The sequence below is a fragment of the Kosakonia pseudosacchari genome (genome assembly GCF_900184035.1).
GTDB classification, from domain to species: Bacteria; Pseudomonadota; Gammaproteobacteria; order Enterobacterales; family Enterobacteriaceae; genus Kosakonia; species Kosakonia pseudosacchari.
Genome location: NZ_FXWP01000025.1, coordinates 228,938 through 343,545, shown reverse-complemented (window position 1 = coordinate 343,545; position 114,608 = coordinate 228,938). Strand labels below are relative to the sequence as shown.

Annotated in this window: 104 protein-coding genes, 1 tRNA gene, 1 other RNA gene and 1 pseudogene (2 of these 107 running past the window's edge); 45 read left to right on the top strand and 62 right to left on the bottom strand. The window is 54.1% G+C overall.

Annotated features, from left to right (window positions below):
- The 5 genes from BN2591_RS20200 to rppH form a co-directional block, all read right to left on the bottom strand.
- A protein-coding gene (locus BN2591_RS20200; protein ID WP_086873600.1) for a prepilin peptidase-dependent protein crosses the window boundary here: on the bottom strand, nt 1-216 show its 5' end (the start). The gene continues 246 nt to the left of window position 1, outside the view; only the first 216 of its 462 coding nucleotides appear in the window; the start codon lies at nt 214-216; its stop codon lies off the left edge, out of view.
- A 184-nt stretch (nt 217-400) separates the two neighbouring features.
- Nucleotides 401-1,195 (bottom strand): thymidylate synthase, encoded by a 795-nt coding sequence (gene thyA / locus BN2591_RS20195; RefSeq protein WP_086873599.1) that lies wholly within the window; start codon nt 1,193-1,195, stop codon nt 401-403.
- A gap of 6 nt (nt 1,196-1,201) precedes the next feature.
- A complete protein-coding gene (gene lgt / locus BN2591_RS20190; protein ID WP_086873598.1) occupies nt 1,202-2,077 on the bottom strand; it encodes a prolipoprotein diacylglyceryl transferase in 876 nt (291 codons plus the stop codon).
- 155 nt (nt 2,078-2,232) lie between these two features.
- Nucleotides 2,233-4,479 carry a phosphoenolpyruvate--protein phosphotransferase gene (ptsP, locus tag BN2591_RS20185; RefSeq protein WP_086873597.1) on the bottom strand — a complete coding sequence of 749 codons (2,247 nt, stop codon included), beginning with the start codon at nt 4,477-4,479 and terminating at the stop codon, nt 2,233-2,235.
- Nucleotides 4,480-4,491: 12 nt separating this feature from the next.
- Entirely contained in the window at nt 4,492-5,022 is a 531-nt protein-coding gene (rppH, locus tag BN2591_RS20180; protein WP_017457684.1) for an RNA pyrophosphohydrolase, read from the bottom strand.
- 681 nt (nt 5,023-5,703) lie between these two features.
- Between rppH and mutH the strand changes: the two genes are divergently transcribed.
- The 4 genes from mutH to BN2591_RS20155 all read left to right on the top strand — a co-directional run bounded on the left by mutH (nt 5,704) and on the right by BN2591_RS20155 (nt 8,713).
- A complete protein-coding gene (gene mutH, locus BN2591_RS20170) occupies nt 5,704-6,399 on the top strand; it encodes a DNA mismatch repair endonuclease MutH (protein ID WP_086873596.1) in 696 nt (231 codons plus the stop codon).
- 65 nt (nt 6,400-6,464) lie between these two features.
- On the top strand, nt 6,465-7,178 hold the full coding sequence (locus tag BN2591_RS20165) for a TerC family protein (RefSeq protein WP_017457682.1): 714 nt from the start codon (nt 6,465-6,467) through the stop codon (nt 7,176-7,178).
- A gap of 146 nt (nt 7,179-7,324) precedes the next feature.
- Nucleotides 7,325-7,543: a lipoprotein YgdR gene (gene ygdR / locus BN2591_RS20160; RefSeq protein ID WP_007370351.1), complete on the top strand. Its 219-nt coding sequence runs from the start codon at nt 7,325-7,327 to the stop codon at nt 7,541-7,543.
- Between the two features lie 129 nt (nt 7,544-7,672).
- Nucleotides 7,673-8,713 (top strand): NADP(H)-dependent aldo-keto reductase, encoded by a 1,041-nt coding sequence (locus BN2591_RS20155; protein ID WP_086873595.1) that lies wholly within the window; start codon nt 7,673-7,675, stop codon nt 8,711-8,713.
- A gap of 3 nt (nt 8,714-8,716) precedes the next feature.
- Here BN2591_RS20155 and lplT read toward each other — a convergent pair whose 3' ends face one another.
- Nucleotides 8,717-9,910, bottom strand: coding sequence for a lysophospholipid transporter LplT (gene lplT / locus BN2591_RS20150; RefSeq protein WP_086873861.1), 1,194 nt, complete (start codon nt 9,908-9,910; stop codon nt 8,717-8,719).
- A complete protein-coding gene (aas, locus tag BN2591_RS20145) occupies nt 9,903-12,062 on the bottom strand; it encodes a bifunctional acyl-ACP--phospholipid O-acyltransferase/long-chain-fatty-acid--ACP ligase (protein WP_086873594.1) in 2,160 nt (719 codons plus the stop codon). The genes lplT and aas overlap by 8 nt, the downstream gene beginning before the upstream one ends.
- 605 nt (nt 12,063-12,667) lie before the next feature.
- On the opposite strand from aas, the gene galR reads away from it, so the two are divergent.
- Complete coding sequence (gene galR, locus BN2591_RS20135) at nt 12,668-13,672, top strand: HTH-type transcriptional regulator GalR (RefSeq protein WP_086873593.1); 1,005 nt, start codon at nt 12,668-12,670, stop codon at nt 13,670-13,672.
- Here the strand turns inward: galR and BN2591_RS20130 are convergent.
- From BN2591_RS20130 to BN2591_RS20110, 5 genes are read right to left on the bottom strand one after another with little or no spacing between them, the layout of a single operon-like run.
- A complete protein-coding gene (locus tag BN2591_RS20130) occupies nt 13,645-14,109 on the bottom strand; it encodes a GNAT family N-acetyltransferase (protein WP_086873592.1) in 465 nt (154 codons plus the stop codon). The genes galR and BN2591_RS20130 overlap by 28 nt on opposite strands.
- On the bottom strand, nt 14,106-14,879 hold the full coding sequence (locus tag BN2591_RS20125) for a GntR family transcriptional regulator (protein WP_065370137.1): 774 nt from the start codon (nt 14,877-14,879) through the stop codon (nt 14,106-14,108). Before BN2591_RS20125 ends, BN2591_RS20130 begins: the two co-directional genes overlap by 4 nt.
- A 56-nt stretch (nt 14,880-14,935) precedes the next feature.
- Nucleotides 14,936-15,253: a PTS sugar transporter subunit IIB gene (locus BN2591_RS20120; RefSeq protein WP_086873591.1), complete on the bottom strand. Its 318-nt coding sequence runs from the start codon at nt 15,251-15,253 to the stop codon at nt 14,936-14,938.
- Between the two features lie 9 nt (nt 15,254-15,262).
- Nucleotides 15,263-16,690: a glycoside hydrolase family 1 protein gene (locus BN2591_RS20115; RefSeq protein ID WP_086873590.1), complete on the bottom strand. Its 1,428-nt coding sequence runs from the start codon at nt 16,688-16,690 to the stop codon at nt 15,263-15,265.
- A gap of 7 nt (nt 16,691-16,697) precedes the next feature.
- Nucleotides 16,698-18,026 (bottom strand): PTS sugar transporter subunit IIC, encoded by a 1,329-nt coding sequence (locus BN2591_RS20110; protein WP_017457673.1) that lies wholly within the window; start codon nt 18,024-18,026, stop codon nt 16,698-16,700.
- A gap of 274 nt (nt 18,027-18,300) precedes the next feature.
- Here BN2591_RS20110 and BN2591_RS20105 point away from each other — a divergent pair, with 274 nt between their 5' ends.
- A complete protein-coding gene (locus BN2591_RS20105; RefSeq protein WP_086873589.1) occupies nt 18,301-19,314 on the top strand; it encodes a LacI family DNA-binding transcriptional regulator in 1,014 nt (337 codons plus the stop codon).
- On the opposite strand, the gene lysA is transcribed toward BN2591_RS20105, so the two are convergent.
- The gene (gene lysA, locus BN2591_RS20100; protein ID WP_086873588.1) at nt 19,311-20,573 is read right to left on the bottom strand and encodes a diaminopimelate decarboxylase; all 1,263 of its coding nucleotides are present in this window, start codon (nt 20,571-20,573) and stop codon (nt 19,311-19,313) included. The two genes, BN2591_RS20105 and lysA, sit on opposite strands and share 4 nt — an antisense overlap.
- 123 nt (nt 20,574-20,696) lie before the next feature.
- Here lysA and BN2591_RS20095 point away from each other — a divergent pair, with 123 nt between their 5' ends.
- Nucleotides 20,697-21,623, top strand: a complete 927-nt coding sequence (locus BN2591_RS20095; protein WP_086873587.1) for a LysR family transcriptional regulator — start codon at nt 20,697-20,699, stop codon at nt 21,621-21,623.
- Here the strand turns inward: BN2591_RS20095 and BN2591_RS20090 are convergent.
- A complete protein-coding gene (locus BN2591_RS20090) occupies nt 21,620-22,312 on the bottom strand; it encodes an aspartate/glutamate racemase (RefSeq protein ID WP_086873586.1) in 693 nt (230 codons plus the stop codon). The two genes, BN2591_RS20095 and BN2591_RS20090, sit on opposite strands and share 4 nt — an antisense overlap.
- Nucleotides 22,313-22,481: 169 nt before the next feature.
- On the opposite strand from BN2591_RS20090, the gene BN2591_RS20085 reads away from it, so the two are divergent.
- The 6 genes from BN2591_RS20085 to BN2591_RS20060 all read left to right on the top strand — a co-directional run bounded on the left by BN2591_RS20085 (nt 22,482) and on the right by BN2591_RS20060 (nt 28,865).
- Nucleotides 22,482-22,808, top strand: a complete 327-nt coding sequence (locus BN2591_RS20085; RefSeq protein ID WP_086873585.1) for a cupin domain-containing protein — start codon at nt 22,482-22,484, stop codon at nt 22,806-22,808.
- A 505-nt stretch (nt 22,809-23,313) separates the two neighbouring features.
- Nucleotides 23,314-24,204 carry a carbohydrate ABC transporter permease gene (locus tag BN2591_RS20080; RefSeq protein ID WP_025263850.1) on the top strand — a complete coding sequence of 297 codons (891 nt, stop codon included), beginning with the start codon at nt 23,314-23,316 and terminating at the stop codon, nt 24,202-24,204.
- Nucleotides 24,197-25,099 (top strand): carbohydrate ABC transporter permease, encoded by a 903-nt coding sequence (locus tag BN2591_RS20075; protein ID WP_086873584.1) that lies wholly within the window; start codon nt 24,197-24,199, stop codon nt 25,097-25,099. Before BN2591_RS20080 ends, BN2591_RS20075 begins: the two co-directional genes overlap by 8 nt.
- Before the next feature lie 12 nt (nt 25,100-25,111).
- Entirely contained in the window at nt 25,112-26,239 is a 1,128-nt protein-coding gene (locus BN2591_RS20070; RefSeq protein ID WP_086873583.1) for an ABC transporter ATP-binding protein, read from the top strand.
- A gap of 139 nt (nt 26,240-26,378) precedes the next feature.
- Nucleotides 26,379-27,668: an ABC transporter substrate-binding protein gene (locus tag BN2591_RS20065; RefSeq protein WP_086873582.1), complete on the top strand. Its 1,290-nt coding sequence runs from the start codon at nt 26,379-26,381 to the stop codon at nt 27,666-27,668.
- 66 nt (nt 27,669-27,734) lie between these two features.
- Complete coding sequence (locus BN2591_RS20060; protein ID WP_086873581.1) at nt 27,735-28,865, top strand: oligogalacturonate lyase family protein; 1,131 nt, start codon at nt 27,735-27,737, stop codon at nt 28,863-28,865.
- 33 nt (nt 28,866-28,898) lie between these two features.
- Here BN2591_RS20060 and araE read toward each other — a convergent pair whose 3' ends face one another.
- From araE to kduI, 3 genes are all read right to left on the bottom strand, one after another.
- Nucleotides 28,899-30,317 carry an arabinose-proton symporter AraE gene (gene araE / locus BN2591_RS20055; RefSeq protein ID WP_086873580.1) on the bottom strand — a complete coding sequence of 473 codons (1,419 nt, stop codon included), beginning with the start codon at nt 30,315-30,317 and terminating at the stop codon, nt 28,899-28,901.
- Between the two features lie 317 nt (nt 30,318-30,634).
- Nucleotides 30,635-31,396, bottom strand: a complete 762-nt coding sequence (gene kduD, locus BN2591_RS20050; protein ID WP_086873579.1) for a 2-dehydro-3-deoxy-D-gluconate 5-dehydrogenase KduD — start codon at nt 31,394-31,396, stop codon at nt 30,635-30,637.
- Between the two features lie 60 nt (nt 31,397-31,456).
- Nucleotides 31,457-32,293, bottom strand: a complete 837-nt coding sequence (gene kduI, locus BN2591_RS20045) for a 5-dehydro-4-deoxy-D-glucuronate isomerase (protein ID WP_086873860.1) — start codon at nt 32,291-32,293, stop codon at nt 31,457-31,459.
- A gap of 499 nt (nt 32,294-32,792) precedes the next feature.
- Between kduI and BN2591_RS20040 the strand changes: the two genes are divergently transcribed.
- Entirely contained in the window at nt 32,793-33,968 is a 1,176-nt protein-coding gene (locus BN2591_RS20040) for an oligogalacturonate lyase family protein (RefSeq protein WP_020455076.1), read from the top strand.
- A 320-nt stretch (nt 33,969-34,288) separates the two neighbouring features.
- Here BN2591_RS20040 and BN2591_RS20035 read toward each other — a convergent pair whose 3' ends face one another.
- From BN2591_RS20035 to BN2591_RS20015, 5 genes are all read right to left on the bottom strand, one after another.
- Complete coding sequence (locus tag BN2591_RS20035; protein ID WP_086873578.1) at nt 34,289-34,969, bottom strand: oligogalacturonate-specific porin KdgM family protein; 681 nt, start codon at nt 34,967-34,969, stop codon at nt 34,289-34,291.
- 475 nt (nt 34,970-35,444) lie between these two features.
- Nucleotides 35,445-36,626, bottom strand: a complete 1,182-nt coding sequence (locus BN2591_RS20030; RefSeq protein WP_086873577.1) for an acetyl-CoA C-acetyltransferase — start codon at nt 36,624-36,626, stop codon at nt 35,445-35,447.
- 157 nt (nt 36,627-36,783) lie between these two features.
- Entirely contained in the window at nt 36,784-37,596 is an 813-nt protein-coding gene (locus BN2591_RS20025; protein ID WP_025263848.1) for a MetQ/NlpA family ABC transporter substrate-binding protein, read from the bottom strand.
- A gap of 18 nt (nt 37,597-37,614) precedes the next feature.
- The gene (locus BN2591_RS20020; RefSeq protein ID WP_086873576.1) at nt 37,615-38,283 is read right to left on the bottom strand and encodes a methionine ABC transporter permease; all 669 of its coding nucleotides are present in this window, start codon (nt 38,281-38,283) and stop codon (nt 37,615-37,617) included.
- Nucleotides 38,276-39,298: a methionine ABC transporter ATP-binding protein gene (locus tag BN2591_RS20015; RefSeq protein ID WP_086873575.1), complete on the bottom strand. Its 1,023-nt coding sequence runs from the start codon at nt 39,296-39,298 to the stop codon at nt 38,276-38,278. The genes BN2591_RS20020 and BN2591_RS20015 overlap by 8 nt, the downstream gene beginning before the upstream one ends.
- Nucleotides 39,299-39,693: 395 nt before the next feature.
- Between BN2591_RS20015 and BN2591_RS20010 the strand changes: the two genes are divergently transcribed.
- On the top strand, nt 39,694-41,064 hold the full coding sequence (locus BN2591_RS20010) for a pyridoxal-phosphate dependent enzyme (RefSeq protein ID WP_086873574.1): 1,371 nt from the start codon (nt 39,694-39,696) through the stop codon (nt 41,062-41,064).
- A gap of 10 nt (nt 41,065-41,074) precedes the next feature.
- Nucleotides 41,075-42,217: a trans-sulfuration enzyme family protein gene (locus tag BN2591_RS20005; RefSeq protein ID WP_086873573.1), complete on the top strand. Its 1,143-nt coding sequence runs from the start codon at nt 41,075-41,077 to the stop codon at nt 42,215-42,217.
- A gap of 20 nt (nt 42,218-42,237) precedes the next feature.
- Here the strand turns inward: BN2591_RS20005 and BN2591_RS20000 are convergent, their stop codons facing one another.
- Nucleotides 42,238-43,566 (bottom strand): sensor domain-containing diguanylate cyclase, encoded by a 1,329-nt coding sequence (locus tag BN2591_RS20000; RefSeq protein ID WP_086873572.1) that lies wholly within the window; start codon nt 43,564-43,566, stop codon nt 42,238-42,240.
- 763 nt (nt 43,567-44,329) lie between these two features.
- On the opposite strand from BN2591_RS20000, the gene BN2591_RS19990 reads away from it, so the two are divergent.
- The 3 genes from BN2591_RS19990 (at nt 44,330) to BN2591_RS19980 (ending at nt 45,731) form a co-directional block, all read left to right on the top strand.
- Nucleotides 44,330-45,046, top strand: a complete 717-nt coding sequence (locus BN2591_RS19990) for a nitroreductase family protein (RefSeq protein WP_086873570.1) — start codon at nt 44,330-44,332, stop codon at nt 45,044-45,046.
- Between the two features lie 124 nt (nt 45,047-45,170).
- Entirely contained in the window at nt 45,171-45,416 is a 246-nt protein-coding gene (locus BN2591_RS19985) for a type II toxin-antitoxin system CcdA family antitoxin (protein WP_086873569.1), read from the top strand.
- A gap of 3 nt (nt 45,417-45,419) precedes the next feature.
- The gene (locus tag BN2591_RS19980; RefSeq protein WP_086873568.1) at nt 45,420-45,731 is read left to right on the top strand and encodes a CcdB family protein; all 312 of its coding nucleotides are present in this window, start codon (nt 45,420-45,422) and stop codon (nt 45,729-45,731) included.
- 56 nt (nt 45,732-45,787) lie between these two features.
- On the opposite strand, the gene BN2591_RS19975 is transcribed toward BN2591_RS19980, so the two are convergent.
- Both BN2591_RS19975 and BN2591_RS19970 read right to left on the bottom strand, forming a co-directional pair.
- Nucleotides 45,788-46,909: a ribosomal protein uL16 3-hydroxylase gene (locus tag BN2591_RS19975; RefSeq protein ID WP_086873567.1), complete on the bottom strand. Its 1,122-nt coding sequence runs from the start codon at nt 46,907-46,909 to the stop codon at nt 45,788-45,790.
- A 64-nt stretch (nt 46,910-46,973) separates the two neighbouring features.
- A complete protein-coding gene (locus tag BN2591_RS19970) occupies nt 46,974-47,906 on the bottom strand; it encodes a LysR family transcriptional regulator (protein ID WP_086873566.1) in 933 nt (310 codons plus the stop codon).
- 103 nt (nt 47,907-48,009) lie between these two features.
- On the opposite strand from BN2591_RS19970, the gene BN2591_RS19965 reads away from it, so the two are divergent.
- Nucleotides 48,010-49,077, top strand: coding sequence for an SDR family oxidoreductase (locus tag BN2591_RS19965; protein ID WP_086873565.1), 1,068 nt, complete (start codon nt 48,010-48,012; stop codon nt 49,075-49,077).
- 343 nt (nt 49,078-49,420) lie between these two features.
- Here the strand turns inward: BN2591_RS19965 and BN2591_RS19960 are convergent, their stop codons facing one another.
- Nucleotides 49,421-49,996 carry a CGNR zinc finger domain-containing protein gene (locus tag BN2591_RS19960; protein ID WP_086873564.1) on the bottom strand — a complete coding sequence of 192 codons (576 nt, stop codon included), beginning with the start codon at nt 49,994-49,996 and terminating at the stop codon, nt 49,421-49,423.
- 138 nt (nt 49,997-50,134) lie between these two features.
- Between BN2591_RS19960 and BN2591_RS19955 the strand changes: the two genes are divergently transcribed.
- Nucleotides 50,135-51,016: an alpha/beta fold hydrolase gene (locus BN2591_RS19955; protein WP_086873563.1), complete on the top strand. Its 882-nt coding sequence runs from the start codon at nt 50,135-50,137 to the stop codon at nt 51,014-51,016.
- A gap of 40 nt (nt 51,017-51,056) precedes the next feature.
- On the opposite strand, the gene BN2591_RS19950 is transcribed toward BN2591_RS19955, so the two are convergent.
- Nucleotides 51,057-51,818 (bottom strand): class I SAM-dependent methyltransferase, encoded by a 762-nt coding sequence (locus BN2591_RS19950; protein WP_086873562.1) that lies wholly within the window; start codon nt 51,816-51,818, stop codon nt 51,057-51,059.
- A 109-nt stretch (nt 51,819-51,927) separates the two neighbouring features.
- Between BN2591_RS19950 and BN2591_RS19945 the strand changes: the two genes are divergently transcribed.
- Complete coding sequence (locus BN2591_RS19945) at nt 51,928-52,707, top strand: helix-turn-helix transcriptional regulator (RefSeq protein ID WP_086873561.1); 780 nt, start codon at nt 51,928-51,930, stop codon at nt 52,705-52,707.
- A gap of 90 nt (nt 52,708-52,797) precedes the next feature.
- Here the strand turns inward: BN2591_RS19945 and ymcF are convergent, their stop codons facing one another.
- Nucleotides 52,798-52,986, bottom strand: coding sequence for a cold shock small protein YmcF (gene ymcF, locus BN2591_RS19940; RefSeq protein ID WP_086873560.1), 189 nt, complete (start codon nt 52,984-52,986; stop codon nt 52,798-52,800).
- A gap of 9 nt (nt 52,987-52,995) precedes the next feature.
- The gene (gene cspE / locus BN2591_RS19935; protein WP_086873559.1) at nt 52,996-53,208 is read right to left on the bottom strand and encodes a transcription antiterminator/RNA stability regulator CspE; all 213 of its coding nucleotides are present in this window, start codon (nt 53,206-53,208) and stop codon (nt 52,996-52,998) included.
- Nucleotides 53,209-53,591: 383 nt separating this feature from the next.
- Here cspE and uxuA point away from each other — a divergent pair, with 383 nt between their 5' ends.
- From uxuA to BN2591_RS19920, 3 genes are all read left to right on the top strand, one after another.
- Complete coding sequence (uxuA, locus tag BN2591_RS19930; protein WP_086873859.1) at nt 53,592-54,659, top strand: mannonate dehydratase; 1,068 nt, start codon at nt 53,592-53,594, stop codon at nt 54,657-54,659.
- Between the two features lie 66 nt (nt 54,660-54,725).
- Complete coding sequence (locus BN2591_RS19925; RefSeq protein ID WP_086873558.1) at nt 54,726-56,060, top strand: gluconate:H+ symporter; 1,335 nt, start codon at nt 54,726-54,728, stop codon at nt 56,058-56,060.
- A 185-nt stretch (nt 56,061-56,245) separates the two neighbouring features.
- The gene (locus tag BN2591_RS19920; protein ID WP_086873557.1) at nt 56,246-57,451 is read left to right on the top strand and encodes an MFS transporter; all 1,206 of its coding nucleotides are present in this window, start codon (nt 56,246-56,248) and stop codon (nt 57,449-57,451) included.
- A gap of 36 nt (nt 57,452-57,487) precedes the next feature.
- Here the strand turns inward: BN2591_RS19920 and BN2591_RS19915 are convergent, their stop codons facing one another.
- From BN2591_RS19915 to BN2591_RS19880, 8 genes and pseudogenes are all read right to left on the bottom strand, one after another.
- The gene (locus tag BN2591_RS19915) at nt 57,488-58,852 is read right to left on the bottom strand and encodes an HlyD family type I secretion periplasmic adaptor subunit (protein ID WP_086873556.1); all 1,365 of its coding nucleotides are present in this window, start codon (nt 58,850-58,852) and stop codon (nt 57,488-57,490) included.
- Nucleotides 58,839-61,025 carry a type I secretion system permease/ATPase gene (locus BN2591_RS19910; RefSeq protein ID WP_086873555.1) on the bottom strand — a complete coding sequence of 729 codons (2,187 nt, stop codon included), beginning with the start codon at nt 61,023-61,025 and terminating at the stop codon, nt 58,839-58,841. Before BN2591_RS19910 ends, BN2591_RS19915 begins: the two co-directional genes overlap by 14 nt.
- Before the next feature lie 100 nt (nt 61,026-61,125).
- Entirely contained in the window at nt 61,126-62,478 is a 1,353-nt protein-coding gene (locus BN2591_RS19905; RefSeq protein ID WP_086873554.1) for a TolC family outer membrane protein, read from the bottom strand.
- 56 nt (nt 62,479-62,534) lie between these two features.
- The gene (locus BN2591_RS24635; RefSeq protein WP_208616152.1) at nt 62,535-67,718 is read right to left on the bottom strand and encodes a hypothetical protein; all 5,184 of its coding nucleotides are present in this window, start codon (nt 67,716-67,718) and stop codon (nt 62,535-62,537) included.
- Between the two features lie 263 nt (nt 67,719-67,981).
- Entirely contained in the window at nt 67,982-68,323 is a 342-nt protein-coding gene (locus BN2591_RS19895; protein WP_086873553.1) for a tryptophan synthase subunit beta, read from the bottom strand.
- Nucleotides 68,324-68,361: 38 nt separating this feature from the next.
- Nucleotides 68,362-70,305, bottom strand: a complete 1,944-nt coding sequence (locus tag BN2591_RS19890) for a bifunctional diguanylate cyclase/phosphodiesterase (RefSeq protein WP_086873552.1) — start codon at nt 70,303-70,305, stop codon at nt 68,362-68,364.
- Nucleotides 70,306-70,314: 9 nt separating this feature from the next.
- On the bottom strand, nt 70,315-71,016 hold the full coding sequence (lapG, locus tag BN2591_RS19885) for a cysteine protease LapG (protein ID WP_086873551.1): 702 nt from the start codon (nt 71,014-71,016) through the stop codon (nt 70,315-70,317).
- Between the two features lie 61 nt (nt 71,017-71,077).
- Nucleotides 71,078-72,706 (bottom strand): annotated as a pseudogene (locus tag BN2591_RS19880) (Mur ligase); the annotation flags it as partial.
- Between the two features lie 112 nt (nt 72,707-72,818).
- Here BN2591_RS19880 and BN2591_RS19875 point away from each other — a divergent pair.
- Together BN2591_RS19875 and BN2591_RS19870 are read left to right on the top strand one after the other, a co-directional pair.
- Nucleotides 72,819-73,700, top strand: coding sequence for an alpha/beta hydrolase family protein (locus BN2591_RS19875; protein ID WP_244173040.1), 882 nt, complete (start codon nt 72,819-72,821; stop codon nt 73,698-73,700).
- A complete protein-coding gene (locus BN2591_RS19870; RefSeq protein WP_086873549.1) occupies nt 73,675-77,010 on the top strand; it encodes a CapA family protein in 3,336 nt (1,111 codons plus the stop codon). Before BN2591_RS19875 ends, BN2591_RS19870 begins: the two co-directional genes overlap by 26 nt.
- 277 nt (nt 77,011-77,287) lie before the next feature.
- On the opposite strand, the gene BN2591_RS19865 is transcribed toward BN2591_RS19870, so the two are convergent.
- From BN2591_RS19865 to BN2591_RS19845, 5 genes are all read right to left on the bottom strand, one after another.
- On the bottom strand, nt 77,288-77,560 hold the full coding sequence (locus tag BN2591_RS19865) for a GNAT family N-acetyltransferase (RefSeq protein ID WP_086873548.1): 273 nt from the start codon (nt 77,558-77,560) through the stop codon (nt 77,288-77,290).
- Between the two features lie 11 nt (nt 77,561-77,571).
- Nucleotides 77,572-77,802: a 4Fe-4S mono-cluster protein YjdI gene (yjdI, locus tag BN2591_RS19860; protein ID WP_017457634.1), complete on the bottom strand. Its 231-nt coding sequence runs from the start codon at nt 77,800-77,802 to the stop codon at nt 77,572-77,574.
- 76 nt (nt 77,803-77,878) lie between these two features.
- On the bottom strand, nt 77,879-78,373 hold the full coding sequence (locus BN2591_RS19855) for a P-loop nucleotide/nucleoside kinase family protein (RefSeq protein WP_086873547.1): 495 nt from the start codon (nt 78,371-78,373) through the stop codon (nt 77,879-77,881).
- A 192-nt stretch (nt 78,374-78,565) separates the two neighbouring features.
- Complete coding sequence (gene fliB / locus BN2591_RS19850) at nt 78,566-79,783, bottom strand: flagellin lysine-N-methylase (protein WP_086873546.1); 1,218 nt, start codon at nt 79,781-79,783, stop codon at nt 78,566-78,568.
- 108 nt (nt 79,784-79,891) lie between these two features.
- Nucleotides 79,892-80,689, bottom strand: coding sequence for a hypothetical protein (locus tag BN2591_RS19845; protein ID WP_086873545.1), 798 nt, complete (start codon nt 80,687-80,689; stop codon nt 79,892-79,894).
- A 411-nt stretch (nt 80,690-81,100) separates the two neighbouring features.
- On the opposite strand from BN2591_RS19845, the gene BN2591_RS19840 reads away from it, so the two are divergent.
- The 6 genes from BN2591_RS19840 to BN2591_RS19815 all read left to right on the top strand — a co-directional run bounded on the left by BN2591_RS19840 (nt 81,101) and on the right by BN2591_RS19815 (nt 83,964).
- On the top strand, nt 81,101-82,249 hold the full coding sequence (locus BN2591_RS19840) for a PAAR domain-containing protein (RefSeq protein ID WP_086873544.1): 1,149 nt from the start codon (nt 81,101-81,103) through the stop codon (nt 82,247-82,249).
- The gene (locus BN2591_RS19835; RefSeq protein ID WP_244173039.1) at nt 82,242-82,511 is read left to right on the top strand and encodes a hypothetical protein; all 270 of its coding nucleotides are present in this window, start codon (nt 82,242-82,244) and stop codon (nt 82,509-82,511) included. Before BN2591_RS19840 ends, BN2591_RS19835 begins: the two co-directional genes overlap by 8 nt.
- A 271-nt stretch (nt 82,512-82,782) precedes the next feature.
- Nucleotides 82,783-82,980, top strand: coding sequence for a hypothetical protein (locus BN2591_RS24515; RefSeq protein ID WP_159457505.1), 198 nt, complete (start codon nt 82,783-82,785; stop codon nt 82,978-82,980).
- The gene (locus tag BN2591_RS19825) at nt 82,964-83,236 is read left to right on the top strand and encodes a hypothetical protein (protein ID WP_086873541.1); all 273 of its coding nucleotides are present in this window, start codon (nt 82,964-82,966) and stop codon (nt 83,234-83,236) included. The genes BN2591_RS24515 and BN2591_RS19825 overlap by 17 nt, the downstream gene beginning before the upstream one ends.
- A gap of 271 nt (nt 83,237-83,507) precedes the next feature.
- Nucleotides 83,508-83,705 (top strand): hypothetical protein, encoded by a 198-nt coding sequence (locus BN2591_RS24510; RefSeq protein WP_159457504.1) that lies wholly within the window; start codon nt 83,508-83,510, stop codon nt 83,703-83,705.
- A complete protein-coding gene (locus tag BN2591_RS19815; protein WP_086873539.1) occupies nt 83,689-83,964 on the top strand; it encodes a hypothetical protein in 276 nt (91 codons plus the stop codon). Before BN2591_RS24510 ends, BN2591_RS19815 begins: the two co-directional genes overlap by 17 nt.
- 186 nt (nt 83,965-84,150) lie before the next feature.
- Here BN2591_RS19815 and BN2591_RS19810 read toward each other — a convergent pair.
- Nucleotides 84,151-84,224: transfer RNA gene (locus tag BN2591_RS19810), tRNA-Gly, on the bottom strand.
- A gap of 201 nt (nt 84,225-84,425) precedes the next feature.
- Here BN2591_RS19810 and BN2591_RS19805 point away from each other — a divergent pair.
- The gene (locus BN2591_RS19805; RefSeq protein WP_086873538.1) at nt 84,426-84,842 is read left to right on the top strand and encodes a hypothetical protein; all 417 of its coding nucleotides are present in this window, start codon (nt 84,426-84,428) and stop codon (nt 84,840-84,842) included.
- A 54-nt stretch (nt 84,843-84,896) separates the two neighbouring features.
- Here the strand turns inward: BN2591_RS19805 and actS are convergent, their stop codons facing one another.
- On the bottom strand, nt 84,897-85,631 hold the full coding sequence (gene actS, locus BN2591_RS19800) for an amidase activator ActS (RefSeq protein ID WP_097400864.1): 735 nt from the start codon (nt 85,629-85,631) through the stop codon (nt 84,897-84,899).
- A 65-nt stretch (nt 85,632-85,696) separates the two neighbouring features.
- A complete protein-coding gene (locus BN2591_RS19795; protein WP_086873536.1) occupies nt 85,697-86,596 on the bottom strand; it encodes a LysR family transcriptional regulator in 900 nt (299 codons plus the stop codon).
- Nucleotides 86,597-86,814: 218 nt separating this feature from the next.
- Here BN2591_RS19795 and BN2591_RS19790 point away from each other — a divergent pair, with 218 nt between their 5' ends.
- The 4 genes from BN2591_RS19790 to idi all read left to right on the top strand — a co-directional run bounded on the left by BN2591_RS19790 (nt 86,815) and on the right by idi (nt 90,306).
- A complete protein-coding gene (locus BN2591_RS19790; RefSeq protein WP_086873535.1) occupies nt 86,815-88,308 on the top strand; it encodes a UbiD family decarboxylase in 1,494 nt (497 codons plus the stop codon).
- A 10-nt stretch (nt 88,309-88,318) separates the two neighbouring features.
- The gene (locus BN2591_RS19785; protein WP_086873534.1) at nt 88,319-88,906 is read left to right on the top strand and encodes a UbiX family flavin prenyltransferase; all 588 of its coding nucleotides are present in this window, start codon (nt 88,319-88,321) and stop codon (nt 88,904-88,906) included.
- A 15-nt stretch (nt 88,907-88,921) separates the two neighbouring features.
- On the top strand, nt 88,922-89,638 hold the full coding sequence (locus BN2591_RS19780) for a DUF554 domain-containing protein (protein ID WP_020455126.1): 717 nt from the start codon (nt 88,922-88,924) through the stop codon (nt 89,636-89,638).
- Between the two features lie 116 nt (nt 89,639-89,754).
- Nucleotides 89,755-90,306 carry an isopentenyl-diphosphate Delta-isomerase gene (idi, locus tag BN2591_RS19775; RefSeq protein ID WP_086873533.1) on the top strand — a complete coding sequence of 184 codons (552 nt, stop codon included), beginning with the start codon at nt 89,755-89,757 and terminating at the stop codon, nt 90,304-90,306.
- A 48-nt stretch (nt 90,307-90,354) separates the two neighbouring features.
- Here idi and lysS read toward each other — a convergent pair whose 3' ends face one another.
- The 5 genes from lysS to xerD form a co-directional block, all read right to left on the bottom strand.
- The gene (gene lysS, locus BN2591_RS19770; RefSeq protein ID WP_086873532.1) at nt 90,355-91,872 is read right to left on the bottom strand and encodes a lysine--tRNA ligase; all 1,518 of its coding nucleotides are present in this window, start codon (nt 91,870-91,872) and stop codon (nt 90,355-90,357) included.
- Between the two features lie 9 nt (nt 91,873-91,881).
- Nucleotides 91,882-92,980 (bottom strand): peptide chain release factor 2 gene (gene prfB, locus BN2591_RS19765; RefSeq protein ID WP_096325398.1). Its coding sequence is split into 2 segments (ribosomal slippage): nt 91,882-92,904 and nt 92,906-92,980, totalling 1,098 coding nucleotides; the frame shifts between segments, so codons are not numbered across the junction.
- 91 nt (nt 92,981-93,071) lie between these two features.
- Nucleotides 93,072-94,805 (bottom strand): single-stranded-DNA-specific exonuclease RecJ, encoded by a 1,734-nt coding sequence (gene recJ, locus BN2591_RS19760; protein WP_086873531.1) that lies wholly within the window; start codon nt 94,803-94,805, stop codon nt 93,072-93,074.
- A 5-nt stretch (nt 94,806-94,810) separates the two neighbouring features.
- Nucleotides 94,811-95,524 carry a bifunctional protein-disulfide isomerase/oxidoreductase DsbC gene (dsbC, locus tag BN2591_RS19755; protein WP_086873530.1) on the bottom strand — a complete coding sequence of 238 codons (714 nt, stop codon included), beginning with the start codon at nt 95,522-95,524 and terminating at the stop codon, nt 94,811-94,813.
- Nucleotides 95,525-95,548: 24 nt separating this feature from the next.
- Nucleotides 95,549-96,445: a site-specific tyrosine recombinase XerD gene (xerD, locus tag BN2591_RS19750; protein WP_086873529.1), complete on the bottom strand. Its 897-nt coding sequence runs from the start codon at nt 96,443-96,445 to the stop codon at nt 95,549-95,551.
- A 99-nt stretch (nt 96,446-96,544) separates the two neighbouring features.
- On the opposite strand from xerD, the gene fldB reads away from it, so the two are divergent.
- The gene (fldB, locus tag BN2591_RS19745; RefSeq protein ID WP_086873528.1) at nt 96,545-97,066 is read left to right on the top strand and encodes a flavodoxin FldB; all 522 of its coding nucleotides are present in this window, start codon (nt 96,545-96,547) and stop codon (nt 97,064-97,066) included.
- Between the two features lie 12 nt (nt 97,067-97,078).
- Here fldB and BN2591_RS19740 read toward each other — a convergent pair whose 3' ends face one another.
- Entirely contained in the window at nt 97,079-97,495 is a 417-nt protein-coding gene (locus tag BN2591_RS19740) for a protein YgfX (protein WP_086873527.1), read from the bottom strand.
- Entirely contained in the window at nt 97,476-97,742 is a 267-nt protein-coding gene (sdhE, locus tag BN2591_RS19735) for an FAD assembly factor SdhE (RefSeq protein ID WP_017457616.1), read from the bottom strand. The genes BN2591_RS19740 and sdhE overlap by 20 nt, the downstream gene beginning before the upstream one ends.
- 247 nt (nt 97,743-97,989) lie before the next feature.
- Here sdhE and ygfZ point away from each other — a divergent pair, with 247 nt between their 5' ends.
- Nucleotides 97,990-98,973 carry a tRNA-modifying protein YgfZ gene (ygfZ, locus tag BN2591_RS19730; RefSeq protein ID WP_086873526.1) on the top strand — a complete coding sequence of 328 codons (984 nt, stop codon included), beginning with the start codon at nt 97,990-97,992 and terminating at the stop codon, nt 98,971-98,973.
- Nucleotides 98,974-99,034: 61 nt separating this feature from the next.
- Here ygfZ and trhA read toward each other — a convergent pair whose 3' ends face one another.
- The gene (gene trhA, locus BN2591_RS19725) at nt 99,035-99,694 is read right to left on the bottom strand and encodes a PAQR family membrane homeostasis protein TrhA (RefSeq protein WP_086873525.1); all 660 of its coding nucleotides are present in this window, start codon (nt 99,692-99,694) and stop codon (nt 99,035-99,037) included.
- Nucleotides 99,695-99,933: 239 nt separating this feature from the next.
- Here trhA and BN2591_RS19720 point away from each other — a divergent pair, with 239 nt between their 5' ends.
- The gene (locus BN2591_RS19720) at nt 99,934-100,662 is read left to right on the top strand and encodes a MurR/RpiR family transcriptional regulator (RefSeq protein ID WP_086873857.1); all 729 of its coding nucleotides are present in this window, start codon (nt 99,934-99,936) and stop codon (nt 100,660-100,662) included.
- 116 nt (nt 100,663-100,778) lie between these two features.
- Nucleotides 100,779-102,212 (top strand): 6-phospho-beta-glucosidase, encoded by a 1,434-nt coding sequence (locus BN2591_RS19715; protein WP_086873524.1) that lies wholly within the window; start codon nt 100,779-100,781, stop codon nt 102,210-102,212.
- Nucleotides 102,213-102,248: 36 nt separating this feature from the next.
- Here BN2591_RS19715 and BN2591_RS19710 read toward each other — a convergent pair whose 3' ends face one another.
- From BN2591_RS19710 to BN2591_RS19675, 8 genes are all read right to left on the bottom strand, one after another.
- Nucleotides 102,249-102,992, bottom strand: coding sequence for an SDR family oxidoreductase (locus tag BN2591_RS19710; RefSeq protein WP_086873523.1), 744 nt, complete (start codon nt 102,990-102,992; stop codon nt 102,249-102,251).
- Between the two features lie 62 nt (nt 102,993-103,054).
- Nucleotides 103,055-105,928, bottom strand: coding sequence for an aminomethyl-transferring glycine dehydrogenase (gene gcvP / locus BN2591_RS19705; protein ID WP_086873522.1), 2,874 nt, complete (start codon nt 105,926-105,928; stop codon nt 103,055-103,057).
- 173 nt (nt 105,929-106,101) lie between these two features.
- Complete coding sequence (gene gcvH / locus BN2591_RS19700) at nt 106,102-106,491, bottom strand: glycine cleavage system protein GcvH (RefSeq protein WP_086873521.1); 390 nt, start codon at nt 106,489-106,491, stop codon at nt 106,102-106,104.
- Nucleotides 106,492-106,514: 23 nt separating this feature from the next.
- Nucleotides 106,515-107,609 (bottom strand): glycine cleavage system aminomethyltransferase GcvT, encoded by a 1,095-nt coding sequence (gene gcvT, locus BN2591_RS19695; RefSeq protein WP_017457608.1) that lies wholly within the window; start codon nt 107,607-107,609, stop codon nt 106,515-106,517.
- A gap of 423 nt (nt 107,610-108,032) precedes the next feature.
- Complete coding sequence (ubiI, locus tag BN2591_RS19690; RefSeq protein ID WP_086873520.1) at nt 108,033-109,235, bottom strand: FAD-dependent 2-octaprenylphenol hydroxylase; 1,203 nt, start codon at nt 109,233-109,235, stop codon at nt 108,033-108,035.
- A gap of 18 nt (nt 109,236-109,253) precedes the next feature.
- Nucleotides 109,254-110,432, bottom strand: a complete 1,179-nt coding sequence (ubiH, locus tag BN2591_RS19685; protein WP_086873519.1) for a 2-octaprenyl-6-methoxyphenyl hydroxylase — start codon at nt 110,430-110,432, stop codon at nt 109,254-109,256.
- Nucleotides 110,429-111,742 carry a Xaa-Pro aminopeptidase gene (gene pepP, locus BN2591_RS19680; protein ID WP_086873518.1) on the bottom strand — a complete coding sequence of 438 codons (1,314 nt, stop codon included), beginning with the start codon at nt 111,740-111,742 and terminating at the stop codon, nt 110,429-110,431. Before pepP ends, ubiH begins: the two co-directional genes overlap by 4 nt.
- A gap of 24 nt (nt 111,743-111,766) precedes the next feature.
- A complete protein-coding gene (locus tag BN2591_RS19675) occupies nt 111,767-112,345 on the bottom strand; it encodes a YecA/YgfB family protein (protein ID WP_086873856.1) in 579 nt (192 codons plus the stop codon).
- Between the two features lie 227 nt (nt 112,346-112,572).
- Between BN2591_RS19675 and zapA the strand changes: the two genes are divergently transcribed.
- The 3 genes from zapA to BN2591_RS19660 all read left to right on the top strand — a co-directional run bounded on the left by zapA (nt 112,573) and on the right by BN2591_RS19660 (nt 113,744).
- Complete coding sequence (zapA, locus tag BN2591_RS19670; RefSeq protein ID WP_017457603.1) at nt 112,573-112,902, top strand: cell division protein ZapA; 330 nt, start codon at nt 112,573-112,575, stop codon at nt 112,900-112,902.
- A 43-nt stretch (nt 112,903-112,945) separates the two neighbouring features.
- Nucleotides 112,946-113,129, top strand: a non-coding RNA gene (gene ssrS, locus BN2591_RS19665) — 6S RNA.
- 18 nt (nt 113,130-113,147) lie between these two features.
- The gene (locus BN2591_RS19660; RefSeq protein ID WP_086873517.1) at nt 113,148-113,744 is read left to right on the top strand and encodes a 5-formyltetrahydrofolate cyclo-ligase; all 597 of its coding nucleotides are present in this window, start codon (nt 113,148-113,150) and stop codon (nt 113,742-113,744) included.
- A 36-nt stretch (nt 113,745-113,780) separates the two neighbouring features.
- Here the strand turns inward: BN2591_RS19660 and serA are convergent, their stop codons facing one another.
- A protein-coding gene (gene serA / locus BN2591_RS19655) for a phosphoglycerate dehydrogenase (protein WP_017457601.1) crosses the window boundary here: on the bottom strand, nt 113,781-114,608 show its 3' portion. It continues 405 nt past the right edge of the window; 828 of the gene's 1,233 nt are visible here — the last part of the coding sequence; its start codon lies beyond the right edge, outside the window; the stop codon is at nt 113,781-113,783.

Here is a 114,608-nt window from a genome sequence, read left to right as displayed (position 1 = left end):
ACCTTCACGAATGCCATACACCAGCTGAGAACGGTTGTGCCAGTTGGCATCATCGCGCAGACGTTCCAGCAAATGCCGCACCTGCAACGCGGTTTGCCACAGCCGCTGTTGTGCCTGCCAGCTCTGCCAGCCAGAAATGCCCGCTCCGCTCAGAATAACGATCAGCACCATTGCGACGAGGGTTTCAATCAGGGTGAAGCCATCTTCTTTTTTCATGGCGGCAGTGTGTCGTCACCAGACATTCTGGTCGAGAGGCAAACAGAGAGGTTACGAGGTCGTACGAAAGAAATACGTCATGTTGCAGTGAGTTGCAGGCGAGGTGGAAGGAGGGCCGAAGAAGCGATTATCAGATAAAAAAAACCGGTACGTTGCCGCACCGGTTATGACATGTTGTTAGCAATCAGATTGCGACAGGCGCTTTGATGGCCTGATGCGGATCGTAGCCTTCAATTTCGAAGTCTTCGAAACGGTAGTCAAACAACGAGTCAGGCTTACGCTTGATAACCAGTTTCGGCAGCGCACGCGGTTCACGGCTTAATTGCAGACGCGTTTGTTCCAGATGATTGCTGTAAAGGTGGGTGTCGCCACCGGTCCAGACAAAATCGCCCGGTTGCAAATCGCACTGTTGAGCCATCATATGCACCAGCAGCGCATAGCTGGCGATGTTGAACGGCAGACCAAGGAACACATCGCAGGAGCGTTGGTAGAGCTGGCAGGAGAGCTTGCCGTCCGCCACATAGAACTGGAAGAATGCGTGACAAGGGGCCAGCGCCATTTTGTCCAGCTCACCCACATTCCACGCGGAAACAATAATGCGGCGTGAATCAGGGTCGTTTTTCAGCTGATTAATAACCGTCGTGATCTGGTCGATATGGCGGCCATCAGGCGTAGGCCATGCGCGCCACTGTTTGCCGTAAACCGGGCCAAGATTGCCCTCTTCGTCGGCCCATTCGTCCCAAATGGTGACTTTGTTTTCGCGAAGATAGGCAATATTGGTGTCGCCCTGCAGGAACCACAGCAACTCATGAATAATTGAACGCAAATGGCAGCGCTTGGTGGTCACCAGCGGAAAGCCGTCCTGCAGATTAAAACGCATCTGATGGCCAAAAATAGACAGAGTGCCTGTCCCTGTGCGGTCGTTTTTCGGGGTGCCTTCATTCAGCACCTTTTGCATCAACTCTAAATACTGTTTCATGGTTCCTCAGGAAACGTGTTGCGGCGAACGATGGCGGTACGCCCAAATCATCATGATGGCGCCTGCAACGATCATCGGAATGGAGAGGATCTGCCCCATACTGATGTATTGCACCCACTCGCCGGTAAACTGGGCGTCAGGCTGACGGAAGAACTCAACGATGATACGGAACGCGCCGTAGCCAATCAGGAACAAGCCGGAGACCGCGCCCGTCGGGCGAGGTTTGCGAATAAACAAGTTAAGGATGATAAACAGCACAACGCCTTCCAGCGCCAGTTCATACAGCTGTGACATATGACGCGGCAACATGCCGTAGGTGTCAAAAATTGACTGCCATTCAGGGTGCGCGGGCAGCAGCGCCATATCTTCCGCGCGTGAGCCAGGGAACAGCATGGTATAGGGGAATGACGGATCAACGCGTCCCCACAGTTCACCGTTGATAAAGTTACCCAGCCGCCCTGCGCCAAGGCCAAACGGAATCAGCGGAGCAATAAAATCAGAAATCTGGAAGAAGCTGCGTTTGGTGCGTCTGGCGAAAATAATCATCACCACAATCACGCCGATCAAACCGCCATGGAAGGACATGCCTCCGTCCCATACGCGGAACAGATAAAGCGGGTCGTCCAGGAAAACCGGGAAGTTGTAGAACAGCACATAGCCGAGGCGGCCGCCAAGGAAAACACCGAGAAAGCCCGCGTAAAGCAGGTTTTCAACTTCGTTTTTTGTCCAGCCACTGCCCGGACGATTCGCCCGGCGCGTTGCCAGCCACATCGCAAAGACGAAGCCCACCAGGTACATTAATCCGTACCAGTGGAGAGAAACCGGTCCAATGGAAAAAATCACCGGATCAAAGTCCGGGAAATGCAGATAGCCACTGTTCATCTTTCACCACAACTTGTTGTTATTCCGCCGAAAGTGGACAGCGGTTCACCTACGCGACCGCAATTGCCGGTCGCTCCAAAGCTGCGAATCATAGCATAAGGCACCGCGAGCGGGTGGCGGCGAAGTTGTAAAAGTTATGTATATCCCTGAACCGGCTAAATTCCGCCGCGAATCAGGCCGCCCAGCCCACGTCGTTCCATAAATGCGGCAATTTGATGACGCACTTCGGTCGCCAGTTGCGCATCCAGCGTACGTCTCGCCAGCGTTTGCGCCTCTTCACAATCAATGCGACGCAGCAAATATTTAATGCGCGCTACTGAGCGTCCATTCATGGAAAGATGGCGATAACCCAGTCCAATCAGCACGGCAACACACATCGGATCACCGGCCATTTCACCGCACAAGCGGATATCAATGCCTAACCGTTCTGCTTCATCGGCAACCATCGCCAGCGCCCGCAGTACCGCCGGGTGCAAGCTGTCGTACATATTTGCCACGCGGGTATTGTTACGATCAACCGCCAGGATGTATTGCGTCAGATCGTTGGTGCCAATCGAGATAAAATCGACGCGGTTCGCCAGGTGCGACAACATAAACACCATTGACGGCACTTCCAGCATCACACCAATTCGCGGTTTAGGAATTGCGTAACCAATCATCTCTTCGACTTCGCGGCCGGCGCGCTCGATCAATCTGCGCGCTTCATCGATTTCGTCGATGCTGGTGATCATCGGCAACAGAATGCTGAGATTCCCGGTTGCCGCATTGGCGCGCAGCATGGCGCGCACCTGCACCAGAAAGATTTCCGGCTGGTCGAGCGTAATCCGAATGCCGCGCCAGCCAAGGCAAGGATTCTCTTCGCTGATGGGCATATAGGGCAATTGCTTATCTGCGCCGACATCCAGCGTACGCAGCGTCACGGGCTTGTCGTTAAACATCTGCAACATGCCCTGGTATTGCGCGACCTGCTCCTCTTCGGACGGGAAACCGCTTTGCAACATAAACGGAATTTCGGTGCGATAAAGCCCAATGCCATCGATGCGGCTGCCCAGTTTCTCTTCATGTTCCGGGCTTAAACCCGCGTTAAGCATCACCTTCACCCGCTCGCCGCTTTTAAGCTGTGCGGCCAGGTTCACATCATCTTCGGCAAGGCGGCTGAGTTCATTCTCTTCGCTGATAAGCCGCTGGTATTCCTGCAACAGCACCGGTTCAGGATCCACCAACAACTCGCCGCGATAACCGTCCACCACCAACATGCGACGTTGCAGCACGGCGGGCTGAATATCTGCCCCCATTACCGTCGGGATGCCAAGCGCACGTACCATAATTGCCGCGTGCGAGTTTGACGCGCCATCTCGCACCACCACCCCCGCCAGCCTGTCGTGCGGTAGCTCTGCAAGGGTGGTGGCGGAGAGTTCCTCGGCAACGAGGATAAAGCGCTCCGGCCAGCTGTTTGGCCCGGAAATAGAATCATCGAGGTGGAATAACAAACGCTGGCCCAGCGTGCGCAAATCACCTGAACGCTCTTTCAGGTAGCCATCGTTGAGCGCAGCAAACTGTTCGGCAAAACGTTCAATAACGGTTTTGACTGCCCATTCTGCCACCACGCCGCGGTCGACTTCTTCAAACAGATCACGGCGCAGGCGCGCATCGGAAAGCAGGTGCGAATAGAGATCGAAAATTGCCGCCGTCTCTTTTTGCGCCCCGGCGGCGAAACGTTTGCTGTAACGGCGAAATTCGTTGGCGGCTTCTTCAAGCGCCGCCGTTAGCCTTTCGCGCTCAAGCGAGGTATCAAGCGTCGAGGCCGGATAAACCTGCTCCATTAACGGCAGCGTTTCGTCGACCCATCCTTCAGCGATAGCAACCCCCGGCGCTGCCGGCAAGGCGCGAATTCGCGTCTGCCGATACTGGCCAAACAGCGCGTTTAATTGTGACTGGGAGAGAATGGCCGCCATCTGGGTGGCAAGCGTGACCAGAAAGGACTCTTCGCTTTCATCATACTGGCGTAGCTCGCGCTGTTGTACCACCAGCACGCCAAGCAATTGACGGCGCTGAATAATAGGTACGCCAAGAAAAGCGCGAAAGCGCTCTTCTTTAACAGAGGGAATGTATTTAAAACTGGGATGTTTTTGCGCATCCGCCAGGTTGATGGGTTCCGCCAGCCTGCCTACCAGTCCGACAATCCCCTGATCGAATGCGAGCGTGACGGTGCGACCGCGCGGCTTTTTTAAACCGCGCGTCGCCATCAGGTAATAACAACGCCGGTCGTGATCTGCGAGATAGACCGAGCAAACTTCGGTTTCCATCGCCAGACAAACGTCGGTAACCAATATTTCCAGCGCTTCGTTAAGGCGTGGCGCGCTGGCGACTTTCTCAACTATTTCTCGCAGTCGGGTGAGCATAATATGGGTGGCTTAACCTCGTTTACGTCGCCAGGCAGGCGCGCTTTGCGGCTTCGGAGGCGTTTCCTGAAGCGACATCACCGCGCTTGCAAACTCTTTCATCACCCGCCGGTAGACATCGCGTTTAAACGACACTACCTGGCGAACAGGATACCAGTAGCTCACCCAACGCCAGCCATCAAACTCGGGCGTACTACTGGTCTGCATGTTGATCTCACTGTCGTTGCCTATCAACTGCAAAAGAAACCATTTCTGTTTCTGGCCGATACAAACCGGCTTTGTGTCCCAACGCACCAAACGTTTCGGTAACTTGTAACGCAACCAGTTACGCGTAGAAGCAAGGATACGAACATCTTTACGACTTAAGCCCACTTCCTCGAACAGTTCCCGGTACATTGCTTGTTCCGGGGACTCGCCAGGGTTAATTCCCCCCTGGGGGAACTGCCATGAGTGCTGTCCAAAGCGCCTGGCCCACATGACCTGACCTTGTCGATTACAGATTACGATTCCCACATTTGGGCGGTAGCCATCGTCATCAATCACCGGACTACCTCAAAAAAAGTCTGAATAAAGCGATTGTTTCACACTCCCGGAAAACGGTAAACCACTCTATGACAGGGATACGAACGAATAACATTTGAATAACTCACAGTAATCATCAAAGTTATAAACAGAAAGCGAGAATGACGACGGTTTTTATTCACCTTTTCTGTGGATAGAGTTGTGAAAAAGTATGGAATTACCCCGGGAAAACCCGGAACAGTCTGAATAGCCCTGTTTGACATGAAAGAAATAACATACAGTAATTCATGAAGTTAAACAGGTTTCCAACCGTTAATAGCACCAGAATGTGACGATCATCACCTTAAGGATCCAGGCGCTGATGAAAGATCGAACAGAGCCGAATTTATCCACAGATTATGCCAATAAGTTAGGCACATTTTGTGCAGAATTTCGATTTTCATCGCACGTCAAGGCTGTAAATCGAAACAGTAGTGACACTTTTCCCCAGTTATCCCACTTTTCTGTGGATAACATGGTGTAAGATCCTGTTTATTGTCAGTGACCAGATTTGGAAAACCCGACACATAGTTGCGCAACTCATCAAAATCCTCTCAAAATTATCTTATAAATCATCAAATTGCTCATACCCCGCAGAAAAAGGTACACTGCCTGGCTACGGTGCAAAACTAGCGGTTACTTTTTAGACAAAAGGTTTTTGACATGTTCGCGTTGGCCCCTTTCACTTCACCGCCTGAATCAGAAACGCAATTGCTTGCCCAGGCGCAGCGCCTGGCGGGCTATACGCTCGGAGAACTGGCTGCGCTTGCCGGCTTGCCCGTTCCGCGTGATTTAAAGCGTGATAAAGGCTGGACAGGTGTCCTGCTGGAGCTGTGGCTCGGTGCCAGCGCAGGCAGTAAACCCGAGCAGGATTTTGCCGCGCTGGGCGTTGAGTTAAAAACCATTCCGGTGGATAACCACGGCCGCCCGCTGGAGACCACGTTTGTTTGCGTGGCTCCCCTTACCGGCAACAGTGGCGTCGTGTGGGAAACCAGCCATGTGCGGCATAAGCTCAAGCGCGTCTTATGGATTCCGATTGAGGGTTCACGCGAGATCCCGGTCGCGGATCGTCGCGTCGGATCGCCGTTGCTTTGGAGCCCAAATGCAGAAGAAGAGCAGCAATTACGGCTCGACTGGGAAGAGTTGATGGACTTGATTGTGTTAGGCCAGGTTACCCGCATTACCGCTCGCCACGGCGAAGTTCTGCAACTGCGGCCGAAGGCGGCCAACAGTAAAGCGCTGACGGAAGCTATTGGTGAACATGGCGAAACCATTCTCACCTTGCCGCGCGGCTTTTACCTGAAAAAGAACTTCACCGGTGCACTGCTGGCGCGCCACTTTTTGCTCTCACCGCATTAAATTTTTGCCTAAGCCACAGCGGTGCTTATAATTAGCGCTTCTTTTTTTGGCAGGACTTTATAGAGATGTTATTTGCATGGGTAACCGATCCCAACGCCTGGCTCGCGCTCGGTACGCTGACGCTGCTGGAGATCGTTTTAGGGATCGACAATATTATCTTCCTCTCTCTGGTGGTTGCGAAGCTGCCTACCGCGCAGCGTAATCACGCACGTCGGTTAGGTCTGGCTGCGGCGATGATCATGCGGCTCTTGCTGCTGGCATCCATTGCCTGGGTAACAAGGCTGACACACCCGCTGTTCAGCGTGTTTGATCACAGCGTTTCCGCCCGCGATTTGATCTTGTTCCTCGGCGGCCTGTTCCTTATCTGGAAAGCGAGTAAAGAGATCCACGAATCGATCGAAGGGGAAGAGGAAGGATTGAAGACCAATGTGCATTCGTTCTTTGGCGCGATTGTGCAGATTATGCTACTGGATATTATCTTCAGTCTCGACTCGGTGATCACGGCGGTGGGTCTGTCCGATCATCTGTTCATTATGATGGCGGCCGTGGTTATCGCCGTTGGCGTGATGATGTTTGCCGCGCGTCCGATTGGCGAATTTGTTGACCGCCACCCGTCGGTCAAAATGCTGGCGCTGTCGTTTTTGATCCTCGTCGGCTTTACGCTGATTCTGGAAAGCGTCTCCATCCATGTGCCGAAAGGTTACATCTACTTCGCTATGTTCTTCTCCATCGCGGTTGAAACGCTCAACCTGATGCGAAACAAGAAGAATCCGCTGTAAACAAAACGCTTCCTCAACAGGGGGAGCGTTTTTTATCTTTGATCTGCCTTTAACAACTTTTTTCAGATTATCCTGCTTTTTCGTCTCCAGACAGCACGTTATTACTAAACTTGTTGTCAGATGCATGCCACCAGAGGATCAGAACGATGAAGAAATGGGCAGTGATTATCTCCGCAGTGGGGTTGGCTTTCGCCGTTTCCGGATGCAGCAGTGATTACGTGATGGCGACAAAAGACGGCAGGATGATCCTGACGGACGGTAAACCGGAAATTGACGATGATACCGGGCTGGTCAGCTACCGCGATCAGCAGGGTAATAAAATGCAGATTAACCGCGATGACGTATCCCAGATTATTGAACGCTAAGAAATTGCTATAAAGGTCAGTCACCTGCTGGCCTTTATTTGATTTTTCTCTTTCCCTTTTTCCTCCCCTCTGCCATGTTTATATTCCTTTGTCAGCTCAACTGACGTTGTACTTTTAAGGAAGCCGGCTATGCAGTATCACCGTATCCCCCACAGTTCGCTTGAAATAAGCACCCTGGGGCTGGGCACAATGACGTTTGGTGAACAAAACAGCGAAGCCGACGCCCATGCACAGCTCGATTACGCCGTCAGCCAGGGTATCAACCTGATTGACGTTGCAGAGATGTACCCTGTTCCGCCACGTCCGGAAACGCAGGGTTTGACGGAAACCTATGTCGGCAACTGGCTGGCGAAACGCGGTAACCGTGAAAAGCTGGTTATCGCCTCTAAAGTCAGCGGCCCAAGCCGTAATAACGACAGCGGTATTCGCCCGAACCAGGCGTTGGATCGCAAAAACATCCGCGTCGCGCTCGATGACAGCTTAAAGCGCCTGCAAACCGATTACCTGGATCTTTACCAGGTACACTGGCCGCAGCGCCCAACCAACTGCTTTGGCAAATTGGGTTACAGTTGGGTTGATAGCGCGCCGGTCGTGACGCTGCTGGAAACGCTGGAGGCGCTGACCGAGTGCCAGCGCGCCGGGAAAATCCGCTATATCGGTGTCTCGAATGAGACCGCGTTTGGCGTGATGCGCTATCTGCAACTGGCGGAAAAACATGAATTGCCGCGCATTGTGACCATTCAGAACCCGTATAGCCTGTTAAACCGCAGCTTTGAAGTGGGTCTGGCGGAAGTGAGCCAGTATGAAGGTGTCGAGCTGTTGGCTTACTCCTGTCTGGCGTTCGGCACGCTGACCGGCAAATATCTCAACGGCGCGAAACCCGCTGGCGCACGCAACACATTGTTTAGCCGCTTTACGCGTTACAGCGGTGAGCAGGCGCAAAAAGCGGTCGCGGCGTATGTGGATATCGCGAAGCGCCACAATCTGGATCCGGCACAAATGGCGCTGGCTTTTGTGCGGCGTCAGCCCTTCGTCGCCAGCACCCTGCTGGGCGCGACGACGATGGAGCAACTCAAAACCAACGTGGAAAGTTTGCATCTCGATCTCAGCGCAGACGTTCTGGCTGAGATCGAAGCGGTGCATCAGGTTTACACCTACCCGGCACCGTAACGGTTAACGGCGGCGCTGCCAGATCCACAGCGCCGCAATTGCCAGCGCAAAAATTACCCCAAAGCCAACGCCAGTGCCAATCACCGGCACACCCGCTTTCACCGCCAGCGAGTACAGGCCCAGCATTAGCAGCATGGCCATGTTTTCGCCGAGGTTCTGCACCGCAATCGCATTCCCCGCGCCAACGGACTCTTTGCCAATAGCTTGCAACAGCGCATTCAACGGCACCACAAAGAAACCGCCCAACATGCCGATCAGCATCAGCACGCCGTACGCTGGCAGTAATGCGTGTTGCAATGAAAACAGCACCACCGCCACGCCAATGAGAATGCCAGCAGGCATACAACGCGCCACAGTTTCCAGCGTCACCAGCTTCGCCGCCAGCCCGGCACCGGCCACAATCCCGACGGCGACCATCGCGTTAAGATACGTTGGCGTCGCGTTATCCGTGATCCCGAGCGCCACCGGCACCCACAGCACCAGCAGAAAACGCAGCGTCACGCCCGCGCCCCAGAACAGGCTAGTGCCGACCAGCGAAAAGCGTGTTTCACCGTTGCGCCACAGGCTTTTACAGGCGCTGAAAAAGCTGGAGGTCATCGGGGTAAAGCGCCAGGATTGCCCCGGACGCGCCGCCGGCAATTTTGGGATCATCAGGTTCGCGCCCACCGCCCCCGCATACACCAGCGCACAAACGCCAAGCGCCGCCAGCACATGCCAGTCGGCCAGCACGCCGCCCGCGACAGAGCCGAGTAAAATGGCGGCGATGGTCGACGACTCCATCAAACCGTTGGCTTTCACCAGCTTATCGCCGGTGGTGATTTCACCCAGGATGCCGTACTTCGCCGGGGAATAGGCGGCCGCGCCAATGCCGACTAACAGATAACCGACAAACGGATTGATGCCGACGCAAATACTCGCCGCGCCAATCAGTTTCAGACCGTTGGCGAACATCATCACCCGGCCTTTGGCGAAGCTGTCGGCGACCTGCCCGACAAAGGGCGCGAAAAGAATGTAAGCGCCCACAAACACCATCTGCAAAATCGGCTGGCTCCAGTCGGGATAAAACTCTGCTTTCAGCAGTGCCAGCGTGGCGAACAGCAGCGCGTTGTCGCCAAACGCCGAGAGAAACTGCGCGGCAATCACCGCCATCATCCCCCGCGACCACAGCGAGGAGTTAGTGCTTACTGACTCACGCATGCGCGGGTTCATCCTCTTCAACCATGCCTTTCAGCGTCACAAAATCAGGTTTGCCGCTGCCCAGCACCGGCAGTTGTTTCAGGAAGCGAATATCGCGCGGCACGGCAAGCTCCGGCACGCCCTGCGCCCGCGCCTGCTGTTGCAGCTTATCGCGCGTCAACTCACTGTCGGTGGTGAACATCACCAGCGCTTCGCCTTTGCTGGCATCGCTCTTCACTACCGTGGCATGCAGTTTCTCCGGCGAAACCGCCAGCGCCAGTTGTTCGACAATCTCCAGCGAGATCATCTCCCCGGCGATTTTGGCAAAACGCTTCGCGCGCCCCTGAATCTGCACAAAGCCCTGTTCATCAAAACGCACGATATCGCCGGTGTCATACCAGCCCGCTTCCATGTCGCCATTGATATTTTCCGCGGCGGGTGCTTCCAGCACGCCAGGGTTTTCCACCCGCAGATAGCCGGTCATCACGTTGGGCCCTTTCAGTTGCAGGCGACCACCGTCTTCAATGCCCGGCACGGCCATTAGCCGCGCATCCATCCCCGGTAAGATCCGCCCGACGGTGTCCGGTTTCGCCGCCATCGGCACGTTGATGGATACCACTGGCGCGCACTCGGTCACGCCGTAACCTTCGAGAATGCGCAGACCAAATTTGTCCTGCCACAGCTGGCGGGTACTGTCCTGCAATTTTTCAGCACCGGCAACCACGTAACGTAAGCGGAAGAAATCATACGGGTTGGCAAAACGCGCATAATTGCCAAGGAACGTCGAGGTGCCAAACAGCACGGTGCAGTTACGGTCATACACCAGTTCAGGGACAATGCGGTAGTGCAACGGGCTCGGGTAAAGAAACACCTCCGCGCCGGTAAATAACGGCGTGAATAACCCCACCGTCAGGCCGAACGAGTGGAACAGCGGCAGCGCCGACATAAAGCGGTCGTTGGCGGTGAAATCGGCGATGGTTTTGATCTGCTCCACGTTTGCCAGCAGGCTTTTATGGCTATGTACCACGCCCTTCGGATTGCCTTCAGAACCAGAGGTAAAGAGGATCAGCGCCGGATCTTCCGGTTTTTGCGGCAACTGCGCTTTTAATGGCGTCAGTAAATGGCGGAAAATCCACAGCTTGTCTTCCCAGCTGACATCGCCTTTCAGATCTTCCAGGTAAACCCAGCGCACTTGCGTGAGCTGCTCCGGCAGATGCCACAGCTTGCCTTTATCCATAAAAGTACGGGAAGTGAAGATGGTTTTGATCTGCGCCGCCGTAATGGCGCTACTCAACCCTTTCACGCCGGCGGTGTAGTTCATCATCGCCGGGATGCGTCCACGCGCAATCGCGCCGAAAATCACCGCCGCGCTGATCCCGGCGTTTGGCAACATCAGGCCGATTTTCTCGCCCGGCGCGCTGTATTTATCCAGAATACGGGCAACAAACAGCGATTTAGTCAGCAGCTTGCGATAGCTATCCGGTGTGAAATTGATGTCTTCAACGCAGGGCTTATTCGCACCATAGCGATACTGCGCGGAAAGCAACGCTTCGAACAGCGTTTCGCGCGGACGCACGGCCATGCGCGCTTCCATCATGATTTGGTGCAGCATTTCGCCCGCCAGCTTGCGACGATCACGCGCACGCGGCGCATCCGGCATCGGCAGATGTGTAGGCGGCAGAATATGCAAGGTAATACGCGGGAACAGACGCTGTTTTACCAGCCCTTTCAGGCGGCTGAAGTAGGTTAGCTCCGCGCCGTCAATGCGCAGTGGGATCACCGTCGCGCCGGATTTTGCCGCCACGAACCCTGCACCGTCGTAAATTTTCATCAATGATCCGGAAACCGAAATGCGTCCTTCCGGGAAAATCACCACCGGACGGCCCTGTTCCACCAGTCGCACCAGATGTTTAATCGACATCGGTTTGGTCGGATCCAGCGGCACAAAATCAATAATTGAGCTTATCCAGCGCATATACCACTGGGTGCTGATGGAGGTGTAGACCGCGAAAACCGGGCGAACAGGCAGGAATAACGCCAGTAAAATGCCATCAATAAAAGAGACGTGGTTGGGGGTAATGAGCACACGTTCACCGTGCAGCGCCTGCGTGTTGCCGGTCAGTTGTACGCGAAACAACACACGGAACAGGCCGCGGAAAAAGCCCAGTAGCATTTCAACTCCTTTTGCCAGTCAATTAAGTACGTTACCAAATTGTGGCAGATTACATGAGAAGTGCGGCGGGTTAAAACGCGGGCGAAAAAAAACCTGCGCGTCCGCGCAGGTTGGTGCAAGAAATGAGTACGAAAAGCGTACCGAATAAATCACCAATCAATACCTCTGGGACTTTGATTGTCGCGTGCGCCACCGCGCCTCACCAGCGGGAAAAAGCAAGAGAGTGAGCCGAAGTGAAACGAGGTGTGTCCATTCGCGATTACTGTTACAGACTGAAGGTAAAAAAAAAACCTGCGCATCTGCGCAGGTTGGTGTAATTCGAGTGTGCAACCCTGGGGGCTACGTTCACCTATCAATACCTCTGGGAGTTCTACTCTGTCACGGGGGGATACCCGCCACCAGCAGACAATCGAAACAGCCCTTCGCAAAGTGTAACTAAAGGTTGTGCCTGAATTACTTTGCAATTTCCCGCGTGTAACGCTTTCACTGATTTCCTTCGCGTCAGCTCACGTTTGCAGATACCTGCCGGGCAGCTTCCTTGATTAGGCGTCTCTTTTCCGTAACACTATGCAGCGTGTAAACGCTTACCCAAAGGAAGGTGCGTAATGGCGACTATTAAAGATGTCGCGCGGCTGGCAGGAGTTTCGGTCGCAACGGTTTCCCGCGTGATAAACGACTCGCCAAAGGCGAGCGAATCCTCGCGCCAGGCGGTGCAAAGCGCAATGGATGCGCTCAATTACCACCCGAATGCCAATGCCCGCGCGCTGGCGCAACAGTCCACCGAAACCGTAGGTCTGGTGGTGGGCGATGTTTCCGATCCCTTTTTCGGCGCCATGGTGAAAGCCGTTGAACAAGTGGCTTCGGCCACAGGCAATTTCTTATTAATTGGTAATGGCTACCATAACGAAGATAAAGAGCGTAAAGCCATCGAGCAACTGATTCGCCACCGCTGCGCGGCGCTGGTCGTTCATGCCAAAACCCTTCCGGACGATGAACTCGCCTCGTTAATGCAGCAGATGCCGGGCATGGTGTTGATCAACCGTATTTTGCCGGGTTTTGAACAACGCTGTGTCGCGCTTGATGACCGTTACGGTGCCTGGCTGGCGACTCGCCATTTGATCCAGCAGGGCCACACGAAAATTGGCTATCTCTGTTCCAACCACGCGATTTCTGATGCAGAAGACCGACTGCAGGGCTATTACGATGCGCTGAAAGAGAATGGTTTGCCCTGCAACGACCGGTTGGTGACGTTTGCCGAGCCGGATGAAAGCGGTGGTGAACAGGCGATGACCGAGCTGCTCGGTCGTGGGCGTAACTTTACCGCCGTCGCCTGTTATAACGATTCGATGGCCGCTGGCGCGATGGGTGTGCTGAATGACAACGGCATTGAGGTGCCGCGTGAGATTTCCCTGATTGGTTTCGATGATGTGCTGGTGTCGCGCTATGTGCGCCCGCGCTTAACCACCGTGCGCTACCCGATTGTCACCATGGCAACACAGGCCGCCGAGCTGGCGCTGGCGCTGGCGGAAAACCGTCCGCTACCGGAAATCACGCACCTGTTTAATCCAACGCTGGTGCGTCGTCATTCGGTGATTGCGCCGCAAGAGTAGCGATAAAGGTGCACGGTCTTGTCAGGATAGTCGAGACCGTCGCCAATGTAGCGCCAGCCAAAACGTTCGTAAAAATCGCGACACGCCGAGTAAAGGTGCAGCTCCTGAAAACCCATCGCTTTCGCCTGCTCGATAACATGGCGCTGTAACTGCCCGGCCAGCCCCTGCCCGCGCGCGCTCTCTTTCACATACAGCGCCGCCAGCCACGGGAACAGATCCTGGCGGCTGATCAAATCGCAGCGCCACAGCCCAACAGTCCCCAGCAGTTGATCCTCATCCACCAGCACAAAAGTAAGCGGCAACTGCCCGGGCCGCTGGCTGTGGGCAATGATACTGGCGAAGAAATCACGCGGTAGCGAGTCGCCAAACTCACGCCATAACCAGTCCACCACCTGGTCTGCAAAGTGTGGCGCGTCGTACAGAGGAATAATCTTCATACGATCTTGCCCTGAAAAATCGGTACTGATTCAAACAGGTAGCCGTCAAAGTCAGGCGCATCCTCGTCGGAAAGCTCCAGCAGGCTCTTTTTGACATTTTCCAGATGCTGCCACATCGCTTGCCATGCGCCCATCACATCGCGGCGGCGCAGCGCTGCCAGCAGCGTCTGCCGGTCGCCCAGCCATTTCAGGCGATAGGGGCGGCTGGCAATATGCACGTTGAATTGTTGCCACAGCGGGCTGCTGTCCATGTGGTGCCAGATACTTTCCACCGTCGCCAGCAACATCTGGTTTTGCGAGGCGCCCGCCAGCACAAGGTGGAACATTTTGCTGTTGTCCTGCGACGTGTCGTTCATCGCGATGGCGCGCTGCTCCTGCTCAAGAATGCGACGAAGATTATCGATATCCGCGCGTGTCGCCATTTTGGCGGCAAAGGCGGCGATATTGCTCTCCAGTAATTGACGCGCCTGTAAGATCTCAAACGGGCCTACATCGCTACTTAAAAAGCGCTCCTCTTCGTTTTCATGCTCCTGCGGAATACGCATCACATAAACGCCGGAGCCCTGGCGAATATCCACCGTGCCTTGCAATTCAAGCATCAACAGCGCTTCACGCACGATGGTACGGCTAACGCCATATTTTTCGGCGATATTGCGCTCCGGCGGCAGGCGGGAGCCCACGGGGTAATGCCCCTGGATTATCTGCTCGCGTAAATCTTCGCCAATCTCCTGGTACTGTTTTTTTTCCGGCGGGACGACGGCCTTCTCCACAATATCACCTGCAAGTCTGAGTTATCGCGCAGGCCGGGCGCCCCGGCCTGTCGGCGCTATCTTACCAAAGCCAACGCCTGATCGAGAACCTTCGCGCCGTTTAAGGTGCCGTACGCCACCGAATCGATCACATCAATCGGAATGCCATATTCATCGGTTAACTTTTTATTTTCCGCCAGCTTAAAGCGCACCTGCGGCCCCAACAGCACGGCGGTGATCTCGGCGGCATAACTTTGCAGCTCATCGCGCAGGGATTGCTCAGCAATGGCATAGATCTTCAGCTCAAGGCCGCGCTCCGCCGCCGCTTTTTCCATTTTGGTCACCACCAGCGATGTGGACATCCCGGCGGAGCAGCACAACACAATACGTTTCATGGTGGCTCCTTATTTCCATTCGTCATCAATAGTCAGGGTCAGCTGGCGTTCGTCGCGCAGCTTGCGAAACCAGCCAGCAGACTTTTTCGGCCGACGGTCGCGGTTGTTTTGCAGGTCAATCTCAATCAGGCCATAGCGGTTTTTAAACGCGTTCATTGGCGAGACGTTATCGGTAAACGCCCACAACATGTAACCCTGGCAGTTCGCACCCGCTTCTCTGGCGCGTAGCGTCTGGTATAAATGCGCGGCAATAAAATCAATGCGGTAATCATCCTCAATGGTGCCCGCCGCGTTGCGAAACTGCCCTTCGTTCTCAATACCCATGCCGCTTTCAGCAACAAACCACGGAATGTTGCCGTAGTCATTTTTGAGGCGCATCGCCATGTCGTAGATGATTTCCGGCAAGATCTCCCAGCCTCGAGATTTGTTCATTTTTCTGCCCGGCAACTCAAAAGGCTCGTAGTAGTACGCCGGGTGGAAAGGCGTTTCCGGGTGCCAGGCGCGCGACGGCGCTTTTACACGGTGCGGGTAGTAAAGGTTAATGCCCAACTCATCCACCGTGTTATCGCGGATGATCGCCAGCTCTTCCTCGCTGTAATCCCACGCGACCTGGTGTTTTTCCAGCAACCGGAACAACTCCGGCGGATAGTGGCCTTTCACCATCGGATCAAGAAACACGCGGTTATAGAACAGATCGTAGCGTTCGGCGGCCAGTACATCATGCGGCGCGCGCGAACGCGGGTAGGTGACTTCCGGGTTGAGAATACAGCCCACGGTACCCTGATACCCCTTCTCGCGAAATAGCTTCACCACTTTCGCGGTGGCCAGGTTTTTGTGGTGATTCCACTGCATCCAGGTGCCGGTGTTCTGCTCATAAGGCCAGCGCAGCGCGTCAAGGTAGACGCGGGTTTGCACCACAATCGGCTCGTTGAAGGTGAACCAGCGGGTCACTTTATGGTGAAAACGCGCAAACACCTTTTCGACATACAACAGGTACAGCTCAACCACTTTTTTTGACGCCCAGCCGCCATAGGTTTCCAGCAAATAACCCGGCAGTTCGTAATGCTCCAGGCAGATCATCGGCACAATGCCGTGGCGCTGCATCTCGTCAAACAGTTCGTCGTAATACGCGGCATAGCGTTCATCGACCACGCCGTTTTCATAATCGGTGAGAAAGCGCGACCAGTTGATCGAGGTGCGATAGTGGGTCAGCCCCGCCTGTTTCATCAGTTGCACATCTTCACGAAAGCGCTGGTAGAAGTTGGTCGCCACCGCCGGGCCGTAGCCGTCGTGCCAGACATGACGATCGTTTTTGTACCAGAGATCGGGCCAGGAATCCTGGCCCTCCCGCTTATCTGTCCAGCCTTCGGTTTGCCAGGCGGAGGCCGCCGCGCCCAGGATAAACGACGGCGGTATCGCAATTGTTTTCGTGCTCATTCCATCCTCAGGCGTTGTTAGTGGCTTCGGCTTGCAATTGCGCTTGTTCGGCGCGGCGAGAAGCAATTTTCACAAACGGCAGATAGATAATGACGGAAGTGATAATGCAGATAAGCTGCGTCACTACCGCGCCCATTGAACCGGCGGTTGACAGCCAGGCGTTGATCAACGGCGGTGTCGTCCACGGCACCATCACCACTGCTTTCCCGGCAAAACCGGTCACCGTGGCGAAATAACCGATCGAGCCGGTCACCAGCGGGGTGATGATGAACGGGATCGCGAGGATCGGGTTGAGCATGATCGGCATGCCGAAAATCACCGGCTCGTTAATGTTAAATACCCCGGGCCCAATAGAGAGTTTGGCGATCTCTTTCATCTCTTTGCGCTTGGTGGCGATCATCACCGCGATCAGCAGGCCGATGGTTAAACCCGAGCCGCCGATGCTCATATAAACATCCCAGAACGGCATGGTGATGATGTTCGGCACCTCTTTGCCCTGCTCAAAGGCGCTCATATTGACGGTGATCGCCCCCAGCAGCAGCGGTTCGCGAATAGGCTTAATCATCTGGTTGCCGTGGATACCGATAACCCAGAACAATTGCGCCACAAACATCAGCAGCAAAATGCCCGGCAGGCTTTGCACCACGCGCTCCAGCGGCTGCTGTACCACCTGATAAACGGCGTCATACAGGTACATGCCGGTCACCTGGTGGAACACAAAACCGAAAGTGGCAATCACGGTGGTGGTGATGATCGCCGGGATCAGCGCGGAAAACGAAGCCGAAACGTTAGGCGGCACGGTGTCCGGCATTTTGATCTTCAGCCCGTCGCGGTTTTCCAGCCAGCAGTAAATTTCCACCGACAAAATAGCGATAAACATGCCGAGGAACAGGCTACGGGTATCGGAGAACTGGCGCAGCAGCACGTCTTTCACCACATGCATCTGTCCGTCGACCAGCATTTCCACCGTGGTTGGCGTGACGCAGATAAAACAGATTACCGCCAGCAAACCGGGAAACAGCGTCTTAATACCGTTGATACGCCCGAGTTCAATGCCGATTAAGAACACCGCACCAATGTTGAGAAAATTCAGCGTGGCGTAGTTAATCGCACTGGTGATCGGCTTTAACGCCGCGAGAAAGGAGAGCGACTGGAAGCTGGCGAGGCCGTTTTTCGGATCCAGCACCATGTTGGAGATCAGGACGGAAAATGCGCCGACGATGATCACCGGCATCAGGGTAATAAACGAGGCTTTGATCGCCATGATATAGCGATAGCTGTTGAACTTTGTCGCAAAACTACCCAGAGAATCGATGAGCTTTTCTTGTAGGGCCATGAGTTAACACCTCAGTAAGGGGCTTTTTTATCGATGCAGGGATACAGCACAGTCCCATTTGGCATACCAAAAATAGCTATGCATGGCTGAAAGTTCTGTGACGAGCCTCCCAACCCGCTTACTGGTATTCCAAAACGAGACGGATAACGACATTGGCATACCACCTTACGCTTCGCAGGGATTTCCTGCACTTAGCGCAAACCGTAACGGCTGGCCTTAACCCGTGAAGTGAGTGTGGTAAACTGCGTTTCATTACGCGAAACGAGAACTCGTCATGGTCACAATGCTGGATGTCTCACTGCGCGCGGGCGTTTCGAAAGCAACGGTTTCCCGCGTGCTGAATGGTACGGGTCAGGTAAAAGAGAGTACCCGCAATCAGGTTTTTAAGGCGATGGAGGAGCTGGACTATCGCCCCAATTTTCTTGCCCGCTCGCTGGCAAACCGCACCAGCAACAGCATTGGCCTGGTGGTCTCCAGCTTTGATGGTTTCTATTTCGGCCGCTTATTGCAGCAAGCGTCGCGCCAGGCGGAATTGCACGGCAAACAGCTGATTGTCACCGATGGTCACGATACGCCCGAGCGCGAAGAGCTGGCGGTGCAGATGCTGGCGGACAGGCGCTGCGACGCCATTATTCTTTACACCCGGTTTATGAGTGAAAAGGCGATCTTAGCGCTGATTGACGCCACGCCAATGCCGCTGATTGTCATCAACCGCGAGTTATTCCAGGCGCACGATAAATGCGTCTTCTTCGAGCAGCAGGACGCGGCGTTCCAGGCGGTGGATTACCTGATTACACAACATCACCGGGATATCGCCTGTATTACCGCGCCAATCCACACGCCAACCGGTAAGGCGCGGCTGATGGGCTATCGCAAGGCGCTGGAAAAGCACGGCATTCGCTGGGATCCCGACAAAGTAAAATACGGTGACTCGACGATGACGCGCGGCTATGAGCTGTGCCAGCAGATGTTGCAGGAAGGGGTAAAATTCAGCGCGCTGTTCGCCTGTAACGACGATATGGCGCTGGGTGCTTCAAAGGCCATCTGGCAGGCGGGTTTGCGTATTCCGCAGGATATTTCGCTGTTCGGCTTTGATGACGCGCCGAGCGCACGCTGGCTGGAGCCGGGCCTGTCGACGGTCTATTTGCCCATCGACAACATGATCACCACCGCGATTGATCAGGCGATCAAGCTGGTGAACAACGAACAGATCGCCGCGATCCCACCGTTTACCGGCACGCTGGTGTTGCGTGAATCGGTAGCGGCGGGACCGGGCAGCAAGGCTTAGAGCCGCTCAAGACCGATCAGTTCTTCGATGGTCTGGCGACGGCGGATCAAACGCGCGACGCCGTTATCGAATAACACTTCCGGCAGCAGCGGGCGGCTGTTGTAGTTCGATGACATTGACGCGCCATACGCTCCCGTATCATGCAGCACCAGATAATCCCCGGCTTTCACTTCCGGCAACGCGCGGGTTTCCACCTTTCCGCCCTCTTGCTGGGTAAAGACATCCCCGGATTCACACAGCGGCCCGGCAACCACAGTATCAATCAGTGGCGCATGACGAAGATCGCGGCCATCGGCGGCCAGCGCCGTAATGTGGTGGTAGCTGCCGTACATCGCCGGGCGCATCAGATCGTTAAAACCAGCGTCGATCAGCACAAAGTGACGGCTGCCCATGTTTTTCACGCTGCGTACTTGTGAAACCAGTACGCCAGATTCCGCCACCAGAAAGCGACCCGGTTCGATCTCCAGTTTCACCGCGTGCCCGAGATGTTTAGCGATTTGCTCGCGCGCAGCGTTCCACAGCCCGTAATAATGTGCGGTATCCACCGGCTCTTCCCCTTCGTGATAGGGAATCGACAAACCACCGCCTGCGGAAATCGCCTGCAGATCCTGGCCGAAATCGACCACCTGGCGCACCATCGCGCCGCACACCTGCTCCAGATGGCCATAATCCACGCCGGAACCGATGTGCATATGAATGCCCGCCAGTTTCAACTGGTAGCGCTGCATTACCGCCAGCGCATCCGCCATGTCGCTGTACCAGATACCGTGCTTACTGTTTTCGCCGCCGGTGTTGGTTTTCTGGCTGTGGCCGTGACCAAAACCAGGGTTAACGCGTAACCAGACGCGATGGCCCGGCGAAACCGCGCCAAGCTGTTCCAGCATATCCACCGAACCGGCGTTCACTGCGATACCCAGTTCGCTCACCCGCGCGATAGTCGCCTCGTCCAGCACATCGGCGGTGAAGACGATATCGTCCGGGTGCGTGTGCGGATCGTAACCCGCCGCCAGCGCACGTTCGATCTCACCGAGCGAAACGGAATCGACCTTCACGCCCTGCTCACGCATCAGACGCAGAATATGAATATTCGAGCAGGCTTTTTGCGCAAAGCGCACCACGTCGAAGGCGCGAAGTTTAGCGATTTGCGCGCGAATGATTTGCGCGTCATAAACCCATACCGGGCAGCCAAATTCAGCAGGTAAACGCAGCAGATTAGCGGCGTTAAGATCGGTTTCAGTCTGGTGTAATGAGCGTGGCATGGTGACTCCGGGCAACAAAATTTTTAGTGATTACGCCACAGCGGGAAGAGAATAAAAAATATCGTTTTATCTGGACTCTATGCAAAAATGATATGGATAACGTGACTAAACCGGATCTCACCCATGCCCGCTGCCAATCTGCGCCATATCGAAATCTTTCACGCCGTGATGACCACCGGCAATCTGACCGAGGCCGCCGCACTGCTGCATACCTCGCAACCAACGGTGAGCCGTGAGCTGGCGCGCTTTGAAAAAGTGCTGGGGCTGAAACTGTTCGAGCGCACGCGCGGGCGTTTACAGCCCACGGTGCAAGGCTTGCGATTATTCGAAGAGGTGCAGCGTTCCTGGTACGGGCTGGACCGGATTGTCAGCACCGCCGAAAGCCTGCGTGAATTCCGCCAGGGCGAACTGTCCATCGCCTGTCTGCCGGTGTTCTCTCAGTCTTTTCTACCATTGCTGCTGCAACCATTTCTGGCGCGCTACCCGGATGTCAGCCTGAATATCGTGCCGCAGGAGTCGCCATTGCTGGAGGAGTGGCTGTCGGCGCAGCGCCACGATCTGGGCTTAACCGAAACGCTCAGCACCCCGGCAGGCACCGAGCGCACGCCGCTGCTCACCTGTAATGAAGTCTGTGTCATGCCGCAGGATCACCCGCTGGCGCGCAAAGCGGTGTTAACGCCAGCAGATTTTCAGGGTGAGAATTACATCAGTTTGTCGCGCTCCGACAGTTACCGGCAGTTGCTGGATGCGCTGTTTAATGAACATCATGTGAAGCGGCGCATGGTGCTGGAAACGCACAGCGCCGCCTCGGTGTGCGCGATGGTCCGCGCCGGCGTGGGTATTTCGGTGGTTAACCCGCTCACCGCGCTGGATTACGCGGCCAGCGGCGTCGCAGTGCGTCGCTTCAGTATTGATGTGCCGTTTACGGTGAGCCTGATCCGTCCCCTGCATCGCCCTGCTTCCGCGCTGGTCGAGGCTTTTACCGCCCATTTACAGGCAGCCATACCGCTGGTTAGCGGGCCGCTGGCTGCCATGCTGGGCGAACACTAAGAGAGCATAAAATCCACCGCATCGGCGGCATGCAGCGCCGCCGTATCAAACACCTTAATCGGGCAATGGGTTTCTGGCAGCAGCAGGCCGATCTCGGTACAACCGAAAATCACCCCTTCCGCGCCTTCACCTGCCAGTTTTTTGATTAAATTGACAAAATAGTAGCGTGACTCATCGGTAAACGTCCCCAGACAGAGCTCACTAAAGATGATGTCGTTAATGCGTTCGCGATCTTCCGGGCCCGGTACAGAAGTTTCGATGCCAAACTGTTTTTCCAGGCGGCCACGGTAAAAATCCTGCTCCATGGTGTAGCGCGTACCCAGCAGCGCGACATTACGCATGCCCGCGTTTTCAATCGCCCGCCCGGTGGCGTCGGCAATATGCAGGAACGGAATATGGCAGCGCTCTTCTATTTGCCCGGCGACTTTGTGCATGGTGTTGGTACACAGCACAATCGCCTGCGCGCCCGCCTGTTCCAGCCCGGCGGCAGCCTGGGCTAAGATCTCACCGGCTTTGTGCCATTGCGCGGTGGCCTGGCAGGTCTCAATTTCATGGAAATCCAGGCTGTGCAGAAGCAAGCTGGCGGAGTGCAAGCCGCCGAGACGAGCTTTCACGCCCTCATTAATCAGGCGGTAATAAGGAACGGTTGATTCCCAGCTCATACCGCCCAGCAGTCCTATCGTTTTCATCGCTTGTCTCCGTCTGGTTTAGCGCTCAGTCAATCAAAGTTGTGATCGACTTTCAACTTCTCTGGCCTCGCGTTTATTTTTATAGAACGCTGAGATAAGTTATTTTAAAACAACGTTTCATCATTTACTCTATCGTAATCACTAACGATACCTACTACAGGACACTCCGATGTTTATCTTCCATAAAGACACTCAGCTTGAAGACCTGGGCAACGGCGTTAGCCGCCGTATTCTTGCCCATGACGGCAAAATGATGGCGGTCGAAGTTATGTTCGAACAAGGCGCCATCGGCCCAATGCACAACCATCCTCATGAACAACTTACGTACGTTTTATCCGGCGAGTTCGAATTTACCATTGGTGATGAGAAACATATCGTCACCGCAGGCGATACACTTTATAAGGAACCGCACATTATGCACGGATGTGTGTGTTTAAAGGCCGGAACGCTGCTCGACACCTTTACGCCAGTACGTGAAGATTTTTTAAAACGTTGATCGCGCCCTAAATTATTTAACGCCTCCCATAATTAGGGGGGCGTTTTATTTATAGCCCACTAAAAATAGTTCGCCGGATAATCGTTTAAATTCTCAATAATTTCATTTCACCCTATTTAACGCCTTAGGCTTTTACCTAAATCGTTGCGCTTATTAGCGATAAACCCGCTGTTTTTCGGCAAAAATGACACCCACCTCACTTTATTGAAACATCGTTTCGACTTCGATCACATTTCACGAATTAATCGAATGACGCCAATTCAAAACACAATAAAATATTTTAAAACGACGTTTCACAAACCGAGAACGCAAGTTCGCAGGATTTTAAAACCCGGAATATTGTGAGTAATTTCCGCTGGTTAAAGTTTCAAAACGCATTGATTCTATTGATTATTGTGATCAAGTGCACGCACAGAACCTGTTTTAACCCTCTGACGCCCATGCGGCGGGGGAAAAAAGTTACTCTCCGAATCCGTATTACACATTGTTCGCCAGGTAGGTATGTATGAATGAAAACAGACTACTGGGATTGGCCTGGATATCGCCCTACGTTATTGGGTTGATAGTCTTTACGGCTTTCCCATTCATCTCATCGTTCTTTCTCAGTTTTACTGAGTATGACCTGATGAGCCCGCCGGTATTTAATGGCATTGAGAATTATCGCTACATGTTTACCGAAGACACGCTCTTCTGGAAATCAATGGGCGTAACGTTCGCGTATGTATTTTTGACAATCCCGCTGAAGCTCGCTTTCGCGCTGGGGATTGCCTTTGTGCTCAACTTTAAACTTCGGGGCATCGGTTTTTTCCGTACGGCTTACTACATTCCATCCATCCTTGGTAGCTCCGTGGCGATCGCCGTACTGTGGCGCGCACTGTTCGCTATCGATGGCCTGCTGAACAGCTTTATCGGCGTGTTTGGTCTGGATCCAATTAACTGGCTCGGCGAACCGTCGCTGGCGCTGATGTCCGTCACCTTGCTGCGCGTCTGGCAGTTCGGCTCCGCGATGGTCATCTTCCTTGCCGCGCTGCAAAACGTACCGCAATCCCAGTACGAAGCAGCGATGATCGATGGTGCCAGCAAATGGCAGATGTTTATGAAAGTCACCGTGCCGCTGATTACGCCGGTTATTTTCTTCAACTTCATCATGCAGACCACCCAGGCGTTCCAGGAATTTACCGGCCCGTATGTCATTACCGGCGGCGGCCCGACCTACTACACCTATCTGTTCTCGCTCTACATCTACGACACCGCTTTCAAGTATTTCGACATGGGCTACGGTGCGGCGCTGGCCTGGGTTCTGTTCCTGGTCGTGGCGGTCTTTGCCTCCATCGCCTTTAAGTCTTCGAAATACTGGGTGTTCTACTCTGCCGATAAGGGAGGCAAAAATGGCTGATATCCAACATCTCACGCCGGGCATGAAAGAAGCCGAACGTGAAGTGGCGCGCACGCTGCGCCGCGAGAAAATCAGCGCATGGATCCGCTATACGATCCTGCTCTTTGTCGGCCTGTTAATGCTCTACCCGCTGGCGTGGATGTTCTCGGCGTCGTTCAAACCGAATCACGAGATCTTTACCACGCTGGGGCTGTGGCCAAACCACGCCACCTGGGACGGCTTTATCAACGGCTGGAAAACCGGCACGGAATACACCTTCGGTCACTACATGCTGAACACGTTTAAGTATGTGATCCCGAAAGTGATCCTGACCATTATCTCTTCAACGATTGTGGCTTACGGCTTTGCCCGCTTTGAGATCCCGTGGAAGAACTTCTGGTTCGGTACGCTTATCGCCACCATGCTGCTGCCAAGCACCGTGCTGCTGATCCCGCAATACCTGATGTTCCGTGAAATGGGCATGCTCAACAGCTATATGCCGCTGTATCTGCCAACGGCGTTCGCTACCCACGGTTTCTTCGTCTTTATGCTGATTCAGTTCTTACGCGGCGTGCCGCGCGACATGGAAGAAGCGGCGCAAATCGATGGCTGTAACTCCTGGCAGGTGCTGTGGTACGTGGTGGTGCCAATCCTGAAACCGGCGATTATCTCCGTGGCGCTGTTCCAGTTCATGTGGTCAATGAACGACTTTATCGGGCCGCTGATTTATGTCTACAGCGTGGATAAATACCCGATCGCACTGGCGCTGAAAATGTCCATCGACGTCACCGAAGGTGCGCCGTGGAACGAAATTCTGGCAATGGCGAGTATCTCCATTCTGCCGTCCATCATTGTCTTCTTCCTGGCACAGCGCTACTTCGTACAGGGCGTGACCAGCAGCGGAATTAAAGGTTAAGAGGGAAGTATCATGGCTGAAGTGATTTTCAACAAACTGGAAAAGGTTTACTCCAACGGCTTCAAAGCGGTACATGGTATCGACCTGAAAATTGCCGATGGCGAATTTATGGTGATTGTCGGCCCAAGTGGCTGCGCGAAATCCACCACCCTGCGCATGCTGGCAGGCCTTGAAACCATCAGCGGCGGCGAAGTGCGCATCGGCGAGAAGATCGTCAACAATCTTGCGCCAAAATCACGCGGTATTGCGATGGTGTTCCAGAACTACGCGCTCTACCCGCACATGACGGTGCGGGAAAACCTCGCGTTCGGCCTGAAGCTCAGCAAAATGCCGAAAGAAGAGATCAACAAACAGGTCGATGAAGCGGCGAAGATCCTTGAGCTCGAAGAGCTGATGGATCGCCTGCCGCGCCAGCTTTCCGGTGGTCAGGCCCAGCGTGTGGCGGTTGGCCGCGCAATTGTGAAAAAGCCGGATGTGTTCCTGTTTGACGAACCGCTGTCGAACCTGGACGCCAAACTGCGCGCCTCAATGCGTATCCGTATTTCCGACCTGCACAAGCAGTTGAAGAAATCCGGGAAACCGGCGACCACCGTCTACGTCACGCACGATCAGACCGAAGCAATGACCATGGGCGACCGCATCTGCGTGATGAAACTCGGCCATATCATGCAGGTTGATACCCCGGATAACCTCTACCACTTCCCGAAAAATATGTTCGTGGCGGGCTTTATCGGTGCGCCGGAGATGAACATCAAACCGGCGAAGATTGTGAAAAAAGCCGACCAGCTGCACATCACCGTCGGTCATGAAACGCTGGCGCTGAACGCTCGCCAGCAGGAGAAAGTCGCCGATTACGCCGATAAAGAGGTGTTCTTTGGCGTGCGTCCGGAGTTTGTCTCCGTTTCAGATGAGCCTTTTAGCGACGACTGCGGCGCCGGTGACCTGGTGCGCGTCGAGAACATGGGTCACGAGTTCTTTGTTTACCTGAAAGTTGGCGACTACGAACTGACCGCCCGAATTCCTTCTGATGAAGCTAAGCCAATGATTGCAAAGGGGCTTCACCGGAAGGTGTACTTTAAGTTTGATATGAATAAGTGTCATATTTTTGACGCGAAAACAGAACAGAACATTTCCTTATAACGACGAAATCATTCGCGATGCCCCGAGGTGGCAAGTCGGTGTATCCCGGCGCTTACAAAGCAAGTAGCCGGGAGACATCAACGCCACCACCGAAGGGGCACCTGAAGAGTGAAATTTAAACAAACGTTGGAGTATAAAAATGAAAAAAGTGCTTACCGGCGCCATCATCTCCGCAACTCTGGGCATGTGCGCTGTACCCGCAACCGCCGCTGATAATGTTGATCTGCGTATGTCCTGGTGGGGGGGCAACGGTCGTCATCAGGTCACCTTAAAAGCGCTGGAAGAGTTTCACAAACAGCATCCTGACATTACCGTTAAATCTGAATACACCGGTTGGGACGGTCACCTCTCCCGTCTGACCACGCAAATCGCAGGCGGCACCGAGCCGGACGTGATGCAGACTAACTGGAACTGGCTGCCGATTTTCTCCAAAAACGGCGAGGGTTTTTATGACCTCAACCAGGTCAAAGACATTATTGATTTAAGCCAGTTCGATGCCAAAGAGCTGCAATCCACCACCGTTGACGGCAAGCTGAACGGCATTCCGATCTCCGTCACCGCGCGCGTATTCTACTTCAACGACGAGCAGTGGAAAAAAGCGGGCGTCGCCTTCCCGAAAACCTGGGATGAGCTGTTAGCCGCGGGCAAAACCTTTGAAAGCAAGCTCGGCAAACAGTACTACCCGGTGGTGCTGGAGCACCAGGATACGCTGGCGCTGCTGAACTCCTACATGGTGCAGAAATACAACATTCCTGCCGTGGATGAGAAAGCGAAGAAATTCAGCTACACCAACGAGCAGTGGGTGGAATTCTTCCAGATGTATAAAAAACTGGTCGATAGCCACGTGATGCCGGACGCCAAATATTACGCGTCGTTCGGTAAGAGCAACATGTATGAAATGAAGCCGTGGATCGAAGGTGAATGGGCGGGTACTTACATGTGGAACTCCACCATCACCAAATACTCCGACAACCTGAAGCCGCCAGCTAAACTGGTGCTGGGTGACTACCCGATGCTGCCGGGCGCGAAAGACGCGGGTCTGTTCTTCAAACCGGCGCAGATGCTGTCGATTGGTAAATCCACCAAGCATCCGAAAGAGGCGGCCCAGGTGATCAACTTCCTGCTGAACAGCAAAGAGGGTGCAGAAACGCTGGGCCTGGAGCGCGGTGTGCCGCTGAGCAAAGCCGCGGTGCAAACACTGACCGCCAATGGTGCTATCAAAGAGGCCGATCCGGCGGTTGCGGGTCTGCGTCTGGCGCAGTCTCTGCCGACCAAACTTTCGGTATCGCCTTACTTTGACGATCCGCAGATTGTTGCCCAGTTCGGTACCGCAATTCAGTACATCGACTATGGCCAGAAATCCGTTGAAGAAACCGCAGCCGACTTCCAGCGTCAGGCTGAGCGTATTCTGAAACGCGCCATGCGCTAAGGTTTTACCGCAATGACATACCCTGCCCGTTTGCGGCAGGGTATTTTTTTATCTAAGGAGCAGGTAATGGCAAAGGGGAAAAACCTCTCTCTCACCTTCCGCAGCCAGAAAGACGACAAAACCGGGCATGAGGTTATCCGGCTGACGCCGCCGCATATTATTTGTCACCGTAACTACTTCTATCAGAAATGCTTTACCCGGGACGGCGGGAAACTGATTTTCGGCGGCGCGTTTGAAGGCCACTGGAATTACTACTTACTGGATCTCGCGAACCGCGAAGCGACACAGCTCACCGAAGGCGCGGGAGACAACACGTTTGGCGGTTTTTTGTCCGCCGATGACAGCGCGCTGTGGTATGTGAAAAACACCCGCGAACTGCGTCGCGTGGATTTGCATACGCTCGAAGAGCATATCGTCTACGAGGTTGACGATGAGTGGATGGCGTATGGCACCTGGGTCGCGAACTCCAGCTGTACCAAACTGGTCGGCATTGAAATTAAAAAAAGCGACTGGCGACCACTTACCGACTGGCAAAAATTCCGCGATTTCTACTTCACCAACCCCGAATGCCGCTTGATCCGCATTGATCTGCAAAGCGGTAAACGCGACACCCTGTTGCAGGAAAAACGCTGGCTGGGCCACCCGATCTATCGCCCCTTCGACGATCAGACCGTGGCGTTTTGCCACGAAGGCCCGCGCGATGTCATTGATGCACGCATGTGGCTGATTAATGAAGATGGTGGCAACCTGCGCAAAGTGCGCCAGCACAAGCCGGGAGAAAGTTTTACCCATGAATTTTGGGTGCCGGACGGATCCGCGCTCTATTACGTGGCGCACCAGGAAAACGATCCGCGCCGTTATCTCTACAGTGCGGATCCGAACACGCTGGAAAACCAGCAGTTGATGGCGATCCCGCCCTGCTCGCATCTGATGAGTAATCAAGACGGCAGCCTGGTGGTCGGCGACGGCGCGCCGCATCACACCGGCGACATCCACCTTAACGATCCGTTTATCTGGGTATTTGATATTCACAGCGGCGAACAGAAAGCGATTTGCCAGCATAACAGTAGCTGGAAAGTGCTGGATGGCGACCGCCAGGTCACGCACCCGCACCCCTCTTTCTCGCCAGATAACCAGTGGGTACTCTACACTTCCGATGCCGAAGGCATGCCCGCGCTCTACCTGGCGCGGGTGTAATTCTGCCCTCTCCCGCCGGGGAGAGGGCTATTGTTACACGCCGATATTACGCAGTTTTTCACCCGCCATCAGACGACGTTCAATATGTTCCAGCGTGACGTTTTTGGTTTCCGGGATCAGCCAGAAAGTGACACCGACAAACGCCAGATTAAGCGCAGTGTAGAGCCAGAACGTGCCTGCCGCGCCAATCGCGTCCAGCAACGTCAGGAAAGTCGCGCCAATAATCATGTTTGACACCCAGTTAGTGGTGGTGGAACAGGTGATGCCGAAATCGCGGCATTTCAGCGGCTGGATCTCGGAACACAAGATCCACACCACCGGCGCGGCGCTCATCGCATACCCGGCGATACAGATCATCGTCATGCCCACCGAAAGCCAGGATAACCCGCTCGACGCGGTGCCGTTATCAAACTGCATCAGGCAGTAACCAAGGATCAACGTGCCAATTGCCATCACGCTGAAACCAATTTTCAGCGCCGGTTTGCGCCCCGCTTTATCCACGGTAAACACCGCAATAAAGGTGGCAAACATAAAGGTCAGCCCCACCACCAGCGTGGCGATCATCTGCTGTTCCGTGGTGGTAAACCCGGCCATTTTAAAAATGCGTGGCGCGTAATACATGATGATATTCATGCCGGTGAACTGCTGCATCGCCTGCAATAACATGCCGAGGAAAACGGCGCGGCGCACATTGCGGTTAGCTTTAAACAGCTGGAAACCACCCTGTTTCAGTTTCAGGCTTTCGCGGATCTCATTCAGCTCTTCGCGCGCCTTTTCCGAGGTATCACGCAGCATACGCAGCACCTCTTCCGCTTCAATATGCCGCCCTTTTTGCGCCAGCCAGCGTGGGCTGTTGGGCAGGAACACCACCAGAACAATCAGTAATACCGCCGGCAGCGCCAGTACACCGAGCATTGCCCGCCAGTTGCCGCTGTAGCTAAACGCCGTGTCCGACAGGAACGCCAGCACAATGCCCAGCGTGACCATCAACTGGTACATGCTGATCATCTTACCGCGCACATTTTCGCTGGCCATTTCAGAGAGATACAGCGGCGCGGTATACGACGCAATGCCGACCGCAACCCCCAGCAGCACGCGGGAAAGCAGCAGCACTTCCACACTGGCGGCAAACGCGGAACCGAGCGAACCGGCGACAAATAACGCCGCGCCCGCCATTAAGCTGTATTTGCGCCCAAGGCGAAAAGAGAGCCAGCCGTTAAACAGCGCCCCCAGCGCCGCGCCCAGCATCATGCTGCTCACCACCCACTCCTGCAAACGGCTGGATAAGGTGAAATGGTCGGTGATAAACGGCAGCGCACCGGAAATCACCCCAATATCGAGACCAAACAACAGCCCGGCGACCGCGGCCGACACCGAGACAAACAGATTCATACGCCGGGTATCACGCAGCGCGCGTGGTAAAGCTACGGAATCATTACTGATAGAAGTCATTTTTTCCTGCCTACACAGAATAAGACGTCCTATGAAAGTAAGTCAGCGACGGGGCAAAGCGTCAGTGCTGAAAACGCGAAGATATGGATAAATGCGCTATGGCATGGTGTTTTGTGATGGAGTTTACAATTTTGAAAATATAGTTTAAGCACTAAACTAATTTTAACTTATTTATTTTTAAAGATTTTTAATCAATAGCCTGCGAATTAAGATAAAAGGATATGGATTTTTCTATTCACAAGATATGGACAATTAATACGCAGCGATAAAAAAACCTGCCCGCAGGCAGGTTTTTTATGCAGGCAATGCGAGGCGAATTAACGCGCCAGCCAGCCGCCGTCAACAGCAATGGTGTAGCCGTTGATGTAATCGGAGGCTTTCGAAGACAGGAACACCACCGGCCCCATCAGATCGCTCGGCAGCCCCCAGCGGCCTGCCGGGATGCGGTCGAGGATCTCGGCGCTACGCTGCTCGTCGGCACGCAACTGCTGGGTGTTGTTGGTCGCCATATAACCCGGCGCGATAGCGTTAACGTTGATGTTGTGTTTCGCCCATTCGTTCGCCAGCAGACGCGTGACGCCCATGACGCCGCTTTTGGACGCGGTGTAAGACGGTACGCGGATGCCGCCCTGGAAAGAGAGCATCGACGCGATGTTGATGATCTTGCCGCCATTACCCTGCGCGATGAAGTGTTTTGCCGCCGCCTGGGACATAAAGAACACGCTCTTGATGTTCAGGTTCATTACGTCGTCCCAGTCTTTCTCGCTGAAATTGATCGCGTCTTCGCGGCGGATCAAACCGGCGTTGTTCACCAGAATGTCGATTTTGCCAAACTCGGCGACCGCGCGCTCCAGCAGCGCCGGAATGCCGTCGATCTGACGCAGATCGGCCGTCAGGCTGAGAAAACGACGGCCCAGCGCGGTCACGCGCTCAATGGTTTCTGTTGGTTCAACAATGTTGATACCGACAATATCGCAGCCCGCTTCCGCCAGACCCAGCGCCATACCCTGGCCCAGACCGGTGTCACAACCGCTGACTACCGCAACCTTACCTTGAAGAGAAAATGCATCCAGAATCATGTTTATTCCTTAATCTATTAGCGCCTGTACCGGACAGGCATGGTTTTATGCTGCCCGCTATTAGCGCAGATCTTTTACAGCGACGTGATCCATGTCATCAAAGACCTGGTTCTCACCCACCATCCCCCAGATGAAGGTATACGCACGCGTACCCACGCCTGAATGGATTGACCAGCTGGGAGAAATGACCGCCTGCTCGTTATGCATCACAATGTGACGCGTCTCCTGCGGCTGCCCCATCATATGGAATACGCAGGCGTCTTCTTCCATATTGAAATAGAAGTACACTTCCATGCGGCGCTCATGGGTATGGCACGGCATCGTGTTCCACAGGTTGCCCGGCGCAAGCTCGGTCAGCCCCATGCTTAACTGGCAGGTTTCCAGCACGTCCGGTACGAAATATTTGTTGATGGTGCGACGGTTGCTGGTCAGCGGATCGCCAAGCGTCACTGGCGCCACATCGGCTGGCGTCACTTTTTTCGTTGGGAAGGAGGTGTGTGCGGGTGCGCAGTTGTAGTAAAACTTGGCTGGTTTCGCGCTATCGATGCTGGCAAAAACCACCTCTTTGGCGCCTTTTCCGACATATAACGCATCACGATGACCAATTTCATAACATTGACCGTCAACGGTAATGGTGCCCGGGCCGCCGATATTAATCACGCCCAGTTCGCGACGCTCAAGAAAATAGGTCACGCCCAGCTGTTTACCCACTTCGCCGCCAACAGAAACGGTTTTGTTTACCGGTTTAATACCGCCGACGATAATGCGATCGATATGGCTGTACACCATGGTGTATTCGTCATCAGCGAATACTTTTTCGACTAAAAACTCATTGCGCAGGCCCTGGGTATCCAGCGTTTTCGCATGCGCACTGTGGATGCTTTGTCTGACTTCCACAATAACCTCCGAAGTAAATTTTGACCGAAACGTCACTCAGTGGAACGCAGAAACAGTGTTCCGTTTCTTCATTACGCGCATCTTATCCCGGCTAAAACATGTTTTCAATCTTGAATAAAACAACGTTTCAATTTTTCTGCCATATATTATTAAATCTGTAAGTGTGATCACGATTGTTTGGCGTTGACAGCGCATCATCACCGGTTAGCCCTGGAGAATAATTTTAAATAAATCATATCAAACAATAAGTTAAGTCCGTCTTTGAGTTTTGACCGCCAATCGGCAGTTTTTGTGTTTAAAATCAAAGCCCCCAGCGCAAACGCTTTTTCACCTCGCGTTAATCCTGCTAGCAGCCGTTGTTTTCTTATAAAGTGCGTCAGCAATCACACATATTGAAACGTTGTTTTGATAAATTAACACTCTATTTTTAAACTTGTAATCATCTGTGGTCATCATTGGGGGCGCAACTTTCCCACCGGACCATCTAAAGGAGTGAAATATGGCGAAAGGCATGCGGGTAAAACTCAATTACGCAATCAGCCGCGATCCGGATACCGGCGCGGAAGTCACCCGCTTAACACCACCGGAAGTGACCTGCCACCGGAACTACTTCTATCAGAAGTGTTTTTTCAATGATGGCAGCCACCTGTTGTTTGCCGGTGAATTTGATGGCCACTGGAATTATTACCTGCTGGATATCGCGAAAGCCGAAGCCGTGCAGTTAACGGAAGGCGCGGGCGATAACACCTTTGGTGGTTTCCTCTCGCCGGATGACAGCGCTTTATATTATGTGAAGAACGATCGCACGCTGCGCGAAGTGAATTTGCAAACGCTCGCCGAGCGCGAAATTTATCGCGTACCGGACGAGTGGGTCGGCTACGGCACCTGGGTGGCGAACAGTGATTGCAGCAAACTGGTTGGGATTGAGATCGCCGCCAGCGACTGGACGCCGCTCAATGACTGGAAACTGTTCCACGATTTCTTCCATAAAGGCCCGCACTGCCGTCTTTTGCGCGTAGATCTGCAAAGTGGCGAGAGCAGCGTGATCCATGAAGAGAAGAACTGGCTGGGGCACCCGATCTATCGCCCGTTCGACGACAACACGGTGGCGTTTTGCCACGAAGGCCCACACGATCTGGTGGATGCGCGGATGTGGCTGGTCAATGAAGACGGCAGCCATGTACGCAAAGTAAAAGATCACGCCGAAGGCGAAAGCTGTACCCACGAATTCTGGGTGCCGAACGGCTCCGCGCTGGTGTACGTCTCTTACCTGAAAGGTAAACAGGGGCGCATGATTTACAGCTTCAACCCGGATACCGGCGTGAACGACGCGGTCATGCCGATGCCGGCGTGCTCTCACCTGATGAGCAACTTTGACGGCACATTGCTGGTTGGCGATGGTTCCGGCACGCCAGTAGATGTGAAAGATACCAGCGGTTACACCATTGATAACGATCCCTATTTGTATGTTTTCGATGTGGCGAAAAAAGCCTACTTCCGCGTGGCGCGCCACGATACTTCCTGGGCAACGGTTGCCAACAGCCGCCAGGTCACGCATCCGCATCCCTCGTTCACACCGGACGACAGTGCGATTCTGTTTAGTTCCGATAAAGACGGTAAGCCGGCGCTTTATATCGCGAAACTTCCTGAGCAACGCGTCATGTTGCAAGCGTAAACATTGAGTTAGTGTTTCTGTAACTGGCCTTGCCCTCCTCCTGGGGGGCTTTTTTTTGTGCCGTTCTTGCCCGTCATACTTTCAGCCACTGGTGTGTTAGCGGCCATACTCGCCCCAGTCACTTACTTCACGGAACTCGCTGCGTTGCCGCCTTCCTGTCACTCACATTATTCAGGGCGGACCTGAGCAAATGCAAAAGCACTGTCCAAAAGTCCAAAGAAGGTAAGCAACGAACCTGTAGCTAAAAGTCTGACGGGAAGAAATAAAAAAATCCCCGGGCAACGGCTCCGGGGATTTTGACTTGAGGGTAATGCAGACAATCAGAAAGAGTAAGCCACACCGAGGCGGAAACGGGTCTGGCGTTCGTCGGTATTTTTCACACCCACGTTGCCCACTTCCACATACGGGGACCAGTTTTTATCCAGTTTGTACGCAACTTTGGCGTTATATTCGTTGGAATAAGTTTTGTTGTTTTCACGAATAACATCTTCGGTGCTCTTCGCGTAAACATAGTTCAGCTCAATGCGGTAGTCGCCCATCGCCCAGCCTACCCAGGTATCAAATTTGTTGACCTTGTTATCAACGGTGCTTGAATCCGGGTTACGTGTGTATTCATAACGGTAACGGCCTGCAATATAAACGCCGTTATCAAAGCTGTATTGCGCGTGAAGATAGGGTTTATAGATGGAGTTGGTATCTTTACTTTCGATATTAAAGCCTGGTGTTAACGCAAAATTCTTGGTCGCAGCCCAGCGCCAGTTAATGGACTCTTCGTGGCCGTTACCCACGATTTCCGTTAACGGTTTGTCGGCCTCATCGCCGCCAGATTTCCATTTCGCTTCAACACCGAAACCTACGCCATTCTCAAAGCGGTGAGAAACCGCTACGCGATCGGCGTTGGAACCGCTGTCGATGTATTCGTGACGTAAATCCACGGTGACGGCTTGTGAAGCAAAGGAAGCGCCAAGGAGTGAAGCAAGAGCCAGAGTTTTCTTAAACATGAGATTACCTCAATAATTAAAATTATGTTCCATTTTTATGGAATTCTATTTTATTTTTTTGACAACTTTATTTTAGTGATCGTGATCGTAAATATTTGTATGGAGCGAAACTATGTATAACGGCGTGATGAATATCAATATATTTTCCCTTTACCGCCAGATTAATATGATAAAGATCACACCAATTTTCTATTAACGGTTAACTTACAAAGTTAAATACAAATAAAAAACACAAAGTAAAACAGAGATCTACAAAATAGATCAGCAAATAATAAGCAGGCTTATCGCTTACATTTCAAATTGTAACGGAGGGAATAATCGTAAATTTGACTTTTGCAGAAGTGTTTTTTAATTGCGTGGGATAATTATTAGTGCGAGGCATCGAAGTTTTAATTTAATTGAAACGACGGCTGAGGCGTTAGTCACAAACAATAAAGCCTTCCGGGTGGAAGGCTTTATTTAACTTAAAGTAAGATTAATCGCGTTCGATTGCCAGCGCCACGCCCTGGCCGCCGCCGATACATAACGTTGCCAGCCCTTTACGTGCATGACGTTTTTGCATTTCATGCACCAGCGAAACCAGAATACGGCAGCCGGACGCGCCAATCGGGTGGCCCAGCGCTATCGCCCCGCCGTTAACATTCACTCGCTTCTCATCCCATTCAAGAATTTTACCGACCGACAACGCCTGCGCGGCATAGGCTTCGTTCGCTTCAATCAGATCGACATCATCAAGCTGCCAGCCCGCGCGCTCAAGGCAACGGCGCATGGCATAAACCGGCGCAATGCCCATTAACGCCGGATCGACGCCAACACTGGCAAAGGCGCGGATACGCGCCAGCACCGGTAAATTCAGTTCCTGCGCTTTTGCTTCGCTCATTACCATCACCGCCGCTGCGCCGTCATTAATAGGTGAGGCGTTACCGGCAGTGACTGAGCCGCTTTGTTCAAACGCGGGCGCGAGCTTTGCCAGCGCTTCCGCGCTGGGGTCGGTGCGCGGTTGTTCATCTGTATCAATAACCTGCGTCTGACCTGCCGCATCCACCGCGCTTACCGGCACAATTTCATCACGAAAACGCCCGGAATCGATAGCGACACGCGCTTTATGCTGCGAGCTTAACGCCCATTCATCCTGACGCTCGCGGCTGATGCCATATTCACGCGCCAGATTTTCCGCCGTTACGCCCATATGATAATCGTTGAAGGCATCCCACAAACCGTCATGCACCAGGCTATCGATAAGCTGGCTGTTGCCGAGCTGCGCGCCGGTGCGGCTGTCGGTCAGCACATGCGGCGCACGGCTCATGTTCTCCTGCCCACCGGCGATCACCACATCGGCTTCGCCGCACTGGATCGCCTGCGAAGCCAGGTGCAAGGCTTTCAGCCCGGAGCCGCAGACATCATTAATAGTGATCGCTGAAACCGTATTCGGCAGGCCGCCTTTGATCGCCGACTGCCGCGCAGGATTTTGCCCGGCGCCCGCTGTCAGCACCTGGCCTAAAATCACCTCGTCGATATCTTGTGGCTGCACGCCGCTACGCTCAATCAACGCACGCACCACCTGGCTGCCCAACTCAACGGCAGAGAGGCGTGACAACGCGCCCTGAAAACAGCCGATAGGCGTGCGAACCGCGCCGACTATCACGACATCTTTCATCTCTACCCCCGCAGTTGGTCAACCCGGCAATAGTAGTGCATTGTTAATGAGTATTAACGCGATTGTTTAAAATTGGTGAGATTAGTCACAGCGAAAATCTAAGGCGGGAAATCAACAGCGAGCTGCGCGGCCAGCAAGACCGCGCAGAAGGGGAGAATCAGTTGTTAACCGGGATCACCGCGCCTTTATATTTGGTGCGGATCCAGTCCTGAATCTCTTTGGAGTGCAGCACGTTCACCAGCGCCACAATATCTTTTTTCTTCTCGTCACCACGATGAACGGTAATGATGTTGGCATACGGGTTGTTTTCACCGCTTTCCACCGCAATCGGATCGTGAACCGGATCCAGACCAGCATCAATCGCGTAGTTGGCGTTGATCACCACCGCATCGCCTTCATCGTTGTTATACATCTGCGGCAGCAGCGCTGCTTCGACGTTCGGCAGGAACTGCAGTTTTTTCGGGTTATCGACGATGTCATCGATACGCGCCGTCACTTTGTCGATGCCTGGTTTCAGCTTGATCACGCCCTCTTTTTCGAAGATAGAGAGAATGCGCCCCTCTTCAGATACCGCGTCACGCATGATGATTTTGCCGCCCTGCGGCAGATCTTTCAGCGATTTGTATTTTTTGGAGTAAATACCAATCGGCTCAATATGGATCGCGCCTGCGCTGACGAAATCATAGGTTTTATCGCCCGCGTGATCTTTGATAACGCTGTTCAGGTACGGAATGTGCTGGAAGTAGTTGGCATCCAGTTCACGGCTGGCCAGCGCCGTGTTCGGCAGGATGTAGTCCTGGAACGGTTTGATTTCCAGATCAATACCCTGTTTCGCCAGAATCGGTTTCGCCTGCTCAAGGATTTCGGCGTGTGGCACGTTAGACGCGCCCACGGTCAGCGTATCCGCCCAGGAGGAGAAGCTCAGCACGCTGAGGGTGGCTGCGGCAATCAGTGTCAGTGTTTTTTTCATGATGTTGGTTTCCAATAATTATCGTTTATCTAACAGAGAAGTAATCACGTCGCCGCAGAACTGGATGATGAAGACGATGATAAGAATGGTCACCGTCGCCATCAGCGTGACGTCGTTATGGTTCCGCTGGAATCCTTCCAGATAAGCAAGATTGCCCAACCCGCCAGCGCCGATAACCCCGGCCATGGCGCTGTAGCTCACCAGCGCAATCAGCGTCACGGTAATACCGGACACCAGCGCGGGTGATGATTCGGGCAGTAACACCCGAAATACCAGTGTGCTCAACCGCGCGCCCATCGAACGCGTCGCCTCAATCACCCCTTTATCCACTTCGCGCAGCGCAATCTCGACCAGACGCGCATAAAACGGCGCAGCACCGACGATAAGCGCGGGCAGCGCGGCGTTCGCGCCAAGAATGGTGCCAACGAGGGTTTTGGTAAACGGGATCAGCAGCACAATCAAAATGATGAACGGAATAGAACGGAAGACATTCACCACAATCGAAATCACGCTATACAGCGTACGGTTCTGGAACAGGCCGCCGCGAGCAGTCAAAAATAGCGCCAGACCGAGCACAATCCCCAGTACAAAAGTCGCCGCGCCCGACAGCGCTGTCATATACAGTGTCTCTTGCGTCGCCGCCCAGAGTTGCGCCCATTTCAGGTGCGGAAAGAGAGATTCAGCCATGTGTCACGACCTCGCTTTCAATATCCGTTTTGCTCAGATCAGCCAGGATATTGTTCAGTTGTTCCGGGGTCGCCTTCACGTTCACCCATAATTGTCCAAAGACGCCGTGCGCGGTTTGCGACATCTTGCCGTGCAAAATGTTAAACGGCAGACCATAGCGCAGCGTCAGCTCACCGACGATCGGCTGGTGCGTGCTGTGTCCGGTAAACGTCAGCTTGATCACCGTACCGTCCAGATCGCTGTTCAGCTCCGGGTTGAACGCCTCTTCTTCTTTATACTGACTCACCTGGCGCACAAACTGTTTGGTGATCGGCTGCTGCGGATGGGTAAAGACGCTCAGCACATCGCCCTCCTCCACCACTTTGCCGTTCTCCATCACCGCCACGCGATCGCAAATCTTGCGTACCACATGCATTTCATGGGTGATGAGCACAATGGTCAGTTTGAAACGGCGATTAATATCGAGCAGCAGATCGAGGATCTGATCGGTAGTCTGCGGATCCAGCGCCGAGGTCGCTTCATCGCACAGCAGCACATCCGGGTTATTCGCCAGCGCGCGGGCAATGCCCACACGCTGCTTCTGCCCGCCGCTCAGTTGCGACGGGTAAGCCTTTTCGCGCCCTTTCAGCCCCACCAGCTCAATCAGTTCCGCCACGCGGGCGTTAATCTGCGCTTTTGGCGCACCGGCAATTTGCATCGAAAACGCGATGTTCTCGCTCACCGTACGCGACCACAATAAATTGAAGTGCTGAAAGACCATGCTGATCTTCAGCCGCGCCTGGCGCAGCGCTTCTCCGCGCGCGGCGGCGATGTCCTGGCCATTAATCACCACGCTGCCGGAAGTGGGTTTTTCCAGTCCGTTCAGCAAGCGAATCAGCGTACTTTTCCCGGCGCCGCTGTAGCCAATAATGCCGTAAATCTGCCCCTGCTCAACCGTCAGATTGACGCTGTCGACGGCGGTAATCGATGCCTTTCCCTGGTCGAAAATCTTGGAGATATTCCTGAGGACGATCATTCGTTGCTGTTTCCGTTTGGCAGTTTAGCGGTATGGATGTCCAGACGATAATAATCAGCCGCAGTGATAATTCAAATAACCAAATGGACATTACTTATAACTAAAAACGCTAACGGAGGTGGAACAGGGGTTTTGACGATAAGACTTTATTTCGCAATGCATTGCCGAAAATTGCATAACTGCGGCGAACGTAAGGGGAAAAGTGCATGAAATCAGCGCAAAAACCCGCTTTTCTGGCAATCAATCCATCCGGACGACTGCATGTCTTGCCATCCTGACGGCTAAACAGCGTTTTATATTTCTATTCGTTCTAAACGCCGAATAAAGGTTCTTTAAACAGGCAAAATGACAGACCTATCATCCGCTCATTACGAATCTTTACGGGTGAATCCACAATGTCAGTCTTCCATTCAGTAACCGAATTGATCGGTCAAACACCGCTGTTGCAGTTGCATAAACTGGCGAGCGGGCCGTGCGAATTATTTCTCAAACTGGAAAACCAGAACCCTGGCGGCTCGATAAAAGACCGGGTGGCGCTGTCGATGATTAACGAAGCCGAACGCCGTGGTTTGCTCGCCCCTGGCGGGACAATTATTGAAGCCACTGCCGGTAATACCGGTCTGGGATTAGCGCTGATCGCTGCGCAAAAGGGCTATTCGCTGGTGCTGGTGGTGCCGGACAAAATGAGCCGCGAGAAGATTTTCCACCTGCGTGCGCTGGGCGCAAAAGTGGTGCTCACCCGCTCAGACGTTAACAAAGGCCACCCGGCTTACTATCAGGATTACGCACGCCGCCTGGCGCAAGAGACACCGGGCGCGTTTTACATCGACCAGTTCAATAACGAGGCCAACCCGCTGGCGCACGCCTCGACGACCGCGCCCGAACTGTTTCAACAACTGGACGGCAACATCGACGCCATCGTTGTTGGCGTGGGTTCCGGCGGCACACTTGGCGGGCTGCAAGCCTGGTTTGCTAAGCACTCGCCGCACACCGAGTTTGTTCTTGCCGATCCCGCCGGTTCGATCCTCGCCGATCAGGTTGAGCATGGCCGCTACAGCACGCCAGGTTCCTGGCTGGTTGAAGGCATTGGTGAAGATTTCATTCCACCGCTGGCGCACATCGACGGCGTGCGCAAAGCCTTTCGCGTGACCGATCGCGAAGCCTTCGCCACCGCCAGAGAACTGCTGCAACAGGAAGGAATTCTGGCGGGATCGTCCACCGGAACGCTGCTCAGCGCTGCCCTGCGTTACTGCCAGGCGCAAACCACGCCGAAACGGGTGGTGACGTTCGCCTGCGATAGCGGCAACAAATACCTGTCGAAAATGTTCAACGATGACTGGATGCGCCAGCAAGGTTTGCTCACGCGCCCTTCCAGCGGCGATCTCACCGATTTTATCGCCCTGCGCCACGACGAAGGGGCAACCGTCACCGCCGCGCCAGAGGATAGCCTCGCCGCCGTGCTGGCGCGCATGCGTCTGTACGATATTTCGCAACTGCCGGTGCTCGAAAACGGCCAGGTGGTGGGGATTGTCGACGAGTGGGATCTGATAAGCCACGTGCGCGGCGACAGTGCGCGGTTCGCGTTGCCGGTGAAAGCGGCAATGACCCGCAACGTGGAAATCCTCGATAAACACGCGCCGGAAAGTGCGCTGTACGCCATTTTCGATCGCGGCCTGGTCGCGGTGATCGCCGACAACGGCCGCTTTATCGGCCTGATAACCCGTAGCGATGTGCTAACCACCTGGCGCAACCGTCTTGAACAATAAGGGAAATAAAATGAAAACACTGGCAACGCAGAGCGTCCACAGCGGCGCATTCAACGACCAACACGGCGCGGTGATGCCGCCGATTTACGCCACCTCCACCTTCGCGCAGCCTGCGCCGGGGCAACACACCGGCTACGAATATTCGCGCAGCGGCAACCCGACACGCCACGCGCTGGAAACGGCGATTGCCGAGCTGGAAGGCGGCACGCGCGGGTACGCGTTTGCTTCCGGCCTCGCCAGTATCTCCACGGTGCTGGAACTGCTGGATAAAGACAGCCATCTGGTGGCGATTGATGATGTTTACGGCGGCACTTACCGCCTGATTGAAAATGTGCGCCGCCGCAGCGCCGGGTTACAGGTGAGCTGGGTAAAACCGGACGATCTCGCTGGCCTCGACGCCGCGATTCGCCCCGATACACGAATGATCTGGGTGGAAACGCCCACCAACCCGTTGCTGAAACTGGCAGATCTGGCGGCGATTGCCGCTATCGCCAAACGTCACAATATTCTCAGCGTGGCGGATAACACCTTCGCATCGCCGGTTATCCACCGCCCGCTGGAGTTAGGGTTTGATATCGTGGTGCATTCGGCCACGAAATACCTGAACGGGCACTCGGATGTGGTTGCCGGCTTGGCCGTGGTCGGTGATAACCCGGCGCTGGCCGAAAAACTCGGTTATCTGCAAAACGCCGTCGGCGGCGTGCTCGATCCGTTCAGCAGTTTCCTCACGTTGCGCGGCATTCGCACGCTTTCCCTGCGCGTGGAACGCCACAGCAGCAACGCGCTGGCGCTTGCCCGCTGGCTGGAACAGCAACCGCAGGTGGAGAAAGTGTGGTTTCCGTGGCTGGAATCGCACCCGCAATATCAGCTGGCGCGCAAACAGATGGCGCTGCCGGGCGGCATGATTTCGGTGGTCATCAAAGGCGATGACGCGCGGGCAACAGAGATTATCAATAAGCTGAAACTGTTCACGCTGGCGGAAAGCCTCGGCGGTGTGGAGAGCCTGGTCAGCCAGCCGTTTAGCATGACTCATGCGTCAATTCCGCTTGAACAGCGGCTGGCAAACGGCATCACACCGCAGTTGATCCGCCTGTCGGTGGGCATTGAAGATGAACACGATCTGATTGCCGACTGGAAAAACGCGCTGGCGTAATCACATCAATCGGGGAGCCATCAGGCTCCCTGCGACGTGAACGGGCTGTCCCACGCGGATACCACCTGGTTGCGGCCCTGTTTTTTCGCGGCATACAGCGCCGTATCGGCCCGGTGAATAAGACCGCTGGCAATCATATGCAGCGGTTTATCTTCAAAGGGCACTTGCCCGCCTTGCAATGTCGCCACGCCGATACTGATGGTCAAAAAACCGGTCGGGCTGGCCGCGTGTGGCACGCTAAGCGCGTTGATATTGCCACGCACATCTTCGGCGACATTCATCGCCTGCATCAGGTTCGTTCCCGGCAGGATAATCAGAAACTCTTCGCCACCGTAACGGCTGACATTATCGCCGCTGCGCAAGGGTGACGAGGTGAGCGTGCGGGCGACCAGGCGCAGACAATCGTCCCCGGCCTGATGCCCCTGGGTATCGTTGTAGTTTTTGAAATAGTCGATATCCGCCAGACACACCGACAGCGGGAAATCATCCTGCAAGGCGCGGGAAATCTCGCTCAGCAGACACTCATCCATATAGCGCCGGTTAAACAACCCGGTCAGATGATCGTGTTGCGCGTACTGTTGTAACACTTTGTTCGCGCTGGCGAGCTTGTGCTCCGCCTGGCGACGTTCGGTGATATCGACCCACGTCACCGACAACCCCACCACCATATCCATGGCGTCATGTACCGGTACGGCCTGAATATCGTAACAGCGATCGCGCCAGCCCAACTCGCGTGACGGCAGCGCCTCGCCTTTATCCGCCAGTCCGAAATCCGCCAGGAAAAAGGGCCAGTAATCGGGCATTAAACGCTGAAAGTGATCCTCTGTTTCCAGCGCCTCACCCAGCAATTTCGCCATCGCCTTGTTGGACATCACCAGACGCCCGTGGCGATCAATCATGCACAGCGCCACCGGCGTGGTTTCGTAAATGGTCTCCAGTTGCAGCACCCGCTCGCCCAGGTTGGAGATATTGCGATCAATGCCGCGATAACCGCGCAGCTCGCCCTGCTCATCAAACAGCGGGATACCGCTGGTTTCCAGCACCACAATGCTGCCATCGGCACGCTGATTGCGGTTGACCAGGCCAGAAAACGCACGCTTCTCCGCTACAATGGCACCAAACGCGCCCGCCACGCGTTCCGCTTCGCCCGGCGGCATAAAATCAAAAGGGGTTTTGCCAATCACCTCGCTGGGCGGTACGCCGAGCAATTCCGTGACGACATCGGAAGACCACGTATAGCGTCCCTGCGCGTCGACTTCCCACACCCAGTCAGAATTGTTGTGCAGCAATTCGAAGAGATGTTTCGCATCTTCTTCCCGGTGATCCAGCCGTTTTTTTTCATTATTCATGGTTTCTGTTCCGCATGGCCCGCTACGCGCGCAACAACTTGCCTGGTCAGCGTGGTGAAGGCAAGAAATATTCACCACAAAAATACATCTATCTAATTCGCTAAGGTGCGCGCTAACCCGATGAAAGTGAATAAGATTAACGCGCATTTTGGGGCGGTTTTTTACCCACCCTCTTATCTCAGAGAGCCGGTTTTACGCCTGCTTATCAAGGTCTTTTATCACCAGAAGTAATAATAACCACACTGTACACGATTTCATCAGGCTTTTTCATGCGGCGTATTATTTATCTCGCGGCAACGTGGCCAGAACGCGCGATTGATTTATGGGATACTTTATTCCATTAAAAATCATAGAGAAGGCCTGTCCAAATAAGTCAATTTACCTTAAGTGAAATTAATCCTCTTTTTGAATTTCCCGGTTAATATATTTTTACTTCGCCGATTTTCGTCATTGATATTTTTATTCGAAACAATGACTGCATATAAAGATGAATTAACGCATTCCGATTATTGTTGAATATTATTGAGCTTATTTCACCTGTAAGTTGAAAATCTATCACATAAGAGATGAATGGGACCTTCAGGATTATCTCAACAGCCTCGTCCTTTTCCATATCATCACGAGAGTGGTGCCGTGACACCTCTTTTTTATGCGCCAAATACCACGCTTTCCTTCATCTATTTGAAGGATGGAAATGCTCTGGCTTATGCTCTGATAATGACACTTTTACCCCCACTGACGCGCATGACAGGAGCCGCACCTGATGGATCCGTTTCAGCAAATATTGAAATCGACACTCGCCCGCACCGATGACGCTCCGCCGGCCATCAAGCCCCAGGCATTGCTGGAAGCGGAGTTAAAACCGAGGATTGCCCACGTTGCCGTGGACGACTTCCTCTCGCTCGCCAAAGCGCGCAGAACTATTTATACCCTCGGCAAAGATTTACCCATCGCCGAAGATGAGGTGGTTGACATCATTAAAGAGGCCATCCGCCAGGCGCCGTCGGCGTTTAACTCGCAAAGTTCGCGGGCGCTGATCCTGCTCGGTAAAGAGCACGATCGCTTCTGGGAGATGGTGCGCGACCAGTTGCGTAAAGTGATCCCGGCGGAGAGCTTTCACGCCACCTCCGATAAACTCGACGGTTTTGCCGCTGCTGCCGGTTCTGTGCTGTTTTTTGAAGATCAGGAAGTGGTCACTCACTTACAACGTCAGTACATCGCTTATGCCGATAATTTCCCCGTCTGGTCAGAACAGAGCAGCGGTATCGCCCAGTACGCGGTGTGGCTGGCGCTGGCGGAAAAGAGCATTGGCGCGAATCTGCAACACTACAACCCGTTAATTGATCTTGATGTTCGCGCCGCGTGGCAGATCCCGGAAAGCTGGAAGCTGCGCGCAGAGATGAATTTTGGTTCGATTGTCGCGGCCGCCGATGAAAAGAGCTATATCGACGACGATAAGCGCTTTATCGTCGCGAGATAAAGATGTTGCCCGCTAAGCGGGCAATTCTTTCTGTCTGCCGCGTGTTGTTATTGTACAAATTCTGTCTAGATGACATGCAAACACCTGCGTATACTACACACATTCATACACAGGAGGGGACATCATGCCTGCTACTGCAGCTAAACAGAGAAACAAGCAAAATGTCAGCGTGACCGTCGAGCGCGACCTACTGGAACAAGCGCGCAAAGAAGGCATTAACCTTTCGCAAACGCTGACGAACGCTCTGCAAGGCGAACTGCGTAATCTGGAAGCTGAGCGCTGGAAGCGCGAAAATGCTGCCGCCATTGCCGATTTAAATGAATTTATTGCCGAACGCGGCCACTTCTCGGATGAACACAGGAAGTTTTAATCCATGCAATATTCGGTTTATCGGAACAAAAGTAACAGCCGGGACTTCCCGTTTCTGCTGGATGTACAGAGCGATATTATCGGTAGCATGAACTCACGGGTGGTGATCCCGCTCTGCCCTCTGGCGGATTACAAAGATCGCCGCCGGGTTGAGCGGTTAAACCCGGTGCTGGAGATCGAAGGGAAACCGTATTTGTTACTGACCCACGATCTTGCAGGCGTCAGCCTGGCGATTTTGGGTGAAGAAGTGTGCAGTATGAATGCCCAGCGCGACGTGATCCGCAATGCGATGGATTTTATTTTTGACGGGATTTGAAGTGACTGAACACTTTACATGCTCAGTCACTTTCTTGCTGAAAGCACGAGTAACGTTTACTCGTCGAAGTACCAGTAACCCTGATTCACCAGATCGGTCAGCTCCTGGGCGAAAGCCGGGTTATCCAGCGCGTTGCCCAGCTCTTTCAGGCCGATAATGGTGTAGCGGCACAGCGCATCGGCGGCTTGCGCATCTGCGGTGTCCAGATATTCACTGTTGATAAAGACGCTGCCGTCAACGTTCAGCACGCGTAAACCGCTGAGACGCGTCAGCACCTGCCCCTCTTTTAACGCATCGACAATTTCCTCAACGCGATAATCGTCTGGCTCCGGTGCGACATCCAGTTCGTGGCGCGGCGTGGAGATAAAGCTACCAAACCACTGTTTGAAATGTTCCGGCTGGCTAACCAACTCAATCATCATATTGCGCACGCGCTCCAGCTCGTACGCGTCTACCCGGCCGGGATGTTCGCGGCAGGTTAAATCCGGGTCACTGTAATGCTCGTTTCCGAGGTCGTTTTCCAGTGCGTAGTCAGCAAAACTGCTGATCAGATCGCGGCCGTTCGGCCCACGAAAACCAATTGAGTAGTTGAACGCTTCCTGGTGAGTAAAACCGTCATGCGGGAATCCTGGCGGGATATAGAGAATGTCGCCCGGCTCCAGATCTTCATCAATGATCGGCGGGAACGGATCAACATGCAGCAACGCCGGGTGCGGACAGAACTGGCGCATCGGCAGTTTATCGCCCACACGCCAGCGGCGGCTGCCCATCCCCTGAATAATAAACACATCATACTGGTCAATATGCGGGCCAACGCCGCCGCCCGGCACGGAGTAGGAGATCATCAGATCGTCAAAACGCCACTCCGGCAGCACGCGAAACGGCTTCACCAGCTCGGCAGACGGCATATGCCAGTGGTTGACCGCCTGCGCCAGCAGCGACCAGTCTTTTTCGCCTAAATGATCAAACGATTCAAACGGGCCATTCCACGCCTGCCACTGACCATTCACATGGCTGACAATGCGGCTGTCGACTTCCGGCTCCATCGCCAGCCCTGCCAGTTCGTCTGGCGTAATCGGGTCGACAAAATCCAGGAACGCGCGTTTCAGGACAACGGGTTTCTTTTGCCAGTATTTTTCAAGAAATTCCGGCCAGTTGAGGTTGAGTTGGTAAGCCATAAATCACACCAGTGAGAAGGGAAACGGGGCTGATTATAAAGAGAGTCGGCTCCCTGGCGCCTTGTCATTGGTCAAGTGCGGGTGCGGCAAGCGGCGGAGATATCTCCAGCGCGCTGAGCGCTATCAGTAACGCGTCCACCTTTGGCAACAGCTGTTTGCGGCGCGGCCACACCAGCGTGAGCGCCAGCCCGTGCGGCTGGCATTGCGGCATAATCACCTGCAACTCGCCACGCTGCACGTGCGCATGCACCAGCCAGGTCGGCATCTGTCCGACGCCTAACCCGGCGCAAAGCGCCTGTACCTGCGCATCAACATCGCCGAGTGCCATGCGATATGGCACGCTGCGCCACTCCGGGTGCCCGTCGGCGGTGGTAAATAGCCACGGTTTAGTACTGCCATCCACCCGCTCATAAAGAATGGCCCTGTGCTGCATCAGCTCCGCCTCGCTTTGTGGTATTCCGGTGCGTTGCAGGTAATCGGGCGCGGCGCAAAACACCATCCTTTCACGACCAATTTGTCTGCACCCCAGCGATGCGGGCAGATCGACGGTTTGCCCGATGCGTACAGCAACGTCGATCCCCTCATCGAACAGATCGACAAAACGATCGGAGAAAGTCAGGCTAAGATCAATTTCCGGGTGCTGCTGACAAAACGGGATCAGCAGCGGCATCACGCCCAGCCGCCCGTAGGTATTCGGCACAGCGAGGCGCAACCGCCCGGAGGGAATGGTGCGATGTGCCGCCAGCACGGATTCGGCTTCCGCCAGCTCCTCCAGGATACGAATGCAGGTCTGGTAATACGCGTTCCCGGCATCGGTGACTTCAAGGCGGCGCGTGGTGCGCTCCAGCAAACGCGAACCCAGCCGCGCTTCGAGGCGGGCGACACTTTTACTCACCGCCGAGCCGGTCAGATGCAGACGCGCCGCCGCAGCGGTAAAACTCCCCTCTTCGACGCAGGCAACAAAGGGGACGATATCTTTCAGACGTTGATCGCTCATGGCATTAGTGAATTTACGTTACGAATGGTGTGAATTAATACCAGAGATAAGAAATTAATTCTCTATTAGCCTGTGAGGTAGACGAAACGTAGAGGAACATCTCATGCAGAAAAAAGCATTAATTGTCGGCATCAGCGGCGTGATTGGGCGAGCGCTGGCAGAAAAACTGCTGGCAGAAGGCTGGCAGGTTGCAGGTTTATCACGCGGACGCGGCGCGGTTCCGACGGGCTGTACCAGCCTGACGGCGGATTTAACCGACGCGGCGGCGGTCAACGAGGCGCTGAAAAATGGGAAACCCGATGCGCTGTTCTTTAGCGTCTGGGCGCGCCAGGAGAATGAAAAAGCCAATATTCGCGTCAATGGCGCGATGGTGAAAAATGTCATTGAGGCGCTGGGCGAGCGCCTGGCCGGGGCGCATGTCGCGCTGGTCACCGGTATGAAACACTATCTTGGCCCGTTCGAAGCCTACGGCAAAGGCAATGTGCCGGTAACGCCTTTTCGCGAAGAGCAGGGCCGCCAGGACGTGGATAATTTCTACTATGCCCAGGAAGATGAAGTGTTCGCCGGGGCGAAAAAATACGGTTATCGCTGGAGCGTACATCGCCCGCACAGCATCATCGGGTATGCGCTCGGCAATGCAATGAACATGGGCCTGACGCTGGCGGTTTATGCCACGTTGTGCCGCGAAAAAGGCTGGCCGTTTATCTTCCCCGGCTCACCGGAGCAGTGGAACGGTGTTTCCGATGTGACCGACGCCGGTTTACTGGCAGAACAACTGATCTGGGCGGCGGTGAGCGACGGCGGCGCGAACGAAGATTTTAACGCGGTAAATGGCGATGTGTTTCGCTGGAACTGGCTATGGCCACGGCTGGCGGCCTATTTCGGCATTGAAGCGGCCGCCTTCCCGGCGAGCATGATGCCGCTGGAAGGGCGCATGCAAGAGGCGCAAGCCGCGTGGACAGAGATCGCGGACAAGTATCAACTGGCAGAAGCGGACATCGGTAAGCTGGCCTCCTGGTGGCACACTGATGCCGATCTCGGTCGCCCGATGGAAGCCTTTGCCGACATGAGCAAGAGCCGCAAAGCCGGGTTTACCGGTTATCGCAGCACTCTGGACTCCTTCACCGCGCTGTTTGACCGCCTGAAAGCGGAGAATATTATCCCGCGCTAAGCCATCATTTTGCCCGGCAGTTAGCTATGCCGGGTACTCCCTCAGTTCATTTTCAACGCCGACTGCGGGCATAGTTCCGGGATTGCCCCTTGCTGCGCCTCAATATGCACCGTTTTCCCCTGCCCATTCACATACCGTATTTGGCGGCGATATTACTGTGCCGCAAAGTGACATTTTGCGCGGTCAATTCCGGCAAACCGCTGACGATCACCGCGTGGCTGGCATTGGTCGCGGTGAGATATGAAATATCGACGCCGTTGATTTTCGGTGTTAAGGCAGACGTTGCGCGAGGACTACGTGCAAAGCGCTTATTTCAGCGCGAGTGATGCATGCTGCCCACGTATTAATTGTTTTTGGCCCGAAACCGGGCAACTTTCGCCCGGTTGCCGCACAGCGCCATGCTGCACCAGCGGCGGCGATGCGCTTTGGTTTTATCGTAAAACCACAGGGTGCAATCCGGGTGCTCGCACTGGCGGACATAGTCAAACTGCCCGTTTGCCAGTAACGCCGCCGCCTGCTCGGCGACCGGTGCCAGCGCTTGCTGCGGTGTATCAAGGCGATAAACGCGCTGCGTTTGCGGTGCGCCTTGCTCATCAACGTCGAGGCGTAAGTGGCTTTGCGCCTGCGCCAGCCAGCCATTCAGCGCATCCAGCGACAGTTCGCGCCCGTGCTTTTTCTCTTCGACAAGCTGGCGGATCACTGCGCGCAACTTACGCGCTTCAGTCAACAACTCTCCGGACTTTGCCATCGCGTTAACCTGCAAACCGATGTGCCGTAACCACTGGCGCACATCGTCATCGGATTGCCAAAAGTCATGCGGCGATTTTTCCGCCATCGCCAGCGTGTTAATGAAATCCAGCGCGTGATCTTCGGCAATAAACCACGGGCCTTCCGCGCCGGGTAATGTGGCTGCTGTCATGGTTTTTCTCTCCCCTGGTTTTTAATGCGAACATTGTAACCGATAAAATAGATTTTACACAGTTACATTCTTTCGCCATACTCAGCGTCGAAGTAACCCTATAAATTAACTTTTAATGGTTTCAAAAGAGGTGACGATATGGCTGCCAACACGCATTTCCCGGTTCGCTATCAGTATGCAAACGCCGATGGCGTCAATGTGTTTTATCGTGAAGCCGGTAACCCCGAAAACCCGGTATTACTGCTGCTGCACGGTTTTCCCAGCTCTTCGCATCAGTTTCGCGAACTGATTCCCCTGCTGGCAGATAAGTTTCACCTTATCGCCCCGGATCTGCCCGGCTTCGGCTTTACTGAAGTCCCCGCTGAACGCCATTACACCTATAGCTTTGATGGGCTGGCAAACACGTTGATTGCCTTTGTCGATGCGCTGAATTTGCAACATTTCGCGATGTATGTTTTCGATTACGGCGCACCGACCGGATTGCGGCTGGCGCTGCATTATCCGCAGCGGGTGAGCGGGTTTATTTCGCAAAATGGCAATGCCTATCTGGAGGGTTTAGGCGACGCATGGGCGCCAGTTCAGGCTTACTGGCACGCGCCGACAGCGGAAAACCGCCAGGTCGTTCACGACGCGATCCTCAATCTGGAAGGGACAAAATGGCAGTATCTGCACGGCGTGCGCGACCCGGAAACTGTCGCACCGGAAGGTTATCAACTGGATACATTATTGATGGAGCGCCCCGGGAATAAAGCGATCCAGCTGGATCTGTTTCTCGATTACGCCAACAATCTGAAGCGCTACCCGGAGTTTCAGGCCTTTTTCCGCACTCATCAGCCACCCGCCCTGATAATCTGGGGCGAGCACGATCCGTTTTTTATCCCGCCAGGCGCGCACGCTTATAAACGCGATAACCCAAATGCGGTGGTCGAGTTGCTTGATACCGGCCATTTCGCACTGGAAACCCATGTCGGCTACATTGCCCAGCGCATTCGTGATGTGATCGGTAACGCGATTGGCTAAGAAACCGGTGCGCCCCGCGTGGTGGGCGCACCAGCTTTGCTTACGCGCGCGTCTGAAACATCAGCGTGTCGGACGTAAATGAGCCATCGTCGCCAATGAGAAAGTGCGCTTTCACCTCATCCGAGCTTTGATTTTGCAGATAGCGGATCGCCGCGCGTAATACTTCCGGCGTGTTCATGCGTTCCACCCAGGCGTGATATTCCAGCGCCAGCCGATCAGAAACCATCTTCTCAACCAGCATGCCGCTTTGCTGGGTCATTTGCAGCCACTCGGCCGGGGAGTAGTTGCGTACATGGGACGGATCGCGCAGCACTTCAATGGTTTGCAGCCAGATATCCAGCACCGGGCGGCCGGGCGAGGCGATATCCATCAGGATAAATTTCCCGCCGGGTTTCAGCACACGTTTTACTTCGCGCAGCGCGAGTGCGACATCATGCCAGTGATGTGCCGAGTAGCGGCTGATCACCACGTCAAAAGTATTGTCGGCGAAGGGCAGCTTTTCCGCCGCGCCGTGTGCAGTGGTGATGTTGTTTAACTGACGATCGCTCGCCGCCTGGCGCACGACCGCCAGCATTTTTTCAGACAAATCATACGCTGTCACTTCGCGCACCACGCCTGCGGCGGCAAAACTGGCGTGCCCGGCACCACAGCCTAAATCCAGCAGCGAGGCATCCGCATCAGTATGCAGCCACTCGACCAGACGCACTAAATCTGCGCCTTGCGCATGCACCTGGCTGGTCAGGTACGCCTGGGCCTGATCGCCAAACTGCTTTTTTGTTAACTCATGATGATTAATCGCCATTCTCTTCTTCCTTTTTTAGCACGACAAAAAGTTGCTCTTTGGCGACTATACGACCGCCTTTATAGGGGTACAATATGTGTACTTATACTGGTATTAGTGAGTACCACCCATGGAAAGTACTTTATTTGCCGGGCCGAAAACCCTTGGCGCTTTTTTGCGATCGCAGCGGGAAAACACCGCGCCTGCGGATATTGGCTTGCCGGCGCAAGGGCGGCGGCGCACGCGCGGATTGCGGCGGGAAGAAGTGGCGCAACTTAGCGGTATCAGTACCACCTGGTATACATGGATTGAACAGGGACGGGATATTGTCGTTTCGCCGCAAACCCTGTCGAATATCGCCAGCGTGTTAAAAATGACCGCCGCAGAACGCAAGTATTTGTTTCACCTGGCATTGCAAAACGATCCGCAGGAAGAGCACGTCATCACTGTCGAATCTTCGGTGCTGGCCACGGTGAATCAGATGGCCTGCCCCTGCTATTTGTTAGATTTGACGTGGAATATGCTGGCGTGGAATAAACCCGCTGAGGCACTGTTCAGCGGCTGGCTGGATAACGACGCCCAGCCGAATATGATGAGCTTTATGTTTCGCCATCCGCTGGCGCAAACGCTGGTTGCCAACTGGGAAACACGCGCCAGCCGGATTGTCGCCGAGTTACGCGCGGACGCGATGCACTACCCGCACGACAAAGAGCTAAACCAGTTTGTGCAAAGCCTAAGCAACGATAGCGAATTATTTCGCGCGTTCTGGTCGCGCCAGCAAGTGGTAGTGCGTGAGGGGGGCGAGCGCGTTTTTCATCATCCGCAGCAAGGCGAGTTGCACTACCGGCAGATGACCTGGCAGCTAACCAGCAACCGGTCGATCAAAATGATTATGTTAATGGACGAGTAATTCGCGTGCGGGTTGGGTATATCGCAGAAACAAATGGCGTTAATTGCTCAACATAAAAAAAACAGGCCAGAAAACTGACCTGTTTTTTTATTATTTACGGAATTCCCGTGGTGCCTGGCTGGCCTGAACAAATGCGGTGATATTATCAAATGTGATCATTGCTGATTTGCAAAAAATACATTTGGCACCTGCCGGATTTTTCTCAGTCATATCGAAACAGGAAGTTCGGTATTGCGACCCGTGGCAGCACGGGCAGCGAAAATGAATATGGTTAATAATTCTAAATCCTTAGCGCGGAATCACGTTCGCCGCAGCCGGACCTTTCGGGCCGTTCTCAATAGTAAACTCAACCTCTTGATTTTCTTCAAGAGTACGGAATGCATTGCTCTGGATAGCGGAGAAATGTACGAATACATCTTTGCTGCCATCTTTCGGAGTAATGAAACCGAAACCTTTCTCAGCGTTGAACCATTTAACGATACCGTTCATTTTAGTAGACATGCTTGTTACCTTCTTTTTTTTCGCCGAATGCGGCAGTAATGGTCTGAGACATTATTTTTATCAGAGTGTAAAGCGAAGACCCAAAAAGAAGTAGCAAGGAGGTACTTAGAGATGAGAAAGACTTTAGTGAACTGCTGGAGATAATGATTTATCAAACCGACGACGCATTAACGCACGGTTGCTTTGGCAGCGCAAGCACTATTTTAAAAATATTTGTCAGTAAAACGTTATCAGCAGATTAACGCGCTGTTCTGTTTGCTTCTTAGGGATTCACCCCCGACAAAGGGGTTTGTGTGAAGTGGATCGCACAAATGCGCTTACCATCCGGCTATTATCAATACTAGTATGGTAGTTAAGCGAAACGTTTAAGGGTGGTAATGAGCATGCAAATGACAATGCGCTGGTTTGGTCCAGTTGAAGACAAAATCCCGCTGGAGCACATCCGGCAAGTTCCCGGCGTCGAAGGTGTCGTTGGTGCGCTTTATGATGTTCCGGTTGGCGATGTGTGGCCAAAAGAGAAAATCCGCGCGCTTGCCGATCAGGTACATCAGGCCGGATTAAAGATGGAAGTCATTGAAAGCGTTAATATTCATGATGATATCAAAATTGGCCTGCCCAGCCGCGAGCAGCTCATTGCCAACTACCAGCAGACCATCCGCAACCTGGCGGAAGTCGGCGTGAAGGTGATTTGCTATAACTTCATGCCGGTTTTCGACTGGATGAAAACCGACATGAACTACGTTCTGCCAGACGGTTCACTCACCATGGCATTCGAGAAAAAAGGTATCGATAAAACGCTCGATGAAGTCGTAAAAGAGGTGCTGGAGAATTCCAACGGTTTCGCCCTGCCCGGCTGGGAGCCAGAACGTCTGGCAAAAGTGCAGGAGCTGTTTGCCAAATATAAAGATGTCGACGACACGAAATTGCGCGCAAACCTGGTGTATTTTCTTGAGCGCATTATTCCGGTGTGTGAAGAAGTAGGCATAAAAATGGCCATTCATCCGGACGATCCGCCATATTCTATTTTTGGCCTGCCGCGTATTGTAAAAAACCGCGACGATCTCGACTGGATTTGTAATGCCGTGGATTCGCAAGCCAATGGCATTACTTTATGCACCGGTTCCATTGCTGAAGATCCGGATAATAATGTCTACCAAATCCTCGCAGAATTTACCCGCCGCAAACGTATTCACTTTGCTCACGTAAGAAATATTAAACTCATTAAAGATAAAGATTTTTATGAGTCGGCACATTTATCCCGCTACGGCTCGCTGGATATGTTTCAGATAATGAAATCCCTCTACGATAACGGCTTTGATGGTTATATTCGCCCCGATCACGGCCGCTTTATCTGGGGCGAAACCGGGCGTCCGGGCTACGGACTTTATGACCGCGCCCTCGGTGTCACCTACCTGCACGGCCTGTGGGAAGCGCTCGAAAAACAACATTAATTAAATGTCATTCAGGCCGGTGGCTCCACCGGCTTTTATTTCAGGCAAATCCGTAAGGTATTCTCTATGTCCCCGCTGTTAGCATTATTTTGGGTGCTGGTTGGTATTGCACTCTTAGTCGTTATGAATCTTAAATATAAATTTCATAATATTTTCGCCTTACTGATCGCAGGGATATTTGTTGCGATCATGGAAGGTATTCCGCTGGATAAAATTGTTACGGTTATTCAGGACGGTCTGGGAAGTATTCTCGGCCATCTTGCGTTGATTATTATATTTGGCGCTATCATCGGAAAGTTCATGACGGAATCCGGTGCCAGCCAGCGTATTGCAGATAGCGTCATTGAACGCTGCGGTACGCGTTTTCTTTCGGTCGGGCTGATGTTTATTGGCGTTATATTTGGCATCGCCATGTTTTATGAAGTGGCATTTCTGATTGCCATGCCGCTGGTGCTGAATATCGCTAAAAAAGCCAATATCCCGTATATGAAATTAGTGGTGCCTACCGTGGTTGGCGCAACCATGGGGCACAGCCTTTTCCCGCCGCAGCCCGGCCCGGTAGCGCTCATCAGTGCGTTCAACGCCGACATCGTGCAAGTCTATCTGTACGGCATTTTAGTCATTATCCCGGCGCTGTTTTGCGCGGGCATTCTGCTGCCAAAATACCTGCCGGGCATTAACGCCATTCCGTTGAATTCGCTGCTGAAACCGGTCGAAGAGAAAACCGCTCAGGATCTGCCCCCGTTTAGCATCAGCATTCTGATCCCGCTGATCCCGGCGGTGCTGATGATTGTCGCATCGATTATCAAAGGGTTAATGCCCGCAGGCTCGGAGCTGGTAAAAGTCTGCACCTTCTTTGGCAGCGCGGAAATCAGCATGCTGTTAGCCACGCTGGCGGCAGTCTGGTTGCTGGGCATCAGGCGTGGGATGTCGGCTGAAGGCGTCACCCACTGCGCCAGCGACGCGATTGCGAAAATCGCCAATGTGCTGTTTGTCATTAGCGCCGGCGGCATTCTGAAACAGGTGATTGTGGTTTCCGGTGTGGGGAACCATATTGTGGACATTATGAGTCACGTCCCGCTGTCGCCGTTCATCGTGGCGTGGATAATCACAGCGATAATTCGCATTCTCACCGGACAGGGCGCCGTCGCCGCTATCACTTCGGCGGGTATCGTTGCACCGATGGTCAGCGCGTTTCACCTCAACCCGGCGCTGATGTGCCTGGCCGTAGCCTGCGGCAGCAACACCATTACGCTGATGTACGACGGCGGTTTCCTGCTGTTTAAAGAGACGTTCGGCATTTCGATGAAAGACACCTTCAAAACCTGGGGGCTGCTGGAGTTAATTAACTCGGTGGTCGGCTTAGGTATGGTTCTGCTGCTCAGCCTGTTTATCGCTTAACTGATGAAAACCAACGGGAACACGGATGTCCCCGCCCCTTCTCTTTCGCGAAAAGGGATGCTACGTTTATAAATCTCTGTAATTCATCAGGCTCGCCAATGTAACGACACTCTCTCTGTGAACACACTTTTGCACCGTGCGCTGTATGCCGCACGCGGTTTTCTGTTTACTTGAGAATGTCGACAATGAACACATTATTGATGGTACTGGTGCGCGCGCTGCGCCAGCACCGCTGGCTGTGCTTGTTTGGTAGCGCCTATCTTTTTTCTTCTATCGGCAATGGGTTAACGCAAACCCTGATCCTTGGCCAATTGCTACGCTGGCATGCCTCTCCGGCAACGCTCACGCTGAGCTATATGCTGGCTACGCTGCCCGGTTTTTTTGGCAGTTTATTAGGCGAATACGGCTGTCGGCGTGTCTCGCCGCTGCGTTTACTGTTGCTGTGTGAGCTTATTGGCCTCGCCGGGCTGCTTTTCCCTCTTTACGGCTTACTGGCGCACAGCATTCCCGCGCTGCTTGCTGTGCAATCACTCGAAGCATTTGCCGCCGGGTTATCCTGGCCTGCCATGAGTCTGGTTTTTAAACGAGGTTTAAGCGCAAACGAACTGCCTGCGGCGACCAGCATGGAAACCGTGATCTTCGCCTCTCAGGTGCTGCTGGGCGCAGGTGCCGGTGTTGTTCTTTTTGACCGGGTATCGCCGGTAACGCTGCTTTCCATTGATGCCATCAGTTTCATGTTCTCTACGGTGTTGCTATGCGCCACGGCACGTTACCTTCCGCCGGTAAGCCATGAGGATCGCCCCGAAAAGAGCGTGACACTGCGCTGGCTTGATTTACCGGTCATACAAAAACGCAGCCTGCTGTTGTTACCGGCCCTTGCCGCTGTTGGCGCGCCGGCAATGGCGCTGCTCCCGGCGCTGATACAACAAATGCGGCCCGCTGAAGCCACCGACCTCGCCCTGCCACTTATCTTTGCGCGCAGCCTGGGCCAGCTTTGCGGCCCGTTGCTGCTAAACGCCGATAACCTCAAGCGCTATGCCAGCCACAACCGTTATCTCGTTGGCTGTTTACTGGCCTTTCTGGCGGCGTACTGTGTGCTGCCGGGTTTAACCTCCTATCCTGAAACCGCGCTACTGATTATCTTTGCCGCTCATCTGGCGTCAAATATGGTCTTTGCCGTCGGGACATTCGGCCTGCTGCATAATTTCCATGCCGACGCCGTTCCCGCCGCCACGGCAAAAGTGTGGCGCTGGCAATCGTGCTGCGCCGCTGTGGCGACACTGATTGCCGCCTTACTGGCGGCAGAATGGGGAGCCGCGCAGGCGTTATATATGGTTTCGTTCAGCACACTGTCGCTGGTGATGATGGTGCTTTTGCGCTATCGCCGCTAAGCGCAAAGGGAGGCAACCCATGCCTCCCTTTCGCTGTTACCGCTCCCGCAGCGCTTCCGCTTTGGCGCGCAGTATCGGTTTGAGCAGGTAGTGCAGGATGGTGCGCTGGCCGGTAATAATATCCACCGACGCCACCATGCCTGGAATGATCAATAACGGTTTATCATCCGGGCCAAGATGATTTTTATCCGTGCGCAAACGGATCACGTAAAAGCTGTTGCCATCTTTGTCGGTCACCGTATCCGGGCTGATTTGCACCAGTTCGCCCGCCAGCCCGCCATAAATGGTGTAGTCATACGCGGAAAACTTCACAATCGCCTGCTGGCCGGGGTGTAAAAAAGCAATATCCTGCGGGCGAATTTTGGCTTCCACCAGCAAGCGGTCATCCAGCGGCACAATTTCCACCATATCGCTGCCGGGTTGGATCACCCCACCAATGGTGTTCACCATCAGTTGCTGCACAATCCCTCTGACCGGCGAGGTCACCATCGTACGGTTCACCCGGTCTTCAATCGCCTTACCGGTTGCTTCCGCTTTACTCAGATCAGTCCGCGCCTGGTTGAGTTGCGTCAACGCCTCGCTGCGGTTGCCATCCAGCGTTTCGTTAATTTTATTGGTGATCTCGTTCACCGCCGCGACAGCGCCGGGAACGGCGACCGTCATTGAATCCAGTTGCCCGCGCGTTTCCACTTCGGTGCGCCGTAAACGCAGCACTTCCACCCGGGAAATCGCCCCTTTGGCGATCAGCGGCTCAGAAAGGTTAATCTCCTGCTGCAAAAGCCCAAGGCTCTGTTTGTACTGCGCCGCTTTGGTTTGCAGGTCGATAAGCTCCTGCTTTTTCTGCACCAGTTGCTCATTCAGCCCGGCAACCGTGCTTTGTAGCTTGCTGTTAATACTGAGGAACAGAGCCATTTCACCTTTGGCGATATCCGGTGCCTGCTGGATTATCTCCGGCGAGAGTGTCAGCGTCGTCGCCCCATTCACCTGCGCCGTTAAGCGCTCAATACGCGCCTGTAACGCCATACGGTCGGCCTGGGTTTCCCCGGCGTTGGAGCGAAAACGGGTATCGTCGAGCCGAATCAGCGGCGCGCCAGCATTCACCACTTCGCCCTCGTGAACATACACCTGGGCGACAATTCCCCCTTCCAGATTCTGAATTTTTTGCAGACGTGAAGAGGGGATCGCCCGGCCTTCTCCCCGCGTCACCTCATCAATGTCGGCAAACGACGCCCAGCCAATCATCAGGATAAAAAAGATAAAAATCGCCCACAGCGTAATACGGATCACACGCGGCGAGTCATCAAGTAACGCCTGATTCACTTCATTGATGGCCAAAGGCGACGTTTTTTTGTCACCGAACAGCCAGCTCATCAGGCGGCTAAGCAGATCAACGATTCGCATGGATTTGCCCCTTTTTCAGTGCGCTCATGACGCTCTCTTTCGGGCCATCGGCGATGATTTTGCCGTTATCGAGAATGATCAGACGCTCAACCAGCGAGAGTAACGAAGCGCGGTGCGTCACCAGCAGCAACGTCTTGTCGGCGACGACCGGGATCAGCGCCTTTTTGATCAGCTCCTCGCTGGTGTTATCCATTGAGCTTGTGGGTTCATCCATCAGCAAAATCGGCGGATCAAGCAGCAACGCCCGCGCGAGCGTAACCGCCTGGCGCTGACCGCCGGAGAGGTTCATCCCCCGCTCGCCAATCCGCATGTTGTAGCCCGAAGGGTGGCGGCGGGCGAAATCGTGTACACCCGTGATGATGGCCACCCGCAGCATCGCCTCTTCGCCAACGTAACTTGCGCCATACAGCAGGTTTTCCCGCAGCGTGCCGCTAAACAGATGGATATCCTGCGGGGCGTAGCCAATGTTGTGGCGCAAATCGTGAACATCAATCTGGCGGGAGTCGATATCGTCAATCAGCACACTACCGGCATCCGGTTGATAAAACCCCACCAACAGCTTCGCCAGCGAGCTTTTACCGGAACCGCTGCGGCCGATAATGCCGATTTTTTCGCCCGGCTTAACGGTCAGCGTAATGTTATTGAGCGAGGTGTACTGGTTGTTCGGATAACGAAACGTGACATCGCGAAACTCCAGCGCGCCGGAGAGTTTCTCGCGCCTGAGCGGCACATCCTCTTCATGAATTTCCTGCTCCAGATCCAGCATGCGATCGACGGTAGCTTTGGTCATTTTGGCCCGCTGATAACGGGTTATCAGGCTACAAAGTTGGCCCACCGGCATCATGGCGCGCCGGTGCAACAAATAGCAGGCCACCAGCCCGCCCATACTGAGCGAGCCACCAATAATGATGTAAACCCCGGCGACAATGATCGCCACACCGCTCGCCTGCTGGATCCACGACGTGAAGTTCACCGCCACAAAAGAGAGCGATTTAACTTTCATCTCCAGCTTGCTGAGCTGACCGATAATCTGCTCCCACTGATACTGGCGCTCGCTCTGCGCGTTGTTCACTTTAATGGCGTCCAGCCCGGTGAGCGTTTCAACCAGCATTGCCTGGCGTTCGCTGGATAAGCGGTAAGTTTTTTGCACCTGCGACATCAGCGGGCGCTGGAGCAGCCAGTTACCGATGAGCGCAATCGGGTAAGAGATAAGCGGGATAAACACCAGCGGGCCGCCGATAACGCCAATCACCAGCACGATCAGCAGCGTAAAGGGGAAATCAATCAGCCCGGTCAGCGTCAGTGACGAGAGGAAATCCCGCACCGACTGGTACTCCTGAAAGTTCTGCGAAAAACTGCCCACGCGGCTGGGGCGCAGCTTCATTTTCATCCCCAACAGGCGCTCAAACAGCGCGGCAGAGACAATCAAGTCGGTCTTTTTCCCGGCCAGATCGAGGCACATGCCGCGCAGCGTTTTCAAAATAAAATCAAACAAATAGGCAATGGTAATGCCAATCGCCAGCACCCAGAGCGTGGCCGTCGCCTGGTTGGGCACCACCCGGTCATAGACATTCATCACAAACAGCGGAGCCGCCAGCGCGATGATATTGACCAGCAGACTGGCGATAATCGCATCGGCATAGAGGAACTTCGACAGCCGCAGCGTATCCTGGAACCAGTTTCGCGTGCGCGGGATCGTAGCCGTGGGCTGGGTATCAAATTCGTGTTCCCGCTGGAGAAAAATCGCCGTGCCGCTATACCGTTCCGCCAGCGCATCGCCCGCCAGCGTGATTTCTCCGCCTTCGGTTTCACTCGGCAGTAACCGCGCCTGTTCCCCGTCCCAGCCAATCAGCACCGCGACCTGGTTATTTTCCAGCAGCACTATCGCCGGCAGCGATATTGACGAAATCGTCGCAAGCGGGCGCTGGAGCGTTCTGGCTTTCAGCCCCGCACGCTGCGCCGCACGCGGAAAAATGCTCAGCGTCAGTGAATGGTTTTTTAGCGGCAACCCGGATGTCAGCGAGTAGCGTGTGGTGGCGATATTATGCAATTTGCACACGATCATCAGACAATCCAGCAGTGGATCATCGTGCGTCTGCCGGGGATCGCTTCTGGCTACCTCTTCGTTAGAGGAAACCGGCAGCGCCTGAATGTCATCATTCGTCGACGTCATAATCTGACCTTGCAGGTTCGCGGAATTCCGCGATGGCGAAGACCCCAGAGGCGTTTTTCAGCGCAGTGGACTGAAATACCCTCTGCCCTGCCTGAACCTGTTATTTGAGCTCAGGCAATTCCACTTTCGTTGTGGGTGTGTCATCCAGCGGTTGTGCAGAAGAAGGCGGCTGGATATTAAGCGCTTTCAGCAACTCGCCGGTGCGCGCGTTAATGCGATACGTCGAAAACATCTCCGTGAACTGCATCTCCACATAGCGCTGTTGCGCGGTGAAGACTTCATTTTCACTGTCCAGCATATCCAGCAACGAGCGATCTCCGAGGCTGAACTGCTCCTGATATGCGCTGCGCACCGTCACACTGCGATCGGCATAATCTTTCGCGATCGGCACCTGTTTTTGGGCGTTTTGCAACGCGTTCCAGGCCAGCCGCAGCTCTTCGTTTAACTGGCGTAACGCGTTATTTCTGACATCCTGCGCTTCGCGCATTTTGTAGGCGAAAGAGGAGAGCGTGGCGCTGTCGCTGCCGCCGTTGTAGAGGTTGTAGCGCATGCGCAACATGGCCTGCCACTCCTGGTTGTGGCCGCGCGTACCGTCAACGTTGTTATCCATGGTGCGCCCCACTTCCACACTGACGTTGGGGTAAAACCGCGACTTCGCCGCTTCATATTGCTGGCGCGTCGCTTCAACATCGGCAGCGGCTTGTTTTAATAACGGGCTGTTTTTCAACATCGACTGACGGGCCTCTTCCAGCGAAGCGGGTACCTTAAATTTCTCCGGCAGCGTGAGATCATTAGCTTCCTTCCCGGTTATGCTCTGGTAGTTCGCCAGCGAATCCTCCAGGTTGGTTTGCTCCGTAAGCAGGTTGTTTCGCGCCTGCGCCAGGCGGGCTTCCGCCTGCTCATAATCAGCCTGGCGGCCTACGCCCTGTTCGGTGCGCAGCGTAATCTGATCGAATACCCGCTGGTGGTTTTTCAGGTTCTCTTCCGCCAGCGCAACCAGTTGCCGGCGCATCAGCACATCGAGGTAATACTGAATCGCCTGCAGCGCGGTGGTTTCGCTGGTGTCCAGCACCGTCCATGCCCGGGAGTTCACCGTCGCGGTCTGGCGGGCAACTTCGTTGCGGGTGGCATAGCCGCTAAACAGATTTTGCGTCACCGTAATGCTCGATTCGCTGCGGTGTAAATTGCGCTGATGATCCCCGGCCGCACGCGTGGTGCTGTTATCCGATTGCTCCCAGCCGGTTCCTGCCGTGACATCCAGCGACGGTAAATACCCGCCTTTCGCCGCCCGCAGATCCTCATCCGCCGAATAACGTCGGTTAATAGATGCGCTGACTTCGGGGTGCCAGAGAATCGCCTCCTTCACCGCCTGCTCAAGCGTCGTGGCGTGCGCGCCGCTGGTCAGCAGCAGCGGGAGGGAAATCCCCCATAACAGCGGCTTGCGAGATAACATGTTGGCCTCCTGCTGTAGTCTGGAACTTATATGGATGTCTAAACAAACCGGCTCGGTTAACCGCCTGAGTCGGCATCGGGTTTGGCAATTAAGTGATCCATATCGTCGTGCCCACCTTCGCCGCCGCCGTGATCGTCTCCGCCATCCGGGGGTTCCACCGGCGCAGGGTGATCGTTATCCGCGTCATGATCGGCGTGCCCGGCATCCGGTGTATGGCCTTTGATAAGGCTGCTGAGATCCTGATGCGCATCGTCATCCTGAATGATGTCGCTGAAATTGACCGGTTCGTCATGGCTCAGGCTGAGCGCGGAGGCATCGCTATCCGTATGCTCCGTGTCCTGGTGGTCTCCGTCGTGGCGATCGCTATCCTGATGCTCCCAACCATAATGATTTCCCTCATGATGCTCCCCGGCATGCGGGTCTGCGCCATGCGATGCGGAGCCGTGATGCGAAGCGTTACCGCTGTTTTCCGCCGATTCGCTGTCGTTCTCGTCACCCAACAAATTGTTCAGCGAGGCATCATTCTCAACAACCGTCTGTCCCTGCGCCTCCGCGCTGCCCGGATCGAGATTGCCGAGCTGGAGGCTGTCGTCCTCCACCAGCAACAGGGAATTGGCGCTCTCTTCGCCGGACGCATCAGAGGTGTGATCATCGGAGATATCCGCAGCGTGCTGCGTGCTGTCTGCGGTGTGATCGGCACTTTGCGTATCTGCGTGGGCGGAGTCATCCGTGGTCAGACTGGTCGCTTCGGTATGCGACGTATCGTCCGGGCTGTCGGCCGTATGCTCCCCGGCGCTGGACGTTTCCGAACCGCTCACCAACTGACCGCCCTCTTCGCCGTTCAAGGTAAAGTCCGTATCGTGGAGTTCGTCAGCGGTGGAGTTCACTTCAATAGAGACATCGCCAATTGCCGTTTGCCCCTCCGGCAACGTCACCGAAATCTGCCCGTCATAATGGGAGGTGTTGTCATCAAATGTGAGCGTGTAAGTGCCGTGTTCAGCGTCATAACTCACGCTGAGGTGGTCGCCGCTGAACTCCGCCCCTTCGGGCAGGCCGCTTAGCGTTAATGAAGTCAGATGATCGCTGCTGTCGGAGCTTTCGAGGTTAACATCCAGATTCAGCGTTACCGTTGTGGTCACATGGGTATCGCCGCCCAGCGTTGACGACGGGCCATCGCCAAAGATAACGCCCTCAATGCCGTTGGCATTCCCGAAGGGGTGCGAACCGTTTTCCGTGTTGGTGACCTGCAAATTATCGATGGAGTTATTCTGGTGGTTCGCCGGGTGATCGACGCCCGAAACGGAGTAGTTCGCGCTGTCGCCGGTGACAAAAATATAATCTTTGCCGGTCTCGCCTTCTGGCACGCCCTGATTGCCGGTGATGCCATTCACCGGTCTGAAATCATAGTGATCGTTGGACCAATCCCCTTGCTGGTAATACCCGCCGGTATGATCGCCGACCACAAAGATATCTGTGCTGCCCGCAGAACTGCCGCTGGCGTTGGCGTTGCCGTTACTGTCGTAATAGTGGATCTGATTGGGGTTACTGCATTCAGGCACATGATCGCCCTGGATCGCACCGTCCGGGCTGTCTGGCGTAAGCCAGATCTGGACGTTATCGCCAATAGCGACAATGACGCCGTTCTGGATGTCATAACCGTTAGGATCGTCGCTGCCGCCATTGATGTGAAGGATATTGTCATCCGACGTCTCCGGCGTACTGGCTCCCGGCGTTAAGGTCACCGTCAAATGCACATCAGAACTTTTACCGCTGCCGGCATCCGCATCTGAATCGGCATCGGCGTCTGATTCGTGAATATCGAGGTCCGAATCGGTGTCGGAATCTGCATCGGTGTCTGTATCCGAATCGGCATCTGCGTCTGAGTCAGCATCTGAATCCGCGTCGGCATCAGAGTCGGTATCAGAATCAGCATCGGCATCCGAATCTGCATCAGCGTCCGCATCCGCGTCAGTGTCGGAATCGGCATCTGCGTCGGCGTCTGCGTCAGAGTCTGAATCTGCATCGGCGTCTGCGTCGGTGTCCGAATCCGAATCAGCATCCGAATCGGTGTCCGAATCTGCATCTGCATCAGAATCGGTATCTGAATCAGCATCTGCATCCGCATCTGCATCCGCATCGGTATCTGCGTCTGCGTCGGTGTCCGCATCCGTATCCGCGTCAGTGTCGGAATCGGCATCTGCATCGGTATCAGCATCGGTATCTGCGTCTGCGTCGGCGTCAGTGTCTGCGTCCGAATCAGAGTCTGAATCCGCGTCGGCATCAGAGTCGGTATCAGCATCGGTATCTGCGTCTGCATCAGTGTCAGAATCGGCATCAGCGTCCGCATCCGCGTCAGTGTCGGAATCTGCGTCGGCATCGGTATCTGAATCCGCGTCGGCATCCGAATCTGCATCGGCATCAGCATCCGCGTCAGTGTCGGAATCTGCGTCAGCATCCGAATCGGTGTCCGAATCCGCATCCGAATCGGAGTCTGCGTCTGTATCAGAGTCGGTATCAGAATCAGCATCGGCGTCTGTATCTGCGTCTGCATCAGCATCCGAATCCGCGTCTGCATCAGTGTCAGAATCGGCATCAGCGTCCGCATCCGCGTCAGTGTCGGAATCTGCGTCTGTGTCCGAATCTGCGTCGGCATCGGTATCTGAATCTGCGTCGGCATCGGTATCTGAATCCGCGTCGGCATCCGAATCTGCATCAGCGTCGGCATCCGAATCCGAGTCAGTGTCGGAATCTGAATCGGCATCTGCATCAGTGTCGGAATCGGCATCCGAATCCGCGTCTGAATCAGCATCCGAATCGGTGTCCGAATCGGTGTCCGAGTCTGCATCGGCGTCGGCATCGGCATCCGCATCAGTGTCAGAATCGGCATCTGTATCCGCGTCGGCATCAGAGTCGGTATCAGAATCAGCGTCGGCATCGGCATCAGAATCCGCATCAGCGTCGGAATCGGCATCTACATCAGCGTCTGCGTCGGTGTCCGCATCCGCATCTGAGTCAGTGTCCGAATCGGTGTCCGAATCGGCATCAGCGTCCGCATCCGCGTCAGTGTCGGAATCTGCATCTGCGTCGGCGTCAGCGTCTGAATCAGCATCCGAATCGGTGTCCGAATCTGCATCGGCATCAGCATCCGAGTCAGAGTCAGAGTCTGAATCTGCATCAGCGTCCGCATCCGCGTCAGTGTCTGCGTCCGAGTCAGAGTCAGAGTCAGAGTCTGAATCCGCGTCGGCATCAGCGTCGGCATCGGCATCAGCATCAGTGTCTGAATCGGCATCTGAATCCGCATCAGCGTCTGAATCTGCATCTGCGTCAGTGTCTGCGTCGGCGTCAGTGTCTGAATCCGCGTCGGCATCAGAGTCGGTATCAGAATCAGAATCAGCATCGGCATCCGAATCTGCATCAGCGTCCGCATCCGCGTCAGTGTCGGAATCTGCGTCTGTGTCCGAATCTGCGTCAGCATCCGAATCCGCGTCAGTGTCGGAATCCGCATCTGCGTCAGCATCGGTGTCGGTGTCGGAATCTGCATCCGCGTCTGCATCAGAGTCGGTATCAGAATCAGCATCGGCGTCCGCATCCGCATCCGCGTCAGTGTCGGAATCGGCATCTGCGTCGGCGTCAGTGTCGGAATCTGCGTCAGCATCCGAATCGGTGTCCGAGTCTGCATCGGCATCAGCATCCGAGTCAGTGTCTGAATCAGCATCGGCGTCTGCATCAGCGTCCGCGTCAGTGTCGGAATCTGCGTCTGAGTCAGCGTCGGCATCGGCATCAGTGTCTGAATCGGCATCTGAATCCGCATCAGCGTCGGCGTCAGTGTCTGCGTCCGAGTCAGAGTCTGAATCCGCGTCGGCATCTGCATCTGAATCTGCGTCTGAATCTGCATCTGCGTCGGCGTCAGTGTCTGTGTCGGCGTCAGTGTCTGAATCCGCGTCGGTATCAGAGTCGGTATCAGAATCAGCATCGGCATCCGAATCCGCGTCAGTGTCGGAATCCGCATCTGCATCAGCGTCCGCATCCGCATCCGCATCCGCATCCGCATCAGTGTCGGAATCGGCATCTGTATCCGCGTCTGAATCAGCATCCGAATCTGCATCGGCGTCGGAATCGGCATCTGCGTCGGAGTCAGTGTCGGAATCTGCGTCAGCATCCGAATCGGTGTCCGAATCCGCATCCGAATCGGAGTCTGCGTCTGCGTCTGCATCAGAGTCGGTATCTGAATCGGCATCGGCATCTGCATCAGCGTCTGCATCGGCGTCGGCATCAGCATCCGAGTCAGAGTCTGAATCTGAATCTGAATCTGAATCTGAATCTGAATCTGAATCTGCATCGGTATCTGCGTCTGCGTCGGTATCCGAATCTGCATCTGCATCAGTGTCAGAATCGGCATCAGCGTCCGCATCCGCGTCAGTGTCGGAATCGGCATCTGCATCCGAATCAGTGTCGGAATCCGCATCTGCGTCTGCGTCTGCGTCGGTGTCCGAATCCGCATCTGCATCCGCATCGGTATCTGCGTCTGCGTCGGTGTCCGCATCCGCGTCAGTGTCGGAATCGGCATCTGCGTCGGTGTCCGAATCTGCATCGGCATCAGCATCCGAGTCAGAGTCAGAGTCAGAGTCTGAATCCGCGTCTGAGTCAGCATCTGAATCTGAATCTGCATCTGCATCCGAGTCAGAATCCGCATCGGCGTCGGAATCAGCATCAGCATCAGAATCCAACCCAGTCGGTGCGTTGTTTTCAGCGGGGGTCAGGAAAGAGGGCTCCTCACGTCGGTCATCGTCCAGGGGGTCAAGCCCGGTTGTGGGGTAACCCGCGGTGGGATCGAGGATCTCGGCGGTCAGATCAACGGTAACATTCGTGTGACCGCCGCCGCTGTCGGGGTCGCCGGGTTGGCCAGCTGTGGGTTGCTGGGGGCCCGCCGCCGGAGCTTCAAGGGTTTGCGTCGGGTCTTGCCCTGCGGCAATGGCCTGCTGTGCGGCTTCAACGTCGCTTTGCTGTGCTTCCGTCCCGGTAGTTAACGAGTAACCGGTGCTATCCCAGTGGCTGTCGCGGCCCAGATCGAGGGTTTGTCCATCAGGCAATAAAATAGAGATAGCGCCTGCAGCACCGGTGTCGATCTGATCGCCATCCTGGATGGTATCGCCTTCCACTAAAAGATGCCTGCTCCCGTCAGGAGAGGTTGCGAAGACTTGTCCTATTACCGCTTTAATTACCCCGGCAACGCCACTCATAATGTTTGCCTCTGAGAAATCGCCACCCACCCTGCCGACGGGAAGTGGCATAAAACAGCAAAAAAGAATATTTTCAATGCACTAGCAATAACGGATTAATTCATCACACAGTGGTTCGCAGAATTATAAGAACGCGCAGTGAGAAACTTCGAGGATTCGCTAAAATAAACAGTAATATATATACGGTGGGCAATATTAAATATCAGAACATTCACAATACTAAGGTTATATTTTTTATCACATTTAATTTTTTCCGCATAAAATTAAAAAATACCCTCATCTTCGTCATCAATTAAACGTTCCAGCCCGCTTAACGTCAAACGCGCCTGTGTGCGGTTTATCAGCTTGCTTTGCGCCGCCTGCGGCAGGTCGGTAATACTGATCACGCCTTTACTCATTAACACGTCGATGAGATCTTCCAGTACGCGCACCATCTCGAGATCGCTCTGCTGAAGCTGCCGGAGCGTGGCTTCGCGCATCGCCTGGACCCGCAACCACTCGGTGATCTCGTCGGTATCTTCCGCGTATTGCTCAACCATACCGGCAAAAGGCGTAGACTCAACCCGCGTAATTCGCCCTTCAGCGTCACGTTCAATGTAGTGCATAATTATCCCCCCTTTGCTATACAGGATCGCCTTAATTATTAATTCACTAAGGATGAAGGATCGCCAAAATAACGACCCATTGCGCCATAAATTCCTATTTTATTGAGTATTGCTAATTCTTCTGAGGTTTCCACTTGTTCTGCAATCAGTGGCAAATTAATTTGTCTGGCCGCCCAATACATTGCCTCAATAAAAAAGCGCTTATCTTCTTCTTTATCAATATGGTGAATATAGCTGCCATCTATTTTTATCCACGCCAGGCCCCACTGTGGCAAATTACCAATCAGATGAAAACGCCCGCCGAAATGTTGAATACCTAACCGACACCCTACCGCGTTAAGTTTATTGACCACGACGCTGACGCGTTCCGGATCCGGCAGTTCATTTTCATCGAGCTCCAGCGTCAATTGCTTTGCCTGCTGTGGCGCATTTTTTAAAAGCTGAAGTAAAACCGCCAGGTTCTCATCGCTGGCGATACTCTCGCCACTAATACTGAGCGCCAGCGCCAGAGGCGAAGTGCTCATAAACCGAAGCGTCTGTTTGAGCATTACCGCGTCCATACGCGCGCTTAACGAGAAACGCAGAAACCAGGGCATAAAGCGCCCGGCCGGGATCATCTCTCCCTCTTCGGTTTTGATACGCGCCAGAATTTTGTGATGCAATACCTGGCGTGTGCTGTCACAAGTCACTACCGGCTGCCCAAACAGGACAAAATTTTCCGCCTGCAGCACGTTTTCCAGCCGGGTAAGCCAACGGTGGTGATCGTCATGGCTACCCGCCGCCGGATTTACGCCGGGCTGTAGCACATAATGCGCATTCGTTTCCGCCGCCGTGAGCGCCTGATCGGCCTGCGCCATAATATTTTGCAAAGTGTCACCCGGCTGGAAAGTCAGGCTGGCAAAATAGGCCAGTGGCGACCGATCGCTCATGCCGGTTTTGTAAAGTGCACTCACACGCGCCGTTAATGCGTTCATGAACACCTGGTGTTCCTGCGGCAACATGTCCGCCGTCACGATGGCGAATTCGCCGCCACGAATACGCGCAATAAATCCATCCTGATGCAGGTAAATTTGCTTAGTTTCGCGCAAAATCGTCGCCATCTCCCGCAACAACGCATCGGTCTTTTCGCCGCCCATGCGCAGGTTAAGCCCGGCTAAATCGCGCACACGCAGCAGAATCACATAGCCGAAAGCCATCTCGTCATCGCGCAAAATAGACTGTAAATGGATATCGAACGCGCGGCGGTTGTTTAATCCTGTCAGGCTGTCGTGGTAAGCGGCTTCTCGCAGCGCATCCGTGCGCTGTGCCTGTTCGCTAAACAGCATTTGCAGTTGCGAAACCATCATATTGCTGGCTTCCACCACGCGCCTGAGCTCCGGCGTTTTTGGCACATTGGGAACGTGTCGGAACTCGCGGCGGGTGATAGACGCCGCCTGCACGGCAATATGATCTAACGGCCGAAGGCTCCGGCGCAGCAGCAGCATGGCGCAGATAAGACACAGCAAGCTACAACCGGTGAGCCACAGGAAACTGGCGATCATGCTCCGCCACAGGCGCGTCAGCGCAAACATTGGGTGGCTCACCACTTCAACGCGCGCCGCCTGGATCCAGCCGCGCATAATGATCGCTTCCCCGGTCCCGGGCTTCAGATGCACCAGGCGTTCAAACCACTGCGGAACATTGCCGCTCTGCGGGTCGCTTTGCCGTTCGATTAATGGCTTGCCGCTGTTCATATCCACGACGCGGATACTGTAGAAATATCCGCTGTCGAAAATGGCGTTCACCATCAATTCGACCATCGCCGGGTCGTCAATATTTCCGGTTAACGAAACGCCCAACGCCGTGGCGGCATCCTGCGAGTGCGCGCTCAATTGGGCGCTGTACTGTTCACGCGAACTGTCCAGCGTAATAAAAAAATTGCCGCAAAAAAGCACGAGCGTGAACAGACAGATGCCGAACAGTAACTGTTTATACAGAGACATGGCTGCGTCCTATTCGTTAATAACAAACCCTTCCGCACGCATGCGGGTGAGAAGATCCTGCCAGCGGGAAAGCCGCTTGCTGTCGCCAACACGTTTATTGCCGCCCGCCTGCGGTAGCCACAATCCTTCGCCGTTAAAGGCGTACACCGGCAGCAGATCGGCGCGCTGTGTCGCGGGTAAAATCACGTTTTTTAGATTATCGAGCACCAGCGGGATCGCTTCCGGCGTGGCATACCATGTCACGACCATATGCGCCTGATTTAACTGCAACGCTTTAACATAGGTAATGCGTAACTGGCTTGCCGGGATGCCTATTTCGCGCAGCGTGAAATATTTCGCCAGCGCGAAATCCTCACAATCGCCCGCGCCTTTGCGCAGAAACTCTATCGGCGTAGCCCAGTAATCTTTCTCTCCCCAGACCCGCGAGTCGTCGCGAAACGCCATGCGCTGATTAAAAAACTGATTCACACGCTCCAGCTTTTGCAAGGTGGTTCCCTGCGGCGGGTTATTCACTAACGCGACCCATTGATCGATTCTTTGCTGCGCAGCGGGGGTTGATGCGCCGTACAGTTGCCGGGTTCTGGAACCGATGGCGTTAAAATCCCACCCGGCGCCAGATCCGGGAACAATAACCAGCAACACCAGTAGCCAGCACGAAAACCACCGCTGTCGACAGAAGCCTGTGAGTGTTGCGCCAGAACGCCTGTTCATGTGTTACGGTTCCGGGAGTAGTGTGCTAACGAGTATAGTTCGGCCTCTGTTGCAGCCACGCTTTACGATAAGCGATATAGCCGGAAAGATAGTGTTCAACGTCATCGATCCGGACACGATAACTGTGATGGCGAATAAAAAAGCTGCCGACGATACGCGCCGGGTTTTTAAAAAACATTGCCAGTTCCGGCCAGAAAAAACCGTTGGTCAGATAACGGGCGCGGGTTTCCAGTGCCAGGTTAAACCGCGCCAGATCAAAACTGTCGAGCAAATCACGGTGTTCAGATCCGGCAAGCCTTTCGATCATTTGTGCGGCCCCCATCATCAACTCCAGCAGCGTCGGGTAGGTGGTTACCCGGTTAAGTACAAAATCAAGGTGGCCGCGCACATTGTCGAGGCCAAACTGGTAATAACGCCTGCGTGGTTGATAGCGCGTCAGCTCATTAACACAGTAACCTAACCAGTGGTCATGCGCCTGCCAGTGTTGCCGGGCGATAAAGTTCTCCAGCGCACGTTCAACACACGTAAGCCAACGCGGCTCCTGGGTGATGCTGTACAAACGCATCAACGCAAACGCCGCTTCGCCGTCATAGTAAATAATACGCTGCTCCGCTTTCACCGAGAGATCGGCGGCATGCAGGACGTGTACAAACCCGCCGCTTTGCGCGTTCTGCATCGAGGCAATGCCATTTGCCAGCCGGTTCATTTGCGCAATGTCGCGATCGCTGCCCGTCAGCTCATGGTATTTTGCCATCGCCAGGATACACACCGCGTTACCGCCGAGTTTGATTTCATCGCCGGTATCGACCAGGAAATCCGCCTCGCTGCCGTCCGGCAATGTGTAGCGGCGAATCAACTCGCTGCTAAGGTACGCCAGCGCGCGCTCAATAGCTTGCCACTGTTTTTCATTGCGCGTCACTTCCCACCCTTCCAGCAACGCATAGGTTGAACTGGCGTGGCGTAACGCGTTGTAAGTGGGAATCGGGCGGTCAAAACAGGGGAACCAGCCATACTCATACCGCCCGGAAGATGTGACCTGCCGCGCCAGGTAATCGGTCGCCGAGACGATCATCGGTTCCAGTTGATCCTGCCAGTGTGCAAGCTGGCGATAACCGGCATTGCGCCCGGCAGACTCGACAGGCCATGTCATCGTCCCGTCGCAAAACCAGGCGCGAGTCTTGAAACGCCAAATCGGCTGTTCCGCCGTTTGCGGCCACGCAATACGCGCGCCAAAACGTTGGCGGGAAAAGTGCGTCAGATTGGTCGCATTCGGCGTGGCGACGCCTTGTGTACCGTCATACAACAAGGCGTTAGCGGCAATCTCCTGCTCCAGCGCAGCGTAGTGAAACGCAGCATCAAAACTCAGCCCGTAACGGAAGTAATTGCGCTTGGTCACTTTAAGTTTTTCCATCAGTTCGCCAAAGCGTAGCGCTTCAACCCGATCGACAATATCAACCCGCAGCCAGCAAGCCTTTGCCGTATGTTTTTGCTGCCAGTGTTGCAGCGCCTGCTCCCCATGTTGCCAGGCGTCATCAAAACGGGCGCCGCGCCCCTGGCAGGTGTAAGCGCGCGTCTTACCATCACAGACGCTAAAAAAGATGATCCAGCCAGGCAGCGGCGCGGAAAGCGGACTACGATCCAACTGTTCGGCAGCGTGGCGTAGCTGCAAAAGCAGATGACTGAGTGACATGTTGGCTCCTTCAGACCAGCGACATCCCGGCAGACAGATTCTCTCATCAGAATAATCGCTGATTACAGAACCGCACATTCGGTCGATCAATCCTGTGACCGTGGAGCAGGCAATGTCGGTGATATTACGCATAGGTATACTCTTTTTTTCGCTGCTGGCGCTGTTTGCCCGCGCGGATGCGCCCCTGTTGTGGAATCAAAAAGCGGTGGCGGCAAATTGCCCATCGACGCCGGATCAGCAGTGGGTGGAGTACGCTAACGGCCAGGCATGTATGCGCTATTTTTCGGCCGGCGATCTGCAAAATGCGCCAGTCGTGGTGGTGGTTTTCAGCGGCGATCGTGAAACGTTTATCAAACGCGCGCCGCAAAACATTCCCGCGAATACCGCCACGGCACAGCGCAAACAGGCGCAAAAGCTTGCGCGAAAGACAACCCTGCCGGTGGTGATTGTCGCCCGCCCTGGCACCTACGGCTCCAGCGGTAATCACTATCGCCGACGGCAACCGGAAGAGTTCAACGCGCTGAATGCGACGCTGGATTCGCTACGCGCGCGCTACCACATGCAACAATTTATTCTGACCGGCCACAGCGGCGGCGCGACGGCAGCGTCGGCACTGCTTACGCTCGGTCGCCGCGATATTCGCTGCGCCATTCTTACGTCGGGCGCCTGGGATCTGCTTAATCGCGCCGAGGCGTTACGCCGGGTGCGCGGTGAAAAAAGCGATGCGAACAAAGATGTCACCGGGCTGGCGGCACCATACGATCCGCTGTATCACCTCGACGGCATCCCGGCAGACTCACAGCGTCTGATCGTCGTGATCGGCAATTTGCTCGATAGCAACACGCCTTTTGAACTGCAGGTGAAATTTGCGCGGGCATTACGCGAAAAAGGCCATCGCGTGATGTTGGTTGAATCCCCCGCTTATCCGCCTGAGTACCACAATCTGCAAGGCAATCCGGGGATCCGCTATGTCAACAGATGCGCAAAACAATAACAGGCGGCGGCGCGGCTGGCGCAGCGCCGAGCTGGAAGCGTTGTTGGGCGTCAAATGGCGTGTCGCTCCGCCGCCAGGCTGGCAGGCGGAGCACATCGCGCTCACGCTCCACGATAAACAAAACGATGATGCACCGTGTTTGTTTATCGCCATGGATGAAAAGACCTGGCACCAGGGTTCAGGAAACCGGGGCATTTATGCCGGGTGGCAGGATACTCATGCGGTGTTAACGAAACACTACCGCCTTTTTTGTGGCGCGATTGTTCAGCGATACCTTCCCGATCTCCCGCCCGATTTTCCGCAACTGGTGGTGGAAAACAGTTATCACGTCTTGCCGCTGCTCGCCGATGAAGCCCGCCGCCGGATGAATGGCAAAATCATCGCTATCACCGGTACGGTGGGAAAATCCTCGACTAAAGATCTGTTGCATATGCTGCTGGCCGCAGAAGGCACAACGGTTAGCACGCAGGGTAACCACAACACACGCACAGGCACGCTGGTCAGTCTTGCCCGCTGCATTACCGACCCGGATTATGTGGCGCTGGAAGTGGCGATTTCCGCACTCTGGATGCGCGCCGGCGGCGTGGGGCCACGCATCAAACCGCATATCGTGGTGATCACCGAAATCGGCATGACACAAGTTGGCGGTGACGTGAAAACGCCGCGCGATACCGCACGTTTTAAAGTTCGGCTGTGCGACGGCATCCTGCCGGGCGGCTACGCGATAATTAACCGCGATATGGATGAGTATGCGTTCGTCCATCAGGAGGCGCTGCGCTACGGTGCGAACGTGGTGAGCTATGGTTTTCACCCGCAGGCTGATGTGCGCATTGTCGAGTATCAGCCCGCACCTGACCACACCAACCTGAGCATTCTGCTGAACGGCGCGCCCCTCCATTGCCGGCTCAATACGCCGGGCAAAGGCATGGCGGGAAACGCTGTGGCGGCACTGATTGCACTTGATTTGCTCGGCTTTGATACGCACCAGGCTGCCCAACGGCTGGCGGATTTTCGCAATAAACCCGGTAAACTGCAGACGTCACAACTTCCGCTGCCAGCTGGGGGCAGCGCGACACTCATCGATGATAACTACAACGCGACACTGATTTCGATGCGCAATGCCATTGCGGTCGCAGCACTTTACCCGCTGGCCCCCGGTCAGCGCCGCATCGCTGTGCTTGGGCGGCTGGCAACCCTTGGCGAGATAGCCAAAGAGAGCCACATCGCGCTGGCAAAACCGTTGCTCGACGCGGGGTTTGATACTGTCTGGCTGCACGGGGAGGAGATGCAGTATCTCAAAGATGTGCTGCCCGCCGGGCGGGTTGGCGGCCACTTTTCGCAGATTGATGCCCTGGCGGATGCGGTTATGGCGACCCTGAAAGCAGGTGATATCGTGCTGGTGAAAGGCAGCGTCAGCGACTCCGATTTTCATCGTATTGTCGGGCTGATGAAAACCCTCGCTCAGCGCCGCGCCACAGCGTTAAAACAGGACCAAACCGCCACCCTGCTGATGAATCTCACAACCGGTGAACGCCAGGCGTTACGCCACGCTCAGGCCACGTTCGCGCCACGTAACCTCAGCCATTTATTACTGATAACGCTGCTGGCAAGCCAGTTGCAGGATAAAACCTTGCGGCTTGAAGAGATGGCAACGGTGAACGACGTTGCGAAAAACATAGTGCAAAATGGCGCGACGCTGGGGCTCAATACCGGGCAACAGGTCAGTGTGAAAACGCTGCTCCAGGGGTTGCTCATCCATAATGCCAGAGACGCCGCTGTCAACCTGGCGCACCTTCTGGGCACCGATGCGGTTCACTTAAATCACCTCGCCCGAACAATCGGCCTGACGCAGACGCAGCTCAACAATGTGTCGGGTCGTCTGCGCCACGGACAACACACCTCGCTGCACGATATCGCAACGCTGGTGGAGCACTTCTATCAGCGTTTTCCCCATTTGCTGCACTGGTTTGCCGAAAGTGAAATGGTGCTGGCAGGACACCGCTATCGTAAAGCCAGCAATATTCAGGCCGACGGACGGGCCAGCTACAGTTATAGCGCTGGCGGCGTACCATGCTGGGGGTTTGCGCTGCAACGCAGCAATAATCAACTCTGGCTGGCGTGCGCCGCAGGGGCGGCAGATGTTTTCCATCTCGATTATCTGTTGGATGGATTGCTGGCAAAAGCTGGGGGCGTGACGGCAGACTCAGCGCCTGAAATACCGCAGGTAAGCCTGGCGAAAACCCGCGCCACGGTGACTCTGCTGGGTGATACCTATTTTGGCGAGTGGTATACCAGGCGGCGGCAACGCAAAGGCGTGGATGATGCTTTGCAGCGTTATGGTTATGACCACAGTTTTCAACGTCTCACCCCATTGTTGGCGGGCAGCGATTTGACCATTGCCAATATGGAAGCGGCGCTGGCACCAGCCGCGGATATCACGCTTGGCGGCCGTAAACCGTTTTGCCTGACGGGCGATCCAGCGGCAACAACGGCCGCCCTGAAACGCCACGGCATTCATGCCATAACGCTGGCAAACAACCATGCCCTGGATGCCGGGGTAAGCGGGCTTGCGACTACGCTTGCGGCGTTTCGCCAACAGGGAATACTCACCTTCGGTGCCGGCATGAATGCGTCCCAGGCAGAAGCTCCGCTGTTACTGACGCTGGGCGGCAGGCGGTTTATGTTTTATAGCGCTTACTGGTTCCGCCGCTATATGGAGCAGGATTGCGCCTATTACTCCCTGCCGCGTCGCGCCGGGGTAGCGTGTATCAGCGGTGGGCTTATCGGCCAATTGCGCCGTGAAAAAGCGCGTGAAGATCCCGCCACACTTATCGTGCTGGCGCACTGGGGGCTGGATTATCAATGGACGGTGGCTCAACAACGCCGGTTGGCCGAACAGTTAGTCCACGCCGGTGCCGACCTGATTATCGGCGCGGGCGCGCATATGGCAGGTGATATGGAGCGCGTTGGCGAAAGCTGGGTCATTTACAGTCTGGGAAACGCGGTGTTTAACAGCAACGGCGAATACCAGGCGCGCAACGTTCCACCCTATAGCCTGGTAGCAAGCCTGCAATTAGGCGGCAAGCAGCCAACGCTGACGCTGCAACCGATATTTTCCGATAACCAGCAAACCTTCTGGCAACCCAGAGCGGTTAATGCACTTGAATTCAGCGAATTCGTGGCTTTTTTACGCGAGCAAGGCGTCGTTCTGGCAGAGCAACCATCAAAAGTGAATGCGTGGATAAAGCGCACAGACAACGCGCCGCAGGCCATTGTCGTTCCCCTGGATAAACGCTTTGGCGACACCTGAGTTTCGCGCTCTGGTTTACGCGGGTGAGTGAAAACGGGTTTGCACAAACGCCTGTACGGTCAGGAAACTGACAGCACCACCGCTGTGTAAAAGGGGCATTTTCGCTTATGCCACCAGGTGCAGGGCGCGCCCATGACTAGCATGACCGCCATCTTCAGCGTCATGATGCACATTCTCTTGATATTCTATGACGACGCTTTTTGATTGCCCTGGTAATGCGCAGGAAGTGATGGCGCAATGATGCAATTAAAAATACCGGCACTGCCGGTATTTATATTTACGCCCGGATATCGTCATATTCGCGTGTAGTGTCAAATTCGTGTTTGGCAAAGGGGCACAACGGGATGATTTTACGGTTTTCCGCACGCATCTTTTCCACCACCCGTGCGACCAGTTGCTTACCTACGCCTTGTCCTTTAAGGCTTGGGTCAACGTCCGTATGTTCAATAATGCTTAAATGCTCCCCGGTGGGAACGAAGACGATTTCGGCAACCTGCGTTCCCTGGGCGTCGTTAACATAAAACTTGTTGTGGCCTTCCAGAATTTCCATGGTTTTCTCACTCAGTTGTGGCGGTACTTCAGCGCACCGCTCGGGCAGGTATCAATGACTTTCACTACCGTTGCGACATCCACTTCGTCGGGAATGATCCACGGTTTGCGTTTCAGGTTAAAAAGCTTCGCGCTGCCGCGTACGCAGTTTCCCGCGTGCTGACAGACCGCTGTATTGAAATAAACATCAATCTTTTCACCTGTATAGACGCGGTACCCCGCGTCCAGCAGTTCTTTATCCATGACATTGCCTCTGTTCTTTTTTGTGCTGGAAAAGTAAGCATAGCCGCTCTACTTTTACGCACCCTCCGGCGTTTTATCAATAACGAACGATATGGAATCCTTCTTGTTCAGTCGGTTCGACAAAGTAACGGGTAATAAGCGCAAACTGCTCGTCGGTAGCAGCAAAATCATGATCGCCGGCGGCATTTCGCTGGCGTAAACGGGCTTTGCAAATCTCATCGCTCACCGGCAGATAGTGCAACAAATGCGGCGCGCCGGATTCGTTAACGATCGACATCATCCACTGGCGGCTGGCCAGCGTGTTGGCAGGAAAATCGAGAACTACATTGACGCCTGCACGCAGCAGCGCGATGGCGTGCGGTTTGATGGCGGCTTTTAATTTAGCCGAGTAGAAAACGTAGTCTTCAACGGTGGTCATCGCGTCCTTAAATAGCAGCGCCAGCCAGCTATCTTCGCTCAGTACCACAGTGCACGGCGTCTTTGCCAGCTCACTGGCAAGCGTCGATTTACCCGATGCGATTTTGCCGCACAGAAGATGGAGTGTTGCAGGAGAAGCGGAACCAACATTCATACAATGACCTCGCAGGTTGCTGCCAGCAAGGCCCCGCCGTGCTGGCGGGAAGAAAGGCGAACGTTATCCCACCGATCGATTGACGGTGCGAATAATGCTCGCAATAAATAAAGGGGATGAATATTTAACAGGCATGCTGGCAACGTAGCAGCAAACCTGCTCCGTTGCCAGCGGTTTTGTCTTTGCGCGTTGTTAGCCGATCAGCAGCAGACAAGAGAGATCGTCGCCGCCGTTGATCGCATCGATCGCGGTATCCATGCGTTGGTTGAGGGTGCTGTTATGCATGGTTTTTTCAGAAAAACTGGCGATCGTTTTCATCACCAGCGGCTGGTCTATCTCAACATGCAGCGACTGTACGCTGAGGAACGTTTTGAGATAAAAATAGTCCATAACAATGCGATAAAACTGGCGCAAGATGGTCGCCGTATTCGTGCCGGGAAAATCGCTCTCATAGAGCTTATACAGCAAGTAGTTTCGCAGCACATGCGGTTCACTCAGACAGGAATTCTTGCACAACTGTTCCCACTGCTGATCAAGAGCAGAAAATTTTTCACTCAGCGCAGGCGCTTTCGTCTCTGGTGTAATGGCCAGATAGTCAGCGATTTGCAGGTGCCCTTGTGAAATCAGCGGATCGCGCGAAGCATATTTCGCCACGAGTTTGCCCATCACGGTTAACGCATCGACCTTCATGCTGGCCGCACGAGCGCTATTTTGCGCACGAAGCAGCGTTCGACCATTCTGTAATTCATCGATCAGCCCTGCATAAAAGTTTTCCACTTCAGCCAGGTTATTCTGCAGATCAAAATTGAGCATTTGCAGATAGAGAATAAATTGCGCCAGCGCCATTAAATTCTCTTCAATATTGTTGCTCTGCGCCTGAACCAGATTCCACGCGAAAAGATGCACCAGATGGCTCACCTGGTCACGCGGCTTTTGCTGCTCCAGTAATTTTACTTTTGAGCGGGCAACCAGCGTGGTCTTCTCTTGCAGCAGCATGCTTTGCGGGTCGAAAAGCACCTGACGCACTACTTCCGGGCAGGAGAGCGTCATGCTGAAACGCACTTCATCGGCGTATTTGCGTGAACCACGCGGGTAGGTTGAGCAGGTACGGGATAAGGCTTTTTCACCTAAATCACGATGCACCATGCAAAGCCGGTTTTCATCAACAAACGGGCACTGCTTATCCTCATTTAATTTAATGACCGAATATTCATTTTTGCCGTTATGAACCGGGATTAAATTCTCTTTCGCAATGGCCGCAATAACAGGATTGGATGAGGACAGATAGCGTTGATGCGTTTTCTTATCAATATTTATTTTCCAGCTACGGCAGCAGGAAATTAAACAATCCGGGCCAACGCATTTGAATTTATCAAAGAAAACAGGAGTCACTGTTTTATGGTGTCGCATAATACATTCTTTATAAATGAAAAGCAGAAAGTTACACGACAAAAGTGAATATCTATAGTTGCATAAGCGCGCACTACATTCAGCATTTCACGACATGGATCCGCGCGCTTAAAATCCCGGGGTTAACTCCATCTGCGAAATCACATTTCCACTGTCGTTAAGATTCTGCTCAACAGCGGCAATATCGTTGCGCTCATTGCCAGACGCTTTCTCCTCTTCCCGCATTTTGCTTTTCAGCAGCGACAGCAGCGACTTGAGCTCCCGGAGCGCTTCTTTCAGCGAACGCGCATCTTCCTGACGTTGGCTGGATTTTTGTAACGTATTGATAACGCTATCGATAGTAGATTGTACGCCCGCGATCTCGGCTGACTTTTCTTTTTCGGTCGGATTTTCTTCGTCGCTGACGTCAGCGTCAGGGGTGGCCTGCGCCTGCGCTTTTGCGGCAGACTCATCACTTTCCCCGGCGGCAGCCTGTGCTGCGCTGGAAGCGGTAGCATCGGCACTGTTTCCTGCGCCGGTGTTATCGCTCTGTCCAAGTTGGGAAGCGAGTTGCCCAAGCTGAGAGGAGAGCTGTTTGAGCTGTTTCATAATGTAGCCCCCGGATCCGCCAAATAACATGGCCAACGCTTTCAGGCGGGCGATTTCCCGTTTTAATGCCTCAAGTTTCGCGCGCGCATTCGCTTTGCTGCTCTGGGCATTTTCCTGCGTAAAGCGATTAAGCGTGTTAAGGTTTTCCTGCAAATTATCGTAATACTCTTTCGCCTGGGGGCTGAGCGTCACGATGCTGGCAGGCGTGGGATTGATGGTTTCATGGGGGCGGGGAGCCTCCTGAGTACGAGCCGTTCCGCCTTTGGCGGAAGAGGATGCGTAAAGGTCGAGAGAGCCAGTAAACGTGGGGCGAAGCATGCGCAATACTCCTGAAGTCCATTGCTCATATTAACGGCAGCAGGAAATAAAACTTTATGCGTAAAAATGTGATGACAGGGATTCATGATCTTACAGAGAACCTAACGCAACGCCTGAAATGCCTCTTATGATGGTATTTAAAAATCGGAATTTGACGTAAGCATTATCTCTATAAAATTGAGAGTAAGTGTTTGTAGAATAATCACCCGTCAGAATGGTGAAAAAACTAAATTCAGCGGAGAGAAATATCATGAGGCAATAACTGACAATAGGCGCCGCTATTGTAGATTCATCAGCCAGTTGTTTGGACGGCACGATGAATGATTATCTGAATGTTTTTTATGAAATGAACAAGTGAGTTGCAATGCTTTTATAAATATCCCAGCTAACAAATTCATTAAGGATGATGCTATGCCAACGGGTTATTTTCTACGTATTGGCGATAAGACAACATGCGGCGGTCATATTCTTTCAGGCTCTCCGCATCATAGTTTTGGCGGAATGGCGACCGCGAGGAATGGCGATTCCGTATCCTGTGGTAAAGATGGAAAGATCTACCACATCGCGGGTGGCATACCCGATTACTGGATTTATGGCGTTGCAGCAGCAGGGACTTTGCATAGCCGAAGTACATGCCCTTGTAGAGCAAGATTTATTTCATCATTTCCAAATGCCTCTTATTGGCTTGAAGAAGCAAAACCAGTTAAAGCTGATGCTGTTCCGCTGGTTGCAGTCACTCCTCCTCAACCTGCAAAAATTCCAGAACCTGAACAATTTGCACAAGCGGTGAAGAAGAAAAATAAGTTTGCTGACACCTGTGAACCCGAAAATAATCCGCTATTGAACGGCGTTTATATCTGGACTGAAATCACTGAAACCGGGCACGCTTTTGTTTCCGTGCATGAAAATAATGTTGTTAACCTTTACACCTATGGCAGATACGGAAGAACTGGCGGGCCAATTGAAACGACAGGTGACGGCATTCTCGATTTTATGAAAGGCGAAGATGCGAGGGAGTACTACAGAAAGGAGCTTTACGAAAATAATGCCCGCGTTTTTAACATCAATGACGCAAGCATACCGAAAACCCGCGCTTTCTTTGAAAATTTGTGGGAAAAGGGGACAAAGCCTGTGGGGATAAAAGAAAACAGCGTTACAGATCGAACAGGTCACTCAATTGACTCCTACGATGTAACAGGAAGAAACTGCACAACCCACACAGTAGCTGGCATAAAAGCAGCGGGCTCGACGATCTTTGATACAAGCTACAATTCAAAGAGCACTCAGCTCCCTATTGAAGCAGAAGAGTATTTTGCCATACCCGTATCATTGCAAAATCATCTTCTCGCTAAAAGCCGAAACCTAAAGTCTATGGCAGTTGTTGAAGTTACTGACGAGTTTAAAAAACAGTATCCGAACATAAACGGACAACATGTATCTCCAGAAGGAATCAAAGGTAAAGCTAAACGCTTCGCCGCAGAAACATTGTCTTCAATAGGCTCGATTTCCCCATACTCAGGCGCGAATGTTGGTGGAATTCTTGGAGAATATGATGAGTAATTTAACGAAAACCATTCTTCGATGGGGCGGGATAGTCGCAGTATCACTTTGCTACTTTATTACACTGATAGCATCAACCTTCGCTTACAGTGCATTCAGTGAACGGGAAAGTGTGCAGTTTTATGGCCCAATCCCATTAAAAGAATACAAAGCATCAATAGACTCGCTCATGCAAGCCACTGATGGCGTTTTTAGTGTCGCCCTCTTTGGCTTTGCGATCTGTGTCCCGCTGATCTTAATTATCTTTAAAACGGTACGATAATGAATAAGAAATACTGGATTAGGTGGACGAGTATCGCGCTCATCTGCGTTGCGTATTACGTTATCGTGCTTTACTTCGATCTTGTATTCGCAGTGAACTTTTCAGAAACAGTAAGCCAGGGATGGGATTTTACACCGTCTCAGTTGGCCAGGTTTGTTATGGGGCTATCGCAAAATCCCTATGATTTGGCGTTAGCCTTTATTGTGGGTTTCGCTGTCTGCATCTCATTGTTCTTTCTCATCTTCAAGAAAGTGAGATTGAGATGCCCTTAATGCTTGTCGTTGAGATGACGGTTGTGTTCAAAAAACAGTATCCAAATTCAGGTCACTTGCAATCATACCAGGAAACTTCCGGCGGTATGGTTGAGCATGTTTTAGCACAAGGTGCAGCCACTGGAGATTCATTATCTCCCTATTCCGGCGGTACTGTAGGCGGTGTATTAAGGGGATATTATGACAATGACGAGTAGAACTAAAACCATTCTCCGGTGGGGAGGGATTTGTATTGTCTGCCTGGGTTACTTCCTTGGGTTGTTTGTCGCCTCACAAGCATTCACTATTTTCTCTGAAAATCAGACTCTTGTTTCAAACCCTGTTCCATTAAAAGAGCATTACCTGGCGATTGATTCACTTATGCAAGCTACAAACGTCGTTTATAACGCCGCCTTTTTTGGCTTTGCGATCTGTGTCCCTCTCATCCTACTTATCTTTAAAAAGATAAGATGATGAATAAGAAGTACCGGATCAGGTGGGCGAGTATCGCGCTTATTTGCGTTGCTTATTACGTTATCGTGCTTTATTTCGATCTTGTCTTCTCCGTTAACTTTTCAGAAACAGTAAGCCAGGGGTGGGATTTTACGCCCTCTCAGTTGACCTGGTTTGTTATGGGGCGATCGCAAAATCCCCATGATATGGCGTTAGCCTTTATTGTGGGTTTCGCTGTCTGCATCTCGTTGTCCTTTCTCATCTTCAAGAAAGTGAGATTGAGATGTCCTCAATGCTTGTCGTTGAGATGACGTTTGCGTTCAAAGAACAGTATCCAAATTCAGGTCACTTGCAATCATTTCAGGAAACTTCAGGCGGTATGGTTGAGCATGTTTTAGCACAAGGTGCAGCCACTGGAGATTCATTATCTCCCTATTCCGGCTGTACTGAGGGCGGTGTATTAAGGGGATATTATGACAATGAAGAGTAGAACTAAAACTATTCTCCGGTGGAGCGGAATCAGCATTGTATCGTTTTGCTATTTTATTGGTTTGGCGCTGGCTACATTCTCATTTTCTGCATTCAGCGAGAGTGAAAGTATGCAGTTTTCTAATCCTGTACCATTGAATGAGTACCATGCTTCCATTGATTCTATCCTTCAAGCCACAGGCATAGTTTTTGATGCAGCAATTTATCGCTTTGCAATCTGTGTCCCGCTTATCCTGCTCATCTTCAAGAAAGTGAGATGACCGCCAACGGCTGGAGAGATCCAGCCTTTCCCTTTCTTACTGAATTTAGACACTACAAGCTTAATGCCAGTTGGTGGTGCGTTATTCAGCCAGGGCGATCAAAAACAACTTACGCTTAGTCATTTTTTTGACAGCTAAATACATTCAAAGCAATGTTGGCGGTGTTTTGTAACAAGGAAGGAATTCTGGAGCGGGCGAAGGGAATCGAACCCTCGTATAGAGCTTGGGAAGCTCTCGTTCTACCATTGAACTACGCCCGCATTGAGATGCGACAGGCATTATAACCTCTTAGCGCGTGAGAGCAAGGCGAGTTTGTGGGTAACTGCTGGAGTTTTAAGCAATTAATCTTCACCGGTGTAGCGCCCTCATTTTGTTGCGAAAATTAGGACAACATAACCTCCCGCGTTACGTTTTCGGGCATAGCATAGCCCCGTTGTTCCCACTCATTTCAGAGAATCGCTATGAACGCTAAGCCGTTGGTTTTGGGATTGATTATTTTTGCGGGCTCGTTGAATACTGCACTGGCGGATAGCTGCCAATCCAACATTTTTGGCGGGCAAGATTGCCGCTATGACGATGGCACAACCTCCAGTAGCCGGGCCAATATTTTCGGCGGGCAGGATACCAGGTACAGCGACGGAAGAACGACAACCAGCCGAGCCAATATCTTTGGTGGGCAAGATACAACCTCCAGTGACGGAACATCATCCAGCAGCAGAGCGAATATCTTTGGCGGCCAGGACATCGATTACAGCGACGGTAGTCATTCGAGCAGCCGGGCCAACATTTTCGACGGCCAGGATACTAACTACAGCAACGGTAAGTCATCAACCAGCCGCGCGAATATCTTCGGCGGCCAGGATACGCACAACAATTAGTTCCAGACTTACTCTCAAGCTAACAGGCCGGGCGACTGCCTGTTAGCTTTCTCATCAGCATTTCGGCGGGCTGCCCTGAGGTGGTAAATAACGCAGCGGATCGATAGCCGTCGCCTTATAGCGCAACTGGAAGTGTAAGCGCACGGAATCCGCGTCGCTGCTGCCCATAGTGGCGATCTTCTGACCGGCTTTCACACTCTGCCCGTTATTGACCAGCAGCGTGTCGTTGTGCGCGTAAGCGGTAATGTACTCTTCGCTGTGCTTAATCATGATCAAGTTACCGTAGCCGCGCAGCTGATTGCCAACATAGACCACCTTCCCGGCGCCGGAGGCATAAACCGGTTGACCGCGTGTACCGGCGATATCAATGCCTTTGTTCCCGCCGTCAGACGTGGAATAAGTCATGATGACTTTCCCGGTGGTCGGCCAGCGCCAGCAGCGTTGCCCTACCGGCGGCCACGACGAGAGCGGAACCTGTGAGGAAGGCACCACTTTCGCGGTTTTTGTGCCGGATTTTGTCGAGGATGAGGCGGTTTTCGACGCGCCATTCACTTTCAGTCGCTGCCCCACTTCAATGGTGTACGGCGGCGAAATACCGTTCATGCTGGCGAGATCTTTTACGCTGGTGCCGGTAAGACGGGATATGCGATACAGCGTATCGCCCCGCTTCACCGTATACACGGAGCCGGAATAAGTAGCGTTACTTCCGGCGCAGCTCGCCAGCAGCAAACTAATTGCCAGGCATATGACAATACGAAACGGGCTTTTCGTCAGGCATCCTGCGCGCAAAACAGATCCTCGAATAGAATAAATGGCGACATATCATACCAGCCACTCGCCGGTTGCTAAACCCTTCAAACGGAGTTGCGCGGAATCGGATAGCCCTGCGCGATAATTTCCATTATCTCCGGCAGATAAGGAGTGGAGGGCATCTTCACCAACGCCGGGTAAAACACTTGCGGTGAGGGAAACACATCCACCACATGGCAATGACTGAGTTTACGGGCGTCGACTTCCGATGACGGCAGCAGCGTTGCGGCGGCGAGACCGGACTCCAGCCACTCCAGGATCACCCCCGGCTGGGTGATGTGCATAATCACCTTCGGGTTACCACCCGCTTTACGAAACAGATCGATCAGCATCTCGTAAGTACCGGCGTCTTTTGCCCGGTGCAGCAGCACCAGCGGAAACGCTGCCAGCGCCTGGTAATCAAATGGACTAACAGGAGCTTGCGCCAGGCACTGCTTACTGATCACCGCCACCAGCCGCACCGGATCAAATGAGACATAATCGAAACCTTCGCTACGATAAGGCCGCTGGATCATCGCCAGATCAATCGTGCCTTCATTGAGCATGGTTTCTAAATGGCTGGAATCGGTAACGGATATATTAATTTCAGCGTCAGGGTGGCGCTTATAAAGCTCCAGTAATAACGGTTTAAAATAGGATTGAAAAAGATGGGTTAAGCCGAGTCTTAGCTGGAATTTTTCTTTATTGGCAATTGCTACAGTTTCCCGTGCCGTATCTTCAACCTGACGTAATATTTCACAGGCTTTACGATAAAGAAAATAACCAGCTTCGGTGGGTTCTATTCGATTTCCCTGCCGCAAAAATAAGGAAACCTGTAACTCTTCTTCCAGTTCCTGGATCCGTTTACTGAGCGGCGGCTGCGCCATATTCAGTACTTTCGCCGCCTGGCTTACGGAGCCCTGCTCTACCACACGGCAAAAATAACGCAATCTTTTCAAATCCATACCGCTTTTCTCCGCTATACCTGAGCGCTCAGTATCACACCTGGTGTAAAAAAGGAAAAGCACGACGTTTTACGCCATTTATCAACCTGAATTTAACATTCCGATAAAGAGTACTTTTTTGATCTGGTCTGCCTCAGGAAAACGGTATTTGTTTAATCACCACAGGAAAAATAAGGTAACGGCAGTCAGTAAATTCCCATCCAAAAATGGAAAAGACCATGTCAAATAGCAAAAATAATAATGCCAGCGGCGTTTGCGATTTACGTTCTGCTCTTGAATTACTCAAAACATTGCCCGGCGAATATGTAGAAACCGACACCGAAGTGGATCCGCACGCGGAACTCTCCGGGGTTTATCGTTATGTTGGCGCAGGCGGAACCTGCCAGCGTCCAACGCGGAAAAATGGCCCGGTAATGGTGTTTAACAAGGTGAAAGGTTTTCAGGATATCAGCGTCGCGATTGGCCTCAACGGTTCCCGTAAACGCGTCAGCCATTTCCTCAACTGCGCACCGGAAAAACTCGGCCACTTGCTGAAAGACTCGGTGCAAAACCCGATTCCGCCAGTGCTGATCGAGGACCACGCGGTGTGCCAGGAAGTGGTGCATCTGGCAAGCGATGCGAATTTCGATCTGCGCAAATTGCTACCTGCGCCAACAAACACCGAAGAAGATGCTGGCCCGTACATCACCATGGGGCTGTGCTACGCCTCTGATCCAGAAACGCGAGAATCCGATATCACCATTCACCGCCTGTGCGTGCAGAGCCGCGATGAGCTGTCGATGTGGCTGACTCCGGGTCGCCATATCGACGCATTCCGCATGAAAGCGGAAGCTGCAGGGAAACCCCTGCCGATCTCCATCAGTATCGGTGTCGATCCGGCAATTGAAATTGCCGCCTGCTTTGAGCCGCCGACCACGCCGCTGGGTTATGACGAGCTGAGCGTTGCCGGCGCGCTACGCGGGCATGCCGTGGAAATGGTGCAGTGTAAAACCATCAACGAACGCGCCATTGCCCATGCGGAAATCGTTATTGAAGGCGAACTGCTGCCGCACGTACGTCTGCGTGAAGATCAGAACACCGATACCGGCAAAGCGATGCCTGAATTTCCTGGCTACACCGGCGAAGCCAAAGAAGCTCTGCCGGTTATCAAAGTGAAAGCGGTAACCCATCGCTATAACCCCATCTGGCGCACCACGGTTGGACCGGGCGAAGAACACGTCAATATGGCAGGTATTCCAACCGAAGCCAGCATCCTTGATATGGTAGGTCGCGCCATGCCGGGCAAACTTCTTAACGTCTTCGCGCACTCAGCGGGTGGCGGCAAACTGCTGGCGGTGATGCAATTCAAAAAATTCTCGCCTGCGGATGAAGGCCGTCAACGCCAGGCCGCGCTGCTGGCGTTCTCCGCGTTCCCGGAACTGAAACACGTGATTCTGGTTGATGAAGATGTCGACATTTTCGACAGCGACGATGTGCTGTGGGCGATGCAAACCCGTTATCAGGGCGATGTCGATACCGTCACCATTCCCGGCGTACGTTGCCATCCGCTCGATCCATCGCAGGTACCGGAATACAGCCCGAGCATTTTGCAGCAGGGCATGTCCTGCAAAACCATCTTTGACTGTACGGTGCCGTTCCATCTGAAAAGCCACTTTGAACGCTCGAAATTCAAAGCGGTGGATGTGAAACGCTTCCTGCCAGATTTCGAATAAGGGGGCCGGTGTGACCACATCACAACGTATCATTGTCGGCATTAGCGGCGCTTCCGGTTTTCAGTATGGCGTCAAAGCACTTGAGCTTTTACGCGAGCAGCCGCTGGAAGTCCATTTGGTTGTCTCGAAAGGGGCGGAAAAAACCTGTGCGCTGGAGACAGATTACCGGCTGGATGAGGTGATGGCGCTTGCGGATGTGGTGCATTCTGTCGGCAATCTTGGGGCTGCCATTTCCAGCGGATCGTATAAAACCATCGGCATGCTGGTGGCGCCCTGCTCCATGCGAACGCTGGGATCTATCGCCAACTGCCTGACGGATAATCTGCTAACCCGTGCCGCCGACGTGGTGCTAAAAGAGCGCCGCCGTCTGGTGCTGCTGGCACGCGAAACGCCGCTTAACCTCGGCCATATTCGCAATATGCAGGCAGTGACGGAAATGGGCGGGATTATTTTCCCGCCGGTACCGGCGCTCTACCAGCGCCCGCAATCCACTGATGAGATCATTACCCACAGCGTCAGCCGTGCGCTGGATCTGTTTGGTATTGATGTGAAAAATATCCCGCGCTGGGGCGAGGGAAACCTCGATCATCACGCGTAACGTGCAGGAAATATTATGTTAATCGGTCCTTATGTGAACGGCGCCGCCGTCATTGTTGGTGGTCTGCTCGGCTCACTGGTTGGTACGCGCATTCCCGAACGCGTGAAAGTGGCGCTGCCGCTGACATTTGGTTTGTGCTCCGTCGGTCTGGGTATCAATCTCGTTATTAAAGTGAAATTTATGCCCGCCGTGGTGCTGGCGATGGTGATAGGCGCGGTAATCGGCGAAGCGTTTTTCCTCGAAAAACAGATCGGCAAAGCGGCCGGCACCACGCGCGGTTTAATCAACCGTATTTTCCCACCGGTCCAGGGCCTTACCCATGATGAATTCACCGAGAAGTTCGTCGCCATACTGGTGCTGTTTTGCGCCAGCGGCACGGGGATTTTCGGTGCGATGCATGAAGGCATGACCGGCGATCCTTCGATTTTGTATATCAAGACGGTGCTGGATCTGTTCACGGCGGCTATTTTTGCCACCATGCTCGGCTTCTCGGTAATGACTATCGGTATTCCGCTGATCATCGTCCAGGTGGCGCTGGCCACGCTCGCGGTCTTTATCCTGCATATGATCACCCCGGATATGATGGGCGACTTCTCCTGTGCGGGCGGTTTAATCATGGTGGCGACCGGGCTGCGAATTTGTAATATCAAGCCCTTTCCGGTGGCGAACATGCTTCCCGGTCTGGTGCTGGTGATGCCCTTTTCCGCTCTCTGGGCCACTCTTTTTGCCTGAGCCTCGGATATACTAGCGTTTGCCCGGTGGCGCTGTGCCTGGCAGGTCCGTGAGATCGCGTTCTCCCGGTAAGTCACGCATAGCGCCACCCGGCGTTGTTAGGTTCGGGAGTCGTTATGGTTATTCAAGAACACGTTATTTTGCTTAACGACCAGGGAGAGGTTCTCGGCACGCAGGAAAAGTACGCCGCGCACACATCACATACACCGCTGCATCTGGCTTTCTCCTCCTGGCTTTTTCGTCCGACAGGCGAATGTCTGGTCACCCGCCGCGCGATGAGTAAAAAAGCCTGGCCTGGCGTCTGGACCAACTCAGTTTGCGGACATCCGCAAATGGGTGAAACCATTGAACAGGCGATTGTCCGCCGCTGCCGCTACGAAGTGGGTGCCGACATCGCCACTATCACCGCCATCGCACCGGGTTTTCGCTATCGCGAAACCGATCCTTCGGGCATTGTCGAAAATGAGATCTGCCCGGTTTTTGCCGCAGAGATCGTATCGCCGCTTGAAATAAACAGTGATGAAGTGATGGAGTATCAGTGGGTTAAACTGGACGCGTTGTTGCACGCGCTCAACGCCGCGCCCTGGGCTTTCAGCCCGTGGATGGCGGCAGAAGCCGCAAGCGCGGCGCAGCAGTTACGGCAATTTGCCGCAGAATTAGCGCAATAAAAAAGCCCCGACGCGACAAACGCCGGGGCTTTTTTTATCGCTGAGCGATTATTTCACCGGACGCATCGCCGGGAACAGGATCACATCACGAATGGTGTGGCTGTTGGTGAACAGCATCACCATACGGTCGATACCAATACCCAGACCGGCAGTCGGCGGTAAGCCGTGTTCCAGCGCGGTTACGTAGTCTTCGTCGAAGAACATGGCTTCGTCGTCACCTGCCGCTTTCGCATCAACCTGCTCCTGGAAGCGTTGCGCCTGATCTTCAGCGTCGTTCAGCTCGCTAAAGCCGTTACCGATTTCACGCCCGCCAATGAAGAACTCAAAGCGATCGGTGATTTCCGGGTTCTGATCGTTGCGACGCGCCAGCGGCGAAACTTCCGCCGGGTATTCGGTAATGAAGGTCGGCTGGATCAAGTGCGCTTCGGCCACTTCTTCGAAGATCTCCGTGACGATACGGCCCAGACCCCAGCTCTTCTCAACCTTGATACCAATGCTTTCAGCAATCGCTTTCGCGCTGTCGAAGTTATCCAGATCCGCCATGTTGGTTTCCGGGCGGTATTTCTTGATCGCTTCGCGCATGGTCAGTTTTTCGAACGGCTTGCCAAAATCAAACACGTCGTCGCCGTACGGCACTTCGGTTTTGCCGAGAATATTCTGCGCCAGCGTACGGAACAGCGATTCGGTCAGCTCGATCAGATCTTTATAATCCGCGTACGCCATATAGAGTTCCATCATGGTGAACTCAGGGTTGTGACGAACGGAGATACCTTCGTTACGGAAGTTACGGTTGATTTCGAACACGCGCTCGAAGCCGCCAACCACCAGACGCTTGAGGTACAGTTCCGGCGCGATACGCAGGTACATGTCGAGATCCAGCGCGTTATGGTGAGTGATAAACGGACGCGCAGAGGCACCGCCCGGGATCACCTGCATCATCGGCGTTTCCACTTCCATAAAGTCGCGGCCGACCATGAACTGGCGAATACCGGCCAGGATCTGCGAACGCACTTTGAAAGTGTTGCGGGATTCATCATTCGAGATGAGATCCAGGTAACGCTGACGATAGCGCGCTTCCTGATCCTGCAAACCGTGGAATTTGTCCGGCAGCGGGCGCAGCGCTTTGGTCAGCAGACGCAGCTCGGTGCAATGGATAGAGAGTTCGCCGGTCTTGGTCTTGAACAGCTTGCCGCGCGCGCCGAGGATATCGCCGAGATCCCATTTTTTGAACTGCTCGTTGTAGATGCCTTCCGCCAGATCGTCACGAGAAACATACAACTGAATGCGCCCCCCCATGTCCTGCAGGGTTACGAAAGAGGCTTTACCCATGATGCGGCGGGTCATCATACGGCCCGCAACGGCAACTTCGATGCCCAGCGCTTCCAGCTCTTCGTTCTCTTTAGCATCGAATTGTGCGTGCAGCTTGTCAGAGGTATGGTCGCGACGGAAATCGTTCGGGAACGCCACGCCATGCTCACGCAGTTGCGCCAGCTTCTCGCGGCGAGTTTTCAGTTCATTATTAAGATCGACTGCCGCGTCAGCGCCTTGTGCTTGTTGTTCAGACATGTTGGTTCCTCATAACCCTGCTTTCAAACTTGCTTCGATAAATTGATCCAGGCTGCCGTCCAGCACCGCCTGCGTGTTACGGGTTTCAACCCCGGTGCGCAGATCTTTAATGCGGGAATCATCCAGGACATAAGAGCGGATCTGGCTGCCCCAGCCGATGTCCGATTTGGTGTCTTCCATCGCCTGTTTCTCAGCATTTTTCTTCTGCATTTCCAGTTCATAAAGCTTCGCTTTCATCTGCTTCATGGCCTGGTCTTTGTTCTTATGCTGGGAGCGGTCGTTCTGGCACTGCGTGACCAGCCCGGTTGGAATGTGGGTAATACGCACCGCGGATTCCGTACGGTTTACGTGCTGACCGCCCGCGCCGGATGCGCGATAAACGTCAATGCGCAGGTCCGCCGGGTTGATTTCGATATCAATATCGTCGTCCACTTCCGGGTAGACAAAGGCGGAGCTAAACGAGGTGTGGCGACGGCCGCCTGAATCGAACGGGCTCTTACGCACCAGGCGATGAACGCCGGTTTCGGTACGCAGCCAGCCGTAGGCGTAATCACCGATGATCTTAATGGTGACGGATTTAATGCCGGCAACTTCACCTTCGGACTCTTCGATGATCTCGGTTTTAAAGCCACGAGCTTCCGCCCAGCGCAGGTACATGCGCATTAACATGCTCGCCCAGTCCTGCGCTTCGGTGCCGCCGGAACCTGCCTGAATATCCAGGTAGCAGTCGGCGCTGTCGTACTCGCCAGAGAACATGCGGCGGAACTCCAGCTGCGCCAGTTTCTCTTCCAGCACATCCAGTTCAGCGACCGCTTCGTTAAAGGTCTCTTCGTCTTCGGCTTCAACCGCCAGATCCAGCAGGCCGCTGACATCTTCCAGCCCCTGACGCATTTGATCCAGCGTATCAACGATAGCTTCGAGTGAGGAACGCTCTTTGCCCAGCGCCTGTGCGCGCTCAGGTTCGTTCCACACGTCCGGCTGTTCCAGCTCGGCGTTTACTTCTTCCAGACGCTCTTTCTTGGCGTCATAGTCAAAGATACCCCCTAAGAACGTCGGAGCGCTCCGTGAGGTCCTGAATACGATTTTTTACCGGGTTAATTTCAAACATGGTCTGATTTCTTTTAATGGACTAGTCAAAATGCGGTGATAAGGGCGGAAGTTTACCGGATTCCCGCCCTGTTTTATAGCGAATACTGGCGCTAAAGTGGCCAGAGATGCTCGATGATCAGCTGTACGCTACGATTGCCGCGAAACTCGTTCACATCCAGTTTATAAGCAATATTTACCTGCCGCACACCGTTATCCGGCCAGCAAGTGGTATCGACGTTAAAAGCGATTCCATCAAGCAGTGGACCGCCGCCAACCGGCTCCAGCATCACCTTGAGATGACGCTCACCCACCAGCCGCTGCTGCAGCAGGCGAAACTCGCCGTCAAACAGTGGTTCCGGGAACATTTGCCCCCAGGGACCCGCTTCTCGCAGCATCTCCGCGACTTCCAGCGTCATCTCCTGCGCCGACAACGGGCCGTCAGAAATAATCTCACCTTGTAATAACGCCGGATCCAGCCATTCTGTCACCAGCTCGCCAAAACGCTGGCGGAACTCGTCAAAACGGTTTTCTTCCAGCGTCAAACCGGCCGCCATTGCGTGACCGCCGAATTTGAGCATCATGCCCGGAAACAGCATATCCAGACGCTCCAGCGCATCGCGCATATGCAGCCCCTGAATCGAACGCCCCGAACCTTTCAGCACGCCGTCTCCGGCTGGCGCAAAGGCGATCACCGGGCGGTGAAAGCGCTCTTTAATGCGCGAAGCGAGGATACCGACCACCCCCTGATGCCACTCGGGATGGTACATCGCTAAGCCGCCGGGCAGCGTTTCGCCGCTGCGCTCAAGCTGCTCGCACAGCGTCAGGGCTTCGGCCTGCATCCCCTGCTCAATCTCTTTGCGCGTCTGGTTCAACGCGTCGAGATCGCTGGCCAACTGACGTGCTTCGCCAAGGTTATCGCACAGTAACAGCGCAACCCCCACCGACATATCGTCCAGCCTGCCCGCCGCGTTAAGGCGCGGCCCGAGCGCAAAACCGAGATCGCTTGCTGCCAGCTTTTGCGCATCGCGGTTGGCAATTTCCAGCAGCGCCTTGATGCCCGGACGGCAGCGCCCGGCGCGAATGCGGCTGAGCCCTTGCCAGGTCAGAATGCGGTTATTGGCATCCAGTGGCACCACGTCCGCCACCGTTCCCAGCGCCACCAAATCAAGCAGGTCCGCCAGATTTGGCATCGCCAGGCCGCGCGCCTCAAACCAGCCGCTGTCACGCAGAAAAGCGCGCAGCGCCAGCATCAGATAGAACGCAACACCAACCCCGGCCAGCGACTTCGACGGAAAATCGCAGTCGCGCAAATTAGGGTTAACAATCGCTTCGGCATCGGGCAACGTGTCACCAGGCAGGTGGTGATCGGTTACCACCACCGGGATCCCCAGTTCATGAGCCCGCGCCACGCCTGCATGTGAAGAGATGCCGTTATCCACCGTCAGGATGAGCTGCGCGCCGCGCGCATGCGCTTGATCGACCACTTCCGGGCTAAGCCCATAGCCGTCATCAAAACGGTTCGGCACCAGGTAACTGACATTTTCACAACCGAGCGCACGCAAGGCCAGCACGCTGAGGGCGGTACTGGTGGCGCCATCCGCATCGAAATCGCCCACCACAATAATGCGCAGCCCTTCACGCAAAGCGTTGTAAAGCTGCGCCACAGCTTCATCGATACCGGTAAGTTGTTGCCACGGCAGCATACCTTTAACGCTGCGCTCCAGTTCACTGGCCGTGCGCACACCGCGGCTGGCGTATAAGCGACGCAGCAGCGGCGGCAAGTCTTCGGCCAGTTCTGCTGCGTCATCCACCTCACGGCGGCGAAGTTGTATCTGAGCTTTCACGCGAATTATTTACCGCCGGTCGCTTTTTGATGTTGGTCGAGGAAGGCTTTCATTTCGGCCGGAGCCTGATACCCCGGAACGAGGTAGCCGTCATTCAGCACGATCGCTGGCGTACCGTTGACGCCAAACTGCACGCCCAGCGCGTAATGGTTGGCAATGTCGATATCACAGCTGGCCGGTTTCACATCTTTACCTTCCATCGCATTATCGAAGGCTTTTTTAGGATCTTTTGCACACCAGATAGCCTTCATCTGGTTTTCAACTTCGCTTGGCACACCCTGGCGCGGGAAGGCAAGGTAACGCACGGTGATGCCGAGCGCGTTGTAGTCTGCCATCTCGCTGTGCAGCTTCTGGCAGTAACCACATGTGATATCGGTAAACACGGTGATGACATGTTTTTCCTGCGGCGCTTTGTAGACAATCATCTCTTTTTCCAGCGCGTTCAGATGCGGTAACAGCATCTTCGTGGTGACGTTTACAGGCTGCGCGCCGCTGACATCGTACATCGGGCCCTGGATGATATGTTTGCCGTCTTCGGTCACATACAGCACGCCGCTGTTGGTCAATACGGCCTTCATTCCGGCAACCGGCGCGGGCAGCACTTCGCCACTCTGTACACCCAATTTAGCCAGCGACTGTTTGATCGCCGCGTCATCGGCATGTACCGCGCCGCTAAACGCCGCCGCCAGCAGGGTGAACATCACTAAACCTTTTTTCATAACACATCCTTAGATTGTCAGCATTCACGCCCGCGGGTGATGCTGTTGATGAAGCTTGCGCAGTCGCTCGGTAGCGACATGCGTATAAATTTGCGTGGTCGATAAATCCTGGTGGCCTAAAAGCATTTGCACTACTCGCAGATCCGCGCCGTGGTTGAGCAGATGGGTGGCAAACGCATGGCGCAAAACGTGGGGCGAGAGCTTTTCACTGTCGATGCCCGCAAGCGCCGCATAGTGTTTGATGCGATGCCAGAAAGTCTGGCGCGTCATCTGCTGCGCGCGCTGGCTTGGAAACAGCACATCAATTGAAGCACCGTTAAGCAGCCAGGGGCGACCATGTTCCAGAAAGTTTTCGACCCAGTACACCGCCTCTTCGCCCAGCGGCACCAGGCGCTCTTTATTGCCTTTACCAATCACTCGCACCACGCCCTGACGCAGGCTGATATCACTCATCGTCAGGCCAACCAGTTCAGAGACGCGAAGGCCGGTCGCATACAACACCTCAAGCATCGCTTTATCGCGTAACTCCAGCGGTTGGTCAACCGCCGGCGCCTGCAAAAGCCTGCTCACCTGCGTTTCACTTAAGTCTTTCGGTAAACGTTGCGGCAATTTAGGTGATGCGAGCAATGCGCTGGGATCGTCGCTGCGTACTTTTTCCCGATAAAGGTACTGAAAGAAACGCCGCACGGCGCTAAGCAAGCGCGCCGAGCTGGTGGCCTTATAACCACCGCTCACCCTTTCAGCTAACAGCGCTTGTAAATCATCGCCTTGCGCTTTTTCCAGACTGCTGGCGTGGTGGTGCAACCACTCCACCACGCTTTTCAAATCACGGCGGTAAGCGTTTAGCGTATTTTCCGCCAGATTGTTCTCAAGCCAGAGAGCGTCGAGAAACTGTTCGATACGTGCGAGATCCTGTTCCATCCAGCGTCTCCTTTACTCAAACGCTGCATTATGCCTGATTGATGGACGATTCTGGTACACTGCGTAAAAAGACACATCAAGAATCGAGAAGTTTACGTTATGAATATCGGTCTGTTTTACGGTTCCAGCACCTGCTACACCGAGATGGCGGCAGAAAAAATCCGCGATATTATCGGCCCGGAACTGGTGACGCTGCACAACCTGAAAGATGATGCTCCCGCCCTGATGGAACAGTACGACGCGCTTATTCTGGGCATTCCAACCTGGGATTTCGGCGAGCTGCAGGAAGACTGGGAAGCGGTTTGGGATCAGCTTGATAACCTCAATCTCGACGGAAAAATCATCGCGCTGTATGGCATGGGCGATCAGCTCGGTTACGGCGAATGGTTCCTCGACGCACTCGGCATGCTCCACGACAAACTGGCCCCCAAAGGGGCGACATTCATTGGTTACTGGCCGACAGAAGGCTATGAATTTACCAGTAAAAAACCGGTCATTGCCGATGGGCAGCTCTTTGTCGGACTGGCGCTGGATGAGACCAATCAGTACGATCTAAGCGATGAACGTATTCAAGGCTGGTGCGAGCAAATACTGACGGAAATGGCGGAACGGCTCGGCTGAGCCATCCCCGCCTTAATGTAGCCCCTGCGCCGGATTTTGGGTGATCATCCGGCGTAGATCGCGCCACTCCTGCGAATCCATACTGTCTGCCGCCAGCCATAAATGCTGGCGCCGCCCGTCTTCCGCACGGCGTAATCGCAGCATCATGCCGCCGCGGATCATCCAGGGTGTACCGATAATATCCCACTCCACACCTTGCCAGCGCAGGCGGGAATCCATCAGCAGTTTGATCTCTCCGTGGCAGGCGTTGATCCGCCGCTGGCTGCGCACGCAGTCAAAAACCACCAGCGACAGCAGCAAAAGCCATAGCGGCGTATAGCTCAACGGCCAGGGCATAAAAAGAATGAACGCCGCCACCAGCCCGTGCAGTAATAACGAAATCCATTGCGCGCGCCATGAGACGCGTAAATCAGATTGCCACAGGACCACGATCCCGATTCCGTGTCTGAATTAACTGCACCATTCGCTGCAACTCCGCGTCCTGGGGTTTGCCATGATTCATCAACCAGTTGAATAAATCCGGATCATCACTCTCCAGCAGACGCACAAACACCTGTTTGTCGTGGTCACTGAGCGAGTCGTACTCGTGTTCAAAAAAAGGCATGATGGAGATATCGAGTTCGCGCATTCCGCGGCGACAGGCCCAATGGATACGGGCTTTATTATTAATATCCATGTTCTTCTCCCTTCATAGGCATGAGGGCCTATTGTAACGTGCTTTTAATATTCCTTTTGCGGAATATTTAGCTTCCCGGACCTGCTTCCAGAATAAATCGCATCGTCTGCAAAATTATCACAGTGCTGCGTAGCAGCCTCGCAATGCTCGCACAATGGCACAAATCGCATGCTTTATCGCTTGCATTGAACAATGGCTCTTTTACCATTAAGTACCAACACAGCGTTAAGCTAATCAGGACATTATTATGGCTTTTACTCCATTTCCTCCGCGCCAGCCGACCGCATCTGCCCGTCTGCCGCTGACGCTTATGACGCTCGATGACTGGGCGCTGGCAACCATTACCGGTGCGGATAGCGAGAAATACCTGCAGGGCCAGGTCACTGCTGACGTGTCGAAAATGGCAGCAGATCAGCATCTGCTGGCGGCGCATTGCGATTCTAAAGGCAAAATGTGGAGCAATATGCGGTTGTTTCACTATCAGGAAGGGTTTGCCTGGATTTTGCGCCGCAGCGTGCGTGAATCGCAACTTCGTGAACTGAAAAAGTACGCCGTTTTCTCAAAAGTCACTATCGCCGCAGATGACGAACATGTGCTGCTGGGCGTTGCTGGTTTTCAGGCTCGCGCCGCGCTGGCTAATCTCTTCACAACGCTGCCGGACAGCGAAAAGCAGGTTGTGCAGGAAGGGGAAACAACTCTCCTGTGGTTTGAACATCCGGGCGAGCGTTTCCTGCTGGTTACTGATGTCGCAACGGCAGAACAGGTGACGGAAAAACTACGTGGTGAAGCGCAGCTTAACAACAGCCAACAGTGGCTGGCGCTAAATATCGAAGCCGGGTTACCCGTGATTGATGAGCCAAACAGCGCGCAATTCATTCCGCAGGCAACCAACCTGCAGGCGTTGGGCGGCATCAGCTTCAAAAAAGGGTGTTATACCGGGCAAGAAATGGTTGCTCGCGCGAAATTCCGTGGTGCCAACAAGCGTGCGCTGTGGTACCTGGCAGGCGCTGCCAGCCGCACGCCGGAAGCGGGTGAAGATCTTGAGCTAAAAATGGGTGAAAACTGGCGTCGCACCGGTACGGTGCTGGCATCCACTCAGTTAGATGACGGCCGCGTGCTGGTTCAGGTCGTGATGAATAATGACATGGAACCAAACAGCGTGTTCCGCGTACGCGACGATGCCAATACATTAAGCATCGAGCCGCTGCCCTACTCGCTGGAAGAAGAATAATCCGCGTTAAAACAACTGCCATGCTATAGCCGGGCTGGCAAAAGCCGCCCGGCACTACTGCTTAAACTTGTCCGACATACAAATAGATCGCCAGGAAGTGACACACGCTGCCACCCAGCACAAAGCCGTGCCAGATCGCGTGATTATAGGGAATACGTTTACAGACGTAGAAAATGACGCCCAGCGAGTACACCAGCCCGCCGACAGCCAGCAGCGTCACGCCGCCCACCGATAACCGTGTCGCAAGCTGATAAATCACAATCAATGACAGCCAGCCCATTGTCAGGTATGTCACCAGCGACAACACCTTGAACCGGTGCGCAATGGTGAGCTTAAACAGGATCCCCAATAAGGCGAGGCTCCAGATAACAATCATCAGCCCACGCGCCAGCGGTGAATCCAGCCCGACCAGTAAAAAAGGCGTATAGGTTCCGGCAATCAGCAGATAAATGGCGCAGTGGTCAAATTTCTTTAACCATCTTTTTGCGCGCTGGTGCGGAATCGCATGGTACAGCGTGGAGGCGAGAAACAGCAGGATCATACTGCCGCCATAAAGCGCGTAGCTGGTAATCGCCGTCATACTGGCGTTGCTGTCTACCGCCTGAACCAGCAACAATACCAGGCCGACAATACCGAACACCAGCCCGATACCGTGGCTGATGCTGTTAGCAATTTCCTCTGCCAGTGTGTATCCCTGTGCGAATAAAGGTTTCTTAACCATGGTAACTCCGGGAAAACTCAAAAAAACGTCGCAACACTAGAGTAACTGAGAATGATTCCAGTGCACACCTGTACGCTAAAATAAATATCGTTGATGAATGTTTCATGACGTAGGCTGCATGCCATGAATGCGAAAGTCAGGGAAACAGTGCCGGAGTTATGGCAGCATGTGAGCACGCAAAAAGCCTGCCGGGTGGCATTGGGCTACGTTTACCGCAAGCAAAGGATATCGCCGTGACAATGTTTACTCACTCCGCCATCGCCAGCCTGAATACTCTGGAGATGTTGGTTTACAACTTTGTCATCAAAAATCGCGACAAAGTGATGTACATGACCATTCGTGAGCTGGCCGATGCGGCGGGCGTCTCCACCACGACCGTGTTGCGCTTTTGCCGCAAGCTCAACTGTGAAGGCTACTCGGAATTCCGTGTGCGTTTTAAATTATATTTAGAGCAGAATGAGCCGCCGCAAGCGAATTTTGGCGCCAGCGAAGTGATCAGTTTTTTTAAAAGCGTTAACAATGACGAGTTTGATAAATTATTAGATAACACTGTTGATATCATATTATCTTCCGAGCGCATTATATTTGTCGGCGCTGGCACATCGGGTGCGCTGGCGAAATATGGCGCAAGATTCTTCTCAAATATCGGTAAATTCAGTAACCATATCGATGATCCTTATTTCCCGGTCACCAATGATATGGCTAAAAACGCACTGGCAATTGTCCTTTCGGTTTCAGGTGAGACGGAAGAGATCCTGCGCTTCGCCAGCCAGTTCAGCCTGCACCATTGCAAAGTACTGTCGATCACCAGCCACGAACACTCCCGACTGGCAAAACTGGCGGACTTTAATATCTCCTGGCATGTGCCGCAAATGCGCATTAGCGGCGGCTACGATATTACTACGCAAATTCCTGTTATTTATATTCTCGAATCGCTGGGACGTAAACTGGCGAAGAAAATAGCATAAAAAAACAGTGTGTTTTTTCGGTGTAACAAATTACCCCAGCGGCAATTTGTTATATCGTGACATTTAATTCGCCTTTGTTAGACTCGTTATCAGCCAATATAACGGGAATAGTAACAATGAAAAAATTGACCTTACCGAAAGACTTTTTATGGGGCGGCGCGGTTGCCGCTCACCAGGTTGAAGGCGGCTGGAATAAAGGCGGCAAAGGCCCGAGCATCTGCGATGTCCTGACAGGCGGCGCGCACGGCGTTCCGCGTGAAATCACGCAGGAAGTCGTCGCGGGCAAATATTACCCGAACCACGAAGCCGTTGATTTTTATGGTCACTATAAAGAAGACATCAAACTGTTCGCCGAAATGGGCTTCAAATGTTTTCGCACCTCCATCGCCTGGACCCGCATCTTCCCGCTGGGCGATGAGCAACAGCCGAATGAAGAAGGGCTGAAATTTTACGACGACATGTTTGATGAGTTGCTCAAATACAATATCGAGCCGGTCATCACGCTGTCCCACTTCGAAATGCCGCTGCACCTGGTGCAGGAATATGGCGGCTGGACCAACCGTAAAGTAGTCGATTTTTTTGTACGCTTCGCCGAAGTGGTTTTCGAGCGCTACAAGAATAAAGTCAAATACTGGATGACCTTTAACGAAATCAACAACCAGCGCAACTGGCGCGCGCCGCTGTTTGGTTACTGTTGTTCCGGCGTGGTCTACACCGAACATGAAAACCCCGAAGAGACCATGTATCAGGTGCTGCACCACCAGTTCGTGGCCAGCGCCATGGCGGTGAAAATCGGCCATCGTATTAACCCGGAAATGAAAATTGGCTGCATGCTGGCAATGGTGCCGCTGTATCCCTTCTCCTGTAAGCCGGACGATGTGATGTACGCGCAGGAGTCAATGCGTGAGCGTTATGTCTTTACCGATGTCCAACTGCGTGGCTACTACCCTTCTTATGTGCTGAACGAATGGGAACGGCGTGGTTTTACCATCCGCATGGAAGCTGGTGACGAGGCGATTCTGCGCGAAGGTTGCTGCGATTACCTCGGCTTTAGCTATTACATGACCAACGCGGTGAAAGCGGAGGGCGGCGCTGGCGATGCACTCTCCGGTTTCCAGGGCAGCGTCCCTAACCCGCATGTTAAAGCGTCTGACTGGGGCTGGCAGATTGATCCGGTTGGCCTGCGCTATGCGTTATGCGAGCTGTATGAACGCTACCAGAAACCGCTGTTTATCGTCGAAAACGGTTTTGGCGCGTACGACAACGTCGAAGCCGACGGCAGCATCAATGACGATTACCGCATCGATTACCTGCGCGCGCACGTCAAAGAAATGATCAAAGCGGTGACCCACGACGGCGTGGATCTGATGGGTTACACCCCGTGGGGCTGTATCGACTGCGTCTCTTTTACCACCGGCCAGTACAGCAAACGCTACGGCTTTATCTACGTGAACAAGCACGATGACGGCACCGGCGACATGTCGCGCTCCCGTAAAAAGAGCTTTAACTGGTACAAAGAAGTGATTGCCAGCAACGGCGAAAATCTTTGACACGGTAAACTCCTCTCCCTGACGGGAGAGGAGTGTTTATCTGCCGCCGGCTAAATCGAGAAAACTGCCGGTAACATACGACGCTTTGTCACTCAACAACCAGACAATGCCCTGCGCCACTTCTTCCGGTTGCCCACCGCGCCGCATCGGGATCGCGCTGCTCACCCGGTCCACACGCCCGGGCTCACCGCCGCTGGCATGCATCTCTGTGTAGATAAAACCCGGACGCACACCATTCACGCGGATACCGTTCGCCGCAACTTCCAGAGCCAGCCCGGTTGTGAGCGTATCGACGGCCCCTTTTGACGCCGCATAATCGACGTATTCGCCGGGCGAGCCGAGACGCGCCGCCGCCGAGGAAACATTAACAATCGCGCCGCCGTGCCCACCGTGTTGGGTGGACATCCGTTTTACCGCTTCACGACAGCAGAGGAAATAGCCCGTCACGTTGGTCGCCAGCACGCGATTAATGCGTTCTGCGCTCAGTTGCTCAACCCGGCTCTGCTGAAACAGGATCCCGGCATTATTGACCAACGCGGTAAGCGGTTCCGGTTTTTCATCAAGAGACGCGAACATAGCCTGTACCTGCGCTTCATCGCTGATATCGGCCTGTACTGCGAACGCATGCCCACCCTGCGCGCTGATTTCCGCCACCACGTCGTCGGCAGCAGACTTGTTGCGGTGATAATTAACGGCAACGGTGTAGCCTTCTTGTGCCAGCAGCAGCGCGGTTGCGCGGCCAATTCCCCGGCTGCCACCGGTCACTAATGCAATCGCCATCTGGTTCTCCTGAAAAGTAAAAGGGCGCCGAAGCGCCCTTAAAAGATAGCCGAATCAGCGCATTACTGATATTCGCTCATCGGCACGCAGGAACAGAACAGGTTACGGTCGCCGTACACATCGTCCAGACGCTTCACGGTCGGCCAGTATTTGTTGGCAAAACCTGCCGGGAACACAGCCAGTTCGCGGGTGTAATCGTGATTCCACTCAGCCACCAGCTCATTCTGCGTGTGCGGTGCGTTAACCAGCGGGTTATCTTCCAGCGTCCACTCACCCTGTTTCACACGTTCGATTTCCGCACGAATCGCCAGCATGGCATCGATAAAGCGATCCAGTTCGACTTTGCTCTCCGATTCGGTCGGTTCAACCATCAACGTACCGGCCACCGGGAAAGACATGGTTGGCGCATGGAAACCGTAATCGATCAGGCGCTTAGCGATATCCAGTTCGCTGATGCCGGTCTCTTCTTTCAGCGGGCGAATGTCGAGAATACACTCGTGCGCAACGCGACCATCGCGACCGGTATACAGCACCGGGAAAGCCTCTTTCAGACGGCTGGCGATATAGTTGGCATTAAGGATCGCCACCTGACTCGCTTGTTTCAGCCCTTCTGCGCCCATCATGCGGATATACATCCAGCTGATCGGCAGAATCGACGCGCTGCCAAACGGCGCCGCAGAGACCGCGCCCTGACGGGTGAGCATCCCTTCAATCTGCACCACACTGTGACCCGGTACAAACGGTGCCAGATGCGCTTTCACGCCAATCGGCCCCATGCCCGGACCGCCACCGCCGTGCGGAATGCAGAAGGTTTTATGCAGGTTGAGGTGCGACACATCCGCGCCGATAAAGCCCGGCGACGTGATACCCACCTGCGCATTCATGTTCGCGCCATCCAGGTAAACCTGACCGCCAAACTGATGCACCACTTCACACACTTCGCGAATGGTCTCTTCATACACACCGTGGGTGGACGGGTACGTCACCATGATGCAGGAGAGGTTATCGCCCGCCTGCTCCGCTTTCGCGCGCAAATCAGCCAGATCGATATTGCCGTTTTTATCACAAGCAACCACCACAACCTGCATCCCCGCCATCTGTGCCGATGCCGGGTTAGTACCGTGCGCAGAACTTGGGATCAGACAGATGTCGCGGTGACCTTCGTTGCGGCTTTCATGGTAGTGACGAATCGCCAGCAAACCGGCGTATTCGCCCTGCGCGCCGGAGTTCGGCTGCATGCAGAGCGCATCATAACCGGTCAGTTTTACCAACCAGTCAGAGAGCTGAGCGATCATCTGGTGATAGCCCTCAGCCTGTTCCGGCGGGCAGAACGGGTGCAGTTCCGCGAATTCCGGCCAGGTGATGGGGATCATTTCCGCCGCCGCGTTCAGTTTCATGGTGCAGGAGCCCAGTGGGATCATCGCCTGGTTGAGCGCCAGATCTTTACGCTCCAGCAAATGCATATAACGCATCATCTCGGTTTCGCTGTGATAGCGATTAAACACCGGGTGCGTCAGGAAAGCGTCTTCACGCAGCATACTCTGCGGGATGGAACGGCTATCAAGCGCGACCTCTTTATCCAGCGCATCAATATCCAGACCATGTTTGTCGCCCAGCAGCACGTTAAACAGCACCTGCACATCTTCACGCGTGGTGGTTTCATCCAGCGTGATGCCAACGGCGTTAAGAATGTCGCTACGCAGGTTAATCTCCTGCGCTTCGGCGCGAGCCAGCACGGCGGCTTTGTCCGCAACATCAACACACAGGGTGTCAAAGTAGTGCGCGTGGCGCAGCTTCAGGCCACCGCGTTGTAAACCGGCAGCGAGGATATCGGTCAGACGATGAATACGTCCGGCAATGCGTTTCAGCCCGGACGGACCATGGAACACCGCGTACAAGCTGGCGATATTGGCCAGCAGAACCTGCGAAGTGCAGATGTTGGAGTTGGCTTTCTCGCGACGAATATGCTGCTCGCGCGTCTGCATCGCCATGCGCAGCGCGGTGTTGCCGGCGGCATCTTTCGACACACCGATAATGCGGCCTGGCATGGAACGTTTGAATTCATCTTTTGCGGCAAAGAATGCCGCGTGCGGGCCACCGTAGCCCATCGGCACGCCAAAGCGTTGCGCGGAGCCAAACACAATGTCGGCCCCCTGTTTACCTGGTGCAGTCAGTTGCACCAGCGTCAACAAATCGGCGGCAACGCTGACCACGATTTTGCGGGATTTCAGTTCGTTAATCAGCGCGCTGTAATCATGCACTTCACCCGTCGTGCCGACCTGCTGGAGCAGTACGCCGAACACATCCTGGTGATCGAGAACTTTAGCCGCGTCATCAACAATCACGTCAAAACCGAAGGTTTCGGCGCGAGTGCGCACGACATCGAGCGTTTGCGGATGCACATCGGCCGCGACGAAGAAGCGGTTGGCGCCTTTCAGTTTGCTGACGCGCTTCGCCATGGCCATCGCTTCAGCTGCGGCGGTGGCTTCATCCAGCAACGACGCGGAAGCGATATCCAGCCCGGTGAGATCGAGCGTAACCTGCTGGAAGTTGAGCAGCGCTTCAAGGCGGCCCTGCGACACTTCCGGCTGATACGGGGTGTAGGCGGTGTACCAGCCTGGATTTTCCAGCATGTTGCGCAGAATAACCGGCGGCAACTGCACGGCGGTGTAGCCCATGCCAATGTAAGACTTAAAGCGCTTGTTGCGGCTGGCAATCGCTTTCAGCTCGGCCAGGGCAGCGAACTCAGTGGTCGATTCCCCAACCTGCGGCGGAGTGGCAAGCTGGATGTCTTTTGGCACGATCTGGCCAATCAGTGCGTTTAACGAATCCGCGCCAACTGTGTTCAGCATCTCCTGCTGTTGCTGAGCATCCGGCCCAATGTGACGTCCAATGAAAGCGCCACGGTTTTCAAGCTGGCTTAAAGTCTGTGTCATGAGCGATGGTTCCTGAAACGTGCAGTGAATCGTATTTGGAAATTACCTGAATATGCTAAGCCCTTCGCATTGCAGGAAGGCGGCGACGCAGCACATCCCCGGCCGCTGACATCAGTAAGCGCCCGGGAATGCGTGGAAGCCAACGCGCCTGCCACGCGAAGGATGAGGCGTATTTACTCGTCTTCGAGCAGCGCGGCGTACGCTGTCGCATCCAGCAGCGCGGCAACTTCGGCTTCGTCGCTGGCTTTAATTTTGAAAATCCAGCCTTCGCCATACGGCTCGCTGTTGACCAGCTCCGGCGAATCGGCCAGTTGATCATTAACCGCCACAATTTCACCGCTGATTGGCGCGTAGATATCAGAAGCCGCTTTTACCGATTCGGCAACGGCGCAATCATCGCCCGCGCTGACGGTCGCGCCCGCTTCCGGCAGATCGACAAACACCATATCGCCCAGCAGTTCTTGCGCATGTTCGGTGATGCCAACGGTGTAAGTGCCGTCCGCTTCTTTGCGCAGCCACTCATGTTCTTTGCTGTATTTCAGTTCGCCTGGTACGTTGCTCATTTCATTCTCTCCAGATAAAAAGATTACGCGACGGGTTTACCAGCGCGTACAAAAACAGGTTTAGTGACTTTCACCGGCATTTCGCGGTTGCGGATCTGTACAACAGCATTTTCGCCGATCCCCGCCGGAACACGTGCCAGTGCAATACTGTAGCCGAGCGTTGGCGAGAACGTACCGCTGGTGATCACGCCTTTTTGCACATTGCCTTGCGCATCGGTGAAGTGCACCGGCAGTTCATTACGCAATACGCCTTTTTCCGTCATCACCAGGCCAACCAGCTGTTCGGTGCCTTTTTCGCGTTGCAGTTCCAGCGCTTCACGACCAATAAATTCACGATCCTGCGGCTCCCAGGCGATCGTCCAGCCCATATTGGCGGCCAGCGGAGAGATACCTTCATCCATCTCCTGACCGTACAGGTTCATACCCGCTTCCAGACGCAGCGTATCGCGTGCGCCAAGGCCGCAAGGTTTCACGCCCGCATTGACCAGCGCTTGCCAGAAGCTGGCCGCTTTTTCATTGGGCAGCGCAATTTCATACCCTGCTTCGCCGGTATAACCGGTGGTCGCAATGAACAGATCACCGGTTTCCACGCCAAAGAATGGTTTCATACCTTCAACGGCGTGACGCTGCTCGTCAGTAAACAGGCTGGCGGCTTTCGCCTGCGCGTTCGGGCCTTGTACCGCGATCAGCGACAGATCATCACGCACAGTGATGTCGATGGCATAAGGTTCAGCGTGTTGGGAAATCCAGGAGAGGTCTTTTTCGCGGGTGGCGGAGTTTACAACGAGGCGGAAAAAATCTTCAGTGAAGTAGTAGACGATTAAGTCATCAATTACGCCGCCCGAGGCATTTAGCATGCCGGTGTAGAGCGCTTTACCGGGCTTCGTGAGTTTGGCGACGTCGTTTGCCAACAAATACCGCAGAAACTCCCGGGTGCGGCTGCCTTTGAGATCGACGATGGTCATGTGCGACACATCAAACATTCCGGCATCGGTGCGCACCGCGTGGTGTTCATCGATTTGAGAGCCGTAATGCAGCGGCATCATCCAGCCATGAAAATCCACCATGCGGGCGCCGTTTAGAGTGTGTTGTTCATACAAAGGGGTCTGCTGAGCCATCTTTTCCTCGTCGAATAAGCTGAGCTATCACGTTTTTCAGCGGCGTAATTTGCGCCAAAACAACTGGTGCCGACACCGTTTTACGACGTCGACGCAAACGTTCTCTTTGGCCTGAACTTATCACCGAAAGCAGAGCTTAACCATAAAGAAAAATGGTCCATCACATTAGCTTATGACCCATCACGCACAAAATGCCATCAGAGTATTATTCTGGTGAAAAACGATTCACCTTTCATTAAAAATCAGCATTACCGACAACGGAGAAGAGATTGCAGCATTTCACTCTGCAAAAGAGAGGATTTTCCCGAAAAGAAAAAAACGCGACATGAGAAAATCTAATCCGAAAAATGAGGTGAAATTAGAATATTTCAAATGAGGAGGAGGCATCCCTTCCCGGGACCGGGAAGGGAAAGTGTGACGCAGTTAACGTAACCACTCAGGCAGATCGTTGAGCCCCATCGCCTGGCGTAACAAACGGGTTTTCACACCGGGAAGGGTATCTGCCAGTTTCAGGCCGATATCACGCAGCAGCTTTTTCGCCGGGTTTGCACCCGAGAAGAGTTCGCGAAAACCCTGCATTCCGGCCAGCATCAACGCCGCGCTGTGTTTGCGGCTGCGCTCATAGCGGCGCAAATAGAGATGCTGACCAATGTCTTTACCTTCGCGGCTCAGGCGCTTCAGCTCGGTTATCAACTCCGCGACATCCATAAAGCCAAGGTTAACACCCTGCCCCGCCAGCGGATGAATGGTGTGCGCAGCATCGCCAACCAGCGCCAGACGGTGTCCGGCAAACTGGCGCGCATAGCGTCCGGTGAGCGGATATACCTGACGTTCACTCTCAACGCGGCACAGCCCAAGACGGTTATCGAACGCCATACACAGCGCCTGGTTGAATGCTTCCTCACTCGCTTGCTGCATGGCTTTCGCCTGCTCTGGCGGCAGCGACCAGACAATGGAGCATAAATGCGGATCGTTAAGCGGCAGAAAAGCGAGAATGCCATCGTTACCAAATACCTGGCGCGCCACCGCCTGATGCGGCTCATCGGTGCGAATGGTCGCCACAAGCGCATGATGATGGTAATCCCAGAATGTCAGCGGAATGTCGGCCTTGTTACGCAGCCAGGAGTTTGCGCCATCTGCGCCAACCACCAGCCGTGCAGTGAGCATGGTGCCATCTTTTAAAGTCAGAAACGCCTCGTTTTCGCCCCACGCCACCTGCTGCAACTCAGCCGGAGCCATAAGGGTAACGTCCTTGCACTGCCGGGCTTTATCCCACAGCGCCTGGTGGATCACCGCATTTTCAATAATGTAACCAAGATGGCTGTAGCCCATGCTCTGGTCGTCAAACGCGATGCGGCCAAAACTGTCTTTGTCCCACACTTCCATGCCGTGATAACGCCCGGCACGTTGGGCAATAATATTTGACCAGACGCCAAGGTGCGTCAGTAACTTTTCACTGGCAGCATTAATCGCTGACACGCGCAGCGCCGGGGGAGCATCTTCCGCCAGCGGTGCCGGTTCATTCTGCTCCAGCACCGCCACGCGCAACCCGCTGCCCTGTAAACCACAGGCCAGCGCCAACCCGACCATACCGCCGCCGACAATCGCAACATCAACACTCTGCACTCTTCGCTCCTTTTGTCTTTAACGGGCAACCCAACCGAGGGTACGCTGCGCCAGCGCATCGCGCGCGGGGGTAAATAATTCCATCGCCATCAGCCCGGCATTACGCCCGACGACCAACGGTATCCAGTGATTGGCAAACAGATGCACCAGCCCATCGGTAACGCCGATGGTGGCTTTTTTATCCGCATGGCGGCGATCGCGGTAGCCCGTCAACACGGGGTAGTAACCAACATCTCGCTGCGCCGCCCACGCTTCAGCCAGCGTTTCCGCCAGCGTCATCACATCGCGCATGCCGAGGTTAAAACCCTGCCCGGCGATTGGATGCAGCGTTTGCGCGGCATTGCCGACCAGCACCGCGCGGTGCGAGACAGGCGAAGCGGCCGCGGTCAGCGTCAGCGGGTAAACGCTGCGTTTGCCCACATGCAGAATGCGCCCGAGTCGCCAGCCAAAGGCCTTTTGTAACTCGAGGCAGAAACGTTCGTCAGACCAGGCGGCTACCTGCTGCTGTTTTTCCAGCGGATGACACCACACCAGCGAACAGCGACCTTGTGACATCGGTAATATCGCCAGCGGGCCATGCTCGGTAAAACGCTCAAACGCCCGCCCCTGATGCGCCACAGAGGTGGTGACGTTGGCGATAACCGCCGCCTGGTGATAAGGCGCTTGCTGCCAGTCCACACCCAGTTGCTGACCAATGCGTGAACGGGAGCCGTCTGCCGCCACCAACAATTGACCGATGATACTTTCACCGCTTTCCAGCGTTACGCTCACCTGCTGCTCATCACGGGCAACCGCGCTAACTTTCGCCGGGCAATGCAGCGTCACGCCGGGCGCATTTTGCAATAACGTGAACAGCCGCTGCCCAACGTCGTGCAGTTCGACAACGTAGCCAAGCGCATCGAGGTGGTAATCCTGCGCATCCAGCGTGACAAAGCCTGCATGGCCGCGATCGCTGACATGAACCGTCGAAATCGGCGTGGCGCAGGCGGCAATGGCTTGCCAGATGCCGATACGCGCCAGTTGCTGGCACGTGCCTGCCGCTAACGCAATGGCGCGGGCGTCAAATCCCGGATGCGTGGACGCGCCAGGTACGCTGGCTTCTACCAGATGAACGGGTAATTTGCCCTGAGTAAGATGAGAAATAGCCAGCGCAAGTGTTGCGCCAGCCATGCCACCGCCAACGATAATCACACTCATGAACGTGATGCCGCCATCAGCGCCTCAATCTCGTCAGCGGTTTTCACGACGCTGGCGGTCAGGTTTTCGTTGCCGTCTTCAGTAATGACGATGTCATCTTCAATACGAATACCAATACCGCGATACTGCTCCGGCACATCGGCATCCGGTGCGATATAGAGGCCCGGTTCCACCGTCAGCACCATACCAGGTGCCAGTTCACGCGAGCGATCTTTGCCATAGACACCAACATCGTGCACATCCAATCCGAGCCAGTGGCTTAAGCCGTGCATGAAAAACGGACGATGCGCGTTTTTTTCCACCAGCTCATCGACTTCACCTTTCAGAATGCCGAGCTTCACCAGCCCGGTAATCATGATGCGCACCACTTCACCGGTCACTTCCTGGATGGACGTGCCCGGACGGAAAAGCACAAGGGCACGTTCCAGCGAGGCCAGCACGATATCGTAGATTTCGCGTTGCGCCGGGCTGAATTTGCCGTTTACCGGGAAGGTGCGAGTGATATCACCGGCATATCCCTGGTATTCACAACCGGCATCAATCAGCACCAGATCGCCATCACGCATCTGGCTCTCATTTTCCGTGTAATGCAGAATGCAACCGTTCACGCCGGAACCCACGATGGTGTTATAGGAGGGAAAACGCGCGCCGTGGCGGTTAAACTCGTGCTGGATTTCACCTTCAAGCTGATATTCAAACATCCCCGGACGACAAACCTGCATCGCGCGGGTATGCGCCAGCGCGGAGATCTCCCCGGCGCGACGCATCGCGTCTATCTCTTCGGCAGATTTAAACAGGCGCATTTCATGCACCATTGGCCGCCAGTCGGTTAACGTTGGCGGCGCAAGCAGATTTTGACGCGAGCCTTTGCGCAACTTGTCCAGCGCGGTAAACACAATGGTGTCGGCATAGTCGAATTCACCCTGCGCGTGGTACACGGCGTCGAGACCGTTAAGCAATTGATAAAGATGTTCGTTGATATCCGGAAAAGCCAGTGCGCGATCGACACCCAGCTTTTCCGGCGCGGCTTCCTGGCCAAGGCGACGACCAAACCAGATTTCGGCGGTTTTGTCGCGCACGCGGTTAAACAGCACACTGTGGTTGTGGGTGTCATCACTTTTGATCAGCACCAGCACCGCTTCCGGCTCGTTAAAACCGGTGAAATACCAGAAATCGCTGTGCTGACGATACGGATATTCACTGTCTGCGCTGCGGGTGGCTTCCGGTGCGGCAAAAATTAGCGCCGCGCTGCCCGGAACCATCTGCGCCAACAATGCCTGGCGGCGACGGAGAAACTCAAGCTGTGTCATGACACCGACTCCCTACAAGGTGAATTAATGTAACGTGGGTTTACGCACTTCCGGCGCGGTAGGCTGTGGCCGCGTGAAAGTGTCGTGGCACAGCAGCGCCGCGACACGGACGTATTCGACGATCTCTTCGAGCGACATTTCCAGCTCTTCTTGATCTTCGTCTTCGTCATAACCCAGCTGCGCAATGTTGCGCAGATCGTCAATCGCTTCGCCGGTTTCACCGGTCACTTTATCGAGCTTCGGCTGAGTGACGCCCAGCCCCAGCAGGAAATGGTTCACCCAGCCCGCCAGCGCGTCAGCGCGGTCGAAAACGCTAACATCGTCGCCATCCGGCAGATAGAGCTGGAACAAGAAACCGTCGTCTTCCAGTGAGTCGCTGGTTGCTGAATGCATGCTGCGCAGCGCTTGCGCCAGTTCGTGACCGAATGCCAGACCGTCATTGGTTAAATCATGCAGCAACGGCTGCCAGGAACTATCGTTGTTACCGCCGCAGAGGATCCCCGCGATAAGCCCGTGCATTTCAGCAGGAAGTAATCCAACGCCCTGTTGGTTGAGTAGCTGGGCTACATCGTTGTAACCAGGTATTTCGTTCTGTATAGACATGCGCATTCGTCGTCGTTGGGGGGAATATTCATGATATGCTACCACTTTGGCCCCTGGTGATATACCCGTGATGCTTCACGTTCCATGCGTTTGCATGCACTCCGAATCATTAAGGTATAGACGCAAAAAGCTTGAAAGCGCGCGCCGGGGTAGCTTATAGTGTCGCCCCTTCGCAGCCCAGGGCTCGGATGCGAAGGCAGAGCGCAGTCAAACAGCAGGAAGGTGGCATGTCTGCACAACCCGTCGATATCCAAATTTTTGGCCGTTCACTGCGAGTGAATTGCCCGCCTGAACAGAGAGATGCTCTGAATCAGGCCGCGGAGGATCTGAATCAGCGGTTGCAAGATCTGAAGGTTCGCACTAGAGTCACAAATACTGAGCAGTTGGTGTTTATCGCCGCGTTGAACATTAGTTACGAGCTGACTCAGGAAAAAGCAAAGACCCGCGAATACGCCGCCAGCATGGAACAGCGTATTCGGATGTTACAGCAGACCATCGAACAGGCATTGCTTGATCAAGGTCGCATAACAGAAAGACCGGGACCAAAGTTTGAATAACGCTTCAGGGTCATTTGTGTTAGAGTGACCGTGAAGCCAAAAAATATCTCTGAGATGTTTGCAAGCGGGCCAGTCCCCTGAGCCGATATTTCATACCACAAGAATGTGGCGATCCATGGTTGGTGAGCATGCTCGGTCCGTCCGAGAAGCCTTAAAGCTATGACGACGCATTCACCTTGAACCAAGGGTTCAAGGGTTACAGCCAGCGGCGGCATCTCGGAGATTCCCTTCTTTTTACAACCATCATGACGCAACTTCCTGATTTTCCTTCGTCACGACAAGAAATCCGCAAAGTTATTCGCCAGCGCCGGCGTGAACTCACTCCTGAACAACAAACACACTTTGCCCAGCAGGCCGCGGCACGCATGATGGCGTATGCGCCGGTTGTGATGGCACATAGCGTAGCGTTGTTTCTCTCTTTTGATGGCGAGCTGGATACCCAGCCGCTCATTGAACAACTCTGGCGTAGCGGCAAACGCGTTTATTTGCCGGTATTGCACCCCTTTAGCCCCGGCAATTTGCTGTTTCTGCATTACCACCCGCACAGCGAACTGGTGGTTAACCGTCTGAAAATTCAGGAACCGAAGCTGGATGTGCGTGATGTGTTACCGCTGAGCCAGCTCGACGTGCTGATTACGCCGCTGGTCGCCTTTGATGAACAAGGGCAACGCCTGGGAATGGGCGGTGGTTTTTACGATCGCACGTTACAAAACTGGCGCGAATATGGCCTGAATCCGGTGGGTTACGCGCATGACTGCCAGGGTGTGGAGAAGCTGCCAGTGGAAGAGTGGGATATCCCGTTGCCTGCGGTGGTTACACCATCAAAATTATGGCAGTGGTAACTTTCCTCTCCCTTGCGGGAGAGGAATAAGCAACGTTTAGAACAACAGACGGGAACGAATGGTACCCGGAATCGCTTTCATGCTCTGCAACGCTTTCTGCGCCACATCTTCATCCGCTTCAATATCAATAACCACATAACCCATATACGGCGTGGTTTGCAGGTACTGCGCTGCAATGTTGATATTCTGGCTGGCGAAAATTTGGTTGAGCGCGGTCAGCACACCAGGACGGTTTTCGTGGATGTGCAGTAAACGACGGCCACCGTGCAGCGGCAGAGAAACTTCCGGGAAATTCACCGCAGACAGCGTCGAACCGTTATCGGAGTACTTGATCAATTTTCCGGCCACTTCCAGACCGATATTTTCCTGCGCTTCCTGCGTGGAACCGCCAATGTGCGGCGTCAGCAGGACGTTGTCGAATTCACACAGCGGAGAGTCAAACGGATCGCTGTTCGTCGCCGGTTCCGTCGGGAACACGTCGATTGCCGCACCTGCCAGGTGTTTACGCTTCAGCGCATCGCACAGCGCCGGAATATCCACCACCGTACCGCGTGCGGCGTTGATCAGCAGAGCGCCCGGTTTCATCAGCGCCAGCTCTTCCGGGCCAATCATATCTTTGGTCGACGCGTTTTCCGGCACATGCAGGCTCACCACATCGCTCATATTCAACAAGTCGGAGAGATGTTGCACCTGGGTTGCATTACCGAGAGGCAATTTGCTTTCGATATCATAGAAATAGACGTGCATCCCCAGCGATTCCGCCAGAATGCCGAGCTGCGTACCAATATGACCGTAACCGATGATACCGAGTTTTTTACCGCGCGCTTCATACGAGCCAACCGCCAGCTTATTCCAGATACCACG

What these genes read in the sequence shown, in the direction of transcription:
- BN2591_RS20040 (WP_020455076.1), top strand. Translation starts at nt 32,793, where the DNA reads ATGGCGAAAGGCATGCGGGTAAAACTCAATTACGCAATCAGCCGCGAT.
- BN2591_RS20085 (WP_086873585.1), top strand. Translation starts at nt 22,482, where the DNA reads ATGTTTATCTTCCATAAAGACACTCAGCTTGAAGACCTGGGCAACGGC.
- BN2591_RS19980 (WP_086873568.1), top strand. Translation starts at nt 45,420, where the DNA reads ATGCAATATTCGGTTTATCGGAACAAAAGTAACAGCCGGGACTTCCCG.
- BN2591_RS20015 (WP_086873575.1), bottom strand. Translation starts at nt 39,298, where the DNA reads ATGATCGTCCTCAGGAATATCTCCAAGATTTTCGACCAGGGAAAGGCA.
- sdhE (WP_017457616.1), bottom strand. Translation starts at nt 97,742, where the DNA reads ATGGATATTAATAATAAAGCCCGTATCCATTGGGCCTGTCGCCGCGGA.
- BN2591_RS19955 (WP_086873563.1), top strand. Translation starts at nt 50,135, where the DNA reads ATGGCTGCCAACACGCATTTCCCGGTTCGCTATCAGTATGCAAACGCC.
- aas (WP_086873594.1), bottom strand. Translation starts at nt 12,062, where the DNA reads ATGCTACTGGGCTTTTTCCGCGGCCTGTTCCGTGTGTTGTTTCGCGTA.
- BN2591_RS19825 (WP_086873541.1), top strand. Translation starts at nt 82,964, where the DNA reads ATGACAATGACGAGTAGAACTAAAACCATTCTCCGGTGGGGAGGGATT.
- BN2591_RS20005 (WP_086873573.1), top strand. Translation starts at nt 41,075, where the DNA reads ATGAAAACACTGGCAACGCAGAGCGTCCACAGCGGCGCATTCAACGAC.
- dsbC (WP_086873530.1), bottom strand. Translation starts at nt 95,524, where the DNA reads ATGAAAAAAGGTTTAGTGATGTTCACCCTGCTGGCGGCGGCGTTTAGC.
- BN2591_RS19875 (WP_244173040.1), top strand. Translation starts at nt 72,819, where the DNA reads ATGTCGGTGATATTACGCATAGGTATACTCTTTTTTTCGCTGCTGGCG.
- trhA (WP_086873525.1), bottom strand. Translation starts at nt 99,694, where the DNA reads ATGGTTAAGAAACCTTTATTCGCACAGGGATACACACTGGCAGAGGAA.
- BN2591_RS20035 (WP_086873578.1), bottom strand. Translation starts at nt 34,969, where the DNA reads ATGTTTAAGAAAACTCTGGCTCTTGCTTCACTCCTTGGCGCTTCCTTT.
- uxuA (WP_086873859.1), top strand. Translation starts at nt 53,592, where the DNA reads ATGCAAATGACAATGCGCTGGTTTGGTCCAGTTGAAGACAAAATCCCG.
- BN2591_RS19675 (WP_086873856.1), bottom strand. Translation starts at nt 112,345, where the DNA reads ATGTCTATACAGAACGAAATACCTGGTTACAACGATGTAGCCCAGCTA.
- BN2591_RS24635 (WP_208616152.1), bottom strand. Translation starts at nt 67,718, where the DNA reads ATGAGTGGCGTTGCCGGGGTAATTAAAGCGGTAATAGGACAAGTCTTC.
- BN2591_RS19950 (WP_086873562.1), bottom strand. Translation starts at nt 51,818, where the DNA reads ATGGCGATTAATCATCATGAGTTAACAAAAAAGCAGTTTGGCGATCAG.
- BN2591_RS20155 (WP_086873595.1), top strand. Translation starts at nt 7,673, where the DNA reads ATGCAGTATCACCGTATCCCCCACAGTTCGCTTGAAATAAGCACCCTG.
- BN2591_RS19915 (WP_086873556.1), bottom strand. Translation starts at nt 58,852, where the DNA reads ATGCGAATCGTTGATCTGCTTAGCCGCCTGATGAGCTGGCTGTTCGGT.
- BN2591_RS20020 (WP_086873576.1), bottom strand. Translation starts at nt 38,283, where the DNA reads ATGGCTGAATCTCTCTTTCCGCACCTGAAATGGGCGCAACTCTGGGCG.
- BN2591_RS20110 (WP_017457673.1), bottom strand. Translation starts at nt 18,026, where the DNA reads ATGGCCCTACAAGAAAAGCTCATCGATTCTCTGGGTAGTTTTGCGACA.
- BN2591_RS19720 (WP_086873857.1), top strand. Translation starts at nt 99,934, where the DNA reads ATGTTTACTCACTCCGCCATCGCCAGCCTGAATACTCTGGAGATGTTG.
- BN2591_RS20090 (WP_086873586.1), bottom strand. Translation starts at nt 22,312, where the DNA reads ATGAAAACGATAGGACTGCTGGGCGGTATGAGCTGGGAATCAACCGTT.
- gcvH (WP_086873521.1), bottom strand. Translation starts at nt 106,491, where the DNA reads ATGAGCAACGTACCAGGCGAACTGAAATACAGCAAAGAACATGAGTGG.
- BN2591_RS19855 (WP_086873547.1), bottom strand. Translation starts at nt 78,373, where the DNA reads ATGAATGTTGGTTCCGCTTCTCCTGCAACACTCCATCTTCTGTGCGGC.
- BN2591_RS19890 (WP_086873552.1), bottom strand. Translation starts at nt 70,305, where the DNA reads ATGTCTCTGTATAAACAGTTACTGTTCGGCATCTGTCTGTTCACGCTC.
- BN2591_RS20120 (WP_086873591.1), bottom strand. Translation starts at nt 15,253, where the DNA reads ATGAAACGTATTGTGTTGTGCTGCTCCGCCGGGATGTCCACATCGCTG.
- BN2591_RS24510 (WP_159457504.1), top strand. Translation starts at nt 83,508, where the DNA reads ATGCTTGTCGTTGAGATGACGTTTGCGTTCAAAGAACAGTATCCAAAT.
- gcvT (WP_017457608.1), bottom strand. Translation starts at nt 107,609, where the DNA reads ATGGCTCAGCAGACCCCTTTGTATGAACAACACACTCTAAACGGCGCC.
- BN2591_RS19870 (WP_086873549.1), top strand. Translation starts at nt 73,675, where the DNA reads ATGTCAACAGATGCGCAAAACAATAACAGGCGGCGGCGCGGCTGGCGC.
- BN2591_RS19925 (WP_086873558.1), top strand. Translation starts at nt 54,726, where the DNA reads ATGTCCCCGCTGTTAGCATTATTTTGGGTGCTGGTTGGTATTGCACTC.
- ygfZ (WP_086873526.1), top strand. Translation starts at nt 97,990, where the DNA reads ATGGCTTTTACTCCATTTCCTCCGCGCCAGCCGACCGCATCTGCCCGT.
- BN2591_RS19905 (WP_086873554.1), bottom strand. Translation starts at nt 62,478, where the DNA reads ATGTTATCTCGCAAGCCGCTGTTATGGGGGATTTCCCTCCCGCTGCTG.
- BN2591_RS19965 (WP_086873565.1), top strand. Translation starts at nt 48,010, where the DNA reads ATGCAGAAAAAAGCATTAATTGTCGGCATCAGCGGCGTGATTGGGCGA.
- BN2591_RS19805 (WP_086873538.1), top strand. Translation starts at nt 84,426, where the DNA reads ATGAACGCTAAGCCGTTGGTTTTGGGATTGATTATTTTTGCGGGCTCG.
- lapG (WP_086873551.1), bottom strand. Translation starts at nt 71,016, where the DNA reads ATGAACAGGCGTTCTGGCGCAACACTCACAGGCTTCTGTCGACAGCGG.
- BN2591_RS20165 (WP_017457682.1), top strand. Translation starts at nt 6,465, where the DNA reads ATGTTATTTGCATGGGTAACCGATCCCAACGCCTGGCTCGCGCTCGGT.
- BN2591_RS20105 (WP_086873589.1), top strand. Translation starts at nt 18,301, where the DNA reads ATGGTCACAATGCTGGATGTCTCACTGCGCGCGGGCGTTTCGAAAGCA.
- BN2591_RS19970 (WP_086873566.1), bottom strand. Translation starts at nt 47,906, where the DNA reads ATGAGCGATCAACGTCTGAAAGATATCGTCCCCTTTGTTGCCTGCGTC.
- mutH (WP_086873596.1), top strand. Translation starts at nt 5,704, where the DNA reads ATGTTCGCGTTGGCCCCTTTCACTTCACCGCCTGAATCAGAAACGCAA.
- BN2591_RS19835 (WP_244173039.1), top strand. Translation starts at nt 82,242, where the DNA reads ATGAGTAATTTAACGAAAACCATTCTTCGATGGGGCGGGATAGTCGCA.
- lysA (WP_086873588.1), bottom strand. Translation starts at nt 20,573, where the DNA reads ATGCCACGCTCATTACACCAGACTGAAACCGATCTTAACGCCGCTAAT.
- BN2591_RS20075 (WP_086873584.1), top strand. Translation starts at nt 24,197, where the DNA reads ATGGCTGATATCCAACATCTCACGCCGGGCATGAAAGAAGCCGAACGT.
- BN2591_RS19975 (WP_086873567.1), bottom strand. Translation starts at nt 46,909, where the DNA reads ATGGCTTACCAACTCAACCTCAACTGGCCGGAATTTCTTGAAAAATAC.
- BN2591_RS19795 (WP_086873536.1), bottom strand. Translation starts at nt 86,596, where the DNA reads ATGGATTTGAAAAGATTGCGTTATTTTTGCCGTGTGGTAGAGCAGGGC.
- BN2591_RS20130 (WP_086873592.1), bottom strand. Translation starts at nt 14,109, where the DNA reads ATGAAGATTATTCCTCTGTACGACGCGCCACACTTTGCAGACCAGGTG.
- araE (WP_086873580.1), bottom strand. Translation starts at nt 30,317, where the DNA reads ATGACTTCTATCAGTAATGATTCCGTAGCTTTACCACGCGCGCTGCGT.
- BN2591_RS20060 (WP_086873581.1), top strand. Translation starts at nt 27,735, where the DNA reads ATGGCAAAGGGGAAAAACCTCTCTCTCACCTTCCGCAGCCAGAAAGAC.
- BN2591_RS19985 (WP_086873569.1), top strand. Translation starts at nt 45,171, where the DNA reads ATGCCTGCTACTGCAGCTAAACAGAGAAACAAGCAAAATGTCAGCGTG.
- BN2591_RS19990 (WP_086873570.1), top strand. Translation starts at nt 44,330, where the DNA reads ATGGATCCGTTTCAGCAAATATTGAAATCGACACTCGCCCGCACCGAT.
- BN2591_RS20115 (WP_086873590.1), bottom strand. Translation starts at nt 16,690, where the DNA reads ATGAGCACGAAAACAATTGCGATACCGCCGTCGTTTATCCTGGGCGCG.
- idi (WP_086873533.1), top strand. Translation starts at nt 89,755, where the DNA reads ATGGTTATTCAAGAACACGTTATTTTGCTTAACGACCAGGGAGAGGTT.
- fliB (WP_086873546.1), bottom strand. Translation starts at nt 79,783, where the DNA reads ATGCGACACCATAAAACAGTGACTCCTGTTTTCTTTGATAAATTCAAA.
- thyA (WP_086873599.1), bottom strand. Translation starts at nt 1,195, where the DNA reads ATGAAACAGTATTTAGAGTTGATGCAAAAGGTGCTGAATGAAGGCACC.
- BN2591_RS19845 (WP_086873545.1), bottom strand. Translation starts at nt 80,689, where the DNA reads ATGCTTCGCCCCACGTTTACTGGCTCTCTCGACCTTTACGCATCCTCT.
- gcvP (WP_086873522.1), bottom strand. Translation starts at nt 105,928, where the DNA reads ATGACACAGACTTTAAGCCAGCTTGAAAACCGTGGCGCTTTCATTGGA.
- ptsP (WP_086873597.1), bottom strand. Translation starts at nt 4,479, where the DNA reads ATGCTCACCCGACTGCGAGAAATAGTTGAGAAAGTCGCCAGCGCGCCA.
- lgt (WP_086873598.1), bottom strand. Translation starts at nt 2,077, where the DNA reads ATGAACAGTGGCTATCTGCATTTCCCGGACTTTGATCCGGTGATTTTT.
- BN2591_RS19920 (WP_086873557.1), top strand. Translation starts at nt 56,246, where the DNA reads ATGAACACATTATTGATGGTACTGGTGCGCGCGCTGCGCCAGCACCGC.
- xerD (WP_086873529.1), bottom strand. Translation starts at nt 96,445, where the DNA reads ATGGAACAGGATCTCGCACGTATCGAACAGTTTCTCGACGCTCTCTGG.
- BN2591_RS19960 (WP_086873564.1), bottom strand. Translation starts at nt 49,996, where the DNA reads ATGACAGCAGCCACATTACCCGGCGCGGAAGGCCCGTGGTTTATTGCC.
- ubiH (WP_086873519.1), bottom strand. Translation starts at nt 110,432, where the DNA reads ATGAGTGTGATTATCGTTGGCGGTGGCATGGCTGGCGCAACACTTGCG.
- BN2591_RS19895 (WP_086873553.1), bottom strand. Translation starts at nt 68,323, where the DNA reads ATGCACTACATTGAACGTGACGCTGAAGGGCGAATTACGCGGGTTGAG.
- BN2591_RS19910 (WP_086873555.1), bottom strand. Translation starts at nt 61,025, where the DNA reads ATGACGTCGACGAATGATGACATTCAGGCGCTGCCGGTTTCCTCTAAC.
- galR (WP_086873593.1), top strand. Translation starts at nt 12,668, where the DNA reads ATGGCGACTATTAAAGATGTCGCGCGGCTGGCAGGAGTTTCGGTCGCA.
- BN2591_RS19815 (WP_086873539.1), top strand. Translation starts at nt 83,689, where the DNA reads ATGACAATGAAGAGTAGAACTAAAACTATTCTCCGGTGGAGCGGAATC.
- BN2591_RS19715 (WP_086873524.1), top strand. Translation starts at nt 100,779, where the DNA reads ATGAAAAAATTGACCTTACCGAAAGACTTTTTATGGGGCGGCGCGGTT.
- pepP (WP_086873518.1), bottom strand. Translation starts at nt 111,742, where the DNA reads ATGACACAGCTTGAGTTTCTCCGTCGCCGCCAGGCATTGTTGGCGCAG.
- BN2591_RS20070 (WP_086873583.1), top strand. Translation starts at nt 25,112, where the DNA reads ATGGCTGAAGTGATTTTCAACAAACTGGAAAAGGTTTACTCCAACGGC.
- cspE (WP_086873559.1), bottom strand. Translation starts at nt 53,208, where the DNA reads ATGTCTACTAAAATGAACGGTATCGTTAAATGGTTCAACGCTGAGAAA.
- fldB (WP_086873528.1), top strand. Translation starts at nt 96,545, where the DNA reads ATGAATATCGGTCTGTTTTACGGTTCCAGCACCTGCTACACCGAGATG.
- BN2591_RS19840 (WP_086873544.1), top strand. Translation starts at nt 81,101, where the DNA reads ATGCCAACGGGTTATTTTCTACGTATTGGCGATAAGACAACATGCGGC.
- kduD (WP_086873579.1), bottom strand. Translation starts at nt 31,396, where the DNA reads ATGATTCTGGATGCATTTTCTCTTCAAGGTAAGGTTGCGGTAGTCAGC.
- BN2591_RS20030 (WP_086873577.1), bottom strand. Translation starts at nt 36,626, where the DNA reads ATGAAAGATGTCGTGATAGTCGGCGCGGTTCGCACGCCTATCGGCTGT.
- BN2591_RS24515 (WP_159457505.1), top strand. Translation starts at nt 82,783, where the DNA reads ATGCTTGTCGTTGAGATGACGGTTGTGTTCAAAAAACAGTATCCAAAT.
- ygdR (WP_007370351.1), top strand. Translation starts at nt 7,325, where the DNA reads ATGAAGAAATGGGCAGTGATTATCTCCGCAGTGGGGTTGGCTTTCGCC.
- BN2591_RS19660 (WP_086873517.1), top strand. Translation starts at nt 113,148, where the DNA reads ATGACGCAACTTCCTGATTTTCCTTCGTCACGACAAGAAATCCGCAAA.
- BN2591_RS19945 (WP_086873561.1), top strand. Translation starts at nt 51,928, where the DNA reads ATGGAAAGTACTTTATTTGCCGGGCCGAAAACCCTTGGCGCTTTTTTG.
- BN2591_RS19790 (WP_086873535.1), top strand. Translation starts at nt 86,815, where the DNA reads ATGTCAAATAGCAAAAATAATAATGCCAGCGGCGTTTGCGATTTACGT.
- zapA (WP_017457603.1), top strand. Translation starts at nt 112,573, where the DNA reads ATGTCTGCACAACCCGTCGATATCCAAATTTTTGGCCGTTCACTGCGA.
- lplT (WP_086873861.1), bottom strand. Translation starts at nt 9,910, where the DNA reads ATGCGTGAGTCAGTAAGCACTAACTCCTCGCTGTGGTCGCGGGGGATG.
- BN2591_RS20065 (WP_086873582.1), top strand. Translation starts at nt 26,379, where the DNA reads ATGAAAAAAGTGCTTACCGGCGCCATCATCTCCGCAACTCTGGGCATG.
- BN2591_RS19780 (WP_020455126.1), top strand. Translation starts at nt 88,922, where the DNA reads ATGTTAATCGGTCCTTATGTGAACGGCGCCGCCGTCATTGTTGGTGGT.
- BN2591_RS20010 (WP_086873574.1), top strand. Translation starts at nt 39,694, where the DNA reads ATGTCAGTCTTCCATTCAGTAACCGAATTGATCGGTCAAACACCGCTG.
- BN2591_RS20080 (WP_025263850.1), top strand. Translation starts at nt 23,314, where the DNA reads ATGAATGAAAACAGACTACTGGGATTGGCCTGGATATCGCCCTACGTT.
- yjdI (WP_017457634.1), bottom strand. Translation starts at nt 77,802, where the DNA reads ATGGATAAAGAACTGCTGGACGCGGGGTACCGCGTCTATACAGGTGAA.
- BN2591_RS20095 (WP_086873587.1), top strand. Translation starts at nt 20,697, where the DNA reads ATGCCCGCTGCCAATCTGCGCCATATCGAAATCTTTCACGCCGTGATG.
- BN2591_RS20025 (WP_025263848.1), bottom strand. Translation starts at nt 37,596, where the DNA reads ATGAAAAAAACACTGACACTGATTGCCGCAGCCACCCTCAGCGTGCTG.
- BN2591_RS19710 (WP_086873523.1), bottom strand. Translation starts at nt 102,992, where the DNA reads ATGGCGATTGCATTAGTGACCGGTGGCAGCCGGGGAATTGGCCGCGCA.
- BN2591_RS20000 (WP_086873572.1), bottom strand. Translation starts at nt 43,566, where the DNA reads ATGAATAATGAAAAAAAACGGCTGGATCACCGGGAAGAAGATGCGAAA.
- lysS (WP_086873532.1), bottom strand. Translation starts at nt 91,872, where the DNA reads ATGTCTGAACAACAAGCACAAGGCGCTGACGCGGCAGTCGATCTTAAT.
- BN2591_RS19865 (WP_086873548.1), bottom strand. Translation starts at nt 77,560, where the DNA reads ATGGAAATTCTGGAAGGCCACAACAAGTTTTATGTTAACGACGCCCAG.